The sequence below is a fragment of the Paenibacillus swuensis genome, from assembly GCF_001644605.1.
GTDB classification, from domain to species: Bacteria; Bacillota; Bacilli; order Paenibacillales; family DY6; genus Paenibacillus_N; species Paenibacillus_N swuensis.
The window spans coordinates 140,001-255,343 of the sequence record NZ_CP011388.1; the positions used below are offsets into that span (position 1 = coordinate 140,001).

The 115,343-nt window shown below is 50.0% G+C and carries 95 protein-coding genes, 1 pseudogene and 1 riboswitch (1 of these 97 only partly in view); of the genes and pseudogenes, 32 read left to right on the forward strand and 64 right to left on the reverse strand.

Annotated elements, in window-relative coordinates; genetic code table 11:
• Positions 1-164 carry the 5' end (the start) of a hypothetical protein gene (locus tag SY83_RS00820; protein ID WP_068610697.1) on the reverse strand. It extends 418 nt beyond the left edge of the window, so only the first 164 of its 582 coding nucleotides appear in the window; its start codon is at positions 162-164; its stop codon lies beyond the left edge, outside the window.
• A gap of 243 nt (positions 165-407) precedes the next feature.
• Here SY83_RS00820 and SY83_RS00825 point away from each other — a divergent pair, with 243 nt between their 5' ends.
• Complete coding sequence (locus SY83_RS00825) at positions 408-788, forward strand: DUF2614 family zinc ribbon-containing protein (RefSeq protein WP_068603376.1); 381 nt, start codon at positions 408-410, stop codon at positions 786-788.
• Positions 789-844: 56 nt separating this feature from the next.
• On the opposite strand, the gene SY83_RS00830 is transcribed toward SY83_RS00825, so the two are convergent.
• The 7 genes from SY83_RS00830 to gatC form a co-directional block, all read right to left on the reverse strand.
• The gene (locus SY83_RS00830; protein WP_068603378.1) at positions 845-2,536 is read right to left on the reverse strand and encodes a glycosyl hydrolase family 18 protein; all 1,692 of its coding nucleotides are present in this window, start codon (positions 2,534-2,536) and stop codon (positions 845-847) included.
• A gap of 154 nt (positions 2,537-2,690) precedes the next feature.
• Complete coding sequence (gene perR, locus SY83_RS00835) at positions 2,691-3,098, reverse strand: peroxide-responsive transcriptional repressor PerR (protein ID WP_082882700.1); 408 nt, start codon at positions 3,096-3,098, stop codon at positions 2,691-2,693.
• Between the two features lie 120 nt (positions 3,099-3,218).
• Positions 3,219-4,352, reverse strand: a complete 1,134-nt coding sequence (locus SY83_RS00840) for a DUF4097 family beta strand repeat-containing protein (protein WP_068603382.1) — start codon at positions 4,350-4,352, stop codon at positions 3,219-3,221.
• An 11-nt stretch (positions 4,353-4,363) separates the two neighbouring features.
• Entirely contained in the window at positions 4,364-4,843 is a 480-nt protein-coding gene (locus SY83_RS00845; RefSeq protein ID WP_068603384.1) for a GNAT family N-acetyltransferase, read from the reverse strand.
• A gap of 105 nt (positions 4,844-4,948) precedes the next feature.
• Positions 4,949-6,394 carry an Asp-tRNA(Asn)/Glu-tRNA(Gln) amidotransferase subunit GatB gene (gene gatB, locus SY83_RS00850; protein WP_068603387.1) on the reverse strand — a complete coding sequence of 482 codons (1,446 nt, stop codon included), beginning with the start codon at positions 6,392-6,394 and terminating at the stop codon, positions 4,949-4,951.
• A 26-nt stretch (positions 6,395-6,420) separates the two neighbouring features.
• The gene (gene gatA / locus SY83_RS00855) at positions 6,421-7,878 is read right to left on the reverse strand and encodes an Asp-tRNA(Asn)/Glu-tRNA(Gln) amidotransferase subunit GatA (protein ID WP_068603388.1); all 1,458 of its coding nucleotides are present in this window, start codon (positions 7,876-7,878) and stop codon (positions 6,421-6,423) included.
• 47 nt (positions 7,879-7,925) lie between these two features.
• Positions 7,926-8,213 (reverse strand): Asp-tRNA(Asn)/Glu-tRNA(Gln) amidotransferase subunit GatC, encoded by a 288-nt coding sequence (gene gatC / locus SY83_RS00860; protein ID WP_068603390.1) that lies wholly within the window; start codon positions 8,211-8,213, stop codon positions 7,926-7,928.
• A gap of 177 nt (positions 8,214-8,390) precedes the next feature.
• On the opposite strand from gatC, the gene SY83_RS00865 reads away from it, so the two are divergent.
• Positions 8,391-9,185, forward strand: a complete 795-nt coding sequence (locus SY83_RS00865) for a YheC/YheD family protein (RefSeq protein ID WP_231891338.1) — start codon at positions 8,391-8,393, stop codon at positions 9,183-9,185.
• A 74-nt stretch (positions 9,186-9,259) separates the two neighbouring features.
• Here SY83_RS00865 and SY83_RS00870 read toward each other — a convergent pair whose 3' ends face one another.
• The 3 genes from SY83_RS00870 to SY83_RS00880 all read right to left on the reverse strand — a co-directional run bounded on the left by SY83_RS00870 (position 9,260) and on the right by SY83_RS00880 (position 11,519).
• Positions 9,260-9,649 carry an ATPase gene (locus SY83_RS00870; protein ID WP_068603392.1) on the reverse strand — a complete coding sequence of 130 codons (390 nt, stop codon included), beginning with the start codon at positions 9,647-9,649 and terminating at the stop codon, positions 9,260-9,262.
• Positions 9,650-9,751: 102 nt separating this feature from the next.
• Positions 9,752-10,348 (reverse strand): TetR/AcrR family transcriptional regulator, encoded by a 597-nt coding sequence (locus SY83_RS00875; RefSeq protein WP_068603395.1) that lies wholly within the window; start codon positions 10,346-10,348, stop codon positions 9,752-9,754.
• A gap of 4 nt (positions 10,349-10,352) precedes the next feature.
• Positions 10,353-11,519, reverse strand: a complete 1,167-nt coding sequence (locus SY83_RS00880) for a YhgE/Pip domain-containing protein (RefSeq protein ID WP_068603397.1) — start codon at positions 11,517-11,519, stop codon at positions 10,353-10,355.
• 343 nt (positions 11,520-11,862) lie between these two features.
• Between SY83_RS00880 and SY83_RS00885 the strand changes: the two genes are divergently transcribed.
• Positions 11,863-15,183 (forward strand): CARDB domain-containing protein, encoded by a 3,321-nt coding sequence (locus SY83_RS00885; RefSeq protein ID WP_068603399.1) that lies wholly within the window; start codon positions 11,863-11,865, stop codon positions 15,181-15,183.
• Between the two features lie 147 nt (positions 15,184-15,330).
• Here SY83_RS00885 and SY83_RS00890 read toward each other — a convergent pair whose 3' ends face one another.
• The 3 genes from SY83_RS00890 to SY83_RS00900 all read right to left on the reverse strand — a co-directional run bounded on the left by SY83_RS00890 (position 15,331) and on the right by SY83_RS00900 (position 17,227).
• Entirely contained in the window at positions 15,331-15,963 is a 633-nt protein-coding gene (locus SY83_RS00890) for an MBL fold metallo-hydrolase (protein WP_068603401.1), read from the reverse strand.
• 3 nt (positions 15,964-15,966) lie between these two features.
• The gene (locus SY83_RS00895) at positions 15,967-16,533 is read right to left on the reverse strand and encodes a thioredoxin family protein (protein WP_068603403.1); all 567 of its coding nucleotides are present in this window, start codon (positions 16,531-16,533) and stop codon (positions 15,967-15,969) included.
• A gap of 91 nt (positions 16,534-16,624) precedes the next feature.
• The gene (locus tag SY83_RS00900) at positions 16,625-17,227 is read right to left on the reverse strand and encodes an undecaprenyl phosphate transporter UptA (protein ID WP_068603405.1); all 603 of its coding nucleotides are present in this window, start codon (positions 17,225-17,227) and stop codon (positions 16,625-16,627) included.
• A gap of 125 nt (positions 17,228-17,352) precedes the next feature.
• Between SY83_RS00900 and SY83_RS00905 the strand changes: the two genes are divergently transcribed.
• The gene (locus SY83_RS00905) at positions 17,353-17,814 is read left to right on the forward strand and encodes a cupredoxin domain-containing protein (protein ID WP_068603406.1); all 462 of its coding nucleotides are present in this window, start codon (positions 17,353-17,355) and stop codon (positions 17,812-17,814) included.
• Positions 17,815-17,893: 79 nt separating this feature from the next.
• A complete protein-coding gene (locus tag SY83_RS00910) occupies positions 17,894-18,205 on the forward strand; it encodes a dehydrogenase (RefSeq protein ID WP_068603407.1) in 312 nt (103 codons plus the stop codon).
• A gap of 160 nt (positions 18,206-18,365) precedes the next feature.
• On the opposite strand, the gene SY83_RS00915 is transcribed toward SY83_RS00910, so the two are convergent.
• Complete coding sequence (locus tag SY83_RS00915) at positions 18,366-18,725, reverse strand: hypothetical protein (protein ID WP_082882231.1); 360 nt, start codon at positions 18,723-18,725, stop codon at positions 18,366-18,368.
• Between the two features lie 88 nt (positions 18,726-18,813).
• Entirely contained in the window at positions 18,814-20,901 is a 2,088-nt protein-coding gene (locus SY83_RS00920) for an O-antigen ligase family protein (RefSeq protein ID WP_068603409.1), read from the reverse strand.
• Between SY83_RS00920 and SY83_RS00925 the strand changes: the two genes are divergently transcribed.
• On the forward strand, positions 20,892-21,548 hold the full coding sequence (locus SY83_RS00925) for a DNA-3-methyladenine glycosylase (protein WP_231891339.1): 657 nt from the start codon (positions 20,892-20,894) through the stop codon (positions 21,546-21,548). The two genes, SY83_RS00920 and SY83_RS00925, sit on opposite strands and share 10 nt — an antisense overlap.
• 71 nt (positions 21,549-21,619) lie before the next feature.
• Here the strand turns inward: SY83_RS00925 and SY83_RS00930 are convergent, their stop codons facing one another.
• Complete coding sequence (locus SY83_RS00930; RefSeq protein WP_068603414.1) at positions 21,620-22,312, reverse strand: PilZ domain-containing protein; 693 nt, start codon at positions 22,310-22,312, stop codon at positions 21,620-21,622.
• A gap of 100 nt (positions 22,313-22,412) precedes the next feature.
• Positions 22,413-22,507, reverse strand: a riboswitch (cyclic di-GMP riboswitch).
• A 183-nt stretch (positions 22,508-22,690) separates the two neighbouring features.
• Here SY83_RS00930 and SY83_RS00935 point away from each other — a divergent pair.
• Both SY83_RS00935 and SY83_RS00940 read left to right on the forward strand, forming a co-directional pair.
• A complete protein-coding gene (locus SY83_RS00935; RefSeq protein ID WP_231891340.1) occupies positions 22,691-23,197 on the forward strand; it encodes a GNAT family N-acetyltransferase in 507 nt (168 codons plus the stop codon).
• A gap of 76 nt (positions 23,198-23,273) precedes the next feature.
• Complete coding sequence (locus SY83_RS00940) at positions 23,274-24,614, forward strand: DUF2252 domain-containing protein (protein ID WP_068603416.1); 1,341 nt, start codon at positions 23,274-23,276, stop codon at positions 24,612-24,614.
• A gap of 76 nt (positions 24,615-24,690) precedes the next feature.
• On the opposite strand, the gene SY83_RS00945 is transcribed toward SY83_RS00940, so the two are convergent.
• The 3 genes from SY83_RS00945 to SY83_RS00955 form a co-directional block, all read right to left on the reverse strand.
• On the reverse strand, positions 24,691-25,719 hold the full coding sequence (locus SY83_RS00945; protein ID WP_068603417.1) for a cytochrome d ubiquinol oxidase subunit II: 1,029 nt from the start codon (positions 25,717-25,719) through the stop codon (positions 24,691-24,693).
• Complete coding sequence (locus tag SY83_RS00950; protein WP_068603420.1) at positions 25,712-27,073, reverse strand: cytochrome ubiquinol oxidase subunit I; 1,362 nt, start codon at positions 27,071-27,073, stop codon at positions 25,712-25,714. The genes SY83_RS00945 and SY83_RS00950 overlap by 8 nt, the downstream gene beginning before the upstream one ends.
• Positions 27,074-27,156: 83 nt before the next feature.
• Positions 27,157-28,446 carry an ATP-binding protein gene (locus tag SY83_RS00955; protein WP_082882233.1) on the reverse strand — a complete coding sequence of 430 codons (1,290 nt, stop codon included), beginning with the start codon at positions 28,444-28,446 and terminating at the stop codon, positions 27,157-27,159.
• A 135-nt stretch (positions 28,447-28,581) separates the two neighbouring features.
• On the opposite strand from SY83_RS00955, the gene SY83_RS00960 reads away from it, so the two are divergent.
• Positions 28,582-29,295: an SOS response-associated peptidase gene (locus tag SY83_RS00960; protein ID WP_068603422.1), complete on the forward strand. Its 714-nt coding sequence runs from the start codon at positions 28,582-28,584 to the stop codon at positions 29,293-29,295.
• Here SY83_RS00960 and yyaC read toward each other — a convergent pair.
• On the reverse strand, positions 29,287-29,814 hold the full coding sequence (yyaC, locus tag SY83_RS00965) for a spore protease YyaC (protein ID WP_068603424.1): 528 nt from the start codon (positions 29,812-29,814) through the stop codon (positions 29,287-29,289). The genes SY83_RS00960 and yyaC overlap by 9 nt on opposite strands.
• Before the next feature lie 111 nt (positions 29,815-29,925).
• On the opposite strand from yyaC, the gene SY83_RS00970 reads away from it, so the two are divergent.
• Complete coding sequence (locus tag SY83_RS00970; protein WP_068603425.1) at positions 29,926-30,153, forward strand: DUF1128 domain-containing protein; 228 nt, start codon at positions 29,926-29,928, stop codon at positions 30,151-30,153.
• A gap of 49 nt (positions 30,154-30,202) precedes the next feature.
• Here SY83_RS00970 and SY83_RS00975 read toward each other — a convergent pair whose 3' ends face one another.
• Entirely contained in the window at positions 30,203-32,434 is a 2,232-nt protein-coding gene (locus SY83_RS00975; protein WP_068603426.1) for a PAS domain-containing sensor histidine kinase, read from the reverse strand.
• Positions 32,435-32,642: 208 nt separating this feature from the next.
• On the opposite strand from SY83_RS00975, the gene SY83_RS00980 reads away from it, so the two are divergent.
• Both SY83_RS00980 and SY83_RS00985 read left to right on the forward strand, forming a co-directional pair.
• Positions 32,643-33,860 carry an acyltransferase gene (locus tag SY83_RS00980; RefSeq protein WP_068603427.1) on the forward strand — a complete coding sequence of 406 codons (1,218 nt, stop codon included), beginning with the start codon at positions 32,643-32,645 and terminating at the stop codon, positions 33,858-33,860.
• Positions 33,861-33,962: 102 nt separating this feature from the next.
• Positions 33,963-34,187: a hypothetical protein gene (locus tag SY83_RS00985; protein WP_231891341.1), complete on the forward strand. Its 225-nt coding sequence runs from the start codon at positions 33,963-33,965 to the stop codon at positions 34,185-34,187.
• Positions 34,188-34,262: 75 nt separating this feature from the next.
• Here SY83_RS00985 and SY83_RS00990 read toward each other — a convergent pair whose 3' ends face one another.
• Both SY83_RS00990 and recQ read right to left on the reverse strand, forming a co-directional pair.
• A complete protein-coding gene (locus SY83_RS00990) occupies positions 34,263-35,069 on the reverse strand; it encodes an alpha/beta fold hydrolase (protein ID WP_068603429.1) in 807 nt (268 codons plus the stop codon).
• Between the two features lie 179 nt (positions 35,070-35,248).
• Positions 35,249-37,030, reverse strand: coding sequence for a DNA helicase RecQ (gene recQ, locus SY83_RS00995; RefSeq protein ID WP_068603432.1), 1,782 nt, complete (start codon positions 37,028-37,030; stop codon positions 35,249-35,251).
• 168 nt (positions 37,031-37,198) lie between these two features.
• On the opposite strand from recQ, the gene SY83_RS01000 reads away from it, so the two are divergent.
• Entirely contained in the window at positions 37,199-37,417 is a 219-nt protein-coding gene (locus tag SY83_RS01000; protein ID WP_068603434.1) for a cold-inducible protein YdjO-related protein, read from the forward strand.
• A gap of 84 nt (positions 37,418-37,501) precedes the next feature.
• Here the strand turns inward: SY83_RS01000 and mglC are convergent, their stop codons facing one another.
• From mglC to SY83_RS01030, 6 genes are all read right to left on the reverse strand, one after another.
• Positions 37,502-38,518, reverse strand: coding sequence for a galactose/methyl galactoside ABC transporter permease MglC (gene mglC, locus SY83_RS01005; protein WP_068603436.1), 1,017 nt, complete (start codon positions 38,516-38,518; stop codon positions 37,502-37,504).
• 19 nt (positions 38,519-38,537) lie between these two features.
• Positions 38,538-40,049: a sugar ABC transporter ATP-binding protein gene (locus SY83_RS01010; protein ID WP_068603438.1), complete on the reverse strand. Its 1,512-nt coding sequence runs from the start codon at positions 40,047-40,049 to the stop codon at positions 38,538-38,540.
• 143 nt (positions 40,050-40,192) lie between these two features.
• The gene (locus tag SY83_RS01015) at positions 40,193-41,257 is read right to left on the reverse strand and encodes a galactose ABC transporter substrate-binding protein (protein ID WP_068603440.1); all 1,065 of its coding nucleotides are present in this window, start codon (positions 41,255-41,257) and stop codon (positions 40,193-40,195) included.
• A gap of 137 nt (positions 41,258-41,394) precedes the next feature.
• Positions 41,395-42,402, reverse strand: coding sequence for a substrate-binding domain-containing protein (locus SY83_RS01020; RefSeq protein WP_231891342.1), 1,008 nt, complete (start codon positions 42,400-42,402; stop codon positions 41,395-41,397).
• Positions 42,399-44,207 (reverse strand): cache domain-containing sensor histidine kinase, encoded by a 1,809-nt coding sequence (locus SY83_RS01025; protein WP_331709970.1) that lies wholly within the window; start codon positions 44,205-44,207, stop codon positions 42,399-42,401. The genes SY83_RS01020 and SY83_RS01025 overlap by 4 nt, the downstream gene beginning before the upstream one ends.
• A 1-nt stretch (position 44,208) precedes the next feature.
• Positions 44,209-45,858, reverse strand: coding sequence for a response regulator (locus tag SY83_RS01030; protein ID WP_068603442.1), 1,650 nt, complete (start codon positions 45,856-45,858; stop codon positions 44,209-44,211).
• 149 nt (positions 45,859-46,007) lie between these two features.
• Between SY83_RS01030 and SY83_RS01035 the strand changes: the two genes are divergently transcribed.
• The gene (locus SY83_RS01035; RefSeq protein WP_068603444.1) at positions 46,008-46,238 is read left to right on the forward strand and encodes a hypothetical protein; all 231 of its coding nucleotides are present in this window, start codon (positions 46,008-46,010) and stop codon (positions 46,236-46,238) included.
• Positions 46,239-46,379: 141 nt separating this feature from the next.
• Here the strand turns inward: SY83_RS01035 and SY83_RS01040 are convergent, their stop codons facing one another.
• From SY83_RS01040 to SY83_RS01090, 11 genes are all read right to left on the reverse strand, one after another.
• Positions 46,380-47,063: a DNA alkylation repair protein gene (locus SY83_RS01040; protein WP_068603446.1), complete on the reverse strand. Its 684-nt coding sequence runs from the start codon at positions 47,061-47,063 to the stop codon at positions 46,380-46,382.
• A gap of 17 nt (positions 47,064-47,080) precedes the next feature.
• On the reverse strand, positions 47,081-47,968 hold the full coding sequence (locus SY83_RS01045; RefSeq protein ID WP_231891343.1) for a TRM11 family SAM-dependent methyltransferase: 888 nt from the start codon (positions 47,966-47,968) through the stop codon (positions 47,081-47,083).
• A 133-nt stretch (positions 47,969-48,101) separates the two neighbouring features.
• Positions 48,102-48,902 carry an alpha/beta hydrolase family protein gene (locus SY83_RS01050; RefSeq protein ID WP_068603450.1) on the reverse strand — a complete coding sequence of 267 codons (801 nt, stop codon included), beginning with the start codon at positions 48,900-48,902 and terminating at the stop codon, positions 48,102-48,104.
• A 415-nt stretch (positions 48,903-49,317) separates the two neighbouring features.
• The gene (locus SY83_RS01055; protein ID WP_231891344.1) at positions 49,318-50,691 is read right to left on the reverse strand and encodes a M48 family metallopeptidase; all 1,374 of its coding nucleotides are present in this window, start codon (positions 50,689-50,691) and stop codon (positions 49,318-49,320) included.
• 20 nt (positions 50,692-50,711) lie between these two features.
• Positions 50,712-51,035, reverse strand: a complete 324-nt coding sequence (locus SY83_RS01060; RefSeq protein ID WP_082882236.1) for a hypothetical protein — start codon at positions 51,033-51,035, stop codon at positions 50,712-50,714.
• A gap of 96 nt (positions 51,036-51,131) precedes the next feature.
• Positions 51,132-51,911 carry a lipase family protein gene (locus SY83_RS01065; RefSeq protein WP_082882237.1) on the reverse strand — a complete coding sequence of 260 codons (780 nt, stop codon included), beginning with the start codon at positions 51,909-51,911 and terminating at the stop codon, positions 51,132-51,134.
• A gap of 137 nt (positions 51,912-52,048) precedes the next feature.
• A complete protein-coding gene (locus SY83_RS01070; protein ID WP_068603453.1) occupies positions 52,049-52,885 on the reverse strand; it encodes a carbohydrate ABC transporter permease in 837 nt (278 codons plus the stop codon).
• The gene (locus SY83_RS01075; RefSeq protein ID WP_068603454.1) at positions 52,875-53,762 is read right to left on the reverse strand and encodes a carbohydrate ABC transporter permease; all 888 of its coding nucleotides are present in this window, start codon (positions 53,760-53,762) and stop codon (positions 52,875-52,877) included. The genes SY83_RS01070 and SY83_RS01075 overlap by 11 nt, the downstream gene beginning before the upstream one ends.
• A 72-nt stretch (positions 53,763-53,834) precedes the next feature.
• A complete protein-coding gene (locus SY83_RS01080; protein WP_068603456.1) occupies positions 53,835-55,178 on the reverse strand; it encodes an ABC transporter substrate-binding protein in 1,344 nt (447 codons plus the stop codon).
• A 139-nt stretch (positions 55,179-55,317) separates the two neighbouring features.
• Positions 55,318-56,076, reverse strand: coding sequence for a response regulator transcription factor (locus SY83_RS01085; RefSeq protein ID WP_068603458.1), 759 nt, complete (start codon positions 56,074-56,076; stop codon positions 55,318-55,320).
• Positions 56,077-56,080: 4 nt separating this feature from the next.
• The gene (locus SY83_RS01090) at positions 56,081-57,838 is read right to left on the reverse strand and encodes a cache domain-containing sensor histidine kinase (protein ID WP_068603460.1); all 1,758 of its coding nucleotides are present in this window, start codon (positions 57,836-57,838) and stop codon (positions 56,081-56,083) included.
• A gap of 223 nt (positions 57,839-58,061) precedes the next feature.
• Between SY83_RS01090 and SY83_RS01095 the strand changes: the two genes are divergently transcribed.
• Both SY83_RS01095 and SY83_RS01100 read left to right on the forward strand, forming a co-directional pair.
• Entirely contained in the window at positions 58,062-58,820 is a 759-nt protein-coding gene (locus SY83_RS01095; protein WP_082882239.1) for a tryptophan-rich sensory protein, read from the forward strand.
• A 134-nt stretch (positions 58,821-58,954) separates the two neighbouring features.
• Positions 58,955-59,578, forward strand: a complete 624-nt coding sequence (locus SY83_RS01100; RefSeq protein WP_068603461.1) for a DUF3298 and DUF4163 domain-containing protein — start codon at positions 58,955-58,957, stop codon at positions 59,576-59,578.
• 89 nt (positions 59,579-59,667) lie between these two features.
• Here the strand turns inward: SY83_RS01100 and SY83_RS01105 are convergent, their stop codons facing one another.
• The 3 genes from SY83_RS01105 to SY83_RS01115 all read right to left on the reverse strand — a co-directional run bounded on the left by SY83_RS01105 (position 59,668) and on the right by SY83_RS01115 (position 64,750).
• Positions 59,668-60,144 carry a glutathione peroxidase gene (locus SY83_RS01105; RefSeq protein WP_068603463.1) on the reverse strand — a complete coding sequence of 159 codons (477 nt, stop codon included), beginning with the start codon at positions 60,142-60,144 and terminating at the stop codon, positions 59,668-59,670.
• 116 nt (positions 60,145-60,260) lie between these two features.
• Positions 60,261-60,776: a DinB family protein gene (locus SY83_RS01110; RefSeq protein ID WP_231891345.1), complete on the reverse strand. Its 516-nt coding sequence runs from the start codon at positions 60,774-60,776 to the stop codon at positions 60,261-60,263.
• Positions 60,777-60,889: 113 nt separating this feature from the next.
• Complete coding sequence (locus tag SY83_RS01115; RefSeq protein ID WP_068603465.1) at positions 60,890-64,750, reverse strand: S-layer homology domain-containing protein; 3,861 nt, start codon at positions 64,748-64,750, stop codon at positions 60,890-60,892.
• Positions 64,751-65,076: 326 nt separating this feature from the next.
• On the opposite strand from SY83_RS01115, the gene SY83_RS01120 reads away from it, so the two are divergent.
• Positions 65,077-66,273, forward strand: a complete 1,197-nt coding sequence (locus tag SY83_RS01120) for a M20 family metallopeptidase (RefSeq protein WP_082882240.1) — start codon at positions 65,077-65,079, stop codon at positions 66,271-66,273.
• Between the two features lie 417 nt (positions 66,274-66,690).
• Here the strand turns inward: SY83_RS01120 and SY83_RS01125 are convergent, their stop codons facing one another.
• From SY83_RS01125 to SY83_RS01155, 7 genes are all read right to left on the reverse strand, one after another.
• Entirely contained in the window at positions 66,691-68,655 is a 1,965-nt protein-coding gene (locus SY83_RS01125) for a methyl-accepting chemotaxis protein (RefSeq protein ID WP_068603468.1), read from the reverse strand.
• A 26-nt stretch (positions 68,656-68,681) separates the two neighbouring features.
• A complete protein-coding gene (locus tag SY83_RS01130) occupies positions 68,682-69,698 on the reverse strand; it encodes an asparaginase (RefSeq protein ID WP_068603470.1) in 1,017 nt (338 codons plus the stop codon).
• Positions 69,699-69,735: 37 nt separating this feature from the next.
• On the reverse strand, positions 69,736-70,704 hold the full coding sequence (locus SY83_RS01135) for an ABC transporter ATP-binding protein (protein WP_068603472.1): 969 nt from the start codon (positions 70,702-70,704) through the stop codon (positions 69,736-69,738).
• Positions 70,697-71,791: an ABC transporter ATP-binding protein gene (locus tag SY83_RS01140; RefSeq protein ID WP_068603473.1), complete on the reverse strand. Its 1,095-nt coding sequence runs from the start codon at positions 71,789-71,791 to the stop codon at positions 70,697-70,699. The genes SY83_RS01135 and SY83_RS01140 overlap by 8 nt, the downstream gene beginning before the upstream one ends.
• Positions 71,792-71,801: 10 nt before the next feature.
• On the reverse strand, positions 71,802-73,427 hold the full coding sequence (locus tag SY83_RS01145) for an ABC transporter permease (protein WP_231891346.1): 1,626 nt from the start codon (positions 73,425-73,427) through the stop codon (positions 71,802-71,804).
• Positions 73,428-73,439: 12 nt separating this feature from the next.
• Positions 73,440-74,363, reverse strand: a complete 924-nt coding sequence (locus SY83_RS01150) for an ABC transporter permease (RefSeq protein WP_068603475.1) — start codon at positions 74,361-74,363, stop codon at positions 73,440-73,442.
• A gap of 110 nt (positions 74,364-74,473) precedes the next feature.
• Entirely contained in the window at positions 74,474-76,138 is a 1,665-nt protein-coding gene (locus tag SY83_RS01155) for a glutathione ABC transporter substrate-binding protein (RefSeq protein ID WP_231891347.1), read from the reverse strand.
• A 259-nt stretch (positions 76,139-76,397) separates the two neighbouring features.
• Between SY83_RS01155 and SY83_RS01160 the strand changes: the two genes are divergently transcribed.
• Together SY83_RS01160 and SY83_RS01165 are read left to right on the forward strand one after the other, a co-directional pair.
• Positions 76,398-78,497 (forward strand): sigma-54 interaction domain-containing protein, encoded by a 2,100-nt coding sequence (locus SY83_RS01160; protein ID WP_068603477.1) that lies wholly within the window; start codon positions 76,398-76,400, stop codon positions 78,495-78,497.
• A 723-nt stretch (positions 78,498-79,220) separates the two neighbouring features.
• The gene (locus SY83_RS01165; RefSeq protein WP_068603479.1) at positions 79,221-79,973 is read left to right on the forward strand and encodes a class I SAM-dependent methyltransferase; all 753 of its coding nucleotides are present in this window, start codon (positions 79,221-79,223) and stop codon (positions 79,971-79,973) included.
• A gap of 199 nt (positions 79,974-80,172) precedes the next feature.
• On the opposite strand, the gene SY83_RS01170 is transcribed toward SY83_RS01165, so the two are convergent.
• Together SY83_RS01170 and SY83_RS01175 are read right to left on the reverse strand one after the other, a co-directional pair.
• On the reverse strand, positions 80,173-80,967 hold the full coding sequence (locus SY83_RS01170) for an SDR family NAD(P)-dependent oxidoreductase (protein ID WP_068610728.1): 795 nt from the start codon (positions 80,965-80,967) through the stop codon (positions 80,173-80,175).
• 135 nt (positions 80,968-81,102) lie between these two features.
• The gene (locus SY83_RS01175; RefSeq protein ID WP_068603480.1) at positions 81,103-82,125 is read right to left on the reverse strand and encodes a helix-turn-helix transcriptional regulator; all 1,023 of its coding nucleotides are present in this window, start codon (positions 82,123-82,125) and stop codon (positions 81,103-81,105) included.
• Positions 82,126-82,258: 133 nt separating this feature from the next.
• Between SY83_RS01175 and SY83_RS01180 the strand changes: the two genes are divergently transcribed.
• Positions 82,259-83,194 (forward strand): sensor domain-containing diguanylate cyclase, encoded by a 936-nt coding sequence (locus SY83_RS01180; RefSeq protein WP_231891348.1) that lies wholly within the window; start codon positions 82,259-82,261, stop codon positions 83,192-83,194.
• Positions 83,195-83,227: 33 nt separating this feature from the next.
• Here SY83_RS01180 and rpoN read toward each other — a convergent pair whose 3' ends face one another.
• The 7 genes from rpoN to SY83_RS01215 form a co-directional block, all read right to left on the reverse strand.
• A complete protein-coding gene (gene rpoN / locus SY83_RS01185; protein ID WP_197479930.1) occupies positions 83,228-84,523 on the reverse strand; it encodes an RNA polymerase factor sigma-54 in 1,296 nt (431 codons plus the stop codon).
• Positions 84,524-84,812: 289 nt separating this feature from the next.
• Entirely contained in the window at positions 84,813-86,981 is a 2,169-nt protein-coding gene (locus tag SY83_RS01190) for an ADP-ribosylglycohydrolase family protein (RefSeq protein ID WP_068603484.1), read from the reverse strand.
• Positions 86,982-87,092: 111 nt separating this feature from the next.
• Complete coding sequence (locus tag SY83_RS01195) at positions 87,093-87,944, reverse strand: AraC family transcriptional regulator (RefSeq protein ID WP_068603486.1); 852 nt, start codon at positions 87,942-87,944, stop codon at positions 87,093-87,095.
• 109 nt (positions 87,945-88,053) lie between these two features.
• Complete coding sequence (locus tag SY83_RS01200; protein ID WP_197479931.1) at positions 88,054-89,055, reverse strand: cyanophycinase; 1,002 nt, start codon at positions 89,053-89,055, stop codon at positions 88,054-88,056.
• Between the two features lie 106 nt (positions 89,056-89,161).
• A complete protein-coding gene (locus tag SY83_RS01205; RefSeq protein WP_068603489.1) occupies positions 89,162-90,517 on the reverse strand; it encodes a stalk domain-containing protein in 1,356 nt (451 codons plus the stop codon).
• Between the two features lie 32 nt (positions 90,518-90,549).
• Positions 90,550-91,398, reverse strand: a complete 849-nt coding sequence (locus SY83_RS01210; RefSeq protein WP_068603491.1) for a hypothetical protein — start codon at positions 91,396-91,398, stop codon at positions 90,550-90,552.
• 112 nt (positions 91,399-91,510) lie between these two features.
• On the reverse strand, positions 91,511-96,895 hold the full coding sequence (locus SY83_RS01215; protein WP_082882241.1) for a choice-of-anchor I family protein: 5,385 nt from the start codon (positions 96,893-96,895) through the stop codon (positions 91,511-91,513).
• Between the two features lie 208 nt (positions 96,896-97,103).
• Here SY83_RS01215 and SY83_RS01220 point away from each other — a divergent pair, with 208 nt between their 5' ends.
• The 5 genes from SY83_RS01220 to SY83_RS01240 are packed head-to-tail and all read left to right on the forward strand — an operon-like array spanning position 97,104 to position 100,762.
• The gene (locus SY83_RS01220) at positions 97,104-97,976 is read left to right on the forward strand and encodes a VOC family protein (RefSeq protein ID WP_068603494.1); all 873 of its coding nucleotides are present in this window, start codon (positions 97,104-97,106) and stop codon (positions 97,974-97,976) included.
• Positions 97,977-98,009: 33 nt separating this feature from the next.
• Positions 98,010-98,405: a RidA family protein gene (locus SY83_RS01225; protein WP_068603495.1), complete on the forward strand. Its 396-nt coding sequence runs from the start codon at positions 98,010-98,012 to the stop codon at positions 98,403-98,405.
• A gap of 30 nt (positions 98,406-98,435) precedes the next feature.
• Positions 98,436-99,212, forward strand: a complete 777-nt coding sequence (locus tag SY83_RS01230; protein ID WP_068603497.1) for a methionine ABC transporter ATP-binding protein — start codon at positions 98,436-98,438, stop codon at positions 99,210-99,212.
• Positions 99,209-99,883: a methionine ABC transporter permease gene (locus SY83_RS01235; RefSeq protein WP_068603500.1), complete on the forward strand. Its 675-nt coding sequence runs from the start codon at positions 99,209-99,211 to the stop codon at positions 99,881-99,883. Before SY83_RS01230 ends, SY83_RS01235 begins: the two co-directional genes overlap by 4 nt.
• 39 nt (positions 99,884-99,922) lie before the next feature.
• Positions 99,923-100,762 carry a MetQ/NlpA family ABC transporter substrate-binding protein gene (locus SY83_RS01240; RefSeq protein WP_068603502.1) on the forward strand — a complete coding sequence of 280 codons (840 nt, stop codon included), beginning with the start codon at positions 99,923-99,925 and terminating at the stop codon, positions 100,760-100,762.
• Between the two features lie 66 nt (positions 100,763-100,828).
• Here SY83_RS01240 and SY83_RS01245 read toward each other — a convergent pair whose 3' ends face one another.
• Positions 100,829-102,145: a deoxyguanosinetriphosphate triphosphohydrolase family protein gene (locus tag SY83_RS01245; protein ID WP_068603504.1), complete on the reverse strand. Its 1,317-nt coding sequence runs from the start codon at positions 102,143-102,145 to the stop codon at positions 100,829-100,831.
• A gap of 21 nt (positions 102,146-102,166) precedes the next feature.
• Positions 102,167-102,535, reverse strand: coding sequence for a hypothetical protein (locus SY83_RS01250; RefSeq protein ID WP_068603506.1), 369 nt, complete (start codon positions 102,533-102,535; stop codon positions 102,167-102,169).
• A gap of 132 nt (positions 102,536-102,667) precedes the next feature.
• Between SY83_RS01250 and SY83_RS01255 the strand changes: the two genes are divergently transcribed.
• The 6 genes from SY83_RS01255 (at position 102,668) to SY83_RS01280 (ending at position 110,854) form a co-directional block, all read left to right on the forward strand.
• Positions 102,668-103,456 (forward strand): futalosine hydrolase, encoded by a 789-nt coding sequence (locus SY83_RS01255; RefSeq protein ID WP_082882706.1) that lies wholly within the window; start codon positions 102,668-102,670, stop codon positions 103,454-103,456.
• Positions 103,440-104,405 (forward strand): 1,4-dihydroxy-6-naphtoate synthase, encoded by a 966-nt coding sequence (locus SY83_RS01260; protein ID WP_082882242.1) that lies wholly within the window; start codon positions 103,440-103,442, stop codon positions 104,403-104,405. Before SY83_RS01255 ends, SY83_RS01260 begins: the two co-directional genes overlap by 17 nt.
• Before the next feature lie 85 nt (positions 104,406-104,490).
• Positions 104,491-105,303: a hypothetical protein gene (locus tag SY83_RS01265; RefSeq protein ID WP_068603508.1), complete on the forward strand. Its 813-nt coding sequence runs from the start codon at positions 104,491-104,493 to the stop codon at positions 105,301-105,303.
• Positions 105,300-105,893 (forward strand): hypothetical protein, encoded by a 594-nt coding sequence (locus SY83_RS01270; RefSeq protein ID WP_068603510.1) that lies wholly within the window; start codon positions 105,300-105,302, stop codon positions 105,891-105,893. The genes SY83_RS01265 and SY83_RS01270 overlap by 4 nt, the downstream gene beginning before the upstream one ends.
• A 39-nt stretch (positions 105,894-105,932) precedes the next feature.
• A complete protein-coding gene (locus tag SY83_RS01275) occupies positions 105,933-107,636 on the forward strand; it encodes an SWIM zinc finger family protein (protein WP_068603511.1) in 1,704 nt (567 codons plus the stop codon).
• Positions 107,633-110,854 (forward strand): DEAD/DEAH box helicase, encoded by a 3,222-nt coding sequence (locus tag SY83_RS01280; protein WP_068603513.1) that lies wholly within the window; start codon positions 107,633-107,635, stop codon positions 110,852-110,854. Before SY83_RS01275 ends, SY83_RS01280 begins: the two co-directional genes overlap by 4 nt.
• Positions 110,855-111,278: 424 nt before the next feature.
• On the opposite strand, the gene SY83_RS01285 is transcribed toward SY83_RS01280, so the two are convergent.
• Positions 111,279-112,388 carry a M24 family metallopeptidase gene (locus tag SY83_RS01285; RefSeq protein ID WP_082882243.1) on the reverse strand — a complete coding sequence of 370 codons (1,110 nt, stop codon included), beginning with the start codon at positions 112,386-112,388 and terminating at the stop codon, positions 111,279-111,281.
• Positions 112,389-112,516: 128 nt separating this feature from the next.
• Positions 112,517-113,383, reverse strand: coding sequence for a GGDEF domain-containing protein (locus tag SY83_RS01290; RefSeq protein ID WP_068603515.1), 867 nt, complete (start codon positions 113,381-113,383; stop codon positions 112,517-112,519).
• A gap of 106 nt (positions 113,384-113,489) precedes the next feature.
• Here SY83_RS01290 and SY83_RS23725 point away from each other — a divergent pair.
• Positions 113,490-114,152 (forward strand): annotated as a pseudogene (locus SY83_RS23725) (HNH endonuclease); the annotation flags it as partial.
• Positions 114,153-115,343: the final 1,191 nt, after the last annotated feature.

Here is a 115,343-nt window from a genome sequence, read left to right on the forward strand (position 1 = left end):
GAACTGCTGTAGGCATCAAGTAGGTGCCCTTCCTGCAATTCTTTCTTGCTCTGTAAATAGTTGTACATAAATCGTGCAAATGCAGTAAACAGATCCTGCTCCCGCTTCAATTGATGCGATTCCTGTTCCAGGCCGGCTCTTGCCAGGATTATATCTCTATCCAACATAATCTCTCCTTAAACTATCCATTCCAATCCTCGTCGTCAGATGATCCCTAATAATAATCATTACACACAGATACCGCTGTTGAAACGACCGATCTGAATTTCTAGCTGTTGGCAGGGTTATTGCTATGAAAGAGATGGGATTTGATATATAATGTTTCTACATTAGCCATCGTGTTTCCTGCAACTTCATGAGGTCGGGGAACTGATTATTTTGGGTACACAAGGAGAAGAGGTACGGTTATGTTTTTTAAATCCAGTAAAATCAATGAGTTCCGACTTTGGGGACTCCTGCTTACATTGTTCGGAATGGGTCTCATGATTATGGGGACAGCGGGAATATTATTATGGGGACAAGCAGGTAAAATTGTTGCAGCCATATTCATGGTTTTCGGTATGATTTCCATGTTAGTGTCCGTCGGTATTTACTTCTGGGCAGGAATGCTGTCAACTACCGCAACTATGCTGCAATGTCCGGAATGCGCCAAACCAACCAAGATGCTTGGTAAGACCGATCGTTGTATGTTTTGCAAGACCATCCTTACGCTAGACCCTGACAAAGCAACAGAACAGGTACCTGTCATGAATGATTCTTCCGCTATAGACCGTAAGTTAACAAATTAATTTACAAAAAAGCCCGAAGGTTGATTCCTTAAATGGAAATAAACCTTCGGGCTTTATTATGGTTTTCGAAAGAGCTCCTGCTGTAAACCGGCCCAGATTTCCGGTGTTTCAAACCCCCGTCTCCAGGATGCCGTGCCAGCCAACTTATATTTACGGACCAACTCCATGCGCGCTTTCACCGAAGTTGCATCCTCCAACCAAGCTCTGTAACGCTTGCCGCCTTCCGTGTATTCCACATAATGCTGACCGATGTCCGGCAGAAAGACGGGTTTCAACTTCTTCTCAAGAATGATCCCGTTGATCTTTTCCATGGATAGCGCTTTGGACGACACATCCAACGTACCGTTAACCGTCTCTTCCGTCCACAACCGAGTGTAGAATGGTATAGCCAGCACCACTTTGTCAGCGGGGACCTCATCTTCCTCAAGGATACGTCTCAGGCTTACCTCCGTCCAAGGTAAAGAAGCAACGGATCCCGCTTCCGGACTGCTTGCCCAGTGTTCGTCATACGCCATAATCATCATATAATCCACAGTCTGAGCCAATGCCTTCCGATCATAGAACAGGGACCATACCTCACTTGTTGATTTGGGCGTTACATCCATAGACACCACCAGACCTTGCTCATGCAGCAACGGGGTAAGTTCCCGAACGAATTGGGTCAATAGCGCCTTATCCTTCAAATAAACATGCTCAAAATCCAAATTGATGCCCTGCAGATCATAAGTTTCCGCGTAACTGAGGATCTGTTTAATCATAGATAGTCTGCGGTCGTAAGTAGCAAGTGCGGCTGATGTGCGATCGGGCTCAAACCCGTTACTGAACAACGCCCATACCTGCAATCCTTTAGCGTGTGCCCATTTGACATAAGGCATGTCCGCTTTACTTGCGATATTTCCTTGTCCGTCTAACAATTCAAACCAGGTGGGACTGATGACGTTCACCCCGGGCATCGGCGCAAACCCCGCAGGATCCGGAGTAGCCCGGACAACATGTTCCCAAGTAAGATTGACCTTACCGGCAGCGGGTTTCCATGGTGTATATGGCATTTTTTCCGCCGTAGGGGCCTTAACTGTCTCCTCCTTACCCTGCAATACATGATTCGTCTTGATATACCCAACGACACCGTTCTGTAACTGAACTTTAAGCCAATCGTCTGTACTATCCCATACCGTGACCTGCTGACCTTTGATCAGATCAGCCACAATGGGCGCACGCCGGTCCGGTTCCACACGCAAAGGAAATGAATTTCCCTTTAGGTCATCTTGGGATTCCGCTGTAGCTGAGCGAATGACATCCCCTGTTTTCTTTAACAGGACAGCTCCCGTACTTGGATTTTCTGTGATTACTAAACCATACAGTTGCTTTATGGGGGCAACCGGGACATACAGCCTCCCCTGGATCTTCTTCACTGGAAAATGCAACTGAAGAGGCTTGGCATTCAACAATCCAGTCAGTCGTTCTGTCCGGAGGCGAACAACCTTATCTTTCGTAGTTAAGATGACAGATTCCGTTGTTTCCTCATAATAGATGGAACCATCGATATGTTTTTGCAACGTTTCTAAAGTAAGCATGAGTCCTTCGCCCGTGCCGACGGCAGCTTCCTCCAATTGAAGCCCGCGATAAAAGACCGGCTTGTCCAACCCGTGAAAATCCGGTTCCACGCGCTCCGTGTTCGGGGCAAATAGCAAATAGTATACAGACAGACATATAGATGTCACTATACAAATCCAGATAAACAGATACATGCCTGTTTTCCCCCTGGAACGCCGAGGACGCGGGGTGTATATCGGTTCCAACAGCTTTTCATCCCCCTCAAAAAATAAAAGACGCTAAAAGCCGAGACTGTTCCGGGCATCCGGATCTCCGCTTCCTAAGCGTCTTACATCTGTATAGTATAAATTAGTGCAGCTTTACTGTACAAGCTGCACACGACCCGTAGATCTCCATGCGATGCCCGCGGACTTTAAATCCCGTTTCCTGCGAAGCGGATTCCTCCACGTGATCGAGCTTCGGATAGTGAAAATCGACAATCACTCCGCAGGTTTCACAGATCGCATGATAGTGCTCCGTCGTATCTCCGTCGAAACGGCTTGAATCATCCCCGTAAGTCAGCTCGCGAATCAAACCGGCTTCGACAAACAGCTTTAAATTATTGTAGATCGTCGCAACACTCATATTCGGAAAGCGCTCTTCGAGTGCTTTGTAAATATCATCGGCCGTCGGGTGCGCCAGTGAATCCAGCAAATAAGATAATATGGCGTGTCGTTGAGGAGTCATGCGAACACCGGACACCTTCAACTTCTGCATCGCTTCTTCGAATCGGTTATTCAAGACCCTCACCGCCTTTACGCTTATGAATTTAAGAGTCCTTTTATTTTACGTGTCCGCTTTAAAATTTGTCAACGTTTACAAGCGAATTACCTTGAATTAACGTTTAATGATGTCAATGGAAGCGTTAGTGGTCTTCATACGTAGGGTATGTCCCCCTGCACCTATAGTGCCTTCCACCGTATGTTTATCAATCTTTAACGGCAGTTCGGACGATATAGATCCGTGACTGACCGAACCTTGGACGTGAAAGCTCCCTTCCTCCGGCAGCCCCGCCTCGATGGAGCCATTCGTTGTTTTGAGTTCCCAATCTCCGCCAACCGTTGTGCTATATGCCTGAATACGTCCATTACTCGTATTCGCTTGAACAGCTCCGGTAATCTGATTGAATTCCACCTTGCCGTTCGTGGTACTCAAATTCGCCGAACCATTTACCTCGGACAAGGATATGGCTCCATTGGTTGTTCTAAGCGCAACGTCACCTTCTACACGGCTGACAGTCACATTGCCGTTGACTGACGTTACCCGGAGTTCCTTCTGAACCGACAAATTTTCACCTGAGAACGTACCGTTAACGAGTCGGATTTGCAAGTTCAGCTTCCGTCGCTCCGGCACAACCACCACCAAATTCATTCTCGGCCTGCGTCCAATGCCCTGTCCATAATTTTTGCTGTCAGTCTTCATGAGCAATGAATCTCCGTCACTAGAGTAATATACTACAGATGCTTGAGCGATTTCCTTTGCTTTCTCCTCATCTATACGATTTACCCATACAACGGTCTGAATTTCGATAGCTTCAACCGGTCCTTTCCGTATCGTTACGGAACCATTAGGGTTATCGAGTTCAAGATTATGGATATCTTCTTTAAGTTCAATACGCATCAGTTCTTTGTCAAACCGATGACCAACTTCATTCGAAGTGGACATTACGATATTAGATAGGTATTGTCTGATCCCTTGCAACGAGTAGGCAGAGGTTTCACTGTAGGCGGCTACGGCGACGGACAGCAGTCCGGCTATCAACAAAGCTCCCCAGTTCAACCTGAATTTCTTCTCTTTTTGATAGTACACAAGACTTACAATCACATATTCAAGACCAAGCAGAATAAGCGCGACCGGCCATAAGTCCTTAATCCACATCAATCCGTTCGTACCGCGCAGCATATCGCCTAGGAGGATGAAACCCACTGTGACAAGAATAATCGCGGAAGTGATTCTGCCGATCCTTACCATATGGTGTCCTCCTATTCTGCTGAAGACTGTACTCGATCGACTCGCCTAGGTTTCGAGAACAAAGTTATCCATACATCCGGAGCGACTTCGCGGCTGCCTACCTCACTGTACTCATATTTTCTGTAAAGTTGAATAGCCGGTTCGTTTAAAGCCCCTGTGGATACCTCTAACACGGAACAATCGGTCCTCTCCTCGAAAGCTTTAATCAGTTGCCCGGCTATGCCTTGACGGAAATGTTCCGGATGAACCATCATTCTGCAAAGCGTTGCCACATCACCCGCTTCCGAATAGGCTAATGCTCCGGCTAATTCGCCCTCTCGTTCGTAACCAATAAACTGTTCCCCGCATTCCCTCAACGTCTCCAGTGTATCCATTAAAGGGGGTATGGCGTCAAAGCCGATCAATTGGGCTTCCACTTTATAGGACGCATGCTGCAAATACCACAGCCGACTCAGTTCTTCTTCATCGCTTAAGTTTATGGCTGTTATCACAATTAAGGACATCTCCCTTGTTCGTAGTAACGTATTATGGATTCATTGAAAAAAGAAGGCTTCCCGGTTTTAATAACAAAACCGGAATCGCCTTCATGTTCTTGCTTAGCCGTTCAGAATCTGAATTAATAAGGAGTTGACCAAAGCAGGGTTCGCCTTACCTCTGGATTCCTTCATTACTTGTCCAACCAGAAAGCCGATCGCTTTATCTTTACCTGCCTTGAAATCGGCTACTGACGCCGGGTTCGCAGCAACAACCTGCTCGACGATGGCGCGGATCGCTCCTTCATCACTGATCTGGACTAATCCCTGTTCTTCTACGATCTGTTTAGGAAGCTTGCCGGATTGCAGCATTTCTTTAAAGACCGTTTTGGCAATTTTGCTGGAAATCGTACCCGCTTCAATTAACCCGATCATCTCGCCCAAGCCTTGACCGGTGATCGGCACATTCGCCAACTCCAAACCGTTCGCATTCAGATGACCCAATAAATCCCCCATAATCCAGTTCGATACGGCTTTGGCATCTTTGGTGTAGTTCAGGCTTTCCTCAAAGAAGTTAGCAAGATGGATGGAAGACGTAATAACTTCCGCATCGTATCCCGGGAGTTCATACTCTGATGTATAGCGTGCTTTGCGCGCGTCCGGCAACTCAGGGATCGTCGACTTGATGCGCGCTTTCCATTCTTCATCAATGAACATTCGGATGAGATCCGGGTCCGGGAAGTACCGATAGTCATGCGCTTCTTCCTTACCGCGCATGGAAACCGTTCGATTCTGAGCTTCATCCCACCGACGGGTTTCCTGAACAACCGTCCCGCCGTCATCCAGGATGTCCGCTTGGCGAAGCTCCTCGTATTCCAGACCTTTCTGTACGCCTCGGAAAGAGTTCATGTTCTTGAGCTCGGCTCGGATTCCGAACTTCTCCTGACCGTAAGGACGAATGGAAACATTCGCGTCGCAACGAAGTGAACCTTCCTCCATCTTCACATCGGATACATCGCAATATTGCATGATGGCTTTAATCTTCTCCAGATAAGCGCGGGCTTCGGCAGGTGTGCGAATATCCGGTTCGGATACAATCTCAATCAGGGGTGTGCCTACCCGGTTAAAATCGACCAATGAGGCAAATCCGCCGTCCACGTGCGTCAGTTTGCCCGCATCTTCTTCCAGGTGAACGCGCGTGATGCCAATTCGCTTCGTGTACCCGTCCACTTCAATATCCACAAAACCATGTTCGCCTACAGGTTGATCATATTGAGAAATTTGGTAGGCCTTCGGGGAATCGGGGTAAAAATAATTTTTGCGGTCGAACTTGCTCTCCGTCGCAATCTGGCAATTCAGCGCCATGGACGCTTTCATGGCATACTCAAGCGCTTGCTTGTTGAGCACCGGCAATACGCCGGGATGTCCTAAACAAATTGGACAGGTATGGGTATTCGGAGGTGCGCCGAAAGCTGTGGAGCAACCGCAGAAAATCTTGGAATGGGTATGCAGCTCAACGTGCACTTCCAATCCAATGACCGTTTCATATTTGGTACTTGTCGATGACATGGATATCCTCCTATCGCGAACGACGCCTATAGCTGCGGGCGCTCTTTATGGTAATCGGTGTGCTGCTCGAAGGCGTGGGCCACACGTAAAACAGTGGATTCGTCAAAAGCTTTGCCAATAATCTGCAGTCCTAGAGGCAATCCGTCGGCAAATCCGCAAGGAACGCTAACGGCGGGTACGCCTGCAAGACTGACAGGAATGGTAACTATATCGTTCAGATACATCGTAAGCGGGTCATCCACCTGCTCTCCCAGCTTAAACGCCGCTGTCGGCGAAGTTGGCCCGATGATTACATCATATTTAGCAAAGACTTCGTCGAAGTCTTGTTTAATCAGAGTACGCACCTTCTGTGCTTTCAGATAATAGGCATCGTAATACCCGGAGCTGAGCGCGTATGTACCGAGCATAATCCGACGTTTAACTTCACTGCCGAAACCTTGGCTGCGGGACTTATGATATAGCTCCAACAGATTTCCGGCATCCGTCGCGCGCTCTCCATAGCGTACCCCGTCAAAACGAGCCAGATTGGAAGATGCTTCCGAAGAAGCCAGCAAATAATAAGCGGCTACGGCGTATTCCGTATGCGGAAGAGAAACTTCCTCCCAGACCGCGCCCAAGCTTTCCAATACTTTAAGGGCGGACAGCACGGACTCCTTCACCTTCGGGTCTATCCCTTGTCCGAGGTATTCCTTAGGAACCCCGATCTTAAGGCCTTTCACGTCGCCTGTCAGAGCGCTCAGGTAGTCAGGAATCTCCACATTCGCGGATGTGGAATCCATAGGGTCATATCCCGCAATGGATTGCAGCACATATGCGCTGTCCTCTACATTCTTCGTAATGGGTCCGATCTGGTCTAGCGAAGATGCGAAAGCAACCAAACCAAAGCGCGATACCAATCCGTAAGTCGGTTTCAAACCGACTACACCGCAATACGCCGCAGGTTGACGTATGGAACCGCCCGTGTCCGAACCTAAGGAGAAATAGACTTCCCCTGCAGCTACAGCCGCAGCGGAGCCACCGCTGGAGCCGCCCGGGACATAGTCGAGATTCCAAGGATTATGCGTAGGGAAGAACGACGAATTCTCATTCGAACCGCCCATTGCGAATTCATCCATATTTAATTTCCCCATGGTTACGGATTGTGCGGAGCGCAGCTTGTTCACAACGGTTGCATCGTAGACGGGCGTGAAATTCTTCAGAAATTGACTTCCGCATGTCGTACGCAGACCTTCAGTAGAGATATTATCCTTTACCCCCGCAGGCAATCCAAACAACAATCCCCGTTCTCCGCCGTTGGCTAACTGCTTGTCCATAATCAGCGCGGCAGCGCGCGCCCCTTCTTCATCCAGCGTCAGAAACGCCTTGACCTTGGAATCCACTTCTCCGATTCGCCCAATCGAAGCCTCCACTAAGTCTGTCACGGAAAGCTCCTTGTCGCGGAGCCGGTTATGTACTTCTTGTAATTTCAGATCAAATAATGACAACTTTGAGGCCTCCCTTCAATGTAAAACCGCATTCTGCATGTAATCGATTATTCCAGCACAGCCGGCACTTTTATTTGGCCATCTTCTTCATCAGGCGCATTCAGCAACACTTTGTCAATCGTCAGTGATTCTCTTGTGATATCTTCACGCATTACATTCGTCAGTTGCAATACATGGCTTGTAGGATCCACGTTCTCCGTGTCGAGTTCGCCCAGCTTCTCGGCATATTTAAGAATCGCGTTTAACTGGACCGTGAACTTTTCTTTCTCCTCTTCCTCCAGATCCAGTCTGGCCAACGCCGCTACTTTCTCTACATCTTTTCCGGTAATGCTCATGGACATCGGTCCCCTTTCCCTATTCATGCTCATTCCTTCTATTATAACTCAGTACAAAATCGAACTCAACGACTACTCCCCCAACCTTCCGCTTTTGCCACCCTGCGAATGCCTTATTCCGGTTAGGTCGTTCTCGAATAAGATAATGTCAGGAAGATAGACTTTACCGAATTTATTATGAATGGAAAGAAGGTTACCGTCACGATGAATAAACTGCCGCGGATACAGCGGGTTCACAGTAAATGGAATAAAACCCGTATTCTATTGGTTAAAAAGGGACTAAAAAACTATGTTCCGGATACGCGCAAATTAAGTCGCGCCACCTTGGAAACGATGCTGAATCTGTATCAGATGGTTTATGTAAAACCGGATCATGGTACGTACGGCAAAGGGGTCATGAGGGTCGAGAAAGAGTTAACGAACCAAGGTGTCCGGTACGCATATCAAGCAGGAGAGACGCGCAGGGGCTTCACGACATTGGACTCTCTATATGCATCCCTTCAGAGCAAGAAAACGAAACGCATCTATTTGATCCAAAAAGGGATTCATCTTCTCAAGTACAATAAACGCCGGTTTGATATCCGGATCATGGTTCAGATCAATCCGCAAGGTCGATGGGAATCCACAGCATGGATCGGCAGGGTGGCCGCTCCGAGAAAAATAGTAACCAACTATCATAGCGGAGGAACGCCTACTGCCGTTGAAACATTGTTAAAGCATTATATGTCTCCTAGTGACATCAAAGCTTTTCATCAAAAATTAAACCGGCTTGGCGTGGATACCGCCCGTCAGTTCGCCAGAAAGTACCCGCGTGTGAAAGAAATTGGTCTGGATATCGCGTTGGATCGCAAATTTCATCCCTGGATTCTGGAGGTCAATACGAAGCCCGATCCATATATTTTCCGTAAACTCAAAGACAAGAGCATCGCTCGTAAAGTATACCGGTACGCTAAAGCCTACGGAGGAGTATAATAAGCTTACTGGATAGAAGAACAGCCCCGCACCTGTGTAAGGTGCGGGGCTGTTCTTCTAACTTCAAGCCAGGTTTATATCCAGGCTTTCAGATTGATCTGCTTAATAAAGTCTTCTTGACTAAGCAAATCCTTCACCGGCTCTTCTTCCTCCGAATGCAAGTCCAGTTCTTCTGCGCCGTTCATCACCCGTCTGAACAGTTCCTCATTCCGGGTAGCCAGCGCGAAGTCGATTAAGGCTTCCCGCTCAACTCGGTCCGCTTCCAATTCCAACAACACTTCTTCCATCTCCACATCCGCATCGACGACGAAATAATGTTTACTGGTTTTCGGAACCCGTACGACATAATCAAACACGTTATCTTGATTGCGTTCATAAGCAATAATATAACCATACTCGCCCAGCGGTAAGTTCTGTTCGAAATGATCATCTATAATGTAGACCTTCTGGCCTAATTTAAGCATTGGAGCAGCCCCCTTCTTCGAGCAAATCTACTATTTATACAGGGTATCTATCAATATTTAGTTATGATTCTACTAAAAAAAGCAGGCGCTGTCCAATCTAAATCAGGAGAATTTATAGCCTAACCCGCCAAGAACATAGTGCAACGTATCTTGAATAAGCTCTTCCATGTCTCCCGCGGTTTCTTCCGTAAGGATCGGACGGAAGTAAGCAGGGTTGCGATGAAACAGGACCGTACCCATCACAAAAAACAACATGTGATTCAGCGACCGGAAATGAAACAACCCCTCTTGTCTGCCTTGCTCCAACAAATCCCGCAACTTACGCCAGACGGGCATTGTATGGCCCTGAATGACGTTCATGCGAGGAGAATCCGTTGCGATTTCTCTTTGCAGAATGGCGACTAACTCCGGTTCATTGCTCCGAAACCGAATGACTTCCCGGAGAAAGAAGGTAAGGCGTTCGGGAACCGTACCTTCAAAGAGATCAAATTCAGGCAAGCGCCCTCCGGGATAAAGGGTATCGAATAAAGCGACAAACAGATTATGTTTACCTCCGAAATGGTAAGAAACGAGGGCCGGGTTAGCCTCCGCTTCTTCACAGATTTGACGGACGGTTGTAGCGTCGAACCCTTGTGCCGCGAACAGTTTTTTGGCTGCCTGAAGAATCTTGTACTTAATGTCCGGCTCTTTCAATTGCATGATATTAAGCCAATCCCGGCGAAATATCGCTTCCGGGTTGACGCTGCGGTTGCGGCGCTCTTCTTACAGCGGTTACACCGGCACCCAGTACAATGGCAACTAAACCGATGATAACTAGAGCCAAACTTGCTTCTCCCACGCTCGGACCGCCAAAAAGGATATTCATATTGCCTTCCACCGCATATGTCGCAGGCAGGTAACTGCTGAGAGAAAAGTAGAAATCGGACAAGAGTTCACGCGGAACCATGGCTCCGGACGTAACCAATTGCGCAGAAAGCATAATAATATTGAACAGCATCCCCGCCATACCGAACAGCAGAAGAAAGAGTTGAGAAACAAACATGAACACCATTACGAACAGACTTTGAAACAGCCACATCGTCAGAAATCCTTGCTCGGACTGACCTCCAAGCGCGAGGACAAGCGAACTGCCTACCAAAGCTACAACAAGCGCGGAGACCGCGTTAATGATGGTTCGCGCGCCGAATCTACGCCACTTGCCGACCTGTCCGCTGAGGGCCATAGAGGATTGTTCCATGTTCATCCCCATAATCATGGCGCCTACATAGGACGCAAGCACCATCATCATAGGCACCATTTGATTGTTCATGCCCTCTACTTTGTTATCCGTTTGAACGTTGGAAATTACACGTTCCGACAACCCGCCTGATATAGCGGAAACCTGTTCCCCCGGCATCTTGGCTTGGGTAAGGATTCCGGCAGCGCCCGCTTCAATAGCCTGTTTATTTACCGTAGCCGTAATCTGAGCGGATACGCCCGTCATAATACTCTTAATGGTCGCCGGATTGGACTCATTTAAATAATATTTCAATTCTCCGGGCTGTCCTGGTCCCGCAACCTTTGCGGAGAAATCAGCCGGAATGTGCACTACCATCTGGATCTCTCTGTTGTTTAGTTGTTCTCTGGCAGCTTCAATGGATGAGGACTTCTCCACGTGAAAAGGTAAATTCTTTTCAAGCTGCTCCTGTACCTTAGAGCCCATCTGAGTATCTTCATTAACGATGGCAATTCTTAAATTCTTCGTATTGTCTGTGACCCCGTTGTACCCCGTCATCCAAATCAAACTAAAGATCACCTGAAACATAAGCGCCGTTATGATGCCGATCTTGGTTGTCGGTCTCTTCATAAAAGCTTTAATCGCTTCTCCCATTTCCTGCACACTCCTTAAAATAATAAGATTTAAACAATCGTTTAATTTAAACGATCGTTTAAATTTTAGCAGGAGACAAACTCATCTGTCAATGAATACCTTCTTGATTCAATTGGGATTCTTTCCCTATCATCTTGGAATCGCATACATTTTCCGTAGGATTACCTCTTATATCCAACATTGTTCGGATTTTATAATTAAAGCGACTGATAAAGGGAGGAGGATCACATAATTTTTCCTGGGAAGAAGGTGAGAAAGGCAAGGAATATCAACTGAGCATTGATTTTGGCTTTCAAAAAGATGCACTTAAAACGATCCTACAAACATTTTGAGGAGGAATATAATGCGTAACAAGTTCGTAGTCTGGTCACTTGTATTCACCATGCTTATCAGTAGCTTATTCCTGTCCATCGGAACTCCAGCAACCGTTTCAGCCGCCGGCGGAACAAATCTGACATTGGGTAAAAATATAACGGCAAGCGGTCAATCCCAAACGTACGGACCAAACAACATTAAAGACAGCAATCAAGGCACTTACTGGGAAAGCACCAATAACGCCTTTCCTCAATGGATTCAAGTCGATCTGGGTACGAACACCAGCATAGACCAAGTGGTTCTGAAGCTTCCCGCAGGATGGGAAGCGCGAACCCAAACGTTAGCGGTACAAGGCAGCCAGGACGGCTCCGCCTTCACCGATATTGTCGGTTCTAAAGGCTATGTGTTCAATCCGACAGTGAATGGCAACGGCGTCACGATAAACTTTACCTCAATCAGCACACGCTTTGTCCGTCTCCAAGTAACGGGTAACACGGGCTGGCCGGCTGCACAGTTAGCCGAATTTGAAATTTACGGCACAGGCGGCACTCCGCCCACAACAGGCATGTATCAGGCAGAATCTGCCGCATTATCCGGCGGGGCCAAAGTGAATACCGATCACGTCGGCTTCTCGGGCACCGGCTTTGTAGACGGCTATTGGAGCCTGGGCGCGACAACGGCCTTTACGGTTAATGTGCCGGAGTCCGGCAGCCATGGCGTAACACTAAAGTACGCCAATGCCGGCGGGAATACAGCGTCAGTCAGCATTTACGTCAACGGCTCAAAGATTCGTCAAACCTTGCTGCCTAATCTTGCGAACTGGGATACGTGGAGCACCAAGGCCGAGACGCTGATTCTGAACGCGGGCAACAACACCGTTGCTTACAAATACGATTCCGGAGACAACGGCAACATCAACCTTGACCAAATTGTAGTCGAGCCGGTCACAACCGCCCCGAGCCCAGACCTTACCATTACGGGATTGTCATGGTCACCGTCCTCTCCGGTCGAATCCAGCTCCATTACACTGAACGCGACAGTCAAGAACAACGGATCCGCCGGTTCCGCCGCCACTACGGTTAACTTTTATCTCAATAATACGTTGGCTGGCACAGCTCCGGTAACTGCACTTGCAGCTGGCGCTTCGGCGACCGTTTCGCTGAATGCGGGAACGAAATCCGCAGGAACTTACACTGTCAGCGCAAAGGTAGATGAAAATAATACGATCGTCGAGCAGAACGACTCAAACAACAGCTACACGAACTCGTCATCGCTCAACGTCAATGCTGTTGCCAGCGCGGATTTGACAGGTACCGTTTCCTGGTCACCGGGAAATCCTGTGGCCAATAGTGCCGTAACCTTTACGGTAAACCTAAAAAACCAAGGCAACCTGTCTTCGGCAAGCGGTTCGCACGGAATTACAGTAGCTCTCAAAAATTCGACCGGCTCCACAGTTCAAACCTTGAACGGAGCCTATAACGGCACGCTGGCTGCCGGAGCATCGGTCAATGTGGTAATGCCGGGGACATGGACAGCGGTCAACGGCAGCTACACGGTAACCACAACTGTAGCGGCGGATGTAAACGAGGTAACAGCCAAGCAAGGGAATAATGTAAGCACTGCCAATTTAGCCGTTTATTCCTCCCGCGGGGCAAGTATGCCCTACAAACGGTATGACACCGAAGATGCAACACGAGGAGGAGGCGCCACAATTCAGTCCGCACCGACCTTCGATCAAGCACTGACGGCTTCGGAAGCTTCCGGGCAACGCTATATTGCGCTTCCATCAAACGGCTCCTATCTTCAATGGACGGTCAGACAAGGAGAAGGCGGCGCAGGTGTAACGATGAGGTTTACTATGCCTGACTCCGCAAGCGGAATGGGATTAAACGGGGCGCTTGACGTATACGTGAACGGCACCAAGGCCAAAACCGTATCGTTAACGTCGTATTACAGCTGGCAATATTTCAACAGTGATCATCCGGCTGATGCTCCTGGCGGCGGTCGTCCGCTCTTCAGATTCGACGAAGTACACTGGAAATTGGATACACCTCTTCAGAGCGGAGACACCATCCGTATTCAAAAGAACAATGGCGACACCCTGGAATATGGTGTGGATTTTATTGAAATCGAGCCCGTTCCTATCGCCATTGCCCGTCCGAGCAACTCCATATCCGTAGCGGATCACGGCGCTGTTCCGAATGACGGAGGGGATGATCTTGCGGCGTTTGATGCTGCTGTATTGGCAGCCGTCGCATCGAGCAAGACTCTCTATATCCCGGCAGGGACGTTCCACTTGGGCAATATGTGGAAAGTTGGTTCTGTCAGTAAAATGATAGACGACATTACGATTGTAGGGGCGGGTGTCTGGCATACAAATCTGCAGTTCACCAATGCCAGTGCGGCCTCCGGAGGCATTTCGCTGCGTGTTAAAGGTAAGCTTGATTTCAGTCATATCTATATGAATTCCAATCTACGGTCCAGGTATGATCAAAATGCGATCTATAAAGGATTTATGGATAACTTCGGATCCAAATCCAAAGTACACAACGTATGGGTTGAACACTTTGAATGCGGTTTCTGGGTAGGGGATTACGCCCATACTCCGGCTATCATAGCTAATGAATTAATTATTGAAAACAGCCGCATCCGTAATAACCTTGCCGATGGGATCAACTTCGCCCAAGGCACCAGCAATTCAAGCGTACTTAACAGCAGTGTGCGGAATAACGGTGACGACGGCCTGGCCGTATGGACCAGTAATGTCAACGGTGCGCCGGCCGGAGTGAACAACACGTTCTCCTTCAACACCATCGAAAATAACTGGCGTGCGGCAGCAATTGCATTCTTCGGAGGAAGCGGACATAAAGCTACGCATAACATGATTATTGACACGGTAGGCGGATCCGGATTCAGAATGAATACCGTGTTCCCCGGATACCACTTCCAGAACAATACGGGTATTCTCGTTTCGGATACTACCATGATTAACAGCGGTACCAGTAAAGACTTGTACAACGGAGAACGCGGGGCCATTGATCTGGAGGCTTCCAACGGTTCGATCAAGAACGTAACGTTTACGAACATCGATATCCTTAATACACAACGCAGCGCTGTCCAGTTTGGATATGGAGGCGGATTTGAGAACATCGTGTTTAACAACATTAACATTAACGGTACAGGGCTTGACGGCATTCAAACTTCCCGTTTCTCTTCCCCGCATCCAGGGGCGGCGATTTACACTTACACGGGTAACGGTGCCGCAACATTCAACAACTTAACGACCAGCAATATTGCTCATCCCAATAAATATTTCATTCAGAGCGGATTTAACTTGATTATCCAGTAAGGATTTTTATGAGGTCCAAAGAATAAAACAGGATACCTCCCCCTCATCCCCGGGGAAAGGTATCCTGTTTTTCAGAAAAATAAAAGAGCATCAGCTGCCCTAAACGCGAGGCAGCTAATGCTCCTTCTTCTGTAGTTTTCCATATATTTATCGAATGTACGGATTATTGTCTTTCTCGGACTTGATGGTCGTCCGCGGACCATGTCCGGGGTAAACCGTGACGTCGTCCGGAAGTGTAAACAGTTTCCCCCGGATGCTGTTATACAACTCGCGCTCGCTGCCGCCGGGTAAATCCGTGCGTCCGACGGACATTCGAAACAGCACATCCCCGCCAAACAAATGCTTGCCGTGCAACAAACTGCAGCTCCCCGGGGAATGACCCGGTGTATGCATAACCCGGAACGTCTCACCCAGCAACACCAGCTTCTGACCTTCATCCAAGGCATACTCGGCGGGATCTGTTGAAATGGGCGGTCCCAGGTCGGACCAGCGCAGAGAGCCGTTCAGCTCCGGATCCGTTAACCACTCCGCCTCCGCATCATGCAGATACACCGGGCAGCCTTTAAGTTTGCGGATTTCATCCACACCGGCAATATGATCCAGATGCGCGTGTGTTAAAACAATCGCTTCAATGTCGATATGTTCAATCCGCTTGATCAGCGATTTAGGGTTCATTCCCGGATCAATGATAAAACCCTTGGTTCCCTCGGAATCGGTTATGAGATATGCATTTGTTTGGAAAGGGCCTAAGGTGAATGTCTCAATTTTCAAAGTTGTCATAGTTTAGAACGAAGCCAACAAATCGCGCATCTCTTTCACAATGACGGTTTGATAGCCTGTGCCCTCTCCGTATTCCTTCATCATATCTGCGCGCGCCACAGCAATTTTCTCCTGATAGTCCGCCGCGTCACGATCGGGGTTGTGCTTCTTGAATTCATTCATAATCGCTTGCACTTTAGCAGGGCGAGGTCCCCACGTACCCAATACATATCCTCCGGTATCCGCAAAGATAACGACCGGTATCGCGCGTCCTCCGCCCGTCAGAAATTGATCCATTGTATCCAGATGATCTTCCATGATCAACACTTCTACCGGAATACCGGAGTTCTCCAAGGCCCGGAATATGACCGGTACGTTACGCACCACATCTCCGCACCATTCCGCCATGAGAATCAAACACCGTAGATCATCACGGTTATTCATAGATTCATAGAATTCACGATCGTCCTCATTAGCCCAGACGAAATTGTTGTGCCATTCTGTGAAAGCCTCTTTATTCTTCTCCATGCCCGCTATGAATTGTTGCGGGGTGATGCCTTTGCCTAATTTGTCCGCTACGGTTTTACTCATATGTAACACTCCTTATTCGGTCCATAGTCCATGCTAGATGTATTCCGTTCCATTATATCAGATCCCGTCAGGCAGCCCTAATATAAGCGGCTTAACCTTGAACACGCTTGGACTGACGCCATTTGTACAGAAAGAATACCGCCATCAAGAGAACAGCCACAATCAAGATCGGCGTAATATAAGCGCCCGCCTTCTCTTCCACATGTTCCCATTGATCCCCCAGGGTGTATCCTAAATACACAAACAAAATGGACCACGGAATGACGGCCAGTGTCGTCAGAAACGTGAACTTGCCCAAAGGCATCTTGGCAATCCCGGCCGGAACCGAAATCGCGTGACGTACGACAGGAATAAAGCGCGCTGTAAAAATAACGCCCGTCCCGTATTTCTCGAACCACGCTTCCGACATGTCAATCTGTTTCTTGTTGATGAGAATATATTTACCGAACTTTTCGAGAAACGGTCTGCCTCCGTATCGTCCAATCCAGTAAACGAAGATTTGGGCAATGACTCCGCCAATAGTCCCGAATATAACCGCGCCCAAAAATGAAACCTTCCCCTGGGCCACTAAATAACCGCCGAACGCCAATACGATTTCACTCGGAATCACTTCGATCATTAAGCCTAGCATGATTCCCCAAGCCCCAAGCGATTCTACCCATAACAGCAAGTTACTAACTAGATCATGCAGCATCCGGTTCTCCCAACTCCTCTATGTATAATCCCCACTATTCTATCATAAGCTGACAAGCCTGTGCATAGACATGTTGTATCAATGACTCCGGTAGGAGATTACAGAACGTGAATGGAGGCGTGACGATGTCTAAATTTTTTGTGGTGACCAAAAGACAGCTTCAGCTTGTGCTACTTTCCGGGATGATGGTCGTAGCCGCAACGATGTATTTAAATCTGCATAAAAGCAATGCTTTGGAGGAACCCGTAACGACCGGATCCAAGGAAGCGGAACGGACTATACATATTGTGACAGGGGAATATAAGTCCACGTCGGCTGACGGGAAAGAGATCGAAGCTTATACGTTTCACCCGGGTACGGTGTATGTGGGTAAGGGAGAAGCGGTCAACTTATCCTTCTATGGGGTCAACGGCGGCAGTCATCCCTTCATTATTGAAGGCACTAACATCAAGAGTGAAGTGAGAAAAGGCAAGGAGACCGTTGTGAGGTTCCAAACCGAACAGGAAGGCACGTACCGCATCGTCTGTCTTACCCATCCCGAATCGGGACCCAGCGCGCCGATGATCGGCTATATCATAGTGGATTAAATCACAGCCTTTCCTGGATTCGGTAGCCTACCGCCCCCTCTCTGCATAATCTATTGCAGAGAGGAGCGGGTGATGAACGATGCAGCAACATAATGAAAAGCATAAGGCCACCTTGCCGACGGCGCGGAAAATACGCAGGGCATGCAATAAAGAATTATACCGTGCGGTCAAACGGTTAAAGAAGTATATCCCGGAAGCCAAATTGGCGGAAGGTGAAGATCTTTATTTCAAAAAGGTCATGTTGAATCTGGTGTGGGTCCATGAGAACAGCAGCAATCGAAAGCTCCTTGCGGATTGGTGGGATGAGAACGTTTGCCCGGAGCTGTCCGCGCTTTGGGAAGTGGATCCCGCTCCGTTAAGCCGGGCCTTCCGGGAAGCGTTCGGCGGATAAGTTATGTAAAATAACCTCGATCGAGGCCTCCCAGGATGAGCGACCGCGTTTATAGGTTGGTTATTATGCCAATTGGATAGCGTGTTTTCGAGGACGAAAACATATACGTTCCAATGTGGTAAAGTAAAGACCGCTCCCAAAGGGGCGGTCTTGATGTGTTTTAGCCGATAATGCCGAATACTTCGACCCGAGCCGGAACCGTTCTCGTTCTGAACACGACGCCGTTCGAATCTACGGCTTGCAGCGTATAGCTAACACGTGTTAAAGCGTCAATAGTACTAAAACGCGCAACACCGTAACGATCGAACTGGGTGACTGCAACCACTTGACCGTTGCGAATCAATCTTGCTCTGAACCCGGCTGTGTCAAACGGATTTCCGTTCTGCTGCAGCCATACAATCGTTAATCTGGAAAACCGCTGACTGGCTACTTTGCTGAGGACTTTCCCCCCGGATACAACCTTGCGGAGAACTTTACCTTTGACCATCGGATCTTTCAACTTCGGTTTAACTCCTGGCATGAACTTCACTCCTTATACGCATTCTCATAAATACAGTATGCGTGCAGGAATGTCAGTGCTTGGACAGATTACCACGGCTGAGACCCGTTTATTCAGGTATCGGCAACTGAAACCGGGTTGCTGTGCGGATTGCGGCCTCTCTCGCCCGCTCTGTCAGGAAGAAGAGACGGTCATTCTTCTTCTCGGGGTCCGCTTGCCTTGCCCGGGCAGCGAATGCCTCATAGGCATCAAGAGATCGCACGGCATAATCCCGAGCAACTTCGGCTTCTCCCCTCTGTCCGGCCTGCAAAGCCGCTTCATACCAGAGCTGAATGAGTTGCTCCTGCTTTCTTTTGTCATAGGGGTCAGACTCTACTGCCGTTTGCCATTCCCCTTCCGCCGCCTCCATCTGACCTAATGCCGAATAAGCAATGCCCAACTGCCAATGCAACTCCGGATTACGGGGCTCATAGCGAAGGCCTTCTTTCAGCAACGGGATGGCTTTACGCTTAGGCAGCCGCTCCGCAAGAGCAAGCCTGTCGTCCGCAGAATAGGGATACAGACGCAACGCCGTTTGCCGCTGGTTGAGACCGGGTTCACCGCCCGCACCCCCTGACCGATTCGCAAGCGGATTGGAACTGTTCCACCATCTCACGGCTTGGGTTGGAAGGCTCTCACCCGGAACGGCGGAAATGACAAACCTGGCCGCATCCATCCGCACGGAATAGAATATTCCGGCAGAAAGGAGCAGGAGTAAAGCAAAGGTGGCTCTTTTTTGCCATGGGAATGAGAAGTGTTCTGCAGCGTTGTGGTTGCGGGGTAAGCTCAAGTTATCGGTCCCGCCTAAGGCGATCCATAGGAATGACAATATCCAGAAAAAACCGTAGGACATATCAAAATCAACGGCGCTATGCGCAAACAAGACGGCCAGCGGCGCCAGCAGCATGGAATGCCGCCTGGCCACCCGAACGGCAAACAGAAGTAACATGACTATGAACAACAGGCCCCCAACCGTCCCGGTGTCCATCCAGATATCCAGATATCCGCTGTGAACCTCAGATCCTACGTATGGGTTGCTTTGGTAGGACGTGTATAACTTCCCCCAGCTGTTGCCGCCCGAGCCTGCCCAAGGAGACTCGCTGATAATGGTCATAGCATCATTGTAAAACTGTGCGCGCGCATTCGCCGTTTCGTAATGACCGCTCACTCGTTCGGTTGTGGTAGCCGGTATGATGAAACTGAACAGCAGCATACCTAAAGCTATAACCGCGCTTGAACCGAGATAGACAACCCTGTTCATAGAAAGTCGTACAATTAAAGGGATAATCATACTTAGGATAATACTGATGACGATCAGGCTGTAAATTCCCGGAAACGACGTTGGGCCGGATTGTATAGAGGATACGATCGTAAAGTGAGCGATACCTGCCGCACATAAGACCAAGACCGATAGTAAAGCATAATTGAACTTGACGGCTTTGGCGATGCAAATCCAACCGGCCATCCATCCTATACCGATGGCGATCCAGGCTCCTCTGGATTCAGTCAGCAGGATTGCCGTGGCATATGGAACTAAAGGGATGGCTTGAAGCCAAATTCGCAAGTAGGTTGTGGACCGCGCTTGACCGGAGGATGGACTGACAATACCTCCCATTGTATACAACAGATAGGCCCCCATCACCGCCCCGAACATATTCGCATATTGAAAATAACCGGATAACCTTAAGCCTAAAGCGGATAATCGCTCGTCGGAGGCGTGCTGTACAATCTCGGGATAGTCCAATAGTCCGTAAAACCCTGACCATGCGCCGGCCAAAATAAATAAGCCGGATGCGGTCAAAATGTGATTTAACACCGCTCTATGATGTGACCGATGCTGAATATAAAGAACACATAACCACAGAAAGCAGCCATAGGCTGTCCATCTTAAAGCTTCGTGGATGGTGCCTCCGACCGATGCCGGATTCATAAAGGTTGACACGGTGTAAAATAAGGCCATGCTGAATGGAAGGAGCGCCCAACCGGAGGTTCGGATCCAAAGAAGTCTTGTGGTTATCGCATAAACGAGGCATACCGCCGCAAAGCCAAAGAGGACCCACTGCAACGTATAGAAATCTTTATCGAAAAAAAGGCCGCGGCGAAAGGCCGATAACATGCAAACTAAACCTATCAAGAGAGCTAACCAGGATGATTTCATCGTTTCGTTCCCCGCTTCCTTCTAGTCACTTCATAGTATCAGGAAAATGCAGGGAATTCTATTCCAAAGGGGGTTTAGAGATGGAACGCGCATTTTATGAGCGGCATACGGTTACCGTGGCCCAAGATCTCATCGGCTGCCTACTGATTCGCAGAGGCTTCTCAGGGCTTGAGGACATCGTGGTCCGCATTACGGAGACGGAAGCGTACCGGGGAGCGGACGACCCGGCAAGCCATGCTCACCGCGGCGTGACGCCGAGGAACCGCCTGATGTTCGGACAAGCCGGGCATCTGTACGTGTACCTCTCGTACGGGATGCACTATTGCATGAACATCGTGACCGAGGGCGAAGGCGAGCCCGGCGCCGTGCTGCTGCGCGGAGCGGAAGTCGTCCAGGGGCTGGAGCTCGTCCGAGCGAACCGCCCCGGCGTGCGGGACGCGCAGCTGCTGAACGGTCCGGGCAAGCTCACGAAGGGGCTTGCCCTGGATCTCGCATACAACGGGTACGATGTATGCGGTGGTTTCGGCGGCGGCGAGCTCGAGCTGCTCCCGCCGCCGACAGGGATGCGACCCCTTCCCCTGAAGGAAACCGGTCGCATCGGGATCTCCAAAGGCCAGGCTATGCCCTGGCGCTTTGTCGAGGGTTGAGGGAGGCGGCTTGGGGGAACCGGCGCCGCCCGAAACAGGAAAGACCGGCTAATCGCCGGCCGGTCTGTTCCCTATTCCTCTGCTGCTTTCGAGGCATCATCTTTCTTCTTCGAGAAATAAGTCACGGTCTGTGTCTTGACGATAAAGGCACGGATGGCACTCGTCTGCTCCGAGGTTAAAGATAACATGCGCACCCCGTAATAATGACCTTGGCCGATAAATTCACAGCGGATGATTTCGACTCTGCAGGTCAGCGGGAAGCCGATATCCACTCGGACACTCATCTGGGAGCCAACGGGAATCGGCTCATAAGCGTAAACCGCCAGCCCCATCCCGCTCAAGCTGATATTCTTCAGACTTAAAGCAATCGGCTCATTGTCGGGATTGTCTTTCGATGCGTGATCCCTTAACAAGATACCCTTGCAATCTACTTGTACACGTGTGGTTTCACGTTGTTCCTTGAATTTCTTCCGGTTGTCCGGCGGGTTCAGCACCATGATCGCCCCTCGGTCTTTAGCTACAACCATGGTATGAAACACATAAATCCCTGCTTTCGAATATACGGTCAACTTCACAGGTTTCCCGAGATCAAACAGCTTATATTCCGCGATTTCAACCTCAATAACGTCCCCTTCGGCATAGGTGAGGATCCCGGTGGATACGAAATCTTCTTTCTCCACAACGGTCTTGCACTGCAATAAGACGGAAGCGGCAATACTCGTCTGGTAGTTCATCTTCTTAGCTAAGTTGCTGTTCGTATACATCTCTCCACACCGCCTTGTTCTCCAAATTTGTACATTTTTCGGCAACAAAAAAGACCGCATCCTCCAACAGACACAGCCTTTAGGCTTGTAGGAAAGGATTTTCGGTAGCCAGGCTGCCATCGTTACAACTCGCGTTGTAACCTTAGACCCTAAGCTTTGCGTCCTTACTTTTCAATAAGTTTGCCGTTATCGAATACTTAAGCACTATGTTATTAAACGATATCATACCGTATTTTGACAATTTTCGCAATAGACCGCTGCTCGCATTTAGTTCTAATGTACTATGCTTTAACAAAATATTAAAATAAGCAAAGAATCCCCTTAACATTCGGATGCTACTATGAACACATAGCTTGTTTGCATAAGAGGAGGCTTACCGTGGAAGTGGTGACGATCAGCCAAGCGCGGAGAAATGATTTCCAGGAAATGATTCAGCTTGCGGATCTAACTTTGCCGGACCGCATGAATCAGCATGAGCTCAAAAAATATTTCGAGTTGTTTCCCGATCTGATTTTTAAAGCAACCCATCAAGGACAATTAATCGGCTTCTGTTGCGCCGGCATTGATATGTATCATACAACGGGCTGGCTTCTTTTTAGTAATGTGCACTCGGAATTTCAAGGTAAGGGCATCGGCAAGCGTTTCATTGAGGCGCGACTGGAAGCTCTCCGGAAATTCGAACGTCTCCAATCCGTACAAGTAACGGTCAGCGACGGAAACATCCCTTCGATTCGCGCCCTCTCGGCGCATGGATTTCGGCATCGCAACACCGAAGCGGACTACTACGGTACCGGCAAGCACCGCAGTATTTATGAGCTCTCCTTGTGCTCCTGGGATTTCCAACCCCGGTTCGCTTATCCCATGCCCCTGGTTGATATGAAGTAGTGGGGCAATTCTGCTGATCTGTTCCAGTTGTGGTAAAATACTCTTATTCTAGTTGATTCCGAGGAGTGTTGTACCTTTGAAAAGTTTGTATTCACCGGAGCGCATCAAAACTACACATCACCTTCTACGTACACATACGATTACAACGGTATTGAACGAATTCGATCAAGAAATCATGAAGCTGTCACCGGATAAACGCCGGGAGAAATACGCCAAAATGACCGAAAGCGTCTTCCGTTTCTTTCGCGGAAGCGCTTATTTGTTTTATTTTGACGTGACGCGGATTCCCTTCACCTTTCATACTCCGGACGACCGGCCGACCTGGATTCAGGGGGATCTCCACTTTGAGAATTTTGGCGCTTTCCTGGACGAAGACCGCGAAATTGTTTATGACGTCAATGATTTTGACGAAGGATACCTCGGTTCCTATCTGTATGACGTGTTGCGTATGTCCGTCAGTATTGTGCTGGTTGCGGAGCTGCGGGGGTTTGATCCCGAGGATTGCCGGGAAGCCGTCGAAACGTATCTCAAGTCTTATTATAAGCAGATTCGACGCTTTGCCGAGGGCAAAGAAGATCCTACTCGCATTCGCTACACGGAAGATGAGACAACGGGCGTTATCCGTAAGCTGTTGAAGAAGTTGAATAAGCGCAGCGTTACCCACCTGCTGGACGGGGTTACGGATGTTGCCGACAATCACCGCCGCTTCAAGAGCACATCCGAGCTGGAGTCGGTGGGAGAGGACCAGCGGGCTTTGTTAACCTCCGCATGGACGGAATATTATTCTTCTTTAGATGCACAGTTGAAAAAAGAGGAAGGCTTCTACGGCATCAAGGATGTTGTCGTGAAGCATGCTTCGGGAACCGCTTCAATCGGCCTCGATCGCTACTATATGCTGATTGAGGGCGGACGTGAACACGGAGCGCTGGACGACCTCGTGCTGGAGGCGAAGGAAGTGCGCGCCCCTGTTCCGGCTTACTTCCTGCCGCACAACGATCAGTTCTGGACACTCTTCCCTCATCAAGGCAAACGTGTCATCATGACCCAGCGGGCCATGCATCATAAAGCCGATCCTTTTCTTGGCCATTTCACACTTGGCGGCGATCATTATTATGTCCGGGAACGGTCGCCTTATAAGAAACGGGTAAAGCTCGAGGCGATTGAGACGATGGATGATTTGACGACCATGGTAAAGACAATGGGCCAAATTACGGCAAAGATGCATGCCCGCGCGGATCGGGATACGGAGCATACCCTGATGCCTTACCATAGCGAGGAAGAAATTGTCCGTGCAATCGGTAAGGATGATGAAGCATTCGTCAGTCAGCTTTCATTCGCCGCGCTTACTTATGCAAAGCAGGTGCACAGCGATTATGAGATATTCTGCAAATGGACAGCGACTTCTGATCCAACCTGAACGCGATCTGTTAGCCAAAACTGCGAAGGCCGCCCCTGACGGGACGGCCTTTCTTCATTGTTGATTCATTGTTGATTCATTCTTGACGCAGATAACGCTTATCCTTCAGAAAGAGCTTCCAGAACAGGTAAAACGCCGGACCCAGAATCAGTAAGCCCACGATGTAAGCTATTAGTAGCGCTCGGAATGTGGCAGGATCCGTAAATCCTTCCTCCACGGTCAGGTAAGGCTGAATAATGAAGGGCATATGCGAAAGTCCGTAACCAATGCTGGCGAACGCGTACTGAATGATAATCGCGGTGAAGGCCACTCGCGGAACCCCCGGGGTCCCGTCCCCTTGCCTCCAGAGCAAAGCGCTGTAGCCAAATATGAACGCGAGCACCGAGAAGATGAACCACAAGAAATTCTCTTCAATACCATCCCTGATCCATTGCGCCTCGGGAACGAACGTGAACGTTGTAATCACCGCGAAGAACAGGGTGAAGGGTCCCAGCCACAATGCGGCTTTCCGATACAGTAAATACGCGCTGCGATCTCCGGACTCGCTTGAATAGTCTGAAAGAAACAGGGAGGCTAGAAACAGTTCCGTTGTCAGTCCGAAGCCCAAATGAGCCCACAGGGTTACGGAGCCTAGCAAACGACCGAAATGAAGCTCCGGAACACCTTCGGGGTTTATATCAATAAATCCACCGAGGGAAATCGGCAGAATACTCAGGAGCAACCCCGGAATGAGCAAACCGGTAACACCGGAGACAATGTTCAGTTCTTTGCCGTATTTACGCGAGGAGTATGCGTAAACCATAAACGTGCTGCGAATCAGCAATAGCAACAACACCAGGGAGACGGGCACCAGTAAGGCGGTTCCCAACATGGCGATCGCGGTGGGAAAGAAGCCGACCAGCGCGATCACCACCATGACCAGAAACGTATTCGTTACTTCCCAGGTCGGGGACAGAAATCGGTTTGCCAGAGCCCCTGCGTTACTCCCCTCGCGGTTCCCAAACAGCATGCCCCAAAAGCCCGCCCCGAAGTCCACCGAACCGAGGATGGAATAAACAAACACGATAACCCATACCAGCAGAATCGCTATCGTAGACTCAGCCATTCGTGTTCACCCCTTCATCCTCCAGAATCGGCGTATCCGGCGTAAGGTCTTTGGACACCGGATGACGCTTGAAGTAAAATCGAAGCACGAAGGCGGTAAGAAACAGCAGTACCACATAGATCCCGATGAACATGAAGAACAAAGTGGGCAAATTATCGGATTTCGTTGCCGCATCCTTCGTTAACTGCATGTGATAGATCGTCCATGGCTGTCGGCCGGTACAACTGAAAATCCAACCGGTTTCGATCCCGATCATGGATAAAGCGCCGCTGCTGACCAGAACCCAGAGCATCCAACGCGGCAGTGACTTCTTCAGAACATACCGCCAGGCTAGTACACCGAAAGCTAGAACGATCAGAAACCCTCCGATGACCACCATGATGTTAAACAGGGTGTGGATATATAGCGGCGGCCAGAGCTCCTGAGGATATTCGTTCAGTCCCTTCACGACCGTATCAAAACTGTTACCGGCAAGAAAGCTGAGCGCCCAGGGAATTTCAATGCCTCCCTCGACCTCCCCGGTTTCCGGATTCGCCACCCCGAAGACCGCAAGCGGCGCGTGGCTCGTTGTCTCGAAGAGGCCTTCGGCCGCCGCGAGCTTCTCAGGCTGATACTTATGCAGCATCTGTGCCGTAGCGTGACCGTTGATGGCCGTAAATAAGGACAAGGTGCCTCCCACCACCAATGCCAGCATTAAGCTGCGATGATGGTAAGCTCTCTCTTCCTTGGTGGATCCTCTCTTCAACAACTTGTATGCCGCCAGGGACACAATAACAAATGCGCCAGTCATATAAGCGGAGGACAGCACATGGAGAGCGGTGGAGTACAAGCTGGGGCTGAAGATCGCCGCAATGGGATCGACGTTCGTCACTTCTCCGTTGACCAAGTCAAACCCTCGGGGGGTATTCATCCATGCATGAGCATCCGTAATGAGTACCGCCGACGCGCTCGCGCCGAGGGCAACGAAAAAGACGCTGATAATCCGTAAGGTCGGAGTCAGCCGATCCGCGGCATAGATATAGATAGACATAAATAGTGCTTCCAGCATAAAGGCCCATATTTCAACCTGAAACGGAACGGCAATCACTTTGCCGACAATCTCCATAAAACCCGGAAACAACAAAGAAAGCATTACGCCCACAATCGTTCCCGACGGAATGGCTACACCTAAAATAATGGCGAAGCCTTTCGTCCATCGTTTGGCCAAGATCGCGTAATGCTTATTCTTCTTTGTGTGATAGAGTATTTCCGCAAAAACAACCATGAACGGAATCCCGACTCCCAGCGTCGCAAAAATAATATGAAACGCCATTGAGGATCCGAACAAAGCGCGTGCCAGAACTACGTTGTCCATGCTAAACGCTTCCCTTCAATTACGATAATGGAACATACAATGTTTTCCATCGTAATATGAGCGAAAAGGGAAGATAATATGCATCATTTTTCCAAATTATCGGTTTCCAGCAATAATGGAAGTTCAATAATGGTTTCGGTACCATTGCCAAACTGGCTGTCAACCCGGATGGTTCCGCCCATAGCTTCGATAATGCTGTACACGACCATCATTCCGAGCCCCGTCCCTTTCTCCTTACTGGAGAAATAAGGTTTCCCCAACCTTCCGAGCTGCTCTGGCTTCATGCCGATTCCCGTATCCCTGATTTGCACTCTTGCCTGATTGCCGTATTCCGCGCAAGCCACGATAATGGTTCCCCCGCTTGGCATGGCTTCTATGCTGTTCTTTACGATATTGATCAGTGATTGATGCAGCTTCTGACGGTCGCCGCGGATCCAAATCTCTTGATTCATTTGATTCTCAAAATAAACTTCCTGCATCATGGCATATGGAGACATTACATCCGTCACATATTGCAGCTCTTTGCATACATCCAGATTCTCAACATTCTCCATCTGCGGTTTGGCAAAGGACAAGTAGTCGGACAAGATATCTTGTGCGCGGTTCAGCTCGAGCAAAGCCAGTTTCGTAAATTCCTTCTTCTTCTCATCGGAATACTTATGGTTCTGAAGCAATTGAATGAACCCTCGTGTGACGGTGAGCGGATTCCGGACCTCATGCGCAACCGAAGCCGCCAATTCCCCTACCACCTTCATCTTCTCAGCTTGTCTTACCTCTTCCACTAAAGCAGAACGGTTCTGGATCGTCTCCACCAAGGAAACCATGAGCATAATACCCGCGGTTTCAAACAACAACAGGATGACCGCGTATAAGACGCGCTCCGAAAGGACAGGCAAGAACGCAATGCCTATAACGTACCATAGAAACATGAATACAACGGATAAGGAACCCGATAACCAAATGCGATTTTTGGAGACCAGGGTCCTGAACTTTGGAATGAAAAATACAAGGACCAGAAAGATAATAGCCGATGACAGAACGGAAGGCAGCACGCCGCCGCCGCCTAACATCCATCGGTAGCCGCTAACGAAGAGAAATAATATAAACGAAACAACAGGTCCGCCGTATAAAGAACCTACAATATAGGGAATTTGTCTAAGGTCGAATTGATGCCCTTCCGCGACTTCAACGGAGGTATGTAATGCAAGAACTATGCCCGCCATGGAAACCATGGTAATGAATGACTCATTGATTTTGAACTTCTTATGCGGGTTGTCCGAATAGAACAAATGGTATAGAAATACCGGTAACAATAGCAATAGTACTGCGAATATCATGTCTTTCAGCGCCTCGATAAACAAACCATTCACCATCTAACTCTAGGAATTTACTGTACTAAATGTCTCCTATTTTGAAATTTTTGACAAGTGTTTTTTTCCAATTCATAATATGCCTATACTGAGAAGGGATGAGAGTAAGCAACATCCAATAGATTGAGGAGGGATTCTATGTGCGGACGCTTCACTTTGGCGAAAGAGGAAGATGAACTGTTGGAACGATTCGACGCCATCGGTTTATCCTTTCCGTATGTTCCCAGGTACAATATCGCACCGCGGCAATGGGTAACCGCCGTGCTTCGCAAAGATGGAGTCAACCGAATCGGACAGCTTCAGTGGGGGCTTCTGCCGCCTTGGGCTAAAGATGAAAGAATGGCGTCTCAGCTGTTGAACGCCAAGGCGGAAACCATCCGCGAGAAGCCTTCTTTCCGTAAAGCTTACCTTAGTAAGCGCTGCCTCATTCCTGCAGACGGCTTCTATGAGTGGAAGCTCACCCCGCGGGGAAAGCAACCCATGCGGATCCAGCTGAAGGATCGGGGAATTTTCTCTATGGCCGGACTCTATGAATTCTGGAAAGACCCGAATATGCCCGATAGACAAGCCATTGCTACTTGTACCGTAATTACGACCACGCCTAACCGTCTTATGGAAGGGATTCATGACCGCATGCCTGTCATTCTAAGCCGGGAAGATGAACACCGCTGGCTGGACCGTCATGAGGATCCAGACCTACTGTATCAGCTTCTGCGTCCCTATCCGGCAGAAGACATGATAGCGTATCCCGTTTCCAAGCTTGTAGGGAATGTGAAGAATGAGTTACCTGAATGCATAGATGAAATGTCTCATGAATATGGGGATGTGGATGAGGAGCCTACCCTATTCTAGTGAAACCGGGTATGTCCGCTGAATGGCAATAACAATATGTTTAGCCATCGTGACTACGAAGTGAAGCGATGTATTTTGCAGAATCCAATATTTCTTGGGACCGTCGGCGTTCACGATGGCCGCAATACTGAAATCACCGACATGAGGTAATTGTTTGCCCACGGATTCGCCCGGTACCAGCGGTTGGTTCGCTACCTGGAAAAACCCGACGGATGTCAATCGGCCGAGACATGCGTCAATCGCGATAACGGTTGCCCCTTTCGGAATTTGTTGTAACCGCGCAGCCAAATTGCTCGCGTCACAAGGAGCATCCAGCGTTCCGATCACTTGGGTGTATCCGGCCTCTTTCAGAAAAGTCCCGGTTAACGGGCCCAAGGAGTCTCCCGTGGACCGGTCCGTTCCGATACAAACAAAGTATAAATCCTCTAATGACGGACAGAACACTTTGACATTGCTAAAAAAGGTGGGAAGCTGCTCTCCGGAAATTTTGGCTCTGAACGAATAAGATTGTTCTGACATTATTCGGGTAGGCTCCTTTCGACCGTAGAGGGTTGTTACCTTATTTATGTTACAATAGAGCGTATTGAGTACTTCGCGTCCCGCGTCATTAAACTAGAAAGGGTGAGCCCCATGGATTTGTCCCACGCCTCGATTACGAATATCGCTTACATGCTGGATGAAATTAAAGGTAAATTAAAAATGGCCTCTGCCGCCGCCATTAAACCGGAGCATTTTGATGAGAATCAATATGAAGATATTAAGGACATTTACGAAATTATAAACAGTAAGGCTAATTTCAGTATCAGTGAGATTGAACAACTGGTTTCGGAATTAGGCAAGTTGCGCAAGATCGTCTAGTTTCTTGTCACAAATAACCATCGTTCAAGTAACGATGGTTATTTGCTTATCAGGGCGTCAGAGGCAGCTCAATGTCGACCGTTGTCCCTTCGCTCACTACGCTGTGAATACGCAGCCGACCTCCGTGAGACTCAATAATTTTGTAACAAACCATAAGCCCTAGACCTGTCCCCTTCTCCTTCGTTGTATAGAATGGCTCGCCCAACTGGGGCATTCGCTCTTCCGGAATCCCTTCCCCTTGATCGACGATCCGGATGCGGATCTTGTCTTCCGGCCGCTTGCTGAAATCAATACGCACAATTCCGCCTCTGGGCATAGATTCGACGGCATTCTTCAAGATGTTAATATAAACCTGTTTCATCTGATTTTCGTCACACATCACATACAGCTCATCTGTAGTTGTTGCAATAATAAATTGGACATTGTACAGGGCAGCCTGAGAGCTTAACAGTGAGATGACCTGGTCCATAATATCCACGGCGTGATTTCTTAAATATTGAATGCTTCCCTGAGGTTTGGCCACCAACATAAATTCACTCACGATATAGTTAATTCGATCTAATTCGGAAGACATAATATCAAGGTAATCCCTGAATTCGTGACTGCGGGATTTGAGTAAGTGAACAAAACCCTTCAAGGATGTGAGCGGATTTCTGATTTCGTGCGCCACCCCGGCCGCCAGTTGTCCCACAACGGAGAGACGATCAGACTTACGCAGCATTTCCTCTGTCTTGTTGCGTTCCGTGACATCCATGATCGTACCTATTATCGCGGGACGACCGTTAAACATCGTAAAGCTTCCATTTCCCTCCAACTCGGCGATGGAACCGTCCTTACGATATAATCTGTAAACGTAGGAGACACTCTTACGCTCTCCCGATAAACCGATTCTTAAATTTTCTCGAAATAAAGCCAAGTCCTCAGGCACGATGAAATGCTCTACGGGATGTTGCTTTAATTCTTCCGAGGTGTAGTTCAGAAATTCACAAAAACGAGGATTGATATAGAGAAAGTGATCGTCCTGGCACAGATATACGCCTACCATCGCTTCTTCTACAAGTACGCGGTATTTCGCTTCCGCTTCCGCCAAGGCAAGCTCCGCGTGTTTCCTTTTTGTAATATCACGTGAAACGACCGATAAGTACACTTTACCTTGAACCTCGTCGTTTACCGGCACGGAATGGCATTCCAGCACGATCTGGGTCCCGTCGGGACGAATGTAGTTCAATTCAAGCGTTGTAGACATGTGATTCTTATTAGACAGTACCTCAAGCTTCTTCCGTTCGCTCTCCTCAACCCATTCCTCTGCTTTGGTACCTAACATTGCCTCAGGAGGATAACCTAAAATTTGGGAAGAAGACGGAGACATAAATTGAATCGTGTGTTTTTCGTCGAGCAGACAAATCAAATCCGTCATATTCTCAGCTATAAGTTTGTATTGCTGTTGCCCTTCACGCAGTAAATGCTCCATGTCTTTATAAGCCGTTATGTCCCTAAACACACCGGAATAAGCGGAGACATTCCCCTCTCCGTCCGATATCGGGGAAGTCTGCATGTCGAGCACTACAGGTTCACCGCCTGCGCGGACATGATTAATTTCCATGTTAAAACGATGTTTGCCATTGCAAATGTTAATCATGATGTGTTCCAGCGTGCTTCGGTTCAGATAATTCGGAAGTTCTTGCAGATTCCTGCCTACATACCCTCCTTGTTCTACAGGAAACAAGTTTCGGAATGCGTCATTCGTACGGATAATCTCCCCCTGTAATCCTGACACGACTATACTGTCCGATGAGTGGTTGACAAAGGATTCAATCAGTTCTTGAGCCTTCCGCAGCTCTAAATCCGCTTTAATCTGTTCCGAAATATTTTTAAATATCCCGAATACGCCAGCAACCCTTCCACTGACGAACATCGGCACCAACTTCGTTGATACATCTATGGAGTACCCATCCTTATGCCTCATTTTCATATCAAAAGCATGCGGTTCTCCCCCGAGCGCCTCTCTGAAATAATAAGATGCTTTCTCGAGATCTTCATGGGGTATGATTTCAGTGAAGTTGGCGCATTTGTTGATCTCTTGCTTTGTATAGCTCAAAATCTGTTCAGCGGCGGGATTCGAGGCAAGAACGTTACCCGTTTTATTGAGAACAAGTATTCCGTCGGGATTATGTTGCAGCAGAGATTGATACCACTGGGATATAACCGTCGCTTTTTCAAGCCCGGCTGTTTTGTGGAGTCGAGCTATACGATGCGTTGAACTGCTTTTACGCCTTCTCATCTTGTTGCACTCCCGTATATCATAGTTAGTATCAAATTTCGACTCCCTTCACGATAATCCTCTATTTCCAGTCAAAAGTGACTCATTTCCTCATGGAATCATTCATATGCCTACAGGAAATCATTACATCGTGCTATACTGATTCAAGTTAACAGCAGTATGGTAATATACTAAACGTGTGTTTACTACCAGAAGGAGGTCCTAAATCATGCGCACTCCTTTACAGGAACGCTCGTCCCAAGGCGCCGGCAAACACATTCCGGAACTTTATATTTTTCGCGCAATGGCTTTATTCGCCGTATTGATCATTCACGGAACCAATATCTCCGTAGCCCGATTGGACCCCCAGTCCTCGGTATATGGAGTTTATTTATTCGCTAATATTTTTTCATCTTTTGCCGTGCCCGCTTTTATTTGCGTGAGCGGTTTCGTGCTGTTTTACAGTTACTATAAGAAGCCATTAACTCGCACAGTCATTACTACTTTCTATAAAAAGCGAACAAAATATATTCTTGTGCCTTATCTGATTTTTTCTGTACTTTATTTCGTCATTAAATCCTTATTGAATCCACATGCGGACGTGCAAACCGCAGCCCTGAAATTTGTATATCAAATGCTCACAGGCGGAGCGCATGAACACTTGTATTACATGTTTCTGATGATTCAATTGTATTTTCTGTTTCCGTTGCTTCTCTGGTTGATGCAGAAGGGGGTTGCGCGCTCCGCAATTCTGTTCGGTTTGGCGGTGCAGTGGGGGTATATTTATGTGAACAGAGAAGTCATCCAATATATGACCGACTTACCGGGGGTATTCCATAAGAGCGGGAGTATTCTGTTTTCATATTTTGCCTACCTCATGTTGGGGGCATATCTTGGGATGTTTTATTCCGAGGTACAAAAATGGCTGAAGCGTCCTTGGAACAATATTCGTCGGGGTCTCGCCAGCGGTATTCTATGGTTCGTATGGTTTGCTCTGGGCAGCTTCTATGTTTATATGCACTACTTGCTTAGAACAGGGGCTACTCCCTACCACGCCAACCAATATAGTATTGTCTGGTGCGGTTTTTGCCTGGCCAGCAGTGTGGTGTTGTTGCAAGCTTCGTTCGTGATCTACCGTAACCTGGCGCCGAAAGCCGTGAATACGCTGATTCGGATCGGAATCGCATCGTTTGGAATCTATTTGATTCATCCGTTGGTCCTTCTATTCTACCGCATGCTATCGCTAGGCAACACGCCGCTGGAATTCCATGTATTTCAGTTCACAGGATTCGTACTCTCTCTGATGGTTTCATGGTTAGTTACAGAGGTTATATTGCGCTTCTTGCCTTGGTCCTGGATGCTCGTAGGTTCGGTCCCAAGAGATCCGGGTTACCTGTCTCACCGTCACAAAACAGCGGTTTCCGCTGACAAGCCCGTTTCATTCTAATGAATATGTATTAAGTAATTTCATACTCTGCTAACAATGAACTGAATCGAGGCTAAAACCTCTTATGTATCCTAATACTACAGATCAAGGAGGCGAATGATGTTGCGTACTTCAGCAATGATTTCTTATAAGAACAAACAAATCACAGTCCACAGTGCTCTTGGCAGCGCTGCTAACTTAAATTTACTCTACACGAAATTGGATGAGATGCAGTATGATTTTGACTTTCGCAAAAAGTTAAAAAAGATTTCGTTTATTGAAATGGTCGGTGACGTGGCGATCTTTAAGTACACGGATGGAACCAAGCTTTACCTGGAAGTTTCATAAACAATTTAATATCCCAAAAAAACGAATACCCCTAGTGGGTATTCGTTTTTTTGGGTGTTTGGTTAATCGAGCGCTTTACACGGTTCGCAGAAATTCCTTTACAACCGCGGCCAATTGTCTCGGCGTCTCCAGCATACTCATATGACCGGCGCTTTCCAGCCGTGCTTGGGTAATATGATTACCTGTGGAAGAGAACGTCTTTTCCGGCGGAATGACCCCGTCTTCCCCTCCGGCAACAAGCAAGACGCGTAAATTCGTATCGGCGATCACCGCTGTTCGATCCGGACGGTCACGCATGCCTTCAGCCGCCGCGGCTGCCGCATGGGGTTCTGTGCCTAGGCCGATATTCTTCACGGTATCCACCGCATCCAATCCGGATTGTCGATGAGAAGGAGCAAAAAGCTTCGGTGCCAACCCGTCCATAAATACTTCCAGGCCTTGCTCACGAATGGTGGAAATGGCCTTGCCTCTGCCGGCTTTCCCCTCAGGCGTATCCGGATAACCCGTGGAATGAATCAAACCGAAACTCTTTAACGAATCGGAATGGGTTTCAGCAAAGGCCAAAGTAATATAACCGCCCAAGGAATGCCCTAATAAATGAACCTTATTTAGTTCAAGCTCCTCCAGCAGTAACCGGATATCCTCAGCCATAATTTCCATCGAATAAGCCCCTTGAGGTGCAGAGGAATTTCCATGACCCCTTAAATCCGGAGCGATTACCCTGTAATCTTCACTAATCATAGGAATGAACTTTTCCCAATATGCCGAGCTGCCGCAGTACCCGTGTAACAATACGACCGGGGCTTGCTCCGCAGTTGCCGAACCCTCATCCAGATAACTCATTTCCAAGCCATTGCTTAGCTTAATCTTATGCTGTGCCATATTCATAGTCCTCCCCGATTCATCGAATTAACATCGTCCACATTCACATTCTACTACCATTACCCCAATTCTCGATTTCTATATCAAAAGCATAAGCATATTATCCAATGTGATTGAGAATTCGAGTTATTAAGGTGAAAGACGACAAATTTCCCGGGAAATTTGTCGTCTCTTGTACTCTATTTGCTTGCCAGTGCGTAACTAGCAATAAACTCCATAAACGGTATGCCGTACTTATTAAACTTGGCTTCCCCTACACCCTTAATTCGCATCATGGATTGTTCATCCGTCGGCATTTGTTCGGCCATTTCCCGTAATGCGGTATCCTGAAAAATAATAAAAGGAGGTACCTTGGCCTTTTCGGACATTTCCTTACGTAACCGACGCAGCTCTTCAAACAGCTCACGATTCGGTTCCGCGTGCTGAGCGGAAGTCACCTTCACCGCTCTGCGGCTAACCTGCTCCCGTCCGGCAAGCACTTCAGCGGCGCGTTGTGTCAGCTTGACGACCGGATATTGCCCGCCATCCATAATCAGATAGCCTTCGGCTGCTAAATAGTTAATCATGGCTGAAATCTCTTTCTCCGGTAATCTGCTGAATAAACCGTAAGTCGGCAACTCATCAAACCGAAGTTCAAGTATCCGTTTATCCCTGGAGCCCTTTAGTACCTTCGCCACCAACGATACGCCAAACCGTTCCCGCATCCGTCGTATACATGAGAAGATTTTCTGAGCCTCTTCGGTCATGTCCGTCATCTTGGTCTCGTCGGTACAATTGCTGCACTTGCTGCATGTGTCATCATTCTCTTCCCCGAAATAACGAACGATATAATTCTGCAGGCATCTGCCTGTATGGCAATAATCCACCATAGATTTAAGCTTCTTATACTCCATAGCCTTTCGTTCATCCGAAAGCTCACCCTGCTCAATCAAGAACTTCTGCAGCTGCGTATCTTGTGACGAGTACAGCAGGATGCATTCACTTTCTTCCCCGTCTCGACCTGCGCGGCCCGCTTCCTGATAATAGGCTTCCATGTTCTTAGGCATATTATGATGAATAACGAATCTCACGTTGGATTTATCAATCCCCATACCAAACGCATTGGTGGCCACCATGACCCGAATATCATCAAACAGGAAGCGCTCTTGCATCGCGCATCGCTCCGATTCATCAAGACCAGCGTGATATTTACCGGCTGAAATCCCTTTACGGTTCAGAAAGGTGTGAAGGTCATCCACCTCTTTACGGGTTGCCGCATAAATAATTCCTGATGCCTCAGGATGTTCGCTTAAATATCGGGTAATGAAGTCCCGACGGTCCGCTCCTTTAATAACGGAGAAGGATAAGTTTTCGCGACTGAAACCATTAACAAAGACGTTATGATCTTTCAGCGATAATGCCTCAGCGATGTCCTGAATAACCTCCGGTGTAGCCGTAGCCGTAAACGCGGCCACCACCGGCCGCTCTTCAAACTTGCGAATGAAAGATACGATGTTCAGATAACTTGGTCTGAAATCATGGCCCCACTGAGAGATACAATGCGCTTCATCAATAGCGATAAGGGGAACATACATCGATTCCATCAAATAACTAAAGCTGCCTGTATCCAGCCTCTCCGGGGCGATATAAAGCAATTTGTAGGCTCCGTTCGCAGCCTTGCGAAGTCGATCATTCGTTTCGGCGCTGCTCAAGGAGCTGTTAATATACGCAGACGGAATGCCCATACTCTCCAGCGCGTCCACTTGATCCTTCATCAGTGAAATTAAGGGAGAGATGACTAACGTGGTTCCTTCTGATAATAATGCGGGAATCTGGTAACAGATGGATTTCCCGCCTCCGGTAGGCAACACGCCCAGTGTATCTTGTTTCCGTATCAAGTTTTCTATAATCGGTTCCTGCCCCTTACGAAAGGAAGGATATCCGTAAAATCGTTGTAGCAGCCTGACGGCTCCTTGCAGCATGTTCTTCACCTCTGTACGCGGACCGTGTCCATCTATAAATCTACGAATTGTATACTTTAATAGTACCATTCCAACGGGTTGAAGTCACGGCATCGAAGCGCGTCCCTCTTATGTATGTTTTGGGATTCAAAGGAAACATTAAAGGGGTTCATTCAGGAGGTGCTAATATTGGTTGATAATGTGGATACACCCGAGGAGCAACCTGTCCTCACGCCGACTCCAATCTATAGATGCAAAGATCCGGCTTGCAAAGCTTGGGTCAGGGAAGAGTATCTTCCCGCCGACCAGAAGTGTCCGATGTGCAAAGGACCGATGTCCAGAAGTATGAAGCATTTGCCTGCGTTGACAAAGGGGAAGAAAAAGCGCGCAGGGAAGGGAAAAGGCTAATGCGGTTCGCTAGCGCAGGCGCACGGATGCGAAGGTTCCAATCGCAGGAAAAAAACCGCCAATTGGCGGTTTTCTTAGCAACATTTATTTCTTTGCTAGATATTTACGAATATCGAAGGCTACCGCGGCGACAATGATCAAACCTTTGATGATCAACTGCCAGTAAGGGCTGACACCGATGAACGTTAGTCCGAAGTTGATAACACCGAAGATCATAACCCCCGCCACAACTCCCGGAACGGTTCCGATTCCGCCAGCCGTGGAGACGCCGCCGACTACGCAAGCGGCAATCGCATCCAGCTCATACATGTTACCGTAATTGTTCGTAGCTCCGCCGGTTCTGGCGGCTTCCAACACGCCCGCCAGACCATATAACGCGCCGGCAATGGAGTAAATGTAAATCAGGTTCCGGCTTACGTTGATTCCGGATACGGTAGCGGCTTGCTCATTTCCGCCAATGGCATACATGTTCTTGCCTAAGCGAGTTTTGTTGAAGATAACCCATACGATCAGGGCCACGACAATCGCGATGATGACAACATAAGGAATGGAATAAGGTCCATTGGGACCAAAAAACCCTGTCCCTAAGTTGGTAAAGTCGCCCCTCAAGCTTCCGATGGGCTGCGAGTTATTCGGCTCCATGTCGAAGTACAAGGAGTTGGCTCCGTAAACGATAACCATCGTACCCAAGGTAGCGATAAACGGCGGAACACGCAGCTTTGCGACAATCAAACCGTTTACTAAACCAACAATTAAACCGGCCAATATCGCCAAAATAATAGGAACAAACAAATTCTGTTCCGATAGATTCGGGAAAAACTTGCGCGGATAGTCCGACATCTGCAGCATGGATGCCGAGATGACCGCTGACAATCCCACAATCCGTCCGGAAGACAAATCGGTTCCGCCGGTAATCAGGATAAACGCGGCGCCTAATGCAATAATGACACGCGTGGAATTTTGAAGAATAATTTCACGAAAAATTTCTACCGACAAGAACGTCGGATCGGATATTCCGATGCCTGCGATGAGGATAAGAAGTACGAAGAAAATGGCATATTTCATCAAGAAACTGCTAATGTTTTGTCTGGTGATATTCATGTTGGTTTCCCTCCCCTAATTAAGTCATGTACTTGGTGGCTAGTCGCATTACTTCTTGTTCCGTTGCCGAAGCCCCGTCCACAAAGCCCGATACGCGGCCTTCGCACATGACCATGACCCGATCCGACATGCCGAGCAGCTCGGGCATTTCAGAGGAAATCATGATGATACTTTTACCCTGCTTCGCGAGATCCGCAATAATCGAGTAAATTTCGTACTTAGCGCCTACGTCGATGCCCCGGGTCGGCTCATCCAGTAACAGAATATCCGGATTCGTCAGCAGCCATCGGGACAGCAGCACTTTCTGCTGATTACCGCCGGACAAGTTACGAATCAGCTCGTGCACGCTTGGCGTCTTCACACGAAGCTTCTCGACACTGGCTTTGATGACATTCTTGTATTTGTTACGGTTGAGCAATCCTAGTGGTGAAATATATTCACCGATGTTGGCAATCAACGCGTTCTCTTCAATCGATAAGACCGGGAAAATCCCTGTAACCCGGCGTTCTTCCGTCAACAGCGCCATCCTGTGTTTCTTGGCATCCACCGGCGACTTGATCTTCACCGGCTTGCCGTTCAATTCAATCGTGCCTTCCGTCATCGCGCGGAGCCCGAACAGCGCCTCGATGACCTCAGTCCGCTGAGCGCCTACAAGACCGCCGATACCCAGAATTTCACCTTTTTTCAATTCGAACGACACATTCTTGAAGGAAAGAGGATTAGGCGACGTCATATTCTCCACCTTCAACAACGTTTCTCCCGGCACATTCGTGCGGTCCGGATATCGGGAGCTGAGGTCGCGGCCGACCATCTTCTGAATAATGGTATCTGTGGTCAGCTCCGATGCCGCCCAAGTTCCGATATATTTACCGTCACGCATAATCGTTACATCATCCGAAATACGAAGAATTTCTTCCATCTTGTGAGAAATGTAGATGATAGAGCATCCGCGTCTGCGAAGTTCATTAATTATTTTAAACAACTGCTCCACTTCATTGCCGGTCAGTGAAGAAGTCGGTTCATCCATAACGATAACTTTCGATTTAAAGGAAACGGCTTTGGCAATTTCAATGGACTGAACCATCGATACAGACATGGAGCCGACCAGCGTATGCGGGTTGATATCCATATCCAGCTCTTTAAACAGAGCTACCGAGTCTTTATACATTTGGGCATGATCGATAAAGCGGAATGGCCAGATGCCTTTCTCAGGAAAGCGGCCAAGCCATAAGTTCTCCATCACATTGCGGTGAGGGACAGGATGCAATTCTTGGTGAATCATGGATACACCGTGCTTTAAAGCATCTTTGGAACTGTTAATTTCAACTTTCTCCCCGTTGATGATGATTTCTCCGCCATCCGGTTTGTACAGACCGAATAAGCATTTCATTAAGGTGGATTTACCCGCGCCGTTCTCTCCCATCAGGGCATGAACGGAGCCCGGACGGATCTTGACGGTTACGTCATCCAGCGCTTTAACGCCGGGAAATTCTTTGGAAATATGATTTAATTCAAGCAAAAATTCAGACATGGTTTGTTCGCCTCCTTATGCCACAAGTGCTTTTACAGTAAATACGCGATCTCTACCCGTTCTCCGATGCTATCTATACATAACAAAACAGGGGGGCCGGCGCAAGCCTGTTGCCCCCCTGCCTATGTTTATTTCTTTAAACTTTATTGTGCTTCAGCAATGTTGTCTTTCGTGATGGCTTTGTAGTTAATCCAAACATATTTACCGTCTGTGATGTCATAGCCTGTGTTCTCTTTGGAAGGGGTTTCGCCTTTAGCCAATACCGCTGCCAGTGCTGTTGTTGCCGCACCTTGGTTCTTCGCATCGTTCAAAACGGTTCCAAGCAAGGTTCCGTCTTGCAGCGCTTGCAGAGCCGGAGCCGTAGCGTCAACGCCAACAACCGGCATGTATTTGTTATCTTTGAAGTATCCTTTAGCTTTCAAAGCTTCGATTGCGCCCAGAGCCATGTCATCGTTGTTCGTAATGACGACTTCAATTTTGTCGCCGTGTGCGGCAAGGAATGAAGCCATTTTGTCTTGAGCTTTAACGCGGTCCCACATCGCTGTATCTTCAGCAAGCTTCTCTACTTTCATGCCCGCATCTGTGATAGCCTGAATGGAGAACTGTGTGCGAAGTTCCGCATCTTGGTGTCCCGGCTCGCCTTGCAGCATCACGTATTGAACGACGCCGTCTTTATTCTTATCCGCTTCCGGATGTGCTTTAAAGTAATCTACAACCAGCTGGCCTTCCATCGTACCGGACTGCTCCGCTTTGGCGCCGACATAGTAAACTTTATCCCATTTCTTCATGTCGTCCGCCATAGGCTCGCGGTTCAGGAATACGACAGGGATGTTCGCCGCTTTCGCTTTGTCGATAATAACGCCCGCCGCTGTGCGGTCAACCGGGTTTACGGCAATCGCTTTGTACTTCTTCGTAATAAACAAGTCTACTTTATTGTTCTGCTCCGGTTGGGAGTTCTGGCTGTCTACGATGTCCATCTCTGCTTTGTCTTTAGCCGCATCCGCAATCGCCGCGCGAACGCCGGACATAAAGGTGTCGTCAAACTTGTAAATGGCTACCCCGATTTTCGGCTTGTCGCCTCCGCCGTTGTCAGCACCCGCGTTACCGCCGTTGCCTGCTTCTCCATTATTGTTAGAAGCGTTCGAGCATCCTGCTGCCAATACCATGGTTGCCGCTAGAAGTGCTAGTAAAGTTTTTTTCTTTGTCATGACCCTGACCTCCAAATGAATGATGTCTCTCTCTTGCTTCCTCATTATCACGGATTTGGAGAACAAACGACATGCAATATCCTCATATGTTCTATCGAAATTCTAATGTATTTATCATTTTTATATAATTTTTTTGTTTATCGTACAAAAGGGAACAGAAGTTTCTGGTTATCAGACCAGAACATATTCTCTTGATCAATCACTTTCGTTTCCGTATTAAACCGCTTCGGAATGGTCTTCCCGTCGAGCACTTCAACCGCGCTCTTGACGCCCAGATATCCGATATTGAACGGATTGAGGATAATACTTGCATGGATGGTGCCTTCCTGCATGAGTTCTATATCCTCTTGGGTGGTATCAAACGTAACAATCTTCGTTACGCCGCTGAGTCCCATATCTACAATAGCTTGAGCGACACCTACAGACGAAACCGCATTTAACGCCAGCACCCCGTCAATCCCTCCGTGAATCACAATCGCCTTGCGTGTGAGCTCATCGCATAAATTAGGATTCGTATAACAATACTGCTTGGTTACCAATGTAATCTCGGGATGCCGCGCAAGCTCATCCAGCACGCCTTGTTCGCGCTGCTCTGCATTCTGTTGCCCTTGCTTGAAGCCCATGACGGCAACCTTGCCCTTATTTCCGACTAGCTGAGCGAGCTTGGCACCCGCCTTCCTTCCGGCCTCGTAATTATCAATACCAATAAAACCCCGCACTCTGGGGGATTCAAGCTCGGTATCGATGGCAATGACAGTCTGCCCGTCCGATACCATCGAATCGACCGCCTCTGACATAGCCTTGCCGTCATTCGCCGCAATGACGAAGGCTTCCGCTCCCTCTTTCACATAGGCTCTGAGCGACTTCACCTGGTCGTCAATATTCTCCTCATCCCGAGGCCCGCTGATCCGCAGGTCGACATTAAATTCTTTGGCCGCTTCCTCCGCGCCCATTCGGGCTGTTCTCCAGAAGTCGGCGCTGTCCGAGCGAAGGATCAGGGCAATCTGCTTCTTCGGCTGGTCTGGCGTTAACTCCGGGCTCCTTGAACAGGAAGCAAGAATGAGGATCATGAACGTTAAACCAACATACATGCCGAACAGTATAAAGCCCATTTGGCTGTCTTTGTTCTTATTCTTGCAGCTCATGCCAGCCTCCCCTCCCCATCACTTATCATCGCAGGGATAACGATGCGCACGTCGGTTCCCTCTTCAAGTTCACTCGTAATGGTAATTCCATATCGGTTGCCGTAGTAGAGCTTGATACGCTGGTCGACGTTCTGCAGACCGACGCCGGAACCCTCGCCTTCCTGCTTCGCATTGGCCGATAGTAACGAAGAAAGCTTCTGCGGAGCGATGCCCAAGCCGTCGTCCCGGACATGAAAGACAATCTGTCCGTTCTCCAATGACGCCGTAATTTCAATCGCGCCTTCATCCGCCATCATTTCTATGCCGTGGTAGATCGCGTTCTCGACCAAAGGCTGCAGCAATAATTTCAGTGTGGAGTATGAAAGCACGTCCTCATCCGCCCGTATGACATAATTAAATTTATGTTTGTAACGAAACTTTTGGATGACCAGATAATTGCGGATATGTTCCAGTTCTTCTTCAACGGTGATAATATGCTTGCCTTTACTGAGCGAAATCCGAAAAAACTTGGATAAGGCCGTAATCATCTGCACCACTTCCTCGCTCTTTCCGATACTGGCCATACGAACGACGGAATTCAGCGTGTTATACAGAAAATGAGGGTGGATTTGCGATTGGAGCACATCCAGCTCGCTACGGCGCTTCGCTTCCTGCTCTTCAATCAGTTGCTCCTTCTGCTGACTGATCCGCCCTACCATGATATTGAAACGGCGGGAAAGGCGGCCGACTTCATCGTCCCCCTTAACCTGCAGCTGAATGTCGAAATCCCCCTGCTCCACTTTGGCCATAGAACGCTCCAGTCTGCGGACCGGATTTGAAATCTTGGCAGACATGTAAGCGGAAATCAACAATACGAACAGGAGCACGACAGGCAGCATCCATACCATAAATCTTCCGATTTCCCGTTTCGCGGTCACAATTTCATTCATATAAGAAACACCGACAATTTTCCAGCCGACCATATCCGTGGTTTGAATCGTAATCAGCCGGTCCTCGCCGGTGGACGTGTCCTTGTAAGTGCCGAAGGTGTATTTCAATGCCTGCTCCACATTCTCATATTTCAGTCCGCTGTAAATTAACTCTTGTTGCGGATGGTAAACGATGTTTCCGGCGGATTTATCGATAATGTAGACATAGCCTTTTTGCCCCAAAGAAACTCTTCGGAACAGATCATCGATCGTCTTGAAATTAATATCCATCACAAGCACGGCATCCACCCGCCCGCGTTCATCGGTAAACGAAATGCCTTTACTCATGGACACGACCCAGGTATAGCTGCCTTTGTATAAGTTTTGAATATGGGGCAAAGAAAACGAGAGGTGATTCGGACTCGCGAGCGCGGAGGTGAACCAGCTCTGACCTGTCAATCCGGAATTGGAGCGCATTGCCTGGTTCGGATAATTGGCAATAGGCTGCCCTTCAGGAGTAAACAAGCCGACAGACACAAGGTCCTCCCTTGTGCTCAGAATCGTTTCCAGGTGTTCTCTGAGCGATGCTGTAGGCACTCCTTTATTGAGCAATATCTGATCATCCGCCATTTCGAACGTCTGGGCCATGCCCCGCAAATAAATATCCAGGTTGTAGTTGACCTGTTCCACGATTTGTTGATTGTTCAGAAAGGTGTTGTTCTCCGCCGTTTGCGAAAACTTCGTGTACAGGATCCCGCTGACCGCCGCCATGACCACGATTGTAATGATCATGATGGAAGCCGCGATCGTAAATTGGATGCCCGTTACCCGAAACGTATCCGCCAGAAACGAACGCACCGTTTGAAGTCCCTTGGCCGCCGTAGCCTTTAGTTTCACATTATCCCTCTTTCATGCTGTTTCGATATTCTTTAGGCGATATGCCATATAATTTACGGAAAGAGAAGCTGAAGTAATTTGGTTCCGCAAAGCCCACTTTCTCCGCAATCTCGAACAGTTTAAGATCGGTTGTCCGAAGCATCTCCTGCGCCGCTTCCATGCGTATTTGCTGAAGGTAGGCTACGAAGGTGGTTTTGCATTCTTTTTTGAAAATAGAGCTGAAGTAACCGGCGCTGATATGCAAATGTCCGCAAACCTTATTAATGGACACATCGGTTTCATGGTAATGCGCTTTGGCATAATCCTTCGCCTGATCCACAAGGGACTTGTAGGCGTACTGCCGCTGATTGGAAATGTGGCCCATGATGTTCAGGCACAAATGAAGAATCCATTCCATCGCTTGATCCACATGGGTGAAACCCCTGATCTCCGCGAACGGATCAAAATCCGCGCCGAAGATCTCATCCATACCTGTGCCTAAATCTTTGGCCGCTGTAAGAATAGAGGTTACGATTTCCACGAGGAAAATTTGATAGTCCTTCACGGAAATATTCGTGTCCGTAACACCCGCGAACAGTTCGTCCACGACGGATTTCATCTCTTGCGGCGTACCCACTTTAATGCCCCGGAGCAAAGCATGTTCCTTCAGCTCGTCAAAGCGCAGTTTCTCGGCAAAACGAGTTTCCACATCATTGATACAAATGACCCGGTTCGTTCCGAGAATCATCCGGTAATCCAACGCCTGATTGGCGTCTTTATAAGAATAGTTGATCTGGGAAATTTCACTGACAACCGTACCGACGCCTATGGTGAGGGTAATTTTCAAATATTTCTCCGTGCTTTGGCGAATTTCTTCCAGAACGGTTAGGAGCCGCTCCATAATCCGCTCCGGATCCTCTTCCCCGCTGACCGATAGCATAATAATGTGATCATGATGAATAAAAACGTGACCGATGCTGTGAGCGATTGATATTTCCTGCGCAATATTGAGGACGGCGAACAGCTGGAGTTGTCTGTCTTTGGAATCTTTGAGCGAGGGGGAAATGACAACAGGCGAATTTCCCGCCAATTTAGTCCCTGGATCGTCGATGCTTAGCACGGACACCACATAACCGCTTCCGGACAGATCCAAATTGTACGTGTAGGCTTTCTCTTCGATTTCATTGCGACGCATCGTGGTGGACACGAGAGAGGACAGAAATACTTCCCTGAGTACCGGCAAGCTTTTGCGGTAATGTTCCTCCAGCAAGTGAATATTTTCTTTTTGCTCCATCTCGCTGACCAACTGGTCCTTAAGCCTCTTCAAGACGATAATAAGCTCCTGGGATGAGAATGGTTTCAGCACATATTCGTCAATCTGTAATTTTACCGCCTTCTGCGCGTATTCAAATTCATCGTGTCCTGTCAAAATAATGATTTTCGTCGTCGGGTAATGAGCGCGAATCCATTCCGACAGCTGCATGCCGTCCATGAAAGGCATCCGAATATCCGTCACCACCACATCCGGTACGTTACGTTCGATACACTCGATGGCGTCCTTACCGTTCTCGGCTTTATCAATGACCTCATATCCGTATCGGTTCCAGTCGATTTCCTGCAATACGCTTTCGCGCACTTCTTCTTCGTCTTCAACCAAAAGTAATTTATGCATGGCGGGGATCCCTCCTTTCAAATGACATGTTAAGCGTTGATGGTTTGGCGGGACTGTGTCCGGGTTGAATAAGTCGACCGTTGAATGGGCTTGTCAGGCAGTTCCCCATGAGGCACCCAACGCATAGGCTGATATCGGAGGTGTTGATGATGGCATGGCAACAAGAAATTTACAGTTACGTCGGTCAGCCCGTAGGGATTTCGCTGGTTAACGGTCAAGGGGTATCCGGGGTATTGTGTCAGATCGGAAACGGGCGCTTGTACGTGTTGGAATATTTATATCAATCCCAGTTTGCGACCAAACAATATATGTTCGGGCAAGTCCAGAATGTGACCGTCTTCCCGGGTTGCGGCCCGTCCCAATCAGGATTGTTGTATTAACTGAACAGGCGATAAATGCTGGATGAGTGCAATATCATTCGCAGGTGATAAACACTGGAAAGTGCATACCATAAATTTGCAGGTGATGAACACTGGAAAGTGCATACCATAAATTTGCAGGTGATGAACGCTGGATAAGGCTTAGCGCGACGTAGTGCGCCGGATGACCTTAAGCCCTTCAGTAACGCTTAACGGTGATAGCTTTTCTTCTTCAATAAACGTAATTACTGCCGCGGCATCCGTCTTCGAATACTCTCTTAACGCCCAGCCGATGGCTTTGCGGATAAAGAAATCTTTATGATCCGCGAGCTCGCGAATGCGGGTAAAGAGCAGTTCCGTATCGGTGTTCTGTTTATATTTAAGCTGAAAAAGAAGCACGCTTCGCTGTAACCACATATTCCCGGAGTTCACCCATTGTTCCGTGTAAGTCGGGATTAGCTCCGGAAACTTCTTGAACTGGGCGCCCACATCGGTCCCCGCCAATAAATCCACTGTATCCCACCAAGATTTAGTAGTTATCAACTCTTCTATCAACTGAATATGATCCGGACCTGCTTTCGGGGTACATTTCGTTACCAGTTGCATGGCTGCGTAAGCATATTCCCGCTCCGGCAGGCTCCACAATTCCCGGACAAACTGTACCATATCAGGCGTTGGCGGCATTCCCTGAGCTTTCAACAGAGTTCTCATCAGGGCTCTACGCTCCGGCGTTCGAATTCCCAGAAAAGGGAACTGGTTCCGCATATAATTCCGCATCGGTTCGGCTAATGCCGTACTCGCATGCGGGGACAATTGGTTAACAACTAGTTGCGTATAGAAATGCATCGCGCACCTCGGTTTATTTAATAGCAGAGCAGGATGTGCCTCGTGAACTTGCCTTTGCGGACCTCCGCGCGGTCCGCTATGATGAACCCGGCGTCCGCGATGCCGCCGTCCATGGGCTCGGCCGTGACAATTACGGCCCGGTCCGCCAAACGGCGCAGGCTGCGCAGCATCTCGTTCCGTTCCTCCACCGGAAGAACGGAACATAGATTATAGGGCATATCGAGCACCGCGGCGTCGAAATGCCCTGAAAGCTCGCGCAGATCGGCGATGGCCACGTTGCTGGGCATACCGAAATGCGCCAGGTTCTCGCGGGCGCCCCGCACGGCGAGGGGATTGATATCGTAGCCGACGATATCGATTCCCATCGACAGCGCCTCCACGAGCACCGTGCCGATGCCGCAACACGGGTCCACGACCCGTACGCCGGCAGGCTCAGGCACGGCGATGTTGGCCACCGCGCGCGCCATGCGTGTGCTGAGCGCGGTGGAATAGTGGCGCGGCTTGGCGTTATGCGTAAGCCAAGCCGCGCCGCTTTCTCTGCAGCCGCCGAGCATCCAGCGGCTGCCGATCCGCGCAACGCCGAGCAGCTGCTCCGGCGCGCGCATGTCCGCTTGGCCGCGGATGCGGGCCCCTACAGCGCGCTCAGTGGCGCGCTTGTCGGTATAGTCCGCGGCCCCGGGGGCGGTTTCAACGTACACGACTTTGAACGTTGAACCGCCAAGCTCGATTGCCGCAGCGTGCTGCGCGAGTTCCTCCAGGGATTCGGCCGTGTACTCCACGGCCAATTCCAGCTTGAGGAACGGGCTGCGGCTCGGATTTATCGCGTGCTCGCTGCTGAAATAGCGCCCGCCGTCGGATTGCAGGAGCTGCGCGTCGGGCATAGTAAACAGCGCGCGCAGCTCCATAGCGCAAAGCGCCTGCTCTTCTTCGTGGCAGACATACGTATATAAGAACTCGGATGGTGGCAATGGGATCTCTTCCTTTTTGGACAACATGTCGTGCGTTCGTCATGATTTAGCTTAGTGCCACCATTATAGCTTACCTGTCCCGATCCAACCAACTCCAGACCGCATCGGTGGTTAAAGTGAGATTGGCAACGCCTTCGGCATTCCGGTAGGCCTGCGACGTCCGAAAGTAATCCGCATGACCCCCGCGCAAACATATACCTGTTACACGCTCAGGTGCGTATAGCATCGAATTCCAGCGAGGTAACATTCCTTGAGCCTCATTCCGAATCTTTCCCAAACGCGAACGCGACCGATCCAAACCGCCCCAGCTGCCCAAACGCGTCACTCTGTCAGTAGGTCTGCCTGTCGCATTCGTTGCATAGAAGTAGGCGCTAATGGCACGGAGTTGATCGGGCAGGGGACTTTTGGGTGAGCCAATTTGGACAAGACGCCCCAACGGAAAGCCTTCATGCAAAAGTCGGAGTCCCGCATGGACCGCGGCGGTTCCCCCCGCACTGTGACCAACCAAATAAAGAGCGCCTCCGGCATAAGAAGCCTTGACGGCTTCCGCGGCGTTCAGCCCTCCCAATCGATCTTCGTATCTTGATGTGCGGTTTCGCCAAGGGAACACATCGCGCCGAATTTCCCGCAGCTGTGGAATAAGACGGCGGCTCCAGTTGCCATAAGGGTACACAATATCGATGCGTGCGGACACCCCTTTTGACCTAAACCTTGTAGAAAGTTCCCCCTGAAATCCATCAAAAAAATCAGGTGATGTCGCGAGCCCTGCCATAATAAAGAGGTGAACTTCCACTTTCTCCGGCATCGCCGTCCCTTTCGCCAATCCCGTAGCCCCTTCTGTGCTCATTCCTTTGACCGTTCCCTGTTTCATTCATATGTCCTGCCTTCTCCTTAGCGTGAATCTCCCGTTATCCCATAGACTCAGTAACCACTCTGGTGGTAATCCATGAAAACCTGCAAAGATCTAGAGCCACAACGCTTATTCCTACAAATGGCTAAAACATCGTTATCCCTTTAACTCAGCAACTTTTGTTTTTGAACCATTTATAAATTAGTTCCATTGATGGTTTCTCCGCAGCCCATAAACCCCCGTTATCCCGTTGATTCAGCTAATAATATTTTATAGATAGCAGACGCATATAGATAGCAAACGCACTTTGCTAACACTTTTAAGTATGAGTCAACGGGATCCAGCTCTTTGCTCACAACAATGCCGACTCCTGCTGAATCAACGGGATAACGCTCTGTGGGCACTGGGCAGCACTGATTCAATGGGATAAGCCAGCCTATTGCTCCACACCTTCACGTTGTCCCGCCTCCAAAGCGTAGATAATTCGCTCAAGCGCACTAGGGTGCGTGGAACGGAACAAGCGCACCAGCAGCGGAGGGTCCACATCGCTGAGCGAGGTGGCCGCCAGCTTCTGGTGCAACGATACCGCGGAGGCCGCACTCCCGTTGCCGATCAACTGCAAAGCGTAGCGGTCGGCTTCTTGCTCCGCATGGCGTGAAACGGCACCTGCAAAGGGAGCGCTCACAAAGCCTAGCAACGAGATCAGCAATAGCACCAACGGCAAGGCGGCGATATCGGCTTCTCCGCGGATCCCCCACCTTTGGCCCCAACCTGAAATGATATACCTGTAAACCGCTGAGCCGATCCAAAGCACGAAGAAGGAAGAAATTACCGCGCCTACAGCGCTCCATTCCAAGTGGTGCATTACATAATGCCCCATTTCATGCGCCATCACGATCAATACTTCTTCCGGAGCTAACCGGCCTAACGTCGTATCCCACAGCACGATACGGAGTGATGATCCGATGCCCTGTACATAAGCGTTCAACGCGTTTGTTTTTTCGGACATGTTGACTTCATACACGCGGCTGGCAGGAATTCCGGCCTTATCGGCAAGTTCCAGAATCGCCCGTTCCAGCTTTGGGTCGCTCAATTCGGTAAAGGTGTTGTACAGCGGATCAATCACAACGGGTTGAATATACATCATGAACAGGGTGAACGGGACGGACAACAGCCAGAGCTTGATCCACCACCGCCCGCCCCTGCGAATGAACCAGAAGGCAACTGCGGAGACGGCGAGTAATGTAACATAACTGATTCCGAACGAGAGCAGCTTATCCCGAATCCATCCGCCAACCGGTTGTACGGAGATGCCGAAGCCGCGAGAAAGGGAGTAGCCGACGATCCGTATAGGCAAAAAGAGCAAAAATGACGCCCCGCTCACCCCCAGCACGTACAACGGAAACCCCATCCATCGACCGGAAACCCATGATTGCGTTCTGCTCCGTAATGCCGCTGACCAACCGCTGAACAGCAAGAAAAGGTATATTCCCCACTCCCATGGCATGCTCACAAAGTAAAGCCAATTCCCAAGTAAGGAATACACCTGACTCCGGTCGATCTGAGCCGATGTTAGGAACGTTACGGGATCAGCCGCAGTCCCTTGAAAGCGGGTTGGAACCGTCCCTGTAGTGAACCACAGATAGACGGCTATGAGCACCGCAAAGCCCAGCCAGCCCCACAAGTAACGTCTTCCCCAGCGCCGCATGATATCCGCCCCTCCCATCCTTGCCTCCGCTATCCCGGGCACCTGTCTCGTTCGCTGCCTGCCTCGGCTCGCTATCCCGACACTTGTTTCATCCTCTTCCATGTCTCCACATATCCGCCAGTCTAAGCTTCGGAATCCTCTTCTTCACGCTGGCTAAGCTTCGCCTTAGCCGCTTCCACCAGTTGTTCATATAATTCATCATTATCTTCAATCAGGTCTTCCGCCGCGAACAGCTCGTCTTCACTGCCCGGCTCTCCGCTGAAGTGAAGGCCATAGCTCCATTCTTTCGCTTTACGGCTTTTTTGCAACGTGATGGCATAGGGATTCTTGTGTCCTTCCAACGTAAACTCAACTTGTCCCACATAGCCGTCTGCCCGGTTAAATGACATTTCAGCGCTCATAATCGTTAACATCGCACTCACCTTTACTTTCTCTTTTTCTACCATTATATTTCTCCCGGCCTCCAAAATAAACCTGTCCCCCCATAAACACAAAAAAACGCCCTTCGGCGTCCATGGGTAAAAGCACATACACACTAAACTCTAAGGACAAAAACCCGGGTTCTTATTGCACAACGCATCGGCGTAAGCGGGACTCTTCAACCTTATAGCAGCGAAATAATTACGCAACGCGTGATTGGCCGCAATGCCTCCTTTGCGAAAGGATATGGGCACTTCCCCCTTCACATGTGCATATTGAAACACCTGGCGGGTCTGCGCTGAACGATACACGCGAGGCGGCAGACTCGGCACAATGTCTTGCGTATTGGCAATCCTCCGGGAAACCCGAATCAACCGGTTGAACTTGGCCGCAAATGCGTCATTCCCCACCCGCGGAGACCCGAACGTATAGATTCTAGGCCGGCTGAACTTGGAATGAACCGCGACATCCACCGCGCATAAGGTAGCCAGCGCTCCTCCGAGGCTGTGACCCGTAATGTAGAGGGGCTTGCCCGAAGGAAGGCCGCGCAGCGTTCGCAGAATATCCTGTCGCATCGAAGCGTACAAAGCCGTGAACCCGCTGTGTGTCTTTCCCCCATTTCGAACAAACCGAAACGGCACTTGACCCGCCATGGAATCCGACACCCAGTCCTCGGCCGAGTCGGTTCCCCGAAAGGCGATCACGAACTCATTGGCACTCTCCAGAACAAACCCATATAACTCCTTCTTTGAATCAAGTAAGGTGCCCCGGAACACACCCACTTGTTTATATCCTCCCGCAAGAACATAATTCCCGCCCCGTTTATATTGCGTATACGCTTGCTCGCACAGTCCCGCAAACAGAATTGCCCGCCTGGCGGCAGGTCCCTTAAGCATCGCCATAGACTACCCCACCTTCAACATGATGCTGATGGCTTATCCTATGCGAACATTTGAAGAACTGCAGAGGCGAATAGTCGTCAGAAAGCACAAATAAGCCGATGCCTGCGTACACAACAGGACACCGACTTATCTGTGAACTATTTCAAACCTGTCAGAGCCACACCTTCGATAAATTTCTTTTGCGCAAAAAAGAACAGAATCAACAGGGGCAGCGTAGCCACCACGGATGCGGCCATCACCAGATGCCATTGGGTCCCGCTCTCGGAGGTGAACAGCGAAAGTGCCAAAGGAATGGTATAGAGATGACTTGAGTTCAGATACACCAACGGCTCGAAAAACTCATTCCAGCTATGCAGCAACGTGAAGATGGACAGTGTCGCAAGCGCCGGCGTCGCCAAGGGCAGCATGATGCTGACGAAGGTTCTGAGCGGCGAACAACCGTCAATCTTGGCCGCTTCATCCAGCTCCGATGGAATCGTGATATAGAACTGTCGGCACAGGAACACGCCGAACATCCCGCCCGCGCCCAACATCGGCGGAACAATTAACGGAAAATGCGTATCGACCAATCCCCAATTCGACATCCAGGCAAACAACGGAATTGTTGTCACCTCGGTAGGAATCATCATGGAGCTGAGAAGCACGAGGAAGATGACATTTTTGAACGGAAAATGAATTTTGGCAAAAGCATACCCGGCCAAGGCCGCAAAAAAGCACGTTCCCGCGGTTACGATTGCCGCAATATACAGACTGTTGAACAAGTACAGATGAAACGGGTGGGTTTGAAACAAATCCACGTAGTTCTGAAAGCGGACCGGACTAGGCAGCCATTGCGGCGGAAACAGAAAGATCTTCGTGAAATCTTTCAGGGATGTGGATACCATCCAGAAGAACGGCAGCAATACAATCAGCGAAACGATGCTAAGAACCGCATATTTAAGCGTGTAACGAAGCACTTTGTTGTTATTCCTCATGATGCACCCACCTCTTCCGGCCTACCCACTGAATGATTGTAAGGACCATGATGATAAAGAACAGCACGAACGCGATGGAGGACGCGTAGCCGAATTCGTACATTTTGAACGCTTGCTCGTAAATGTAGTATACAAACACATAGGTGCTTGTGCCCGGACCGCCGCCGGTCATCACGTAAATCTGTCCGAACACCTTCAAGGAACCGATAATGGTAATGATCAACACCATGAAAATCGCCGGTGAAATCATCGGCAAGGTTACGCTGCGGAACGTTCTCCACTTTGAAGCACCGTCGATCTTGGCCGCTTCATAATACATTTGCGGAACATCATTCAGGGCGGCAAGGAAAATGACCATGTTCATGCCTAACCCTTTCAACAATGTAACCGTCACAACCACGGGGATCGCCAAGCTCAGGTTGTATAGCCAGGCCTGCCCTTCGAAACCGAGCATCTTGATAATCGTATTCAATAATCCGTTATCGGTCTGGAAAATATATTTCCACACAATGGCCCATACCACCACTGAGGTCACCACAGGGGTAAAGATGGCGGTACGGAAAAAACCGATGCCGGGAATTTTCTCTTGTAGCAACATGGCCAGTCCCAACGTAAGAACGATGTTCACCGGGACCAGAATCAAGGTGAAATATAACGTATTTAAGGCGGTATCATAGAATAGCGGATCCGCGGTAAACATCCGTTTATAATTGTCTAGCCCAATAAATTTAGCCTCTTTAATCAGCGACCAATCCGTAAAGCTCATCATAAACGAAGTGATGATCGGACCCAGTAAGAAAATGCCGTAACCGATCACCATCGGTAGAATAAACAGATACCCGTACCACATTTCACTCTGCTTTAACTTGCCGTGCATACGCATGACTCCCTTCCCTGCACAGATGGTTTCGCCAAGCGTTACCGCTTGGCGAAGATCTGTTCATTTAATCTATTTCAGTAGAGGAGACACTTCTTTCTCCATCCGTTCCAACACTTGTTTCGGTGTTTCGGTCTTCGTGTACATCAAGTCCATCAAAGTTTGAACCTTCACATCAATTTGTTGCCAGTTCTGATGAAGCGGCTGCGGCCTTACACCACTGTTCAACGGACCGATGTAAGCGGCTTTAATGGCTTCCACCGACGGCTTAGGATCAATGTTCAGGAACACGTCGGATTCCAGAATGGATTTACGTATCGGTGCGAAGGATTTCGCCAAGTCGGTCGACCCTTGTTTGCCCGTCAGGTATTTCAACAACTCCAACGTTTCTTCCGGATGAGCTGTATCTTTCATAATTGCATAGCCGGCGATACCTACCGCGGACGGCGCGTCGGCTGCCGGACCTTTCGGCATTGGCGCGATGTCCCAATCGAAATTAGTAATCTTGCGAGCGTTATTGGAGAAGCTGAAGTTGTTGCGGTACATCCCGATGTTGCCGGATTCAAACGTCAGCTGATTACCCGGATCCACATGCGATTTGTCTGTAAATAACAGATCGTAGTAAAGTTTGAGCGCTTGTTCGCCTTCCGGAGAATTCAGCACAAACTTGCTGCCGTCTTCGTTAAACACATCCGCGCCGTGAGCCCAGAACGTATCGACGAGACCGTCCGTCCAACTCTTCCAAGAGTTGTTCGCTCCGAACAAATGCACGCCGTACACGCCTTTCGAAGAATCCGTCAACGTTTTGGCTGATTTCACAAATTCCTCGTATGTCCACTTGCCTTCTTTCGCTAACTCCAGAGGCGTCTTTAAGCCTTTCGCTTTAAACATATCTTTGTTGAAGAAGAGAACTTTAGGTCCCGATGTGAAGGATACCCCGTAGAGCTTACTGTCTTTGCGGAACAGGTCCATCGTTGTCGGGTAAATATCTTTCAGATCATACTCCGCGTCTGCTTCCAGGGAGCTGATATCCAGTAGTTGACCGCTGTCGAGGAATTGGGGAACCATCCGCTCGGACAACCAGACAAGATCGGGACCCGACTTGGAAGCCGACATAATCGATAATTTCTGTTGATAATCATTGAAAGGAATTAACATCACGTCCACCTTCACGTTCGGGTGGGTTTCCGTGTATTTCGCCATCAAGTCTTCGTATAATTTCTTGCGGTTCTCATCGCCCCAGATGCTTAGGTTCAGCTCTACCGGCTTTGCGTCGGATTCATTCTTCTTGCCGGAATTCTCGCCTGCTGCCGCATTCGTTGCTGTATTTCCATTGGTGTTTGTGTTGCCTGAACAAGCGGCAAGAATGGAAATCAGGAATACCAGTGTCATGCTGACGGATAACCATTTCTTCATCTTTCATACCCCTTTCGTCTCTAAACAAAGTTGAAATCCGCTATATGAAGCGCTTTCATAACTTATTATAGAGGTTGCCGCTCCGCGTCTAAATCCCGTAATATCGAGAAAAGGTACGGAATATCGTGCATGTTAACGCTTACTGTATTTGTTGTTCCCTATATTGCGTCGGTGTGACACCGAAAGCATGCTTAAATACGGACATGAAATGTTTGCTGCTGGCATACCCGGACATTTCCGCCACTTCATAAATTTTCAGATTCGTTTCCTTCAGCAATTTCTTAGCTTTGTTCATCCGGCATTCGATGACGTAATCGAAGAAGTTCTGGCCTGTCTCATTCTTGAACAATACGGATAGGTATTGATGATTCAGATGCACCTGGTCGGCGATGGATTGCAGGGAGAGATCATGGTCCAATCCGTCCAGAATCAACTGCTTCACTCTGCGAATGATATAACGGTTCTCTTTGCCCGAGGCCTGTGTTTCTTGCGGTTCCCCGGTTTGAAAATTCGGATTATGGGCATCAAGTTCGGCTTTAAGAGCCATGAAATATTGCATAAATTCCATGCGGTCCACCGGCTTGAGCAGATAACCCGCGACTCCGTAGCGAATCGCTTGCTGCGCGTACTGAAAGTCGCTGTAACCGCTGATAATTAACACAGGAAGCTTCGGATAGTCGTTCCGAAGCCTGCCGATCAACTCAATGCCGTTCATCTCTTTCATGCGGATATCCGTAATCACCACATCGGGCTCCGCCCCTTTATGGAGAATGGCTAAGGCTTCTTTGCCGTTACCCGCTTCGCCGATGACTTTAAAACCGCTGGCGACATCCTCAACCAGCGTCCGAAGTCCCGAACGGATCTGGATTTCATCTTCAATGAGCAGCACTTTGTACATTTCCTTATTCCTCCCAATGAAAAGGCAATTTAATGATAAATGTCGATCCCTTCTGATCAACAGAGTCGATCGAAAGACCATAAGCCTCGCCATAAAGCAGCCGCAGCCGCTGATGAATATTGCGCAGCGCATAGCCCTTTCCTCTGTGATCAAAGCCCTCCCGCTCCAAAGTCCAACGTTTCTTCGCATACATTCTCTCTTCAATCTCTTGAATGTTCTCCGGGGTCATCCCTTGGCCGTTATCGGAAACATAAATATATAAATCTTCTTCCATAAGCTCAGTTCTTATAACAATCGTTAACGGTTCTTCTCCCATCCCATGCTCAATGGCATTTTCCACAAGCGGCTGGATCAGCAGCTTGGGTACTAACGCATACATCAGTGAAGGATCCACATACACTTCGCTGTTGAGCTGCGCTCCCATACGGAACGATTGAATCTGCAGATAGGATTCCACGAACCGAATCTCGTCCTTCATATACACCGGATGCTCTTGTTTGTTCACCGTATATCGTAGCAGCTTGCCAAGACTGACGACAATATCCGAAATCTCTGTACGATGTTCCCTTATGGCCAACATATTAATCGATTCCAGCGTGTTATAGAGAAAGTGAGGATGAATCTGACTCTGTAAGGCCGATAATTCGGCATCTCGTTCCCTGATTTTCGTTTCATAAACTTCCGTAACCAGGCGTTCAATTTCACTGACCATCGTGTTAAATCCTTCTGTTAAATGACCAATCTCATCATGCGTAATAATGGCTGCCCTTTCATGAAACGACCCCCGTTGAACGGCTTTCATCTTCATGTGAAGTCTGCGAATCGGTGTTACGAGTCTATTGGACGCCAAGACCGCCAACAGATAGGCCGCGATTAACGATGCCATCGATATCAGCAGGGTAAAGGAAATGAGTTCTCCCGCTTCCTGACGCAGATCGCTCTCGGGGATTTCCGCCGTGACCCGCAGACCCGCTATTCTGGTGTATGCTTCCGCTTGAATCCATTCTTGGTTTCCATTGACCTTCTCTTGTTCGGCATCGGGGTAAATTAACGTCCCATTTTTGTCATAAATATAGATGTTGCTGTTTTCCGTAATTTGCGGTGTTGTGACAAAAGGTTGAAAGCCCTTTGGGGTCAGGTCAATTTTCATGATACCTATGGGTTGATGCGAGTAGGGCTCGCGTATGAGTCTTCCCAGAGAAATGACACGTTGTTGGCCTACCATGTAATAATTCACGTCATGCGGCGGCAAGATGACAAAGCTTCCCTGCTCTTGCTCCACGCTGCTCATCCATGTGTCTTCCTTCGGGTCCCAGATTCTTCTCAAGGTTGAATCCAGGTTACTAAACAGCATGCCGTCATTGGCAAACAACATCATGCTGCGCATCTCGGATCGTTGAAAAGACAGGGACGAAATGAACAGATTGAGCTTCAGATCCTCGCTTGTATTCAGATATCGGTCGGTTCTTGATAAGTCGGAGTGGTTGCTGAGCACTTGCAGAACGGTTGCGTCATAGAGCGGCGATGTGGTCAACCTTTCCATCTCGGCCATGTACGTATCCAGATTCATGCTGATTTGGGTAACCATATCTTCCGCGTACGCCCTTGTGTTATCTTGCAAGCCTTGCTTGTATTTGTCATAAATCATCGTTCCGCTCACAATAAACGGTATGGTGATCAGCATAAAGAACAGGATGATAAACTTGACCTTTAAAGGCACAAAAAGAGGCCCGGAACCCATCTTCCGCATCTTTGTGATCATGTATCATCATCCTGTTCCGTAAGTTATGGTGGGTAACGCTTACATTGCTTCAACCTTAGCATAACTTCCGACCTCGGTAAACGGGATAATGAAATGGCTCGACGTTACAGCCCTCGCTGCGGTTTTCTGTCCTGATTAACAGTCATGGAATGTGTTTAGAATTTAATAGCATAGAATAGTACAAGAACTGCAAATTTTGCTTGATTTAAAGGAGGAATTTCCGTTGCGAGGATTATATCGTTGGCTTAACATCATCTTTTTTCTCGGCATGATATTTATTAACTATCTCTCCGGCTCCCAAGGCTTGTTCGGCCGTTCTACCAGGGAAGTATCCGACATGTTCCACGTGAATGTAACACCTGCCGGTTATGCCTTCCTCATCTGGTCGGCTATTTACATTTTGTTGGCAGGCTTTGTCATCGTTCAGGCGTTACCGAGCAAGCAGGACAATGCGGTCATCCGGAATATCGGTCCGTGGTTCATCCTAAGCTGTCTGTTTAACGGCACTTGGATCTTTGCATGGCACTCCGTTAACATGGGACTCAGCACGTTGCTGATCGTGGGTTTACTGCTGACATTAATTGTGCTGTATATTAAAACAAGACCGGCCGCCTCGGATTCTGACCGGGTAAACCGCTGGTTGATCGCCCTGCCGTTCAGCATTTACATGGGCTGGATTTCCGTTGCCTCGATCGTCAATCTGACCATCTTCTTCAGTGAAGCCGGTTTTAACGGGTTTGGATTGTCCGGTGAAGTATGGGCGATTCTGCTCTTCATCATAGCCGCTTTGTTGGCTGTGTTTATCGGGATCCGCTTTAACGATCCTTACTACGGACTGGTCATTGTATGGGCATTGATTGCCATCGGAGTGGAGCAACAGGAAACCGTACCTTCGGTTACTTACGGAGCTTGGATTGTATCTGCGTTCATACTCATCTTTGAATTGATTATTATGGCCAAAGTTGTGCGCTCCACACGTTAGAGATGGAATGTTAGGGATATAAGTAATGGAGCCTCCATGTGAGGCTCTTTTTTCATATTTTTCGGAGCTTTAAGACACATCCGGGCGGGTCTCTTGAATAGGCTGAAAGATCCTACTTAGGAAAGGACTCCTCTATGACGAACTATGCTTATCCTGTCGGTATACAATCGAAATCCATGCCCACACCCGGCGGTTCCTTTAATTATCCTGCGATTACAGGCTTAAATAATACGGCGATTCAGGACAAAATGAACCGGGAAATTGTACAGCTAATGCAAGTAATGATGAAATCGCAGCAAGATTACCTGAAAGGGACCGATCCCGAGTCCATCGGAAACTATGAGATCAAGACCAACGAGCGCGGTATTCTAAGCCTTGTACTTAGCAGCTATGTATTTTCTTCTCCCATGGCGCACGGAAACACAATTGCGAGATCGCTTACCTTTGATGTGAAGACCGGGAAGTCTTATCAGCTCGCCGAGCTGTTCAAACCCGGTTCCGACTATGTAAAGACTTTGTCAGCGTTAGTAGCGGCCCAGATCAAGAGCCGGGATATCCAGACGCTGGAACCCTTCATGGCCATCTCTCCCGATCAGAATTTTTATCTGGCTGATAAAGCCCTTGTGTTGTATTTCCAACTTTACGAAATTACTCCGTATTACTTTGGCATCCCCATGTTCCCGATCTCTGTTTATGACCTTCAATCGATCGCGGTTGAAAATGGTCTTCTGGACGTATTATCCCAGCAGCTTTCTTGATAGGAACTATAGATGCCGCTGTAACAAAAAAAGGGCTTCCCTCAAGGCCTTAGCCTTATGGGGAGCCCTTCATTTCTTGCGCGACTAGTTTACAGCAATGCTTGAATATCCGATTCCATATCGAGAGGCGTCACTTGCGGCTCAAACCGCTTTACGACATTGCCTTCACGGTCAATCAGGAATTTGGTGAAATTCCATTTGATCTCTTTGTCCGCATCATCTGTAGGCGCGGTTTCCGTCAGATAAGCAAAGAGCGGATCTTTCGTGGCGTCCCGTACATCAATTTTCTCAAACATAGGGAACGACACGCCGTAATTCACCTGACAAAAGGAATCCACTTCATCATTCGTACCCGGCTCTTGCGCGCCGAACTGGTTGCACGGGAAACCGAGAATCACCAAACCGCGGTCCTTGTAAGTATCATACAACTTCTGTAAATCCGTGTACTGAGGGGTCAAACCACACTTACTGGCCGTATTCACGATCACTACGGGTTGCCCTTTGTACGTATCCAGGCTAATTTCCTGTCCTTTGATGTTGGTCATCGTAAATGAATAGATACTCATGAACTAGTACACCTCCGAGTAAAATCCGCAATTAAATTGCATACAATTTATTATAGGGAATTGACGTTCAGCTGTCAAATTAAAGAACCAGGCAACGAGGGATTATGCCAGGTACGCTATTGCGGCGCATTGGCTAACACGCTTTCCTTTACTTCTTCAATCTGCGCAATATGACGCTTCTCATGCACACCGATGAAATCGACCCATTGATTCCCGTCCATCAAACCGAATACCGGATGCGGATAGGATTTGCGCGCAAGGGTTTCTTCGTCATATTTGGCTAACAGGGAAGTGAGCGCTTCGCGGGATGAGTTCAGCCTCTGTTTAAGCTCTTCAAGCGACATGAAATGCGTAGGCGGTGTCAGCCCCTCTGGCGCATCCACTTTACGACTGCGATCCAGCGTGAGTTCGTAGGGCTTCTTCTCTGTCGGACGGTCTTCAGGATTGGCTAACACGCTTTCCAAAGATCGTACGATGATCGCCTCCATTCTGTAGACGTGTTCCATCACTTGAGCAATGTTCCAACGTCCTTCTTCAACTGCCTGATTCAATTGGCCGTCTGTCAACCCGTTAACGCTTGTCCAGAGGTCGACTCGAACTTGCTTCGTTCCATTCATTGCTTGTATTGACATCATCGCCAACTCCTTTATGTGTTCATTAAGCTCAAGAGGCGTTTCGTGAATCAATTTTAACCAATAAAGAAGGAGCACACGCCTAAGCGCTGCTCCCCCATCATAACATGTGATTACTTGGCGTTCAAAAGGTCGTTAAACCGCACTATAACTTCCGCCAGCTTACCTCGAGTTACCGTTTCCTGAGTGTCAATCGCTCCGCTCGCGAATAATCCGGATGTGATTGCGGTCTCAACGGATTTGGCAGCCCACTTTGAAACTTTAGGGGTGCTGGCTGACGTTACCGATTTCATCAGCAAGCCGTTGGCTTCCGCAATACGAACTAATAGTACGGCAAGCTCTTCATAAGTCAGTCCCTTGTCCGGCATAAATTTGCCTGTACCTGTACCTGAAAGGACCTTGGCTTCTTTGAGAGCGGTAATATAAGAAGCGTGCCAAGCGTCAGCCTTTGTATCTTCAAAAGCCGCGGTTGCACCTAAGTCTCGCAAGTTTAGCAGTTTCGCTGCGATCGTGGCGAATTCCGCACGTGAGACTATGCCGGAGGGTTTGAATTGTTGATTGCCAATTCCTTTCACGATCCCTTTGGAAGCTAAGTTTAGAACCGCTGCGGAGACCGTTGCATCCGTGTTCATGTCTGTAAATGTTCCTTCGTAGTGGAATACAGCGACAGTTGCCGGTTGCAAGGCGTTTATGCTCCATGTGTTGTTGATTATTGCGGCATTGACCGGATACCAGCCTTCGCTGTTGGCTCCCAATGTTCCGCCCTTTCCTTTAACCATAACCACAATGCGATTCTTGTCCAGCTCCTTGGCCGGCGTGTAACTCCACGTTAGAGTTACAGGTGTTTGGAACCGCTCCAATGCTTTACCGTTTGACTCGGCAATAAGTCGGATTCCTTCTGTCATGGAAGTATATCCGCTTAGCGTCGCCTTCGCTTTCTCTAGAGCCAGCAGAATGGGACCGTTGCCTGGTTCCAAAGCTTTTGGCGGTAATGTCACCTCAGCGCCGCTGCCTTTGAACAGGATGCTGATTCCTGCACTGTCGGCTTCCGTTAGTACATTGGCCGGTACATTCCATTGTACCCGGGTTATGTCGGCAGCGGGTGCGGTGTCGATTGTGATGGATTTCAAACCTGCTGTAACGGCTGCTTTAATGGATTTAATAGCCGCTTCCGCGGATATTTCCGTTGTCGATGTTTTGGCGCCTGTTAACGAATCGGTTCCTAGCTTGGTTTGATGCTTAGGCTCGGTTGTGACAGGTCCGGGATCCGGATTCGTAACAGGTGGAGATGTTGGGTTCGGGTTCGGATTCGGCTCTGGTTGTGGTTCTGGTTGAGGTTCTGGCTGTGGTTCTGGATTCGTATCCGGTAAGGTGCCTTCGTTGATTGCTAAACCCATGCCTCTGATCGTATAACGTTGGTCTTTAATGCTAAGTACCGTTTTGTCATTCTTGGTGAAGGTAACCAGATAACTTGGATCTGTTTCATCTGTAACTCCATACGCTGTCTGATGTCCGCTGTACGCGAGCTTCTTCATTAACTCTGTCGTTTGATAACCGGCAAAAATATCTGTACTGATTGGTAAAGGAGTAGTCGTATCTGCGCCTGTGAAATTAAAATCCGAGTGATTACTCTTTGCCGTATTTGTCGAGAAATCATACGTATCCCCTTCAGTCAGGTAGTGGACCGTTATTCCCTTGACACTGAATTTCTCTCCGGTCCCCGATGGGCCATACTCCGCATTCGCAGCATCCAGAACGAAGACTGCACCAGTCCCCGTTACGGTTCCAATGCTGCCTGAAATGCTGATTCCTGTATCCTCGTCGATGCCGAGGCCAATGGACTTGCCGGATTCGCGCATGGCGACAACCAATCGTCCTAGACGTCCCCGCGCATCAAAGTGCGAATCCGAAATGACATTCGCTGGCAGGAAGCCAAAGCCTTTCATCAGACCGGATTCATCGGTAGTCGTACTCCCGATCCACTTGGACGCAATCGTGCTCTCGATGAAATCATTTCGCTTCAGATCCAGGTAGCTTACACCGCCGCCGAACATGATGTCGCTCAACACATGGTCGCCCGCGCTGGAACCCGCAATCACACCGCCGCTGAAGTATACGTTACGCATCGCTCTCAAAGCCGGCGTATCTCCACCGGCATCGGTGAGGAAACTGCGCGCATGCAAGGCTTGGTCTCCTCCGGCAAGGAATACGGATGTTGCTTCAGCAATGGTTTTCACAACATCCGGATTTACGGAATCCTCGTCGTAGTATTTGCTTTCAATTCGAACCAAGACAGGATCAAATCCCTGTAATATCCACTCTTTCTCAATGGACACCGTTGATCCGGCATCGTTATAGTATTCCGCCTTCGCGGCGCTCCAGCTGGATTTGGATGACATAATATGCGCAATCACCGGCAATCGTCCGCCTGCCGCTTTGCGAACCGCTTGGTGAAGCGGATCGTTCGTGATCTTAAATGCGCCGCCGATCGGCAACACATTTCCGTTCTGTGCCGCATTGCCGAATGCATCCTTAACGGAAGGCTTCAACCGAAGCTTAAACAGTCCGTTTTCCGGAACTAGAATCGGGTCTATTTGGATTGCGGCCGCAGGGATATTGTCCTCGTACGTTGTCCAGGTTACGGACCCCGCATTGGCGGAAAGGCTTACCGGGAAGGATTCATTGTTATTCGTAACCAGCTCCGCTGAAGCCAATAAGTCTGATGCCAAATCAATGTTTAGCGTGTCCGCGCTCAGCGGCTCATTAAAGTAAACATACACATTATCCGTCACACCCGGCTCCGGCATAACCACCCGTGCTACCGGTCCGTCCGTGTCCGCTTCCGCAGGCAGAGTTACCGTAGGCGTTGCGGCATTCATGGCCAAATCCCTAACGGAAGACGCATACGTAAGCTTCAATCTTTCACCTTGTTGTAATACTAATCCGGGCAATGCCACTTTCAAAATATCAGGACGAATCGATTCGACAGTACCGAAGTCCTTCACCAGAGGGAATGGCACACCAGTTCCGTCTTCCTGTAGAATCTCTACGGAATCGAACAAGGCATCCGCCGTGTCCAGATTTTCCACTTGATCATGCAGATCTTCCGAGAACACAATGTAGAACTTACCATTCGTTCCCTCGGTCGGTTGATAAACGGATCCAACAGGAGCCACGGCATCGGCAATGTCTACATTTTTGGAGCCGTAAGCTTGGATTGTGTAATCCGCATGGTTGTAGATGACATAGCTGATCGTCGCGTTCCCGTAACGTAAAGGAGTTACCAAGCCTGTTTCCGAATCTACTTCGGCTTTCAGCGGAGCGGAAGAGTACCAGACTAAACTCTCATCGTCGCCCGGTACCGGTGTACCTGAAGCCTGGATCGGTTTGTTTACTTCCGCGGCCGGTACGACAGGAGCCTGCTCCGCTGCCGTGGGAGCGGACGTTAGCACGCCTTCCCATACCGGTTTAAAGTCGAAAATCGTAGAGTAAAGTTCATCATCTCCGCTGATCAACAGAACGTGGGCAGCAGCGTATTTCTCCGCTCCGGATAGTAGGTTCCAACCGGAAGCACCAACCTCGTTCAGGCTTTCCGCCAACTCCGATGCGGGGTATTCATCGTAAATTTTATCGTTTGCGGTTCCTAAGGCAAGAGCCCGGTGCAATGCGCCTTCAAAATCATCAACCGTTGAAAAGCCGCTTCCCATTTCATCCTTCTCATCGAGCAGAGCGTAAGGAACGTCCGTGCCTTGCGATGTTCCTGACAGCGATGTCCAACCTCCCGGATTCAACTCCGCCAGAGCAGCTTTAACAGCAGTCTTATCCGATGCGGCATTGACTTTAACTCTTGTGCTATCCATTGTTGCGACGCCTCCTGATGCGTTGGACAACCCGGCGCTCCCGAACGTTAATGTTGCCGCCAGCAGCAAGGCCGTCCATGACTTGACTTTCCCCTTCATTACATGTTCACCCAATCTTGTTTCCTCCTCTTTCTCCATTCCATAACGTACTAGTAAGGAAACTAGCAAAATCCGAGCCAAGTATGAAATGTAAGCAAAATTAACATGGGAAGAGTGTATGTGGCGCTATGGTCACGGAACTGCTCCGTTTTGTGCTTCCATGTGTCATCCTAGTTGGTATTCTTCGGCAATGGGATAGACCCATCTGGCAACCAGTTTTGAGCATTTAAGTACATTTGATGAGGATTTGATCATAATTTGAATGGGTACTTAAGTGGCATTATTTTTGCTAGTAGATGATGAATAGATTTAAGCAACAGTTGAGCAGGGAGATGACAGCTATGGATTTGGAGAAGCGCAAGGTGGCCCAGTGGATTGAAGGACAACATGCGGTATGGAATGCCGCCAGCAGAACCATCTGGGAAAACCCTGAACTCGGGCACCGTGAAGTGAAAGCTGCCCAGTTATTAAGCGGAATGTTAGAGGAATTCGATTTTCAGGTTACCAGGGGAACCGCGGGGTTGCCTACAGCCTTTCATGCATGCTATGACTCGGGCAAACCCGGTCCACATATTGCTTATTTGTCAGAATACGATGCGTTGCCCGGACTGGGTCATGCGTGCGCGCATAATATTATCGGCGTTATGAGCTTGGCTGCAGCCGTGTCTCTAAGAGCGGTTGTGGACTCCCATGGCGGAGCTGTTTCCGTCTTCGGAACACCGGCCGAGGAAACGAGCGGAGCGAAAGTAACGCTCGCTGAGCAAGGTTACTTTAAAGGCATTGACGCCGCCATGATGGCACATCCGGCTTCCGTTTATGAACGGAGCGGGAAATCTTTGGCATTGGAAGCTCTGCAGTTTGAATTCCACGGACGCTCCGCCCATGCGGCTTCCGGGCCGCACAAGGGAATTAACGCATTGGACGCGACCCTGCTGACATTCACGGCCATTAATGCTTTGCGGCAACACCTGACGCCGGAGGTCAGAATACACGGTGTTATTACGAAAGGCGGCGAAGCGGCCAATATCGTCCCGGACTACGCCTGTGCGCAGTTCTACGTTCGCACCGCTTCCAAGAACACATTGCCTGGCATTGTGGACAAAGTGAAGAACTGCGCCGAAGCCGCCGCGTTAGCTACAGGCTGCCGTTTGGAGATTTCAAATTACGAGCTCGGATATGATGACTTAATGACGAATGAAGCGTTGTCGGACCTGTTCACAGGTAACTTGGTAGCGTTAGGTGTTCCGCCTGAGAAGATCAAGCAAGGCTTGGATCACGGATCGATCGATATGGGAAATGTGAGTCATGTGGTGCCGGCCATTCATCCCTATGTGCAAATGCCGGATTGTCCCTACGGAGGGCACACCGTCGAATTTCGCGATGCCGCAGGGGATGAGCGCGGGCAGCATGCCTTGTTAATGGGCGCCAAGGCGCTGGCTTGGACCGGGTTGGATTTGCTGACACAGCCGCTTTGTCTGCAAGACGTCAAGGATGAGTTTGCCGCGAGAAAAGGATTGGAGTCCAGTTTGGTAGTCTAGTTTGCAGTGGAACGCCAAAAAGAGGTTAAACCGTATTAGGGTTTAACCTCTTTTAATTTAGGCTGTTGTTTGTTGTCACCTGGAGTCACCTCAGCGTAAACAGTTACCGTCTTATGTTGCAGTTTTCCATTAATGTACCTTTAAGTAACTATTTACTCTCGAGTGTTGTGAACTTTCTTTATTTCTCAGCACTCGAGATTGTCGGCGGCGTATTAAGTAACGAATTCTCTCGTGTGCAGTCACCGCAGCACACTAGAGAATTCGGTTACCTTTTTTATGAAATACTCTTAGGACAGCCGAATATAGCGTATTTGGCTAGCACATGAGAGTAAACAGTTACCGTCGCCGGATTTAGCGAAATTGAGTGTCACCTCAACGTAGACATTTACCGTCATGCCATGCACCAACTCCACTTTCCTATAACCGAAACTTCCCCGCCTCCGCCACTAGCCGATCCGCTAACATCTGCACCTGCTCCGCTTCCTGCCGGATGGCGCGCACCGCCTGAAGCTGTTCGTCGCTGACCGAGACAATCCCGTCCGAAGCGGCGGCGGACTCTCTGGAAATCAGCTCAATCTCATGCATCCCCCCGACGAGTTGCCCCGAGGATGCCTTCACTTCGCCGAAGGATAAGCGGATCGCCTCGATATCACCGGCCATACGCTGCATCTGGGTCGCTATCGAACCAAAGGCTTCCTCCGTCTTCTGGACCGCCGCATCCTGCTCCGTGGCTCCAAGCTCCAGCAGCCGCACGCCCTCTCGCAGATGAGACATTCCGCCCTCCATTCGGCCGATGGTCTCATCGATTCTGCGCACTTCGCTCTTCGTCTTGTCGGCCAACTTCTTAATTTCCTTCGCCACATAGGCGAAGCCGCGCCCATGAGCGCCGGCATGAGCCGCCTCGATGGATGCATTGATTGCAATCAAGTTAATCATTTCCGACATCTGCCGAACCGTATCCACCATGCGCACAATCGCTTTCCCGTTGTCGGAAGTTTCCCGGACGTCTTCGATCAGCTTGGCCGAGACCTCGCTATACTTGGCATGCGCGAGGGATAAACGTTCCATCTCGGCAAGCCCCCGCTCGCCTAATTGTTGCGAGCCCGACGTTAGCAGGGCAATACGCTCCGCGGAATCGTTAACCTGACGAATCTGCACATCAATGTCGGCCAGCTGCCCCAGCCCTTCGCTCATACGCCGCTCCTGTTCACCGGCCCCCGCCGCAATCTGCCGAACCGCGGCGCCTGCTTCCTCCGTGTGCGCCTCCGTCTGTTGCGACGCGGCGGCCAAAGCGGAAGCCGAATCTGAAAGTTGATTCGAAGCGTCCAGCACACCGCGGAACGCTGCTCCCACATGCGCGGCCATATCGTTGAAACCGTCGGCCAGCTCAGACAACTCTTTGCCTTTCACACCGCTGACCCGGTACAGCAGGTTCCCTTGACCTATAATCCGGGCCCCTTTCAGCAACTCCTCTATAGATGTGAAGAGTGCGCGGGTTATAGCCAATCCAATCCATATCATGAGCAACACAGCAACAGCCGCAGACAGTCCCAGCAGCACCGTCATGCCGGAACGCGTCCGATCCCGATCCTGTTCCATCTCGATCAGATTCTGCGCCAGACGGTTGTTAACCGAAGAAATTTGCTTCTGCAACCGCTGTTGATTATTTTGTAAATCACTTGTTAATTGAGTTTGGGATTGTGCCAAAGCGACCAACCGCTCAAACAACTCACCATACTTGTTTAAATTACGCATAAGTATGGCCCGCTCCGCCTCCAGCATTACCGTAGAGCCCTGCAGAGAGGCACGCATCTCCCGGAAACGATTGAGGAACGTTTCGGCCACAGCCGCATCCCGTCTCCACAGGAAATCCTTCTCCGTCTGCCTGAGGTACAACATGCCGGACAACAGTTCTAATTGATTGTTGGCTCTAACTGTATTTTCAAAAGAAGTGGCGGAATAAACCATATCGGTAGTCAAAGCGTTCATATCTCCGACGTTGCCGATTAACCCCTCAAACCCCTTGCCATAGGACGCAGCGTCTTTACCCATTTGCGAAACAGCAGATGCCTCCTCTGCATTTCCGGAAATCACTTGGTACTCCCTAATGGATGTATCCAGACGGGTCAGAGACTGCTTGACGTCATCGCCAAGCTTTGGATCCAATGCAGCCAGCAATTGGCTTTCGCCCAATTCGATTTCACTTAACGTCTCACGGATTCTTGCTCCCGCGTCCTTGGCCTCGAGCACGTTCTTTACCCGCTCATCCGACCTGCGCGATTCCCATTGGGTATAGAACACAGCCAAACTTAACAGCACCAGACTTAATACAGCAATACCTGTCAACAATATCAGGTTGTACCGAATCCCTCTGTGCAACATCCCACCACTTCCGCTTCTTTGCAAAATTAAACCACTGCCGCGCGCAATGTAAATACCGGTTCAATCGTTCCAACCGGAGTATGTGCGCGATTCCTTAGCGTCGGTGTATGATACGATGCCAAAGCAGCTTGACGCTCGTCGCTAAGCGCGCCCAATTGGCGTAACGTCTCCATGACCGCGGGAAAAGCGGCGCGAATATTACCGTCCTCCACTTTCACCGCGATACCGAGCCCTTCCCGCGGCAACCCGACGCCATAGACGCCTTCCGCCCCCGCCTTAGCCACCAGATCGCCGCTGGCAACCCGCATTAAATCAGTGCATAACACTTCACGGCCTGCCACCATCTCCGGATGGGCGGTCATCGCTTTCACTATGCGGGACACCGCAAGGCGCAACTGATTCGACTCCAGACCTTCCGGCCGGGCAAACCGAGCATAAATCAAAGCCATTCGGTCGAGCCCCATCCCGTACGTCGGCACGCCGCAGCCGTCGATAGCCACGGCTAATGAATCCGCGGACAAGCCGGTAACCTCGCACAGGGTTCCCGCAATCATACGCTGCACAGGATGTTCAGGCAGATGATAAGCTTCGATGTCGCTCTGCAGAAATTTCGCCAGGGCCAACATGCCCGCATGCTTGCCAGAGCAGTTATTATGCACCGTGCAAGCCTGTCCTCCGCCCCGGAGCAGATTCTCGGCGCTTTGCGGATCATAGGGAAGATGCGATCCGCATTGCAATGCCGACTCATCCAGCCCCAGGCGGTGCAGCATACCGCGCACCGTGTCCACATGCATCTCTTCCCCATTATGGGAGCCGCAGCAGATGGCAATCTCCCGGTCGGACATCAGAAACCGTTCCGCGGCGCCGGATTGCACTAAAGGGATCGCCTGCACCGGTTTAAGCGCGGAACGGGTAAAGGTCAATCGTTTGGGGTCCCCGACCGAATATAATAATTTACCTGTCGCATCCATGACGGCGATATGCCCGCGGTGCTTGCTTTCCGTGTAGGGCCCCCTCTTAACCACAACTAAATCTTCTTCCATGCGGGACCTCCCTTTCTGTAGCGCCACTAAGTAAAGCTTAAGTATATAAATGGCAAGCGACCGAGCGGCCGCCGCCCATATCTGTCATCTCTGGTCGAACGGACTTGCAGTGCTCCATCACCTGGGGACAACGTGTCCAAAAAGCGCAGCCCTTCGGCGGATCGGCAGGCGAAGGCACATCGCCTTTCAGCACAATCCGTTCTTTGACCGCCTTCGGGTGGGAACGGGGAATGGCGGACAGCAATGATTGCGTGTAAGGATGCAGCGGTCGCTCATACAGCGCTTTGGCCGGAGCAAGCTCCGCCATCCTTCCGAGATACATGACCCCGATGCGGTGTGAAATGTGCTTCACAACAGCAAGATCATGAGAGATGAACAAGAAGCCGACCTGCAGCTCCTTCTGCAAATCCGTCATCAAGTTGATAATCTGGGATTGAATGGAGACATCCAGAGCCGATACCGGTTCGTCGGCCACGACGACCTGCGGGCGTAACACCAGTGCGCGGGCGATACATATACGCTGACGCTGTCCGCCGGAAAATTCATGCGCATAACGGTGCAACTGTCCGCTGTTGAGTCCGCACAGCTCCATCACTTCCCGGATGCGCGTTAATTGCTCCGCCCGGCTGCCGATGCCGTGCGCTTCAAGCGGTTCCCGCAGAATACGTTCGACGGTCATACGCGGATTCAGAGACGAGTACGGATCCTGGAACACCATTTGCATATTCCGGCGTCTCGACCTTAACGCGTCCGCGTCCAATCCGGACAGGTCTTCTCCCTGGAACCGAACAATGCCGTCCGTAGGTCGAATCAGTTGCATGACCGCGCGTCCGGTTGTGGACTTTCCGCAACCCGACTCCCCGACGATGCCCAGCGTCTCGCCGCGCCCCAGCTGAAAGGACACGTCATCTACCGCTTTGACGTAGCCTGTTGTTTTGCGGAGAAGTCCGCTTTTGATTGGAAAATAGACTTTCAGATTCTGTACATCCAGCAATGATTCATTCATGGAAACCGGCACCTCCCTGCGATTGCGACCTGTTGCCGCTTCCGCTTCCTGCTGTAACCCCAGACACAACGTTGCTTTCCAAGCCATGGCCGATTGCGGCACCGCCCGCATACGCCGTTTCAGACGCCATCCAGCAACGTACCCGATGCCCGCCTCCCAGATCACTCAGCTCCTGTTCCTGCTCTCTGCACACATCTACCGCATAGTTACAACGCGCGGCAAAGCGGCAGCCCTGCACGACAGTCCCTGCCTGAGGGACCTGGCCCGGAATCGAAAACAAACGGTCGCGCTCTTCCTCCAGATTCGGAATCGATTGCATTAAGCCGCGGGTGTAGGGATGCATCGGCCGCTCGAATAACGTATCCGCATCGGCTTCTTCAACGATTTCCCCCGCATACATCACCATCACGCGGTCGCACATCTCCGCGATGACGCCCAGATCATGCGTAATCAGCATAATTGAAGTGCCCGTTTGCTCCTTTAAACCTTTCATCAAATCAAGAATTTGCGCTTGAATCGTTACGTCCAAAGCCGTAGTCGGTTCGTCGGCGATCAGCAGCTGCGGCCGGCAAGCCAGCCCCATCGCGATCATGACGCGCTGCCGCATCCCGCCGGACAACTGAAACGGAAAGGATTTATAGATCTGCTCCGCACGGGCAATTCCTACCGTTTTTAACATCTCTATGGAAATCTCACGGGCTTCGCTATTCGATACATTCCGATGCAGCAGCAGCACTTCATCCATCTGCTTGCCGATCCGAAACACCGGATTCAGCGATGTCATCGGCTCCTGGAAAATCATCGAGATATCATTGCCCCGCACTTTGCGCATCTCCTGGTCGCTGAGCTTGAGCAAATCCTTGCCGTTCAACCGCACGGTACCGGCGCTGATCCGACCCGGAGGAGAAGGAATTAACCGCATAATCGACAAGGAGGTCATGCTCTTCCCGCAACCGGATTCCCCTACAACGCCGAGCGTCTCTCCTTTGCGGATATTGAACGTGATGCCTTTAACGACCTTGAATTCTTTGCCTTCATTCTTCAGTGTAACTTCCAGATTTTCCACTTCCAGCACATGATCCGTCATGTTCGACCTCCTAATCTTTCAGCTTCGGATCGAGCGCGTCGCGCAAACCGTCCCCAAGAATGTTAAAGCACAGTACCGTTACGAGAATGGCTAATCCGGGGAACAAAATCGGAAATAACAACCCCGAGCTGTTATTCTTCGCGGCATTCAGCATGGCGCCCCACTCGGGAGCCGTAACATCCGCGCCCAAGCCCAGATAGCTGAGCCCCGCGCCGATCAGAATCGCGCTTCCGATCCGCATCGTCAGATAAATCATAATGACCGACAGCGTTCCGGGAAAGATATGGCGGCGAATGATAACGGAATCCTTCACGCCGATCGAACGGGCCGCTTCAACATACGTCATTTCCTTGAGCGAAAGCACGCTGCCGCGGACGATTCGAGTGAAGATCGGCACGGTGAAGGTGGCCACCGCCAGGATGACGTTGATCGTACCCGGACCCAGCACCGCGATGACGAAGATCGCCAGCAGCATGCCCGGAAAGGATAGCAGGATATCGGCGCCCCGCGTGATAAGCATGTCGAGTTTGCCGCCGTAGTAACCGGACAGCAGACCGAACAGAACGCCGATTGCCGCACCCACAAATACGCTGACAAATCCGATAATCAAGGTCTGCTGCGTTCCGGCGATAATCCGGGATAAGATGTCCCGGTTCGCATGATCCGTTCCGAACGGGTGGCGCTCGGATGGCGGCTGATGTTTGTACAAATCCTCAAGCGAAGCATAGGACTCTTTAAGCGTAAGAGCGGTGAGCACCGGGGCCTGCACCTCCGCCCCTCCTGCAATGCCCGCGCCTACCGGAACAATCAGGAGCGAAGCGGTTTGCCCCGCCGACACCTTCACAATCCCCGTTCCGTTGCGATTGGCGCTAATCTCCCCTTCCGGCGTTACACCGACAACCAGAGGCGTCAAGGATTCATAGCTCAATCCTTCTTGGGCCTTAGCTGCATCCGAGGTTACGAAGCCGTTATCGGCTTTCTTCTCCTTACCGGCTCCCTCCGCAGCCGCCTGCTTCGCCACCGCCTCAGAGTTAGCCAGCCGGGTTCCGTCGGTCAGCACACCGCTTAACGCCGCGGCAACCGTGTCTCCAATGGCCAGCGGCGCTTCCAGCGGCTGCACGAACAGCTGCGATAACTGCGGCGAACGCGCATCAGCGGATACGCCCACTTCTACGACGGCGGACACGTCTCCGCTGCGCAGCACGACGGCCGTATTACCGCGCGTCACCGCGCGCAGCACGATCCCGCCGTCTGCTCCGGCAGCGGAGCGCAGCACTTCGCGCTTCACCGCTTCGGCCGTGAGTTTCGGCACGGCGTCCACCGTTGTGCCGTCGCTCATCAATCCTTGAACGGGTACCTTCCACTCTGTCAGGGAAGCAATGTTAATGCCTTTGGCGTCATATTGATCCGTCACCGGCCGGTCCGGCGTGTAAGGCGTCAGGAACGGCGAGAAGATCCCAGTTAATACGATGAGTACTATGACAATACCGGCAATGACCGCCAGCCTTTGTTTCATGAACTTCGTCTTGAAAGCACGAAAAGGGGTGTAAACCGGTTCTGCCGCCGGATCGGTCGGCACAGCCCCCTTTTTCCCGAAGATGGAGAAAGGAGAAGTGGATGTTGGGCTAGGTTTCATGGCGTTTCTCCTTTAGTCATAACGAATTTGCGGATTCAGCAGCCCGTAGCTGATGTCCACCAGCAGGTTGACGATCAGGAACTGAAATGAAAACAGCAGTATTAATGCCTGGACAACGGGATAATCCCGGCTTGAGATGGAATCGACTAGCAGCGCGCCCAACCCCGGATATGCGAATACGCTTTCAACGACCGAAGCGCCGCCGATGAGAAACCCGAACTGCAAGCCTGTCATCGTGACGACCGGGATTAACGCGTTACGCAGGACGTGAGACCAGACGACTACCCGTTCTTTCTGACCTTTGGCACGGGCGGTACGCACATAATCTTCTCTCAACACTTCCAGCACAGAGGCTCTTGTGAACCGGGCAATGACGGCCGCGACACCCAAGCCTAAAGTCAGAGAAGGCAGCAGGAGATGCTTCCACGTGCCGGCGCCGCCGGAAGGCAGCCATCCGAGCTGTACGGAGAACACTTGCACGAGCACCATGCCGAACCAGAATTCGGGAACGCTGAGCGCAGTGATGGTCGATACCATACCAATCCGATCCCATATCGTATTACGTTTTGTTGCCGAAATGATGCCCGCGAGCAGCCCGAACAAGATCGCCCATCCCATCGCCACCATCGTAAGCACCGCGGTAGACCAGCCTCGTTCCATTAACTGTCCCGCCACATCCGACTTGGTTCGGTAAGACTTGCCGAAATCCCCTTGGCTGACAATGTTCCACAGATAGCGCCCATATTGCACGACCACATGATCGTCGAACCCTTCCAACGCTCTGTATTTCTCATATGTAGCTTTATCCAGATCATTACCGTAAATAATCCGAATCGGATCCGACGGGGTCAGACGTATGAGCATGAATGACAGAACCGATACGATGAGAAGAATCGGGATGATGCCGAAGATCCGCTTGACGATAAAACTTAGCAACCGACTCCCTACTTTCTTTGTTTAAAATGTCCGTTGCCAGGCGGATATGCGCCCTTAAACGGAAAGGCAGACCCGACACCTTCAGGCGCCGGGACCGCGATTTTCCAGAACTATTCTTTCGTAACGTTGTTCAGATCCATGTAACCGTTAGGAATGATGACTACGTTAGCCACATTCTTGCGCTTGCCCACGATAGACTCCGGGCTGTACAGGAACGTCCATGCTGCGTCTTCAAAAATAATCTTTTGCACATTAGCATAAATCTCTTGCGTTTTCGCCGCATCCGGCGTAGCCAAAGCCTCATCCAGAAGCTTATCTACCTCTTTATTTACGTAGAAGTTACTGTTGTTGTAGTTCGGCGGGATGCGGGTGGAGTGGAAGTTCGGACGCAATCCCCAATCCGCTTCGCCTGTACCCGGGGACCAGCGGCCAATGTACATATCCGTTTCTTTACCTGCATCCAGCTTGTCGAACATCGTACCGGACTCCAGCGGAACTACTTTGGCGTTGATGCCGATTTTGCTTAATTGAATAGAAACATTCTCGGCTACCGCGATAAATTCGGTCTCGTTACGAGTCCATAGCGTCGCGTCAAAACCTTTCTCGTAACCGCCTTTTTTCATCAGTTCTTTCGCTTTTTCCACATCGAATGCGTAAGGGGTTTGCGCGGTATAACCGACTACGTTAGGCGCGATTGCGGAATCGGCGATGCGGCCGTAACCGTTCACGACTTGCGCGATCAACTGCTCTTTATCCAGCGCGTAGTTCATCGCCTGACGCACATCTTTGTTGTATTGCTTCTTCGTTATATTGGCGCCCACGTAGTACACGTCCATGGACGGGGTTTTGCTGATATCCAGATCCGCGCTGCCTTCAAGCTCTTTGGCGCTTAAGGAAGGCACATTTTTCACGATGTCCAGTTCGCCTGTTTTCAACATGTTAATACGTGTGCTTGCCTCTGTAACCGGCTTGTATGTAATGCTCTCGAGCTTGGCTTTGCCCTCCGCATTCCAATAACCGTCATAAGGGACCACTTTCACATACTGACCGTCTTTCCACTCCGCGAACTTGTAAGGACCTGTGCCTACCGGCGAACGATCCAGGTTATAGTTCGGATCTTTCTTCTTCTTATCCAGCTCCAGCGGGGAAATGACGGATCCTGCGGAATGCGTCATGTAAGCCGCCATCGCGGAGTTCGCGTCCTTGGAGGAGATCGTCAAATGAAGCTCATCCACCACTTTAATATCTTCAATGAAGGAGAAGAAGCTGGCGCGGGCCATCTTGTTATCCTTGTTGCGCACGAAATCCAGACCGTCTTTCACGACTTGAGCCGTCAGCTTGGAACCGTCGTGGAACGTTACGCCTTCACGAAGGGTGAAAGTTACGGACTTCGCATCCGGGCTTACGACATATTCCGTTGCAAGCAACGGTTGAATTTTCATGTTCTGATCCAATTTCAGCAAGCCTTCGAACATGGAACCTTGAACACCGGTGGAGTTGCCGTCTGTCGAGTTAAACGGGTTCATGGAAGTCGGCTCCGCTTCAATCCCTACAGTCAACGTTTGCGGTACCGGCGCGGGTTCCGGCTCAGGCGCAGGCTCTTCCGTCTTCGCCGCGTTCGTTCCGGTGTTGCCTTCTTTCGCTTCCGTGTTCTCCGGTGTGTTTCCGTTGTTACTGTTACAAGCGGTAAGCCATGTCAGAGACAACATCAGAACAAGCAACATGCCAAGCCATTTACGATTTCTCAAATACTCCATCCCCTTCTCAAACCCCATATTGTTAAGAAATTTCCCCTCGTGATGATTCGAAATCCCTTTGACTATACCTTAAGCAACATCTGTGCCAACTTCAGGGAATGTGAACTTAAATGACATTCAAAATCTTTCTCCCTGCCGATAACGATATTAAAACGCTTACTTACTTTACGAAAAATTTACATTGATAGATTAGCTGACATTTTGCTAGAATATGGTCATAGATGGTTCCTTGATGGTTTACCAATTTCGGTTTTAACAGGAAGGAGCAACATAAACGATGGCCCAAATCCTCACCCTGCTTGCCGGCACCAAAGAAACGCGGAAAACACTGCATGCTCAATTGGAAGATATTCTGGGCAATTATGTCCGGGCTGAAAGCTTTTCCTTGGAGGAACAGGATATTCCGTCCGTGATACATGATCGAATGATCATTCTCTCGTCCCATTTGATCGAGGAGGAAGTCTCTCCTTTTATCGGGCAAGGCTGTCATGTCATTACCGCCGACCGGATCACCAATTACGAGCACATCGATAAACTTTTGCAACTCCCCAAGGGCACGCGCGCTCTTTATGTCAATGACTTTCCTGAAACCGTTTCGGAATCCATTACCAACCTGCTGGAGCTCGGCATTGACAACATTGAGTACATTCCCTATTTTCCAGGCAAAAAAAACCTGCACCGCGTCCCCCTGGCCATCACACCCGGCGAATTCGAGCTTGTTCCCGAATATGTGACTGACATTATTAACATCGGACCGAGGCTCATTGACATTACAACCATTACGGAAATCATCCGGTTTCTGCAATTGCCGGCGGCGGTAGGTCGAGAGATCTCGAACCGTTTTACAGGCAAAATCATTGAACTCAGCAAGAAACTGGCACTCACCAACGCTGAAACCGAGCAATTGAACGATCATTTCAAGCATGTGCTGAACGGTGTCAATGACGGCATTATGGCGTTGGACACCCGGGGACGGATCACTGTATTTAATGAAATTATGGAGACGGCTTCTCGGATGTCCTCGCGTTATGCGATCGGCAGGCCTTTAGTGGAAGTCATTCAACATCCGGAATTGGTGAAATATATCGTTGGCGAATCGGACCCCGGCGGGCAATGCTTTGCATTGAATCAGACGGATTTTATGGTCGAGAAGCTTCATTTGAAAACCGAGGACAGTATCGTGGTTACGTTCAAGGACATGCATGAGACGATCAAAATGGAGCGCACCTTACGCCGCGAGCTGGTCAAGAAGGGCTTTGTGGCCAAGTACAGCTTTCAGGACATTATCGGGGACAGCCCGCTGCTCAACAAGACCAAAGATGTGGCGGCCAAGCTGGCCAAGACGGATCTCACGGTGCTGATTGAAGGGGAAAGCGGCACCGGTAAGGAGCTTTTTGCCAGCGCCATGCACAACGCGTCGTTTCGGAATCAACAGACATTCCTGGCCATTAACTTTAGCGCTTTATCCGAGGATTTAATTGAGAGCGAGCTGTTCGGGTATGAGGAAGGAGCGTTTACGGGGGCCAAAAAAGGCGGTAAAACCGGTCTCTTCGAGCAAGCCAACGGCGGCACCATCTTCCTCGATGAAATCGGGGACATCTCATTAAAGCTGCAGGCGAGGTTGCTTCGGGTGCTGCAAGAGAAGGAAATTATGCGGATTGGCGGCAGCAAAATCATCCCTATTGACGTGCGGGTCATCGCCGCAACCAATAAAGACCTTCTGCAGATGATTGATTTGGGCAAATTTCGGGAGGATTTGTATCACCGCTTGAAGGTGCTCTATCTGCATCTGCCGGAGCTTCGAAAGCGCAAGGAAGATATTTCGCGGTTGATTCGCCATTTCACTCGTGTTACGGGCCGCGACAGCGTGGTCATTCTGCCTGAAGTATTGCACCGGTTAACGCAATATGAATGGTTCGGCAATATCCGCGAATTAAAGAATACGCTGGATTACATGCTGGCGGTATGCGACGGCGACGTGGTTACGCTGGACGACATCCCGGAGGAGCATTTCTTCCAGCGGAGCGCGGCCGGGAACCGGGGCGAGCTGGTGTACCGCTCCGACGGCACGGCTGTGGGCGGCTCACGCGAGAGTGACGCGGTTGTGGCGATCTCGGATGAGGAGGAATTATTATTCATCCTCGAGACGGTGTATCTGTACAACCGCAAGGGCGAGCCTGTGGGCCGGCAGAAGATTTCGGAGAAATCTTCCCGAAGCTCGCGTCCGCTGAGCGAGCAGCAGATTCGCCACCGGGTTGATCAGCTGGAGCAGGACGGCTATCTGATCGTGAGCCGCGGCCGTACCGGGATTAAGCTGACGCAGTCGGGGTTGGGGAAGTTGGTTGCATCGGGCGTTCCGTTGTCGGCGGTGACATAAGGGAGCTTGATGTGTGTTGAAATCTATTGGTGGAGTGATCTACTGTTGCGCGTGTGGGAGGGAAGGGGGTGTGGTTTCGGCCTCTCTTGACTTCGTATTCCCTTCATTAGGTTAAGGCGGTTGGAATACGAAGTCAAAGGATGCACGTAAACTCTACACCACACCCCCGTTCCCTCTTCGGTTCTACCCAGTAGATGGTTCCACCTAAACATTTCAACACACTTTACAAGCGACTTAGGTCACTCCGACAACTTCACTTGGCAAATTAGCGGGTCCCCGGTGAATGCGGGGACCCGCTGGTGTGTTGGTGGTGACATAATGAGATTTATGTGTGTTGAAAGATTTGGCGGAAAGATCTACTGTTGCGCGTGTGGGAGGAAAGGGGGTGTGGTTTCGGCCTCTCTTGACTTCGTATTCACTTGATTAGGTTAAGGCGGTTGGAATACGAATTCAAAGGATGCACGTAAACTCTACACCACACCCCCGTTCCCTCTTCGGTTCTACCCAGTAGATGATTCCACTAAACATTTCAACACACTTTACAAGCGACTTAGGTCACTTTGACAACTTCACTTGGCAAAATAGCGGGTCCCCGGTGAATGCGGGGACCCGCTTCTATGTGGTGAATGAACAATACGGCTATGAACGAGCAGGAAAATAAAAAACACTAGTGGAATATATTGTCGATACATTATCTTAGAGTTCGTTTAGGAGGAAATACTCATGTTGGAATCCATAAAGGAAGAGTATATCTCATCCAATAAGAAAAGTTGGGATGAAGCGGCGCCAAGATTTTTCGGAAGAACCGCGCTTCCTATATACGGTCCATTTCTACCCAAAGAAAACGAACTTAAGCTATTCGGTGATCTTTCGGGTAAGAAGGTTTTAGAAATCGGTTGTGGTAGTGGACACTCCCTGAAATATATGTCCTCGCAGGGAGCCTCAGAGCTTTGGGGAATAGATTTATCCGATACGCAAATTGAGACAGCACGAAACCTGCTCTCGGATTGCACAACTAAATTAAATCTTTTCCAAGGAGCGATGGAAAAGAATCCCGGTATCCCAGTCGAGTATTTTGACATTGTTTATTCAATTTATGCAATTGGTTGGTCTGTGGACTTGCGAATGACACTCCGCAATTTATACGACTATTTGAAGCCCGGTGGAAGTTTTATCTTTAGTTGGGAGCATCCGCTTCACAATCGTTTAAGCCAAAACGGCAATCAAATAATAATTAACAAGTCTTACCATGAAGAGGGTCTTCAGCAGTGTGAACCATGGGATAGTCCGGCTATAATGAATCAATTGAAGCTTAGCACGTATATTAATGAGTTAATTCAAGCCGGCTTTCAAATTGAAAGAGTTGTTGAAGATGTTGTCATCCAAGAGGAAATAAATTCGGATGCAGTGTGGTACACACATCAAAAGGCAGTATTAATTCCTCCCGCTTTTATTATAAAGTGTACAAAAAAGTAAGGAGTAAAATAGATGCGAAGGGATTTCAAATTAATCTTGGTTTATGGGTTAATTAAATGATTCTTATGGGCAGTCAGTCCTTTTGAGTTGTTGTCTAGAATCGACTAAAGACTTCAAAAGAGAAACCACTCCATATTGAATAGGAGTGGTTCATTCCATATACCTCCACAACCACAAGGATATCAATACAAGGCAATGATCAAAAAATAGTTGGGATCATTCCCCCGTCCATACGGATCGGAGAACCTTTAAAGGCCGAAGCATAAGGACTGCACACAAATGCAGTTAATCTGCCTATCTCCATTGGCCTGATAAAGCGCTGTATTTCAGATTGAGGCAGATTCGTGGTCATGAAATCTTTCTCTTTTTCGGAAAAAGTCATATTGGTATCAGGATAGATCCCCTCAATGATTTGTTGTACATTCTCAGAGAGTGTCGGTCCTGGCATGATCGTATTGACAGTAACTTCTGTTCCTCTTGTTAATTTGGATAAACTTTTGGATAAGGATAATAGCATCGACTTGGTCATACAATACTGCGGCATTTGCCCCGAAGGCATCACGGCTTCTTCACTTGCAATAAAGATGATGCGGCCATAATCCTCTTTTAACATGTTGGGCAGATAAAATTTAGTTAATCCGTTTGCAGCAAGAACATTCGTACGGAAGTATTTGTCCCATACCTCATCGTCAACGTCCTCATAATTCATGATTTCATAGATACCCATGTTGTTAACTAGAATATCCACTTTGGGGTATTGTCTAAATAAAGCTTCTCTTTGCTCAAGATCCACAAGATCGGCTGCAGCATTCTGAGGAGAAGTCGCAGGGAAATTCAACTTGATCTCATTTACAGTTCGTTCTGCCTCTTCATAATTTCGGCCGTTAATGAATACATGAACACCTTCTTTGGCAAGCTCCATCGCAATTGCTTTACCTATACCTCGCGTTGATCCTGTAACTAAAGCTGTTTTGTTATGTAATCCCATATCCATCATACATCGCCCTCATCATTCTGTGTCTTTCACATTCTGTGATAGGGATTATACTACCTTGTCCGGATTGTTCAGTAACTAGCTTTATACGCCAAGGTTCTTGTGTCACACGCCAATCATACAACCCGGGAAGGGCTAGAGCCGCATCGCCCTAGTAGCAGCGTGTTTATTACGCCAATTCGAAGGAGTATCGCCTTCCCAAAGTCGGAAAGCGCGATAGAACGAGTTCTGGTCTTCATATCCGATCAAGAAAGCCACTTCCTTAATACCGAGCGAGGGATCGGCCAAGTAAGCTCGCGCCTGTTCATGTCTAGCTTGGGTTAGCAGAAGCTTGAAGCTTGTTTGGTCATCCGTCAGCCGGCGCTGCAAAGTACGGCCGCTCATATTCAGCTCTTTAGCCACCGTCTTAATGTCGGGTTGTCTCCCTGGGAGACTCCGTATCATAATCCATTTGACCGTCTCGGCAATGGATTGATTACGCTTATGCTCATCCAAGGATTGGTCCAGAACAGGAGTCAGCATCTGCAGTAACTCTTCGTTGTATGAGATAAAGGCGAGGTCCAAATCCCGCCGATGTAACGATAACCGGTTACTCTGCGCACCCGACCGAATAGGACAACCGAAATAAGCTTCAAGCAGCTGCACATCCCCCATAGGTTGCGAAAATTCGACGAACTGCGCATTCAAAGGTTGACCTGTGCCACGACGCCCAAGCTCCAGAAGAAAGGCCAATGTGATACCAACCAAGATCGGCGGGCCGGCTAGACCGGTAGACAACCATTCGAGTTCGATTACACAGTGCTCCCCCTCCTCTGTAATAAGCAAGCCTTCCGGTGGACACAGTTGTTTGTAGCGAGCCATCCTGTACAGAGCATCCCGATAGTCACGAGCGTGATAAGTCGCCATAACGGGCGGCGGGTATTTCGTTGTATCGAAAGCGGTGGCGAGGTTGATAATCGCTTCGGCCGTATCACCGAATAAATCTGAATAAGCCTGCCATATCGCAAAATATTGGGAAATCGTTACTTCCGGCTGAGTCATAATAGTAAGAGGCAATTGTGCTTTACGAGCTACTTCTTGGGCAGTCATCCCTAATTGCTGTAATCCCTCCCAAAAACCCTTTGGAAATTTAATACGCTCAGAAGTATGAGTTTTCATATATGGCCTCCTTCACAAACTTCTAAACTATATAGAATACCCTATTCAATTCTAGTATAATTGGATAGAGTAACGCTATTCTAGCACAAGACCTCATGGGAGCGTGGTTACCATTCAAATATCCATAAACGAGATGCAATATTACAAAAATTTTGATGAAATCGCCAGAGACATATTAGCCATGGCCAAAGAGTCTCTGCCCGACAGGCTTATTTACTTAACTTCTTTTGCCAGAAAAAAACAAATGATTCTTAAGCTTTCCGAACCGAACCCGAGCATTCATATTCATGAAGGCATGGTTATCGATATAAACGACACGGTTTGTAATCAAATTGATTTTGACAATAATGCACCTTTAATCTATGAGGATATGAGTAGGGAAACGAAACTGGATGACTTGAGACAAGCCCTGATCGGCGCGAATATTAATTCCTATCTAGGTGTTCCCATCATTCTTTCTAATGGCGAGGCATTCGGTACGCTGTGCGCTGTTCATACCCATGCCAATACAATTACCGCGAAGAGCACGAATACGATCCAAACTATCGCCAAAATGTTCTCCTATTATCTAGACTTAGAGCGTCTGGCTTATCGAGATTCCTTAACCGGTCTCTATAATCGTCAGTTTCTATATAAATATTTTGAAGAAAAGTTTGGTACCGGCGGAGCTTTATTCTTTCTTGATTTGGATGGTTTTAAGAATATTAACGACAGTTACGGACATGAAGCGGGAGATTTCATATTACGGGAAGTTGCTTTAAGGCTTGAGGGTTTCGTTCAGCGGCACAATGGTGTCGCGGTTAGATTAGGCGGAGATGAATTCGTCATTAACCTGATTGATCACTTGAGCAAAGAAGAATGGGGTAAGCACGCGGAATATTTACTCTCTCAATTATCTTCTTGGGATATTCCATTGGAAGGGTTTCAATTGTCTGTCAGTATCGGGATTGCCCTTTATGCTCCAAGCGACGGCAACCCGTTGAAAGTCGTACTCAAACAGGCGGATAATGCTTTGTATTCGGCCAAAGCCATGGGTAAGAACACCTATCAATTCAACCCCGACCTATGAAAATTAAGTACTCCGCTGAAAGTTCACCTTCAACTATTCAGTTGATTTCCGTACACTCGAAGGCAGAATCCTAAGCTCCTCCCTGTACTTTGCGACCGTGCGGCGGGCGATGTGGACGCCTTCGTCCTGGAGAAGCTCCGCGATTTTCTGGTCAGACAGGGGCTTGCGGCGATCTTCCTGATCCACCAGAAGTTTGATTCTAGATTTAATTCCTCTGGAGGAAGCCGCTTCGCCGGACATGGTTTGGAGACCCGAGGAGAAGAAGTACTTGAGTTCATATATACCTGCGGGCAGCTTCACGAATTTTCCGGCAATAGCCCGGCTCACTGTGGATTCATGCAGGTTCAGACGTTCCGAGATCACCTTTAAATTCATTGGCTTCAAATATCGCTCGCCTCTGCGCAGAAAATCCATTTGTTCTTCCACGATGGTTTCAATGACCCGAACCAATGTTTTCTTCCGATGATCCAGGCTCCGCATTAACCAATCCGCCGAACGTTCCCGTTCCTTCAGAAAACTCGAAGTTTCCTTACATATTAAATCCCATTTCACACCTTGATAGAATGTGCTTAAAGTTACCTTGGGCATATACCGCTCATTCATTCGAATGACGTATTGACCGGGCTCCACCGCGTCAATGTAAGCATCCGGAACGATATAGTGGGTTTGCTTCGGAGCGCATGAAGTTCCTGGTTTCGGATCCAATGAGCGGATGTAACGAAGCGCGTCGCTCACCATTGCCACCGGAACCTTCAATGCCTGTGCGGCCACAGCCAGTTTTCCTTGTGCTACTCCCTCGAGATGCGAAGTAATTACCGCCTCCGCCAACGGATGCGCATCGGCATCCCTTCGCACCTGGAGCAGCAAACATTCCGCTAGATTTCTGGCGGCAACCCCCGCCGGCTCAAAGCTCTGAACTTGATGTAACGCTGCTTTTAACAAATCTATAGTATATCCAGTCGTCAAAGCGATCTCTTCCAGCGACGTCTCCAGGTATCCTTGCTCTCCCAGACTGCCCGCCAGAAACACCGCTGCGTCATAAACATCCACCGAAAGCGTCAACACATTCAATTGACCTATGAGTTGCTGCTCCAACGTCTCTCCTGCAGCCTGAATCCGGCTAAATGGATCATACTCTCCACTGAACTGCCCCGATGAACGATTTACTGTCTTCCCGCGTTCGTAACGGTATTCCAATTCCAACAAAGGATTATCCCGCGTTTCCTCTTCAAGATAACGAGTGAGCTCATATCCTGACATTTGCAAAATCTGCACCGACTGACGTAATTCAGGGGTTAACGCAAGCTTGTATGTTTGTTCTTGATTCAATCTGAGTTCTACCGCCATGCTATCATCCGTCCTTCCTTACTTTCGGCCTTATTCATTTATTTTAAAAGTTATGTCATGGAATGTAAAGTAACATTTTGATAAAGTAATACAATATTGAATGCGCTTAACCTAACATGTAGCTTACAAATTGGTTTATATAAATGCACCAACAACACCCATTCACCAATAAAATTTAGATTAAATGTCATATATCCTAACACAAATGAAAATAGCCCATGCATAGATACATGGGCTATCCTCAAAAGCATTAGTGAATTGTTAATTACGGCTATATTCCCTTTACGGAAAACTTTTTGTAATGCGTATGACTACCTCCTGTATTGGCGAAACCAACCTGTCCTGTCAAATAGGGTTGGTCGGCGTCCTCAAACTGGAGCAGTTCCTGACCGTCAACACTCGCCGTAATGCACGCACCCTGGACCTGTACCGAAATGTGATAATCTCTTCCATGAGTCCATTCATAAGGACAAGAGGCCAGCACTTGATACCCGTTCGTATTTTTGGAAAGGATCAATTGATTGTCCGAACCAAACCCGACAGCGTAGGAGCGAATTCCGCCTTGAACCCGTACCAAGAGTTGATGATGATCACCAGTAAGAGGATGAACAACGGCCTCATAAATATAATCTTTCCATGCAATATCACCGGTGTAACATTCAGCAGTTTCCCCGTAGTAACTTCCGGAGAGTTCACCGTCTTCCAGCGTCCACAATCCGCGAAGATACGTACATTGACTTACCTCAATATGAAGACCATACCAGCGTTCCAACCGCTCATGCTTGAAATCCACAGCGTAGTTAGGACTACCTGTAAAGTTGAAATGATCGAGGTAGGCGACCAAGTTTGAAGACCAGCCTTCCGATGGTATGAATTCGACTCCCGCTTGCTCTAGACATACGTTTTCCATATAAGGTATGGAATAACTTATCGACGTCCACTCGCCAGGCACAAGCGAAACTAGATCTCCATAATGTCTGACACCCGCGTTACCGTCCTTAACATACAGACGCGCTTGAATCCCCAGCCCGACGAAATCCGGAACCATCACTTTGGCTTCTATCGTTTGTCCGGGATACAACAGCGGTGAGAAGCTCGGATCATAACGGCTGTCGTTGAAATCGCTTGGACGGTAGTAGGTTTGATGATATACACGGTATCCGTATCCCCCGTTAACCCGATCAAAGAAGACTTTCAACGAACGGGATCCCGTTGCCGCGGCATCCGTTGTATTTGTTACGGTACTGGTAACGTGAACTCCGCTTTCATCGGAATCCGTACGAAAAGCATGCGTGGAACCGGCGTATTCGAAGTGGAATCGCGCAGCAGTTCCGCTAAGAATGGAGCTCCATTCTCCAGGGGCTTCCTCGCCTGCAATCTTGTAACCAAGATTAGCGATATAGGATGCGCACCATGGAATATCCAAGATGTTCAATGCACCGATGACGCTGGAGCAACACAGGAAATCGTTAATCGGCTCCCGCCATGACGATTCAATGCCTTCCAGACCGTTACGGACACCCATAATTGTTCCTACATTGGCAACATTACAGTCCGTATCCCATCCGCACATATTGCAAATATTAATCGCTCTCGAAAAATCCCCTTCGCCGTAAAGCAAGGAAAGTACAATGACGGCGGCGTTAGGTATAATGTGGCATTCCCCAGGGTACAAGTCATACCCGAAATGATCTCTGACATAGAAGAAGGCTTCCCGCCAGTTCTCCGGATGTTCTCTGTGGTATTCCATAACCGCCTTAGTCATCCGTGTAAACTCGCAATCGTCCGGAATCACGGATAACCCCGCGTTCAGGATATTCCCCATATCCTTCGTGTTGAATGCCGCAGCGATACAAGCCGCGATAAACATCCCGCCGTATTTGCCGTTCCCGTCATGGGACACGCTGGCGATCTTCTCCGCGTATTCCGCGGCTAAACGTGGGTTTCCAGGTGCGATTAATCCCCATACATCAATAAAGATTTGTCCGCCAATCTGCTCCGCTACCGCTTTACCGTTCTGCTCGATGGAACCGGATTGCGGTGCCATGATTCCATTTTTCAAGTTGAGATAGGCTGTATGCTCTGTGGATTTACCGTAGCCTCCCCACCAGTAGAACCCGTGGCCGTCCGGCGCATAATTCAGCCATGTCAGCCCCATCTGCTCCGCCGTAATCTCGCCAGTATGCGTATAATCCTCCAATGCGCGCAGAAAGAACATAGGTCCATTCGTATCATCGTCCGCGGCAAAGTTCTTGAATTGATGAAGATAACCTGTAATTTCACCAAACGTTCTTTCGATCCGGTCATACGACCACTGCTCAATATTGCCCCCGTGGCGCACCCCGATTACCTTGCCTAACCAGCCTGCATAAACCTTTTCGATATAATCCGCCGGAATCGTATGTTTCGTTGACTCCTTAGCTTGTTCAAGTGTATTCATTCTTCCATGCCTCCCATGCTTGAGCGTTCTCATCATAAACTTAACATGGGTGTTTCCATCAAATCTTCCTCATTTGGAACAAAATATTGCTAAAAACGGCTATTTCATCGCCTAAACTGACATCTCTGTAACCTGGTCCCGATATTGTTGAGGGCTCACCCCCACAATGTGCCGGAACGATCGATAAAACGGAGTCTGGCTCTGAAAACCGCACTGCAGACAGATGTCGAGCACAGGCAAATCGGATGTAATCAGCAAACGTTTGGCCTCATTGATTCGAAGATGGGTCAAATACTCTTTAAAGCCTTCACCGATCGTTTCCTTGAACAAATGGCGGGCTCTGGATGGACTTAATCTTAACAAATCCGCGATGTGTTCCAGTTCAAGCGGCTCGCGAAACTGTTCTTTCATAAGAGAAAGGGCCGGTTGCAGTTTGTTATACGAGTTAAAGACCCTGTTCATTTCCTTGCGCGGGGTGTTATTTCCATAGTGACGAAGCAGTAAAGAGCAAATCTGCAGCAGTATACCGCGCATCATGCTTTTACACCCAACGCTGCGTTCATTATATTCCTGTTGAAATTGAAGGAAAAGAGCGCCTAACTCATCGGCGATGCGCGTTCCAGCCGGTATCTGATTGGAAAACTGTGCAGGATTATATATAAAGGGCAGCAATAATTCTTTGTCCATCTGATCCATAATGCTGGGGTCAAAAAAGATAAACAAATACCGGCTTGGGTCCTCCGGATCCGACTGCGCGATATGTCTTTCCATATTGTTAACCACAAATACATCACCCGGCTGTACCCGGTATTTCTTGTCTCCGAAGTAGAACCATCCCTGTCCGGATACACAATAGCCAATTTCAAGCGGCGTATGCCAGTGAAATGTTTCCACCATCGAAATAGGTGTCCAATCCTCGATAAGAAAAGGCATATCCTTCTCAAATTCATAGAAAATTTCCATAAGCCGCTCCCTCGTAAAGATCCCCGTAAATGTTACCTTCAGCTAAAGTATACATGAACAACAGGCATAAAAAAAAGACCGCACCCAAAGGTGCAGCCTTATGTTTCAATTAATACACTGAACCCTTGGAAGAGGTTAACGAACCGTTAGCCGCGTTCAACGTATACGAAGTACCGCCGCTGCCGGACCAGGAACTGAGGTTAAACGACTGCGATGAGGAGTCTCCGACTCTGTATACAGAAACGTTGTTGATCTTAAGCGGCTGGCCGGAAGAAATTGTGGTCGCCGCCTGGGTTGTTTTGAGGAAATACACATACCCCGCTCCCAACACATAACCGCTCCCGTTCGGCTCAACTACATAGGCGGTTGCTTCGTCTACTCCAATGCCTTTGGCCCCGTTGGCCGGTGCCCAGCCGTCTTTAATGTTCCTTGCGACAAAGCCCACCAACCGTCCCATCCGATCCCGCTCATAGAAGTGAGTATCCACAATCACGTCACTGAGATTCCATAACGCGTTGAAATCGCGGGTAAACGTCATGTAGTTGATGAAAGGATTATCCAGCGCCTCATCCGAATACACCGAACCGTTCCGCGCATCATAGATGTGCTCCCCCATGACCATAGCGCCGGCACTTGTGCCTCCGATCGGCACACCGCGTGTTTTCAGCTCGGCAATCGCGGTTTCCACCTTGGTGTCCTTGAAGTAGTTCACATACGTATTCTGGTCGCCGCCTGCAATAAACAGGGCTTCCGCATTGCGAATTTTATCATAAATGAAGTTGTCGTTTGCGCCGGTTTTGTTCTTCACAATCAGCGTTTCAACAGAATTGACCGTGCCTAGCCCATTAACGTAGGAGTTGTAAGCGTTGGTTCCGGACGTACGCAGAATGACGAAATCACCGCCGCCGGACTTGTTGATCATCCATTCGAACGCCTCATCCACATCCGTGCCGCCGCCCATGATGACCATGCCGCCCGAAGTCGTTGTCGTCACGTTCGCAGTGCTGCCTACTGAAAAGTAGTCGTAATTCGTTGCGGCGCCCGCGCTGAAACCTGAAGCTACCGTACACACCAATGCAGCAACCAGAGACCAAGCCGTTCTTTTCTTCATCAATAATTCCTCCTCTAAATTGGGTTCGTTCACCGGGATTTTCCCGGCACCCATCTTAAAGCAAGAACCATACCTGTTCTTCACAAAGCGTTAATAAAATAAAAAATTAGTTGTTCAGCCAGTCCGACATGTGCTCCGCCAGTTTCTTCTCTCCTGCTTGGGAGCGGTGAATCCAATCGATGAAATGGGAACTGTTCCACTCACCTGTTTCCTGATTAAAGTCTTTAAAGGCGATGTTTTCCTGTCCTGCCAAAAGCTCCCGGATCGCATTCACTTGCGCCTCAAATCCGGCTTTAGTCAGCGTTGTATGCTTATACATTTCCGAGGTTAGATACGGCGGAACGTAAATGAAGAAGGATTGTTCCGGTCGATTCGCCGCTACATCCCGCAGCAATTCCAGCTGCTTCTTCAAAGCCGGGTCCAGCCCGCTCTTGGCATAGAACAATTGTTTACCTCGAGCGATCCTTTCCTGCAACTTGAGCGAGCCTTGTTGCGCGTAAGTCGGATAAGGAAGATCCAGTTTCTCGTCATCCCGGCTCATGTCGGTGCGAAGCGAGCTTAATGCGGACGGGTATGCAGGCAACGGCGCTTTCAGCATCGTATCCAGTCCCGTGTAAGGCTGAGAAGCGCCCCAGAACGTTTGGAGCTGGATGACCACGGTGGACGCGGACATGTCTTTCAGCGTTTTTTGGATCAGAGGTATCATCTCATTGGCGGAGAATCCGGGTACACCCAGGTTATATACGGGTTGCCCCAGTTGAGATCCGACCAAAGCCGGCAACGCTTCGGAACGGCCCAGATAGGATCCGTAGGTTGTGGAATCGCCAAAGAACAGATGAGACTCCGTGCTGTCCTGCTGATTCAAGTAAGCTAACCAGGCAGGTGTCTTGGTTAACATCGTGTGATTGGGAAGCGTCAGCCGGTAACGGCTTAATTCGGCCGCCCCAGTAGTCGGGCCCCATTTCTTACGATTGCTGTCAATTGTAATCACTTGCGTGCCTGCGTTGAAGCCCACCGTCGCGCCGAGGGACTCGCTGACGAATCGGAGCGGTACCATGGTCGTTGTGCCGATGACGCGGCCCGGCTGCGACGTTAACTTGATTGGCCAGCCGTTCTTCACGGCCTGTGTTGTACCCAACTTATAAATAAGTTCCATCTGATTGCGCGTAGCCGTTACGGTTTGGCTCTTATTCTCGTAGTAGACACCCGCGCCCAAGGCCTCAAAGATGCGGCGCATCGGCACCAGCGTACTTCCGTTGATGACTTTCGGCGGGACGTCAAACTTCAACTTGATACCGTCCAATACGACAGACAGCGATGGCGCGGCTTCCGTTCTCGGAGGCGAGATCGCTCCCGCTCCGGATGTCACACTTAAGGCGAGAAGCAGAGTCAGCGCTGCTGCTCGCTTTGTGAGTAGTTTAGTGAGTGTCACGCGTCCGGCTTGCGGAGCTTGAAGGTTCATCGATAGTCATCCTCTCATTCTTGTTGTGTATTTCAATCCAAGGTCAGGCGGGTGAGTCTGCGATTACCCGGCGTAAACCAGGCGTAAGGATGGGCAACCCGATAACACCAAGGCGATTCCGAATTCCCGCCATATTGCGCTCTGAGTGCCTCGTCAACAAGGCTTTTCGGTACGCTTGTGCAACCGTTGAGAATAAGATCCGGGTTGTAAGCGGTAAGCCGCCCATGGAAATCGGACTGAATCTCATCCACACCCCACAGAGCCATCCACACCCGATCTCTTAACTGGGCAAAAGGCTTCTTGCTGAGCGTCCCGCCATGAATCGCATGCAAGGAAGTCTGGAACTGTATCGGATTTCCGACGATTACGCGGAATGACGCGGTCTCCGGCCAGTCCACTGCCTGTAAAACCGTCTCCAGCCATTTGTCCATATGCGCTCCGGTTTGCCCGTTGGCGGGACGTACCGGCCTCGCTTGCGCAATGCGGCCGACGGCTAAAGCACGGTCCCCAACGACCGGAATGCGCACTTCAGCGCCTTCGGCGTCGAGATAGGTATATTCATCATTGTGCGGGGATTCCATCAGGATCAGCAATGTTTTCTGTGGTGCTTGCGATACAGATGTAAGCTCTAATGTGGATTCGGTCCACTTTGTATGGCTCACCGCCAAGTCTTGATCCAGCTTTGTCACGTCCCAGGAACGAGTCTCAGCTTGATAGTGCGCATTATAACGATGAACATCCTGAACCGCCATGGGCTCCGTGAAGAACTCTTCTACACAGCCGTTCCGATAGAATCCATTCTCCGTAAGCTCCACTTCGATATGTATCTTAGGCATTGTCATGCGTTCGGCAAGATGAACCTGTAATTCGATCTCTGGCATGCTTGATGATCCCCCTTGCAGCTTCTAAATCTATGAATCTATCATACCATACGAGCTTTATGTACAAAATTAATCAAAAAACCATCGCCCCGATACGGGGCGATGGTTCAGTTTATTTAGCGATTGCCTTTAGGAAAAGTGATAGCATCGTTGCCGCTTCAGCACGGCTTGCATACGCTTTGGGAGCAAAGTACATGCCTTCTTGTCCCGCGGTCGTACGACCGTTGATCATACCTGCTTGCTGCATCATGCCGGCCGCCTCTTTGGCGTAACCTGAAATCGTAGATTCGTCTTTAAATGTCGTCACACCGCTTAGCGCAGGTAAAGAATAATTTAGATGTTTGGCGGCTTGCAAGATCATGACCGCCATCTGCTCGCGTGTAATCATGGATTTCGGACCGAATGTATCCTTGGACACGCCGCTGGTAATGCCTTGTTCTGTAGCCCATTCCACGGCTTTCACATAATAATCCTGCTCCCTGACATCTTTAAACCGCGAAGAGGTATAACCGTTCAGGTCTGCTCCAGCCAGTTTGGACAGCGTTAGCGCAAAGTCCGCGCGAGTCATGGACTGGGAAGGCGCGAACATGTTATTGCCGCTCCCGCTGATGACTCCTCTCGCCGCCAGATAAGTAATGTGATTTTGGGCAAAGACAGGGATGGCTTCCTTGAATGAAATCAGATTGTATCCGACCCCGTAAGTGGAAAGGTGCTTTACACCGAGATGTATCATTCCTGTTGAAGCATTATAGTAACTGTTTGGAACAGGCATAACTTTTCCGTTCTCATCAACAACGTAAGCAACAAGAGCATGCTCGTTCTCGGTTCCTGCTTTCGTGTAAGGTACTCGCAGCTCTACCTTACCTCCGTCCAGAGAAGTAATGGTCTTGCCCGAAACCTGTAAAGTGAATTCCCGGACGGGACGATTACCGATTAACGGATTGTCGACGGATGATTTGGTTGCCGCGATGGATAAGGAAACAATACCTTGATTAGCTTGATTGGAAATCGCCTGGATCATCTTCTGGTCGAATACAACGGCTCCGAGTGATGTTTCCAACGTCAATTTCGCCGCCTTGCTAGGGGTCAATTGAACAAACACTTCCGACGGGATGTCCACTACGGATTTGTTGGCACCCGAGTCACCCTCCGTCCGAATCGTGATCTCCCCTTGTGAGCCTTGTGGTGCTTGAGTGAGTGCTGTAATCGCAGCCTTCATCTGTTCGGCTTTAACCGAAACTGTCGCTTTGCCTGAAGCATCTGTCACAGCCTGCACTTCAGTCGTTACTGTCAATACATTATGGTTACTTTCGACAGTGGGCGGCGCTGTTGGCGGCACTGTCGGTGGTACTGTTGGCAGCACTGTCGGTGGTACTGTCGGCGGCACCGTTGGTGGTACTGTCGGTGGTACTGTTGGTGGTACTGTTGGCGGCACTGTCGGCGGCACTGTCGGTGGTACTGTTGGCGGCACCGTCGGTGGCACCGGATCTACCGGACCGGTTGCAGAAGCGTTCACCGTTACTTGAGCCTGCGCTACAGCATATCCATCCGCCGTTTGCGCCGAGATCACAGCAACCCCTTCCTTAACCGCGGTAACCTGACCCGTCGAATCTACGGTGGCAACCGCCTTGTCGGATGAAGTCCATGTTACCGTCTCCGCGCTGCCGGCCGCCGCAGTGACTGTCGCATTTAACTTATGCGCGGCACTACCTGCTTCGAGTGTGACGGCGGCTTGGTCTAGAACGATCCGGCTCACGTCCAATTGAAGAACACCTACGGTACCCCCCACTTCATGGGCTACAAGCAACAGAGGCAAGCCGGTTGGGCTGGCAGCCGCCGGAATGAACTCAATCCCCTCCGGACCTGTGTCCGTCTGCAACATATTGGCGGAATCGAACGTGCGTGTGTTTGTATAATTTATAAACATCGGGTTTGCCGGATTCGACACATCATAGGTCATAATGCCGCCTATGCGTTCCAAACCTATGAAAGCTATTACTTTCGATCCTACTTTCGCCACCTTGATATCTTCCGGCTCAGGTCCTTTCTTGGCACTGCGGTCGTCGATCGCTACTTTACTGTTGCTGGTGTTGAAGTTATTCGGTAACCGCTGGGCCGTAATCTTCTCAAAGTCATTTGCGCTGTCATAGACCTGTTCCATGCTGGCCGCATTCCAGATCGAGAAGGAACGTCCACCGTACATATAAATTCCGTCCGTTCCCATATCCGAAGCCACTTCAATATCATCATAAGCGGTCTTTCCGTTCAGGAACTGTGCAGCGGGTGAACCCGTCGGCAACGCGCCTCTTACAGCGCCGACTTTCGTACCGTTCCCTCTTCCGGTCCATTCTGTGACATCCCCTTCGTTAGCCGAGAACAGATAAGTGGTTCCGTCTATCGTTTGCGAAGCGATTCCGTCCGGCATATACATTCCGTAGAAAGGAACATTCTCCAGTTTAATCACATTGTCTTTAACGATATCAAGCGCATTGCCAGGAGCATTGTAATCTTTCAGTCCCAGCCATTTCACAGAAGTAACTTTCTTGGTTGCGATATCCACGGTTGCGATCGCATTATTCTCCTGCAGGGAGACATAGGCTGTGGTATTGTCATCCGATAACGTGATGTACTCCGGCTCCAAATCACGGATTGCATCATTCTTGCTGCCTTTCTCCGTGATCAAGCCTTTCAAAGGATTTTGCGGACCCCGAATGTGCACACCATCGCCAATAACGGCAGGATTATCGAATTTAGCGTGTACAACTTGGTCATTCGTCATATCCACAATTGTAACGCTGCCTTCCGGGTCTGAACCGGCGGCGCGAGGCTCTGCCTCATCCGCCGTAAGCAGGTACCTGCCGTCCGTCGTGAATTTAATCATATCGGGCTGTATGCCCGCTTCATAACTTTCCAGCAGGTTTCCGGCGTAATCCAGAACCAGGATCTTCCCTGCTTTCATGGAATCTGCTTCTTGCACCGATACCGCTACTCGTTTGCTAATCGTGTTGATGTCCACACTGGTTAAATCCCCGTAAACAAAACCATTTGTCTCAGCCAACGTCTTCACAGCTACGGTAGCCTCTTTGGTGAGCGTACCGCTGCCGGCCAGTTTCACAATATCAAGGCTTGGCGGCGTTGTTGAACCGTTAACCAGATAGAACTTACCGTTATCGCGATTATACTTTACGATTTCGGCTACCCCGCCGTCCTTATTCGTAGTTCCTACGGCATAATGAGCAATCTTTGTGATTTTCATTCGGTCCGTGAAGAGATCTGTATTTGGCGACACTCTAACATGTGTTGCAGCATCAGATACCACAAGACGCAATTTATGGTTGTACACACCCAACGTTCCCGTTATGGACACTACATCTCCGAAAGTTACGTTTGGTTGACTGCCGTTGATATACACAGTAAAACCGTTGTCTAAAGTAATCGTGTTCGCCGAGCTCTGGACTCCGTTAACTCTGCTCTGAGTAGTTATATGACTACCATATACAGAAGCTGTAACGGACGTCGTTTGAGATATATAAGATGTCGTTTTATCAAAAGTTTCATAGATGTTCAGGCCGTAAATTTTCTTACTGAGCGCCGTAACGTTGGCTCCTCCTATGCGTAACTCACCTTCTGACTTTATTAATGTACCCGTCACACGAACCTCTGTCCCCACCGGTATGGTTGAATTCATCCCCTCAACAGCAATCGCGCCCGTGAAGGACTGAACATATCGTACAGATGAGGTTTGCCCCTTATCCAATTTAACGGTAGGCGTCGTTACAAGTCCCTCAATCGTGAGTGCTTGTCCAATGAGCAAGGAATCCGTCTGCAGTGTATTAATGAGCTTGACATAGTTAGGGATCGTTTCCACATTACCTTCTGCCGAACCCGATTTCGTAGGGCTAGGAGTAACGATACTGAAATCATCCGCATTGTTATTGGTTTCAAGGAAACCGATTCTGCGCACCCCTTTAACGGCTGACGGCAAGGAGCCTCCGCCAACGGCTGTTCCCTCTAATCCTGGCGCTGTTACAGCACCGTATCCAACAGCATCCACAATATGTAAAATTTCATTGTATAACTGGACTTGGCCGTCCGTATCAGACATACCAATCGACTGTTCCTTAACACTTGCATAGGCATCCGCTATATAGGCTTCACCATAGTTCTTGTCACTTGTATTGCCCCAGGTGGCTTCTAAACGAACAAGGTAATAATCACCAGCATGAATTACAGCATTATCTTCAAACGTATAGGTTTGTACTGTCGTCGCGCCTTTATTGCTGTATCTAAGCATATGCCCCTTTAGAGAAATGGTTTGAGCTGTAGGATTGTAAAGCTCAATAAAATCATGCAAATACGGTGCGGCATTGCCCGGCGAACTGATTTTGCCTCCGCCCCCGTACACTTCGTTAATTAACACATGATCTGCGGGAGCTACCCGCTGGTTAATCGTCAGAGGAAACGTTTTATAAACACTCTGTTGTACAGTTGCGCTGTCATCGGCATACACCGTAACATGAACAGAACCTTGGGTTCCGTTCGCGGGAATACCTGTAATGACACCCGTGACCGCATCCAAGTTTAAACCTGAAGGAAGATCAGGCGAATTAAACGTATAGGGCGCTGTGCCTCTCGATACCGATATGGACGCTTGGTACGGGTAACCAATGAACGCCTTAGGCAGCGTACTCGTCAACATCCTCGGAATCACGCCCCAAGGGCCGTCCACAGAGCCGCGCGGCCCCACATCCGCAAGGACTTCGGCATTTGCCGCGCTGTAATCCACTTGACGGAAATCCGTCTTATTATTGTCCGTGTCTCTCAAATCCGCACGGTAGATCGACTTCTTCTTGGACGTTCCCCCGTCGGAACCTGTCGGATACTCTGTTTCGTATCCGTCGATCGTGCTTCCGTTATCATTACTTCCCGTACCCACCAGATCCACATAGCCGGTCGGCTTGGCTACGGAAGGATTCACATCCTGCAAAGAATTCTGATTGCTCATCAGGGCAACCTTCAGTCCTTTATTGTTGATGAAACGGCCTGTCCAAGTCTGGTCCGATTTAGCGGCCAGATCCATCTTCTGAGTCGCAGGCAGAGCGCCTGTCGGCGCACCTGTAATCAGATAAGAGGAATGAGCCTTAATCGTTCCGGTCAAATCCAATTTAGACCAAGGCAACGTACTGCCGGTTGTGGCATTCGTCCCGCGGTCGGCATAATGTAACGACCACGCGCTCATATCAACGTCTTGATCGGTCGGGTTGTACAATTCGATAAATCCATGAGAGAAGTAGGTATCTGCCGCGGCAACAAGGCCCCCGCCATAAATCTGATTGATAAATACATGAGGAACTCCAACTTGATAATTTCCATTGCCATCGTAAGGCGTTCCGAGTGAAGGCGAACTGGCATAGGCGGAAACTCCCCCTAAAACCGTACCGGCCAACAACTGCAAGGCCAAACATAGAGTACTCCATTTCCTACTGCGATTAGACAAAAAGACTCACTCCCCATTCCTATTTGCGATAAGTATATAGGCCATTTGTTATGGGAAATGTCGGAGTAATCCTAATTTTTTGTAAAGATTTCTGGTAAGTTTTCGCTACGTATTGACAACATTCGACATAAGCTTTATCATAAAGCAAAATAAAACCGAGCAGAATACTAGGAATTGTAAGCAGGATTGAACTAATGCGGAGGTAACGATGAGCGTCCAAACAATAAGCATACGCGTCGATCATGTCGGCATTATCGGTACGGATTTAGCACGGATGACCGACACATACAAGAAGCTGGGATTCTATACTTCGCCGCCTTCAGCCATGGATGCCGGAGTAATCGGTCAGTCCGCTCCCTCGTGGAACACCCACTATGTGTTCGACCGTGGTTACGTGGAGCTTATCGCATCGAGCGGCAAGGACCATCTGGCATCGTATTTGGACAAGTATGCCGGCATACACACATTAGCTGTCGCCACGACAAATGCGGAGACATCGCGTACCCAATTGCAAGAGGCCAAATTGGATCCGCAAGCCGTGTTACATGCCTCAAGACCGGCCGCACACGGAGAGCTTCAAGGCACAGCCTCATTCCGATGGTTTGGGTTTGTCCAATCCTCATTCCCGGAAGGACTGGTCTGTTATGTCGAACAGCTTACCCCCGAACTGATCTTTCAGCCCAAGCGTCACAGGCACCCGAACGGAGCAAACGCTCTTGCCGAAGTATTTATCTATGTGCCTGCGGAACAGATGGATGAGGTCGTGCGGCGGTATGCTCTTTTGGAAAAAAAAGAAAAGAATTCAGCTGTCGGCAGTTCCCGTCCCCCCTTCTGGTGTGACAAAGTCACGTTCCTTGATGAGGCTGGGTTGCAAAATCGCTTTCCCGGGGAACACATCCCGAAGGCGGCCCGCGTGATCGGTATGTTGCTTGAGGTAGAGGATCTCAACGTAGTACAGCAACGGCTCACCGCCAATAAAGTACCTCACCGTCAACAAGATTGGGATCAACATGCGGAAGTATGGGTGGATTCAGCGTCGGCGGAAGGTTGTCTCATAGCATTTCAAGCATCCATTCAATAACTATATGTACGACATCAGAAGGAGCAAATAACCATGGCAAACAAAGAAGTTGTTTTCACCCCCGAGGTGTGTCCTCCCAAAGGACCTTATGCGCAAGCCGTTAAAGTGAGTGAAGTGAAGCATACGATCTATACCGGTACTATCACCGCGCTGGATCAAGATTGGAACGTTGTCGGGGCCGGCGATCTGGATACTCAAGTCCGCAAAACGATTGAGAACCTCGAACTCATTCTAGAAGCTGCAGGCGCTACATTAGCGGATGTGGTCAAAACAACCTGGTATCTTGTAAATATTGAAGATATGACGCGCGTCGCGGAAATACGCAATGAAATGTTCAAGGGCGCGGTGCCTGCTTCGGGTACAATTCCGATTAACAAGTTGTTCTATCCAGAGCTTTTGCTCGAAATGGATGCAGTAGCCGTCATCTAAGAAAACGCAGTTTAAGGCAGGGGAATAGATATGATTCACTTACAGAATGTCAGCAAAACTTATCCTTCGAACCAAGGGAAAAGCGCACCGGAATTCATCGCGGTACAACCGAGTTCCCTTCAGGTTGAACAAGGTCAGGTATACGGCATTGTCGGCTTCAGCGGCGCGGGTAAATCGACGTTGCTTCGTCTCATTAATCTGTTGGAAGTTCCGACAACGGGATCGGTGCATGTGGACGGGCAGGATTTAACGATGCTCAGCCAGGAAGAATTGCGCATTGCCCGGCGCTCGATCGGCATGATCTTTCAGAACTTCAATCTGCTGAGCAACAAAACCGCGCTCCAGAATGTGGAATTCGCTCTGGATGTCGCGGGAATCGATGCCGCCAGCCGTAAGAAGCGCGCGCTGGAATGTCTGGACATTGTCGGGCTCTCCGACAAAGCGGGACATTATCCGGCACAGCTCAGCGGCGGCCAGAAGCAGCGCGTGGCCATTGCGCGCGCGTTAGCCAACAATCCCAAAGTGCTGCTGTGCGACGAGCCGACTTCGGCGTTGGATCCCCATACGACGCTATCCTTATTGAAATTTCTTAAAGAAATTAATCGCAAATGGAAAGTGACCATCGTCATCGTGACCCACGAAATCAATGTTGTTAAATATTTGTGCGATGAAGTGGCGGTCATGGAAAACGGTCATATTATTGAAACGTTAGATATGCGGGACCCTCATGTGCAGCCTTCCAGCAAACTCGGCCGCTTCCTGTTCGATACGGCCGACGGATTCACGAAGGAGGCTGATTACGAATGAACGCGTTTCTGACCGACTTGCAAACGTATTTCCCCGAAATCGTGAAAGCGATGCAGGAAACACTCCTGATGGTTTCCATTTCGGTGGCTTCCGCCGTGGCGTTCGGATTGCCAATCGGCATTCTGTTGTACCTGACGTCGCGGGGGCACCTGCTGTCTAACAACCTTTTGCACAACAGCGTCAATTATATCGTCAATACGGTTCGTTCTTTTCCGTTCATTATTTTGCTGGTGGCACTCATTCCGTTAACCCGGTTGATTGTCGGAACGACGATCGGACCTCTGGCCGCCTCCGTTTCCATGTCCATAGCCGCCATCCCGTTCTTCGCCCGTTTAGTTGAGCAAAGCTTGCGCGAAGTGCCTAAAGGCATTGTGGAAGCCGCTGTGGCAGCCGGAGCTTCACCGTGGCACATTGTCACCAAAGTAATGTTGTCGGAGTCCAGATCCGGCTTGGTATCCGGGTTAACCGTAACGACCATCTCATTCATATCCTATTCCGCAATGGCTGGCGCTGTCGGGGGCGGAGGCATCGGGGATTTGGCGGTGCGGTACGGGTATTATCGTTTTGAAACGAGTGTCATGATCATTTGTATCGTCATTCTTGTGGTGATGGTTCAATTGGTGCAGTGGCTCGGGAATCGAATCGCAAAGACGTTGGACAAGCGGGGTTAATCAACGTAAATTAAACTAACTATTAAAGGGGATAAGGGTATGTTGAACAAAAACATTAGAAAAACCGCGCTGGCACTATTGATGGTCATGATCATCGGGGTGCTGGCGGCATGTGGGAACAGCAGTGAGACGGCGGATGACAAAAAAGAGCTGAAAATCGGATTTTTCCCGGGACCTTATGCCGATCAATTCAAACGCTCCATTCAGCCGATCCTGGAAGCCAAAGGGTACAAGCTGGAATCCGTGGAATTCACGAATGCCCTGCAACCGAACACGGCCTTGTCGGACGGGACGATTGACGCGAATATTTTTCAACATACGGCATTTCTGGAATCTTACAAGGAGCAGCAAGGCGTTGACGATTTAACGGGTTTGGTGAAGATCCCTTCAGCGCCTGCAGGTGTTTACTCCGATAAGTTCAAGAGCTTGGACGAGCTGAAAGACGGCGCGCACATCGGTTTGCCGAATGATCCGTCCAATATGGCCCGTTCCCTGATTTTGCTTGAAAAAGCCGGCATTCTGAAATTAAAAGGCGAAGCGGATCCGCTAACCGCGTCCGAAAAAGATATTGCCGAGAATCCGAAGAATGTGAAAATTGTTCCGTTGGATGCTCCGCAATTACCTCGCGCACTGGGCGATGTGGATTACGCCGTGATACCGGGTAACACCATCATTTCCGCAAGCAAATCCCTGTCCGATTCGTTGCTGCTCGAAGAACCAGCGGAAGATTTACAGATTATCGTGGCTGTGAAGGAAGGCAACAAAGACAAGACGTACCTGAAAGATCTGGCCGCGGCTTACCAGTCCCCTGAGTTCAAGAAATTCATTGAGACGGATGAGAAAGCCAAAGGTTTTTCGAAGCCAGAGTATATGAAGTAAACCATTAGTGAGAACAGGCCCGCCATCATGTTGGCGGGCCTGTTGGCGTATAAAGCATGAAAGCTGCTAATCCATCTCGTAAATCGATCCGGTCTTGCTCGCGAACAATTCCCCGTACACTTTCTCCGCGTAGGCATCCGTCATTCCCGCTACATAATCCGCTACGAAACGCGGCCAGCTCCAGTTCGCTTTGTTCCGGTCATATCGTCCGATCCAGTCCGGCGGGATGATCATCCGGCCTTGCTCTTCCACTTTAAAGCTGTCCCATAGCTGCCGGATCATAATCTCACTGCGCTTCTGCAGCCGCTGTACGCGAAAGTCCTTGATCAACGTCACCCAAGCAAGTTTCTTCAGAATCTCCATTGTCCGCAACAGCTCAATATCATGTTTGCCTTCCTTCACGAACGTAACGCGTTTCCATCCGTTGGATGCATCATCGATAATCCCGACTCTGCCCGCGAACGTGCTTACCCATCGCGCCTTCATCTCTCTGCGGGTACGCGAGGACTCTTGATGATTCTCGGCGTAAATCGTTTCCCATTGGCTCAAATAATCCATCAGCACCCGCTTGACCATCGCCGGAATATTAACCTCATCCCATTCACCCAGCAAATTTCCCCGGTCATTGATAATCTCTAGAACCACCAGCTCGACCAAGCGGTCGTTTTCGAAGAAGGTGCGGTTCATCTGGATTTTGCCTGCGCGAATGCCGTCTTCAATATCATGGGTGGAGTAGGCGATGTCATCGCTGAGATCCATAAGCTGCGCTTCAAGGGTAGAGCAGCCCTCCGGCATCTTCCACTGGTCCCTCAAATAACGGATGCCTTCCCATTCCACACCGTACACCCCTTTAAGACGTCCCGGTTCTTCCAAAGAATACGGATATTTATTCACCGCCAGCAGCACCGCCGCCGTCAGATCCAAACCATAGTCGCTGCCCGCCCGTTTCTCGAGGAACATCAAGATCCTGAAATTCTGGGCGTTTCCTTCAAAAGCTAACCCATGCTCCGTTTTCAGAATCTGGTCCAGCACCTCTTCGCCCTTGTGTCCGAAAGGCGGATGGCCTAGATCATGTGCCAACGCGGCGCACTCCACCACAGAGGGATCCATCATGAGACCGGGATGCTCCTTGGCTTGTATGAACGGATATTGCATCCCCATCCGACGCGCCACTTCGCGGGCGATCTGCGACACTTCCAAGGAATGCGTCAGACGTGTCCGGTAATAGTCGCCGGTTCCGGCGCCGAATACTTGAGATTTGCCTTGCAAACGGCGAAACGCCGGGGACTGAATCAATCGCGCGTAATCCCGCTCCACTTCGTCCCGTTCCTCACTGGACGGACTTAAGGAGGGTTCATCCAACCGAAGCTTGCGTAAGTCCATAGGAACGCCTCCTTGAGCACATTAGTCTTTTCGGTTCACCTTAAATCCCCAAAGTGTATCTTTCCTGTATCCTGCCGTAAGCCTCAGCGCAGCCAACCCGGAATCATCAGGGTGAAACTGCTCCAGGTAACGGAGGAACGCCTCTTCAAATTGGATTTCCATATTCAGCTTATTGTATTCACTGGGATGATTCCGTAACGCCGTGCGATGAAGCTCCCATGCTGCCCGATCCTCCGGCGTGCCTTGCCCCGCTTTCTGTTTCTCTGTCAACCGGGTTAATTCGCGTCTGGCCGCGCCAAGTTTGCCGGAGCTTCGGTACATTTGCGTCAGAAGAAAAGCACCCAGTACGACCGCGGCCGCCATCAGCCACAGCCCTTGCCCTTCATTCATGTTGTCACCTTATTTCCAAGTTTAGAATGTATTTCATTATAGCATAGCCGAGGTTCACATCCTTCACACGCACTGTTACAATTAGAGCATATGTCATGATTTTCTTAGTAAGGAGTTGGAGCATTGAAAGACTTGAATCGATCTGAGGTCAAAATAGACCCTAATTACATAAAACGAGATCGGATCCTCATCGTCACCGCGGTCGAAGCGGAGCGCGAAGCGCTGCTGCGGGGGTTGGGGCGGAAGCAAGACGACAGACGGTCCGAGGATGCTACGGGAGCGGCCGAGACTGATAACAGAAACTCACTGGATGCTGCGGGCGCGGGGCGCGTGCATGTCATTGCAGGCGGCGTCGGTCCCGCAGCCGCCGCCGCGAGCACTTCGGCGGCACTGGCGACAGCCGGCGGCGCATATGCTGCAGTGATATCCGCAGGCATCGGCGGCGGCTTCGCCGGTCAGGCGGAGATCGGCTCGCTGGTCCTCGCCAGCGAGATCGTCTGCGCCGACCTCGGCGCGGAGGCGCCGCCGCAAGACTTCGTCAGCATCGACCAGCTGGGGTTCGGCACCGCGAGCTACACCGCGGATGCCCCGTTGACGGCACGCCTGGCGGAAGCGCTTCGCGCCGCCGGGCTGCCGCTTGCCGCGGGTCCCGTGCTCACGGTGTCCACCGTGACCGGGACCGCGGAAACCGCGGCACGCTTAGCGCAGCGCGTGCCGGGGGCGACCGCCGAAGCCATGGAAGGCTTCGGGGTCGCCGCGGCGGCGCAGCTCCACGGGGTTCCCGTGGTGGAGCTGCGCGCCGTAAGCAACGCCGTAGGCCTGCGCGATCGCGGGGCTTGGCGCATCAAAGAGGCCCTGGCAGCGTTGGAAGCTGCCGGGGCCGTATTAGCGGAGGTGTTCGAGCATGAATGCGACGAATAACGATAACTACCGTTCAACCTTGGTTGAACCAAACCGTAACCAGAGTTCACAAGACAAACTCAGTATCGCTTACTCACCATGTCCCAACGACACTTTCGTGTTTCACGCCCTAGCTCATGGACTCATTCCAGGTGCGCCAGAGTTGGACGTTACATATGCGGACATTGATATCACGAACGGTCTTGCGGCTAAAGGTACCGGACCCGATGTGCTCAAAATCTCCTACGCCGCCTTACCTTGGGCGATGAAGGATTACGCGCTCCTGCCATGCGGAGGAGCGCTCGGACGGGGGTGCGGACCGCTGGTGTTGACGAAACCCGATGCCGCAATGGAAGGCTCCCAGGCTGTTTCAGGCCGCGCAACATCCGCCAAGGGCACAGCCCCCAACCCCGCATCCCTTGCCGGACGTCGGGTAGCGGTGCCAAGCGAGCGTTCCACCGCCTACCTGCTCTTCCGGCTATGGGCCGCGCAAAACGTCCCGGGGGACGCGCTAGACATCGTGGTCCTGCCGTTCCACGAAATTATGCCCGCGGTCCGGGACGGCCTTGTGGACGCGGGCCTCGTCATTCACGAGGCCCGCTTCACCTACCCGAGCTACGGGCTCCAGATGATGGCGGATCTCGGGCAATGGTGGGAGTCCGATACCGGCCTCCCCATTCCCCTGGGCGCCATCATCGCCCGCCGCTCGCTGGACACCGCGACCTTGGCGCGTCAAATTCGCGCCTCCGTCGAATACGCTTGGTCGCGCCCCGAGGCCTCGCGCGACTATGTGATGGCGCACGCGCAGGAAATGGATCCTGGCGTCGCCAGACAACACATTGATCTGTACGTGAACGCCTTCACGGCCGATCTTGGCGATGACGGCTACGCCGCGGTTCACGCGCTGCTAGGCCGCGCGATGCATGAAGGTCTTGTGCCAAAGTTCGATTTGGCGACCCTTCGAACCTAAGATATAACGTAACAAGATAAGCTCCGTCTACCTCAAACGTAGATTGGGCTTAAACTTTTTTTAGTACACATAAAGGAGACATCCTATGAACAAAACTTTCACATGGCTTATATTCGCTGCCGTTTTTACAGCCTGGGCAGGCAATTATTACGTGTATCAATCCCATAAGCTGGAGAAGCCGCTTTTCTTGAGACACTATTATGAGATGCCTTCCGCCTCAATGGAGCATTTTAAACTTTACTACTTAACTAATCGCGAGTCCAAAAGAGCACCCATCTTCTTCGTAACTGCTTCTGGTCTAAAGTTAACAATTGAACAGACGAAAACAAGAGATGAGCAGGGTCGAATCGTGCTTAAGGAAGCATATATCGCAGCCGATAAGGAGCAATTAAAAACAATCAATAATACGTTAAGTTTCAACAATCTGACTGCTCACTACAACGACGGAACAAGTGATTCAGTGGAAATAGGCGAGATGATTGTGCATCCCGTAATTAACAAAATTCCGCCTTTAGAATCGAGATCCGGCGGTGGGTCCAACCAGGGAACCGGATATAACGGTTTCGTTGCCAATAGAAATGTTACCATATCTGCCGTTTCCCACAGTTTTCCTTCTCAATTATCGGATGTCATTACGACACAATTTAAAGGCAGCGGTTCCGATAACACCAACCAGTTTCCAATGGTCTTTCGCAAAGGCGAAGCAGGATACATGGATTATACGTTCCGACTACCTAAAGACGATCCAAGAATAAATAACGCATATCAAATTATGTTTAGCTACTTAGATGATAAAAGACAAATTGCAGGCTTCATGAACACCATTGAGCAACCCCAGCTCTACTCCGGCGACCTGGACGACTATATTCGCACCCGAAAGGAGGAGCTGCAACGATGAAAAACGCGTTTCTTCGCATCGCGCAAGGCTTTTTCTGGGTCCTGCTCGATCTGCGCCTGTTTGGCATCGACTGTATACCCGATGTAATCGGGTACGTCCTGATCTGGAGTGCCATCAGCATGCTCGGCAATGAACACGCGCCTTACCGTAAAGCGCTGCCTTTTGCCATCGGACTTACGTTCCTATCCATATTTGAAGTCTACCCGTTTCTTACCGTCGTGGAACAGTCCTATCCTAGCACCATCCCTGCCTTGCTCTTTCAAACGATACAATCCCTGCTCTTGCTGTTCATGTTCCGCATCATTCTGCAGGAGCTTCAAAATCAACTTCTCCAAGCCAAACTCCGGAGCTTCGCCCGCCAGGTTCATTCGCGCAACCAATTCTTCACATTCGTTACCGCGGCCGGACTGATCTACATGCCTTTTACACTGAATCTATCCGAATTATCGCAACTTTACGGGAGTTTACTGCTCATTATTATGCACATCATCGCGATGATTCTCCTATGGATCACCTTTCGGAAAGCCGCCAAGTTGTTGCCTGTCGAACCGAAGCCTCCCCTTGCCGAACATGATATAATGGAGCTATAAACTTGCGAAACGATCCGGAACAAGGAGATAACCCTACCCATGAACGATCTACAATGGACCCGAATGATTCAGGATGTTGCCAACCAGTTCGACGACCTGACCCTCAAGCGGGGATTTAACTACTATAAGCAAAATCGTGTCGAAGAACTCAGCCTCGAAGACGCTCAATTAGTCCATTCCACAGTCCACGGTACGGAGGATTATGAGGTCACGATTGACCTGGAACATTTGTATGAGAGCGAATGCTCCTGCCCGGTTTCCAGCAGTTGCAAGCACATCGCAGCTACCTTGATGGAGTACGCCTCCAGACAGGAACGGCCCGTGACGCAGTTGGCCAACGCCCAGGTGGAAGCCCGGCTCCAGCGCGCCAAAGCTTCCCTGCTGACCCAAACTCCAGCGCGTAAAGCGGCCAAGCAGAAGCTAACCGAGTTGACGGCCAGAGCGGACAGTTTGTCTTTGGATGAATGGCATGAGCTTTTTGAGCTGAGCACAGGGCATCTTCATTTAAGCATCGGCGGTCTTCATTACATGGACCAAGCCCTCAAGACCGTCCAATCCCTTAGACTCAACATTCCCAAGCCGCTCAAACCGCTGTTTGAGATGCATTTATACCTCTATATGCTGAACAAAATCATTGACTATCGCGGGCAACAGCGCAATGTCTACTTTGTTTACGGCGGAACGTACACGGATCAAGCGGTTTCGGAGTTACTGCAGGTCATTATTGACAAATGGCTCGAAGCCGCCGCCTCCCTGACCGCTCCCGAACACACGGATTTATTGCGGCAAACGGTCGCTCGCATACGTGAACGGATGCTTGCCGAGCCGGCAGAGATGCGGCATTATCTAAGGCTTTATACGCAGCTTTGGATGGCCTCAGCTTCAGGTCCGACGGAGAAGTCAGAAGCATCGCGGGCATCGGAATCACTATTGGAATTGGAACTAGGGGAAGCGACCGAGGTAGCAGCAAATGCCAACCAGCTTCTTACCAAACTGGACCCCGCCGCGGAATTACTTGAATTGGAGAAGCTTCATGAAACCGCTCTGGATCGTGCCTCCGCGCCCCCTTCACCTTCGGGTTTGGCTTACGCTCAGGCTACTTTGCTGTTTCTGTCCGGGAGGGATGAAGAGTTCCTTTCCCTGTTAAACCAGGCAGCAGATTATAAATTCCCGATGGACATGGTACTGGCCTTCCCCAGACAAGCCGAAGCCTCCGGGAACTGGGAGCGGTTGGAGGTTATGTTGCCGGGGTTAACGTCCTTTTTTGCGGGAAAACGTCGTGTCGATTGGCAGGAATATATGTCGCTGTGGGATCGGCTTACCGAGCACAAGCCGGAGGCGGCGGAGCGCATGTGGCACATCCTCACCACCAATCTGCCTCATTCGAGAGGCATTTATGAAGATATGTTGTACAAGCACGGGCAATGGAAAATATGGATTGAACTGCAGCTTGTGAACGGACGAGATCCGCTGGATTTCCGGGTCAGCGACCTGCAGCCTATCGAGAAAGCCGCGCCGGAGATGCTGCTTCCCTTCTTTCATCAATCGGTGGAGCGTTATGTGGCGGTAAAAAATCGGGACGGGTACAAGTCGGCCGTGAAGCTTCTCAAACGATTATCCAAGTTGTACAAAAAAATGAAGATGACTCCGCGCTTCGAAACCTATATGGCCTCGTTTATCGTCAGGTATCAGCGGTTGCGCGCGTTGCAGGAAGAGCTTCGGAAAGGAAAGTTGGCGGAATGAGCACCTATTTGGAAACGATTCATGTGCAGTTGATATTAGCGGAAAGCGGGGATGCACTCCTGTGGGGAACGGACGATTCCGATTATACCGTAGCCGGTTGGAAGTTCAGGCAGCTGTTATTTGCCTGGCATGAGGAGTCGTTTTACGGCACAACCTTGGAAACCCGCGTGATGGAAGATCTGGCGGTTACGATTCTTCCCGCGGAGATGGCGCTGTCCTTCTTTGGTAACCCCCAGCTCATCAGCCCGGTGGAATGGGCCTGGTCCGACGACGCCAAGCGTGTGCTGAAGGCGGCCCCCGCGTTGTTACGTATGGCGGGCACGGGAGCACATCATCATCCGAGCTATCGCGCTTATCTGAACGGGACATTGCAATGGACATGGGATGTGGACGCCATGAATGCCGAGGACCGTGAATTGCTGGCGACATTCACGGATTCGGAGGTGGATCAGGAGTTGCTTGCGGGACTACAGGCCGCTTTCTCGGCAGCGGTCTTTGAACGCCATTACAACAACGAGGCGGCCGCGGCTGATTTGCGGCGGGAGTATCCGTTGTTGTTTAACAAACCGGCTGTTGCCGCCGATGTAGTGGGCACGGATGCTGAAGGTCATTTGGCTCTCGAGGCTACAGACGAGGCCGTCGGGCGCATGCTGCGCGCGGCGGGGGATGCCGGCGAGAAGGATTGGCTCGTGTCCATCGGCTGGAAGCCGGACACCGCGCCATTCCGACCCGCGCTGCAGCTGCTCGAGCCGTCGGATGAGGCGCCGGACTGGCGTCTTCAGCTTGTCCTGCAGGACAAGCAAGACGTCGCGTCCCTTGCGCCGATCCGGCTGCACGCCGACGGCTCCGCCGCGGGCGCCTGGGCGAGCGCGTGGACGCCGCATGTGCGCGAGCGCTCCGCCGGCTGGCTGACGCGGCTTCGCGCGGCGCTGCCGGCTGTCGCCGCGGCGGACGCGGGCTTTGACGCCGAGAAGCTCGGCGATGAAGCCGCGTGGCGGTTCCTGACCGCCGAGAGCCGCAGGCTGTTGGACGCCGGCTGGCAGGTACTCCTGCCGGCTTGGTGGGAAGCCGCGAGCCGGAAGAAGCCGCGGCTTCGGGCCCGCGTCAGCGCCGACACCGGCGCCGTGTCCGGCCGGGACGGCGAGTCGCTGTTCGGGCTGAATGCGCTGATCGATTTCGATTGGCGCATAGCGATTGGCGACGCCGACATCAGCGAGGAGGAGTTCCTTGACCTCCTCGCCCGGAACGAGCGCCTGGTGCGCTTCCGCGGGCAATGGATCCAGCTGGATCCCGCCCTGCTGGGCCAGATCCGCAAGCTGATGTCCAGCGTGGACCGCGAGCAGGGGCTGTCGTTTCAGGACGTGCTCCAGCTGCATTTGCTCGGAAACGCCGACGAGGATGTTGCCGGCGGAGACGAGGCTTTGTCCGAGGAGAGGCGTCTCGAACAAGAGCATCGCGTCCGGCTCGAGGTTGAGCTGAACGACCATCTGGCGAAGCTGATGGGCCAGCTGAACCAGCCCGAGGCTTGGGCGAAGGTGCCCGTGCCTGCGGGACTGCGCGCCGAGCTGCGCTCATACCAGCAGGACGGCTTCGGCTGGCTGACGTTCTTGCGCCGTTACGGGCTCGGCGCCTGTCTTGCCGATGATATGGGCCTCGGCAAAACGGTGCAGTTTATCGCGTACCTGCTGCACATTAAAGAGAGCCATGCGGCTTATCAGGCGGAGTTGGCCTCAGGCCCCAAAGCTGCTGATTTCACTCCATCCACTTTGGCTCCTTCCCTGCTCATTTGTCCGACATCTGTTCTAGGCAACTGGCAAAAGGAACTGACCCGATTCGCCCCGGACCTTCGCGTCCTCCTGCATTACGGCAACCGCCGGTTGACGGGCGAGGCGTTTCATGCGGCAATAGCTGAGGCGGATATTGTGCTTACTTCATACGCGACAGCGAATTTGGATCAAGAGCTTCTGCAAGAGTTGACATGGACATCCCTATGTCTGGACGAAGCTCAGAACATCAAGAACGCCCAAAACAAACAATCCGCAGCCGTCCGTTCTTTAAACGCCCGACACCGCGTCGCGTTGACAGGCACACCGATTGAGAACCGGTTATCGGAGCTTTGGTCTATATATGATTTTATGAATCCGAATTATTTGGGGAGCCAGCGGTCGTTCCAGAACCGTTTTGCCAATGCGATTGAAAAGAATCGGGATGAACAGCGCACCGCGGACTTGCAGAAACTCATTAAACCTTTCATGTTGAGGCGCAAAAAGAAAGATCCCGCCATCCAGCTGGATCTTCCCGACAAGAACGAGATGAAAGTATATGTTCCGCTTACGGCGGAGCAAGGAGCGATGTATGAGCAGGCTGTGGCGAACCTGATGGAGCGGATGCAGAAGCTGGAGGGTATCGAGCGCAAAGGCGCGATTCTGGCGGCGTTAACGCAGTTGAAGCAGCTTTGCGATCATCCTGCGCTTTTGACCAAAGATGTGCCGGTGGATGGGCAAGCCGATGTTCGTTCAACGGCGGCCTCTGCGATTAAGGCAGGTGCATCTGCATCACAACCTTCAGAGAATGTTGCCGTTCAACTCACCGAGGACACAGTTGCTCAGCACATGGGGGATCTTGACGTTGCTCGCGCGGAAGATCAGGTGTTCACGGAGGCGTTCATCGGACGTTCCGCTAAACTGGACCGGCTGCTTGCCATGGTCAAGGAGCTTCGGGAGGAAGGCGATCGTTGTCTGATTTTTACCCAGTATTTAGGGATGGGACGTATGCTCAAAGGGGTATTGGAGCAAGAATTAGCGGAGCCCGTCATGTATCTGAACGGCAGCACGTCGAAGAATGAGCGTGACCGCATGATTGAAAGGTTCCAATCCGGTGATCCGGCGGAGCCCGCGGTGTTCATTCTTTCGCTTAAAGCCGGAGGAGTCGGGCTGAACCTGACCGCGGCCAACCATGTGTTCCATTTCGACCGTTGGTGGAATCCGGCGGTGGAAAATCAGGCAACGGACCGCGCTTACCGCATGGGCCAAACCCGTGATGTGCAGGTGCATAAATTCATTTCCCTGGGCACGCTGGAGGAACGCATCGACGAGATGCTCGAGAACAAAATGGCGCTCAGCGACAACGTCATCTCCACTTCCGAGGGTTGGATCACCGAGCTGTCGACGGATGCTTTGAAGGATCTGTTCACATTGCGGAAAGAGTGGGTCGGCTAAACGCCGTTTAGTGCGATATCCCTTTCACTCAGTTCATTGTAATTACTGGATATGTATGTCCATATGTCAAAAAAGGGCGTTATCCCTTTCTCTCAGCAACTATAATTTTCCTGAATGTTTAAATTGCAAAAACCACCAACTTGAATTATATAGTGCTCCCCGGGACATTACTTCTGCCAAATTCCTGCAACCGAGTCGCTTTAGTGCTCCCAGGGACATTATTTCGATGAATTACCTGCAACTGAGTCAATTTAGTGTCCCTGGGATATTATTTCTCGGTAACACACCAGCTGAGTCTTCGGGATATCCCACTTTTGAGCATTATACACACTTACTGAGTCTTCGGGATAACCCCGCATTCCCCAACAAATAAAGGCAATGCCGCTGACCCGCTCGGGATCATATGGCATTGCCTTTTACTCATTTACACACCCAACCGCCGCAGCTCTTTAGGGAACGAGGTCAACACCTGGGGGTTACCATGAATATCAATATAAATATTGTCCTCAATTCGCACGCCCCCGACACCCGGCACATACACCCCCGGCTCAATGGTGAAGAGCATGCCTTCCGCCATCGGCAATGGGTTATTGCCCGCGATGGAAGGCGCTTCGTGCACATCCATGCCGAAACCGTGACCGACACGATGAGGGAAGTACTCGCCGAAGCCACGCTCTGTGATTTCTCCCCTAGCGGCGGCATCCAGGATCCCGATCGGCTTACCTACCTCCACCGCGGCAATTCCGGCCCGATTGGCGGCCAACACCGCTTCATAGATGCGTTCCTGCTCCTTCGTCCCCTCTCCCACAAGGAAGGTTCGGGTAATATCAGAGCAATAGCCGTCCACGACAACGCCCATATCGATTATCAAGAAGCCGTCTCGCTCGATGGCCGCCCCGCCCGGAGATCCATGCGGAAGTGCAGAACGGGCTCCCGTCAGCACAATAGTACTGAACGCCGGTGCGGACGCCCCCAGCTTTTTCATCTGGAACTCGAGCTCAGCTGTTAGCTCAGCTTCAGTCATGCCTACCCGGGCGCGTGCGACCGCATGCTCCATGACTTGCTCAATGACTCCGATGGAAGTACGCACTTTAATGATTTCCTCCGGACTTTTGCAGACTCTGAGCGACAGCACGAATTCTTCGATATCCTCAAACTTGGCGCCGGGCAACGCTTGTAAAATCAGTTCTCCCTTGCTCAAAGATACACTGTTCATCTCCAGCCCCACCCTAGTCACGCCTTTCCCCAGCTCGCGGCTCAACACTTCATAAGCATTATCCGTATCGGAAATGCCTACAACCCGCTGAACATATCCCGCAGCCTTCGCTTCTTCCACATCCAGTAACGGCACAAACAGCGTTTCTTCCCCGGTCCGGCCATCCACTGCATAAGCCAAAAACCGCTCATGCGGATTACAACGGAACCCTGTAAAATAATACACATTAAGAGGTGAGGTGATTAGCGTTGCGTCTATATTTTGCCCCTTGAGATAGTCAAGCAATTGATTCTTTCTGGTTTCAAAAATCGTTTGCATCTACATTCCTCCTGCTTCTTTTTTTCTAACCATTATAACTTATAACCTTACGTCTTCCTAAATCCACTGTATTGGACACAAAACAAGACCATTCTCGCGAAAGGTCCCGTGTCTTACATCCTATTCATTTACCCATACATGCAAAATCGTTTCCGCCCCGCGCCCTTTGCCCTATACAACGCAACATCCGCTTGCTTCAGTAAAGCATGAATATCTTCATTGTTGTAGCGGACCGCCACGCCGATGGATGCGCTTAGCCTCATTTTGCCATCCTGCAGTGTAAAGGGCATGTCGAACATCGACATAATGCGTTCCGCCATCCGCTCGGGGGAATCCTCGCAATCCACATGGGTCGCCACAATGAATTCATCGCCGCCCAATCGAATGAGAATATACTCGGAGTTGAAATGACTGTGCAATCGGCTTGCCACCTCTACCAAGACCATATCTCCGGTGTCGTGTCCGTGGTTATCGTTGATTTTTTTGAAATGATCCAGATCGAACATACATAGCACAAGCGGATTCGTCACATGCTCCAGCAGATATCTTCGGTTAAACAGTTTCGTTAACTCGTCATGATAGGCGTAGTTGCGGAGCTGTTCTTCGTTACGCTTGCGTTCCGTTGTATCCCGGGTGACACTGATAATATATTGCACTTCTCCGTCATCGTCCATAATGGGTGTTAGCAGGCTTTCACCGCTCAACATACCGTTGGGCATCAAGACACCGTCCTCAAAGCGGATCGGCTTCCGTTCTGTGAGCACACGGGTATAATTATGGTGAAGGTACCCCGCCATCTGGGGTGATTTATTCGTTTCTTCAAAAGAAAGGCCTACATCCTTCATAGACACGCCGCTGAAACGGGTAGCCATCCGGTTCACATACACATAAGTGAAGTTGCCGCCTTCCACTTTCATGATATAGATGGAATCTTCCAGCTGATCCAGCATCCCGGGAAGCAGCTCAGCCAACTCTAACATCGTCGATGGTTTCATGAGGGTCTTGCTCCTTTATACCGCACAATTAATAAGCCATATATTAACTATATTAACTATTGTTGCTCAAATGTAAAGAAGGTAATATGTAGGATAGAGGTGACCTATGGAAGAGGAACAGCTGGTGTATAAGCTTTGTACATATTGTAATGAGTCCAAGATGTTATCCGAATTTCTTCGTCGGACGGGCAAAAGGTCGGGAGCCGGCTCACGCCGCGGCGCTTGCCGCTCCTGCAGGAAGCTCAGAAAACCAGGTCAAGAGATCGAAACGCCTTCAGCGAAAATCGCGCGAGTCGAGGACAAGCTGCTGACTGAAGTACAGCGGCCGACGGTTCAGTCCGCGCTTCTTAAAACCAGGACCGCGCTCCCGAGACCGCTCACGGAACCGGCGGAATTGGCGTTGTCGCGCGTGCATGAGTTGGCCGCGACCCGTCAGGGGATCGTTCGAATGCGCGGCCGAACGGATAAAGGCCGGCGTTGGGTGCAGGAAACAGATTTAGCGACAGCCGTCAATCTCGTTGTGGAGCACGCCGCCGTGGTGGTGAACCGGAATACGGTTCGCCGATTGTTTTCGAACCGGTCTTTTCGGGAGTATTTATTGAAGCGGGATCGTTATACTTGTTATTTTTGCGGGGGATATGGGGACACTATCGACCACTTGCTGCCGCGGGTGAAAGGCGGTCATACCACGCCCGTGAACTGCGTAATCGCATGCAACCTCTGTAATCAGATCAAGGCTGCGCGGGATGCGGACGAGTTCATCCGTTCGTTGGCTGAAAGCCGAATCGGCATGATGGAGCTGTGGCTTCAGATGAATGAAGCCCGCGAAGCGAACCCGGACCGCACCCTGCTCATTGGTGTGGACGGTTGCGGCGGTTCCGGCAAAAGCACCTTAGCCGAGCGCATCCGCTTGGCTTATCCGGACGTCACCGTTGTGCATCACGATGATTTCTATAAGCCGCGCGCGCAGCAGAGGCCGTTCACACCGGATGTGGCCGAGGTTGGGGCCAACTTTGATTGGCGGCGGCTGGAGGCGCAGGTGTTGCGGCCGGCTACGAGCGATCGGCGTGTGCAAGAACAAGGCTTGGGAAAAAGCGTGGCGAAGGGGCCGGGAAGTGTCGAGGCGGTGCGCACGGGAGAGGTTCAAGTTATGGGCACGGGAAGGGGCGAGGTGCTGGGCACGGGAAATGGCGCGAAACCGAGCGCAGGATCTGGTGAGGAAATGAACCATTGTGCCTTCAAGGCCGGTATCTCCCGACCTATGCGCTACCAGCGCTATGAATGGGACAGGGACGCTCACGCCGAATGGATCACAATACCCCAGGGAGGTATTGTAGTCGTTGAGGGAGTCTATTCGCTTCGGCCGGAACTGGTCGACTATTACGACCTGACAGTCTGGGTAGAAACGCCCCGCGACCTGCGTCTCCAACGCGGATTGGAACGGGACGGCGAACAAGCCCTGCCGTTCTGGCAGGACTGGATGGCGGAAGAGGACCTGTATATGGAGAGGACCCACCCGCAGGAACGGGTGCGATTGGTGTTGGCCGGAGTGTAGTGATAGGTCATGAGGCATGCAATGATTTGTCTTTAGCATCCGATGGCTCATAGCGAATAGTAACCAATGTTGAATAGACTGGGTTCGTAATCGGTGGTGCCTATAACACAATAGCTACCATCCCTCCCCTTAACGAACCTAACTACCGTGATGTGTTACCCGTTTACGCTAAATATGGAGATATCCTGTAACTAACCTCAGATAGAGTAACGCTTTTCCTTCATGTGCAGTCGAGGCGACACACGAAGGAAAATGACTACTCTATTTCACATTTATCCTATCTAAGCTCCAAAATTTGAGTAATTCAGCATCATGTCAGTGTAAAATGTTTCCATAACTATGCATCGGTCGGTATTCGCTTCCGAAAGGAATATGAACAAAGAACAAAGACCAACCACCCAAACT

Excerpts from the sequence above, each read along its gene's own strand:
- SY83_RS01205 (WP_068603489.1), bottom strand. The coding sequence starts at position 90,517 with ATGAACCTTCAAGCTCCGCAAGCCGGACGCGTGACACTCACTAAACTA.
- SY83_RS01100 (WP_068603461.1), top strand. The coding sequence starts at position 58,955 with ATGACGAACTATGCTTATCCTGTCGGTATACAATCGAAATCCATGCCC.
- SY83_RS01065 (WP_082882237.1), bottom strand. The coding sequence starts at position 51,911 with ATGGCGATGCTTAAGGGACCTGCCGCCAGGCGGGCAATTCTGTTTGCG.
- SY83_RS01040 (WP_068603446.1), bottom strand. The coding sequence starts at position 47,063 with ATGCATTTCTATACGCAACTAGTTGTTAACCAATTGTCCCCGCATGCG.
- SY83_RS01270 (WP_068603510.1), top strand. The coding sequence starts at position 105,300 with ATGAAAAACGCGTTTCTTCGCATCGCGCAAGGCTTTTTCTGGGTCCTG.
- SY83_RS00920 (WP_068603409.1), bottom strand. The coding sequence starts at position 20,901 with ATGAAATCATCCTGGTTAGCTCTCTTGATAGGTTTAGTTTGCATGTTA.
- SY83_RS01045 (WP_231891343.1), bottom strand. The coding sequence starts at position 47,968 with ATGGAGCTGCGCGCGCTGTTTACTATGCCCGACGCGCAGCTCCTGCAA.
- SY83_RS01125 (WP_068603468.1), bottom strand. The coding sequence starts at position 68,655 with ATGTTGCACAGAGGGATTCGGTACAACCTGATATTGTTGACAGGTATT.
- perR (WP_082882700.1), bottom strand. The coding sequence starts at position 3,098 with ATGCAGAAGTTGAAGGTGTCCGGTGTTCGCATGACTCCTCAACGACAC.
- SY83_RS00890 (WP_068603401.1), bottom strand. The coding sequence starts at position 15,963 with ATGACAACTTTGAAAATTGAGACATTCACCTTAGGCCCTTTCCAAACA.
- SY83_RS01230 (WP_068603497.1), top strand. The coding sequence starts at position 98,436 with ATGATTCACTTACAGAATGTCAGCAAAACTTATCCTTCGAACCAAGGG.
- SY83_RS00980 (WP_068603427.1), top strand. The coding sequence starts at position 32,643 with ATGCGCACTCCTTTACAGGAACGCTCGTCCCAAGGCGCCGGCAAACAC.
- SY83_RS00970 (WP_068603425.1), top strand. The coding sequence starts at position 29,926 with ATGGATTTGTCCCACGCCTCGATTACGAATATCGCTTACATGCTGGAT.
- SY83_RS00950 (WP_068603420.1), bottom strand. The coding sequence starts at position 27,073 with ATGGACAACGTAGTTCTGGCACGCGCTTTGTTCGGATCCTCAATGGCG.
- SY83_RS01070 (WP_068603453.1), bottom strand. The coding sequence starts at position 52,885 with ATGAGGAATAACAACAAAGTGCTTCGTTACACGCTTAAATATGCGGTT.
- SY83_RS00990 (WP_068603429.1), bottom strand. The coding sequence starts at position 35,069 with ATGGCACAGCATAAGATTAAGCTAAGCAATGGCTTGGAAATGAGTTAT.
- SY83_RS00885 (WP_068603399.1), top strand. The coding sequence starts at position 11,863 with ATGCGTAACAAGTTCGTAGTCTGGTCACTTGTATTCACCATGCTTATC.
- SY83_RS01190 (WP_068603484.1), bottom strand. The coding sequence starts at position 86,981 with ATGAATACACTTGAACAAGCTAAGGAGTCAACGAAACATACGATTCCG.
- SY83_RS01210 (WP_068603491.1), bottom strand. The coding sequence starts at position 91,398 with ATGCCAGAGATCGAATTACAGGTTCATCTTGCCGAACGCATGACAATG.
- SY83_RS00825 (WP_068603376.1), top strand. The coding sequence starts at position 408 with ATGTTTTTTAAATCCAGTAAAATCAATGAGTTCCGACTTTGGGGACTC.
- SY83_RS00910 (WP_068603407.1), top strand. The coding sequence starts at position 17,894 with ATGCAGCAACATAATGAAAAGCATAAGGCCACCTTGCCGACGGCGCGG.
- SY83_RS01165 (WP_068603479.1), top strand. The coding sequence starts at position 79,221 with ATGTTGGAATCCATAAAGGAAGAGTATATCTCATCCAATAAGAAAAGT.
- SY83_RS00830 (WP_068603378.1), bottom strand. The coding sequence starts at position 2,536 with ATGTATCTGTTTATCTGGATTTGTATAGTGACATCTATATGTCTGTCT.
- SY83_RS00840 (WP_068603382.1), bottom strand. The coding sequence starts at position 4,352 with ATGGTAAGGATCGGCAGAATCACTTCCGCGATTATTCTTGTCACAGTG.
- SY83_RS00895 (WP_068603403.1), bottom strand. The coding sequence starts at position 16,533 with ATGAGTAAAACCGTAGCGGACAAATTAGGCAAAGGCATCACCCCGCAA.
- SY83_RS00975 (WP_068603426.1), bottom strand. The coding sequence starts at position 32,434 with ATGAGAAGGCGTAAAAGCAGTTCAACGCATCGTATAGCTCGACTCCAC.
- SY83_RS01170 (WP_068610728.1), bottom strand. The coding sequence starts at position 80,967 with ATGGATATGGGATTACATAACAAAACAGCTTTAGTTACAGGATCAACG.
- SY83_RS01280 (WP_068603513.1), top strand. The coding sequence starts at position 107,633 with ATGAGCACCTATTTGGAAACGATTCATGTGCAGTTGATATTAGCGGAA.
- SY83_RS00905 (WP_068603406.1), top strand. The coding sequence starts at position 17,353 with ATGTCTAAATTTTTTGTGGTGACCAAAAGACAGCTTCAGCTTGTGCTA.
- SY83_RS01195 (WP_068603486.1), bottom strand. The coding sequence starts at position 87,944 with ATGGAAATTTTCTATGAATTTGAGAAGGATATGCCTTTTCTTATCGAG.
- SY83_RS01155 (WP_231891347.1), bottom strand. The coding sequence starts at position 76,138 with ATGGGGTTTGAGAAGGGGATGGAGTATTTGAGAAATCGTAAATGGCTT.
- SY83_RS01090 (WP_068603460.1), bottom strand. The coding sequence starts at position 57,838 with ATGATCACAAAGATGCGGAAGATGGGTTCCGGGCCTCTTTTTGTGCCT.
- SY83_RS00945 (WP_068603417.1), bottom strand. The coding sequence starts at position 25,719 with ATGGCTGAGTCTACGATAGCGATTCTGCTGGTATGGGTTATCGTGTTT.
- SY83_RS01160 (WP_068603477.1), top strand. The coding sequence starts at position 76,398 with ATGGCCCAAATCCTCACCCTGCTTGCCGGCACCAAAGAAACGCGGAAA.
- mglC (WP_068603436.1), bottom strand. The coding sequence starts at position 38,518 with ATGAATATCACCAGACAAAACATTAGCAGTTTCTTGATGAAATATGCC.
- SY83_RS00870 (WP_068603392.1), bottom strand. The coding sequence starts at position 9,649 with ATGCTTAAATTAGGCCAGAAGGTCTACATTATAGATGATCATTTCGAA.
- SY83_RS00875 (WP_068603395.1), bottom strand. The coding sequence starts at position 10,348 with ATGCAATTGAAAGAGCCGGACATTAAGTACAAGATTCTTCAGGCAGCC.
- SY83_RS01180 (WP_231891348.1), top strand. The coding sequence starts at position 82,259 with ATGCAATATTACAAAAATTTTGATGAAATCGCCAGAGACATATTAGCC.
- SY83_RS01225 (WP_068603495.1), top strand. The coding sequence starts at position 98,010 with ATGGCAAACAAAGAAGTTGTTTTCACCCCCGAGGTGTGTCCTCCCAAA.
- SY83_RS00955 (WP_082882233.1), bottom strand. The coding sequence starts at position 28,446 with ATGGTGAATGGTTTGTTTATCGAGGCGCTGAAAGACATGATATTCGCA.
- SY83_RS01220 (WP_068603494.1), top strand. The coding sequence starts at position 97,104 with ATGAGCGTCCAAACAATAAGCATACGCGTCGATCATGTCGGCATTATC.
- SY83_RS01035 (WP_068603444.1), top strand. The coding sequence starts at position 46,008 with ATGGCATGGCAACAAGAAATTTACAGTTACGTCGGTCAGCCCGTAGGG.
- SY83_RS00930 (WP_068603414.1), bottom strand. The coding sequence starts at position 22,312 with ATGTATACGAACAGCAACTTAGCTAAGAAGATGAACTACCAGACGAGT.
- SY83_RS01260 (WP_082882242.1), top strand. The coding sequence starts at position 103,440 with ATGAATGCGACGAATAACGATAACTACCGTTCAACCTTGGTTGAACCA.
- SY83_RS01120 (WP_082882240.1), top strand. The coding sequence starts at position 65,077 with ATGGATTTGGAGAAGCGCAAGGTGGCCCAGTGGATTGAAGGACAACAT.
- SY83_RS01265 (WP_068603508.1), top strand. The coding sequence starts at position 104,491 with ATGAACAAAACTTTCACATGGCTTATATTCGCTGCCGTTTTTACAGCC.
- SY83_RS01145 (WP_231891346.1), bottom strand. The coding sequence starts at position 73,427 with ATGAAACCTAGCCCAACATCCACTTCTCCTTTCTCCATCTTCGGGAAA.
- SY83_RS01075 (WP_068603454.1), bottom strand. The coding sequence starts at position 53,762 with ATGCACGGCAAGTTAAAGCAGAGTGAAATGTGGTACGGGTATCTGTTT.
- SY83_RS01135 (WP_068603472.1), bottom strand. The coding sequence starts at position 70,704 with ATGAATGAATCATTGCTGGATGTACAGAATCTGAAAGTCTATTTTCCA.
- SY83_RS01010 (WP_068603438.1), bottom strand. The coding sequence starts at position 40,049 with ATGTCTGAATTTTTGCTTGAATTAAATCATATTTCCAAAGAATTTCCC.
- SY83_RS00915 (WP_082882231.1), bottom strand. The coding sequence starts at position 18,725 with ATGCCAGGAGTTAAACCGAAGTTGAAAGATCCGATGGTCAAAGGTAAA.
- SY83_RS01285 (WP_082882243.1), bottom strand. The coding sequence starts at position 112,388 with ATGCAAACGATTTTTGAAACCAGAAAGAATCAATTGCTTGACTATCTC.
- SY83_RS01250 (WP_068603506.1), bottom strand. The coding sequence starts at position 102,535 with ATGAATGAAGGGCAAGGGCTGTGGCTGATGGCGGCCGCGGTCGTACTG.
- gatC (WP_068603390.1), bottom strand. The coding sequence starts at position 8,213 with ATGAGCATTACCGGAAAAGATGTAGAGAAAGTAGCGGCGTTGGCCAGA.
- SY83_RS01060 (WP_082882236.1), bottom strand. The coding sequence starts at position 51,035 with ATGGTAGAAAAAGAGAAAGTAAAGGTGAGTGCGATGTTAACGATTATG.
- SY83_RS00865 (WP_231891338.1), top strand. The coding sequence starts at position 8,391 with ATGAATGGAAAGAAGGTTACCGTCACGATGAATAAACTGCCGCGGATA.
- SY83_RS01275 (WP_068603511.1), top strand. The coding sequence starts at position 105,933 with ATGAACGATCTACAATGGACCCGAATGATTCAGGATGTTGCCAACCAG.
- SY83_RS01020 (WP_231891342.1), bottom strand. The coding sequence starts at position 42,402 with ATGAGCTGCAAGAATAAGAACAAAGACAGCCAAATGGGCTTTATACTG.
- SY83_RS01055 (WP_231891344.1), bottom strand. The coding sequence starts at position 50,691 with ATGGAAGAGGATGAAACAAGTGTCGGGATAGCGAGCCGAGGCAGGCAG.
- SY83_RS01085 (WP_068603458.1), bottom strand. The coding sequence starts at position 56,076 with ATGTACAAAGTGCTGCTCATTGAAGATGAAATCCAGATCCGTTCGGGA.
- SY83_RS00900 (WP_068603405.1), bottom strand. The coding sequence starts at position 17,227 with ATGCTGCATGATCTAGTTAGTAACTTGCTGTTATGGGTAGAATCGCTT.
- SY83_RS00960 (WP_068603422.1), top strand. The coding sequence starts at position 28,582 with ATGTGCGGACGCTTCACTTTGGCGAAAGAGGAAGATGAACTGTTGGAA.
- SY83_RS01130 (WP_068603470.1), bottom strand. The coding sequence starts at position 69,698 with ATGGAAGAAGATTTAGTTGTGGTTAAGAGGGGGCCCTACACGGAAAGC.
- SY83_RS01290 (WP_068603515.1), bottom strand. The coding sequence starts at position 113,383 with ATGAAACCATCGACGATGTTAGAGTTGGCTGAGCTGCTTCCCGGGATG.
- SY83_RS00925 (WP_231891339.1), top strand. The coding sequence starts at position 20,892 with ATGATTTCATCGTTTCGTTCCCCGCTTCCTTCTAGTCACTTCATAGTA.
- gatB (WP_068603387.1), bottom strand. The coding sequence starts at position 6,394 with ATGTCATCGACAAGTACCAAATATGAAACGGTCATTGGATTGGAAGTG.
- SY83_RS01140 (WP_068603473.1), bottom strand. The coding sequence starts at position 71,791 with ATGACGGATCATGTGCTGGAAGTGGAAAATCTGGAAGTTACACTGAAG.
- SY83_RS01175 (WP_068603480.1), bottom strand. The coding sequence starts at position 82,125 with ATGAAAACTCATACTTCTGAGCGTATTAAATTTCCAAAGGGTTTTTGG.
- SY83_RS01050 (WP_068603450.1), bottom strand. The coding sequence starts at position 48,902 with ATGAAACAGGGAACGGTCAAAGGAATGAGCACAGAAGGGGCTACGGGA.
- SY83_RS01200 (WP_197479931.1), bottom strand. The coding sequence starts at position 89,055 with ATGAAGAAAAGAACGGCTTGGTCTCTGGTTGCTGCATTGGTGTGTACG.
- SY83_RS01030 (WP_068603442.1), bottom strand. The coding sequence starts at position 45,858 with ATGCATAAATTACTTTTGGTTGAAGACGAAGAAGAAGTGCGCGAAAGC.
- SY83_RS00880 (WP_068603397.1), bottom strand. The coding sequence starts at position 11,519 with ATGGGAGAAGCGATTAAAGCTTTTATGAAGAGACCGACAACCAAGATC.
- SY83_RS01235 (WP_068603500.1), top strand. The coding sequence starts at position 99,209 with ATGAACGCGTTTCTGACCGACTTGCAAACGTATTTCCCCGAAATCGTG.
- recQ (WP_068603432.1), bottom strand. The coding sequence starts at position 37,030 with ATGCTGCAAGGAGCCGTCAGGCTGCTACAACGATTTTACGGATATCCT.
- yyaC (WP_068603424.1), bottom strand. The coding sequence starts at position 29,814 with ATGTCAGAACAATCTTATTCGTTCAGAGCCAAAATTTCCGGAGAGCAG.
- SY83_RS01105 (WP_068603463.1), bottom strand. The coding sequence starts at position 60,144 with ATGAGTATCTATTCATTTACGATGACCAACATCAAAGGACAGGAAATT.
- SY83_RS01240 (WP_068603502.1), top strand. The coding sequence starts at position 99,923 with ATGTTGAACAAAAACATTAGAAAAACCGCGCTGGCACTATTGATGGTC.
- SY83_RS01080 (WP_068603456.1), bottom strand. The coding sequence starts at position 55,178 with ATGAAGAAATGGTTATCCGTCAGCATGACACTGGTATTCCTGATTTCC.
- SY83_RS01245 (WP_068603504.1), bottom strand. The coding sequence starts at position 102,145 with ATGGACTTACGCAAGCTTCGGTTGGATGAACCCTCCTTAAGTCCGTCC.
- SY83_RS01015 (WP_068603440.1), bottom strand. The coding sequence starts at position 41,257 with ATGACAAAGAAAAAAACTTTACTAGCACTTCTAGCGGCAACCATGGTA.
- SY83_RS01110 (WP_231891345.1), bottom strand. The coding sequence starts at position 60,776 with ATGTCAATACAAGCAATGAATGGAACGAAGCAAGTTCGAGTCGACCTC.